Below are 112,726 nucleotides of genomic sequence, written 5' to 3' on the forward strand. Positions count from 1 at the left end.
TGCACGCCCCTTTTCGAGGAACGGCTGGATGCTGTCATCGCAGAAGACTTCAATGTGTGCCATTCGGGTTCCCGAACTACACTGGTTCAGCGAGTCGTAGCGCCCCAAGTGCCCAATCAGGTCTCCTGCTTTGACTGGAATACCGGGCGTGTTGCCTGCCGCGCCCTGGCCCGTCGTCACGACAACCCGATCAAATACAGCGTCCTCAACCGTCTCTTCGGCGACCGGACCACCGTTTTCCTGGCCGAGAAACACCCACTTACCGATCGCACTCGACGGCTCGACGTATTCACCGGCTTTCTGTGGATACAGTGACGTCCCACGAAGATCCGTCAACTGCCCCCCACGGCTTTCCGTTCTTCGTCTCAATCTTTCCGATACCGACGTTGGCTCCTTGCGGCAGAATCGCGATGGGACTCCCTCCCTGGGTCTTGCGAATACGCAGCCCCTGCTGTGCCGGATCGGGAACCTGCCCGCTTCGGCCTGACGCTTGCTTATCCTGCGCATACTGCGTCACCAGCCATTGCCGCGGCCAATACGACGGCTTTTCCCGCTTCGGGAAGTTTGTGTAGTCTTCCCAGGACATCAGGTGCATGTATAGGCTGTAAAACGTCAGCTTCGTGTCCCGCGGAAACTCCATCGTGTGCCGTACCAGCGCGAAGCCCGTGCTATACGATGCCTCGTACGGCAATCCGCCATCTGCCGTTGCGATCTCACTGACCGGATAGGTCTTGTCGATGCGAAACGCGACTAGCTCGCCGTCAGCGATGCAGCGCAATCCCGCATCGAGGTCCAGCGATTGCCCTGCGCCGGCCTCAGTGACGTGGATGCCGCCGTGCCACATCCCTTTCCGACTGACGAGATACGCGCCTGAAGGCTCTCGTTCGGCGAGTAGCCGGTATATCTCGTTCTCGTCGGTAAATCGTGAAGAAGTCGTGGATTTGCCTTGTCCTTTGCGCAGGAAAGGAAATGTAAACGGCAGTAGCTTCAACCGGGCATTGGTGGCCTCTGGAGTTGGTGAGGCTTTCTTCGGTGCGGGTTTGTCGGTCACGATCTGATTTATTCAGAGAATCCTTAGCGTGACCAGACCATACAACGCGTACTCGGATCTGGTTTAACCGAAACTGTCGACGCTATTCTTGAACAACATCCCAACCTCGGCTCTTCCTGCCCAACGAAAGCGTCGCGCCCTCCCCACTGCTCAGAGCGGCTTTGTTACAAACCGCAAAATTCCAGCATCAAACGCAACTGATCAGAAATCCATCGAAAGCGCCTCAACGCAACGAGGCCGGCGCACGTTAATGCGCCGGCCTCGTTGCACAACAATTCGCCCTCGCCGCGTTACTTCGCCGGCGCCTTGTAAGCGATGCAATCGACCTCGACCTTGCAGTCGATGACCATGCTCGATTGCACGCACGCGCGTGCCGGCGGATGCTCGCCGAAGTACGACACGAACACCTTGTTGAACGACGCGAAATCGCGTGCGTCGTCGAGCCACACGCCGCAGCGCACGACGTGTTCGAGGCCGTAGCCGGCTTCCTTCAGGATCGCGATCACGTTCTCGATCGTCTGCTTCGACTGCGTGACGATCCCGCCTTCGACGACCTCGCCGTTCACCATCGGCGTCTGGCCCGACACGTACAGCCAGCCGTCGGCCTCGACCGCGCGTGCAAACGGCATCACCTGGCCGCCGGTACCCTTCGCTTCGCCTACGCCATATCGCTTCATCGTTTCACTCCTTGTTTGTCGACCGGCGTCGGCACGCAAGCGCCAGCGCCGGTCCCATGCAACGCACGGTTGCGGATGCGCGCGCCGACATGGCGCACGCGGCAAATCGGATCGGGACCGCGTTCAGAACGCGGCGTCGGCACTCGCCGGCACGCGCTCGCCGCGCGCGACGAAACCGCCGGCGCGCGCGCCGGTCGGCTGGCCGTTCTCGTAGGTCAGCACGCCGTTCACCCACACCGCGTCGATCCCGTGCGCGGGCTGCTGCGGCTTCTCGAACGTCGCGGCATCGATCACGCGCGCCGGATCGAACAGCACGAGATCCGCGTGGTAGCCGACGTGCACTTCGCCGCGCCGTGCGATCCCGTAGCGGCGCGCGGACAGCGACGTCATCTTGCGAATCGCTTCCTCGAGCGGCAGCAGGTTCGTGTCGCGCACGTAATGGCCGAGCACGCGCGGGAATGCGCCCCACAGCCGCGGGTGCGGCAGCGGATCGTTCGGCAGGCCGTCCGAGCCGACCATCGTCGCCGGGTGCGACAGGATCCGCCGCACGTCGTCCTCGGACATGTTGTGATACACGGCGCCGGCCGGGCGGATCCGCTGCGCGGCCTCCTGCTCGGTCACGCCCCAGTCGGCCGCGATCGCCTTCAGCAGCTTGCCCGCGACTTCCGGATGCGGCTCCGACCACGTGATCGTGATGTCGATGTCGCCCGTCACCTGCTTCAGGTCGAGCGTCGACGAGCTGCGGCTGTACGGATAGCAGTCGCAGCCGACCGGCTGGTAGCGGCGCGCGCCTTCGAGCGACGCGAGCACCTCGGTGCTGCGCCCCCAGTTCGACGGGCCCGCGCATTTCAGGTGCGAGATCACGACCGGCACCTGCGCGTGACGGCCGACGCGATAAGCCTCGTCCATCGCGTCGAGGATCGCGTCGAACTCGGTGCGCATGTGCGTCGTGTACAGCGCGCCCGCATTCGCGAGCGGTTCGGCGAGCGCCATCACCTCCTCGGCCGGCGCCGCGAACGCGGAGCCGTATGCGAGGCCCGACGACAGCCCGAGCGCGCCGTTCGCGAGCGCCTCCTCGAGCTGCGTGCGCATTCCGGCGATTTCGCCGTCGGTCGCCGCGCGGTCGAGGCGGTCCATCTGGTTGTTGCGCAGCGCGGTGTGCCCGACGAGCGCCGCGACGTTCACGGCCGGACGCGCGTCGTTGACGGCCGCGACATAGGCGGCGAAGGTCGGATAGCGAAACGCGTCGCGATCGCCGAGCAGGTTCATCGGGTCCGGCGGATCGCCCGCGAGCGTCACCGGCGACGCGCTGATCCCGCAGTTGCCGACGATCACGGTCGTCACGCCCTGCGAGATCTTCGGCAGCATCTCCGGCGCGCGGATCACGTGCGTGTCGTCGTGCGTGTGCACGTCGACGAAGCCCGGCGCGAGCGCGCGGCCGTTCGCATCGATGACGGTCTCGGCGAGCCAGTTCGACAGATTGCCGATCGCCGCGATCACGCCGTTGCGGATCGCGACGTCGCGCGTGACGGGCGGCGCGCCGGTGCCGTCGTACAGCTGCGCGCCGACGATCAGCGTATCAGCGGCTTCGGGATGCGAATGCATGGTCAGTCTCCTACCGGTTGACGGTCTCCGCCGCCGCGATGCGCATCGAGCGCATGCTTGATGCGGCGCAGCGATTCTCGGCCCGCATCGCCGAGCCGCAATGCGACTCCGGTGACGAGCACGTCGATCGCCATCATCATCGCGTAGCGCGACGTCGAAGGCTTGTAAATGAAATCGGTTTCGAACGCGACGACCGGGATCAGATGGTCGGCAAGCTTCGCGAGCGGCGAGGCCGGCGCGGTGATCGCGATCAGCTTCGCGCCGTAGCGCTTCGCGAGACGGCAGCTCTCGAGCAGCTCGGGCACGCGCCCGCTCACCGACAGCGCGACGACCACGGCGTCGCGCGACAGCGTCGCCGCCACCATCCGCTGCAGCAGGCTGTCCTGGTAGCTCGCGACCGGCCGGCCGAAACGCACGAGCCGGAAGCGCAATTCGTCGGCGAGCGCGGTCGAGCCGCCGCCCTGCCCGTACACGTAGATCATCTTCGCGCCGGCGAGCAGGTCGGCCGCCGCGTCGAACGACGTGTTGCGCAGCAGCTGGTGATTGTGCGCGAGCGCCACGCGGATTTCGTCGTAGACGACCGATGCGGGGCTTGCGTCTTCTTCGGGATGCTCGTCGGCCGGCACGAAAAAGCGCTGGCCGACGGCCGCCGCCTGCGCGACGAGCACCTTCAGTTCGCGCACGTCGCGGCAGCCGACGGCCTTCGCGAAACGCGTGACCGTCGCGACGCTGACCCCCGCGTCGCGCGCGAGCGCGCCGATGCTCGCATGCGCGGCGCGCGCGAGATCGGCGAGGATGAACGCGGCGACCTTGCGTTCGGCCTCGCGCAACTCGGGCGCGCATTCGGCGATCCGCGCGACGATGTCGAGGACCGGCTGGGCGACCGAAGCCGATTCGGCTGCGAACGGAGCGGACGGAGTGGCGGACGAATTCATCTGCTGAAAAGGATCTGGCGTCTCATGTTACTAAATAACATCACCGCGCCGATGCTACTTTCTGTACCATCTGCATGTCAACTTCAGTGCAATGCATAGTGATGATGGAGCGGGATGACATGAAAGTTACAAACTATCAGGAACCGACAATCAATCCGTTGGGCAAGGGCCTCGGCAACCTGCCGAGCGCGAGCGTGCCGCTCGACGACGCGGGCCGCCTCGAGTGGAACCTGCTCGCGGAAGACGTCAGCCTGCCGGCCGCCGTGCTGTACGCGGATCGCATCGAACACAATCTGAACTGGATGCAGGCGTTCGTCCAGCAATACGGCGTGAAGTTCGCGCCGCACGGCAAGACGACGATGGCGCCGCAACTGTTCCGCCGCCAGCTCGACGCCGGCGCATGGGGCATCACGCTCGCGACCGCGCACCAGACGCAGGCCGCGTATCACGGCGGCGTGCGGCGCGTGCTGCTCGCGAACCAGCTGGTCGGCCGCCAGAACATGGCGATCATCGCGCAGCTGCTGTCCGATCCCGAGTTCGAATTCTTCTGCCTCGTCGATTCGGCCGACAGCGTCGACCAGCTCGGCCGCTTCTTCGGCGACGCGAAGAAAACGCTGAACGTCCTGCTCGAGCTCGGCGTGCCGGGCGGCCGCGCGGGTGTGCGCGACGCCGCGCAACGCCAGGCCGTGCTCGACGCGATCGCGCGCTATCCGGACACGCTGAAGCTGGCCGGCATCGAACTCTACGAAGGCGTGCTGAAGGAGGAAGGCGAGATCCGCACGTTCCTGCAGGACGCGGTCGCGCTCACGCGTGAGCTGGCCGAAGCCGGCCGTTTCGCGCGCACGCCGGCGATCCTGTCGGGCGCCGGCTCGGCGTGGTACGACGTGGTCGCGGAGGAATTCGCGAAGGCGTCCGACGCCGGTTTCGCGGAAGTCGTGCTGCGTCCGGGCTGCTACCTGACGCACGACGTCGGCATCTACAAGAAGGCGCAGACCGACGTGTTCGCGCGCAACCCGATCGCCCGCAGGATGGGCGAAGGGCTGCTGCCGGCGCTGCAGCTGTGGGCATACGTGCAGTCGGTGCCGGAGCAGGATCGCGCGATCATCGCGCTCGGCAAGCGCGACGCGGCGTTCGACGCGGGCCTGCCCGAGCCGGCGCGCCACTTCCGCCCGGGCCGCGACAGCGCGCCGCGCGATGTCGCCGCAAGCGAAGGCTGGGCCGTCACCGGGATGATGGACCAGCACGCGTACCTGCAGATTCCGCCGGGCGCGGACGTAAAGGTCGGCGACATGGTCGCGTTCGACATCTCGCACCCGTGCCTGACGTTCGACAAGTGGCGCCAGCTGCTCGTCCTCGATCCGCAGTTCCGCGTGACGGAAGTCGTCGAAACCTTCTTCTGACGCCCCGCGCGCCCCGCCCCGCCGCCGCGCGGGGCGGCCGTCACGCGCGCTTCAAGCGGCCGGAGTACACTGCGCTTTCGTCCTCGGGGCCGCTTCGCCGCCGCAGCGCCGTCTGCCGCATGCGGCGCGAACGGACCCTCAACGCTGTTCAATGGAGAAAGCCATGGCCGCGAAGAAGATCCTGTTCCTGACCGGCGATTTCGCCGAAGACTACGAAACGATGGTGCCGTTCCAGGCGCTGCAGGCCGTCGGCCATCACGTCGATGCAGTCTGCCCGGGCAAGCGCGCGGGCGACAAGGTCAAGACCGCGATCCACGATTTCGAGGGTGACCAGACCTACACCGAGAAGCCCGGCCACAACTTCACGCTGAACGCGACGTTCGACGACGTCGATGCGTCGGCCTACGACGCGCTCGCGATCGCGGGCGGCCGCGCTCCCGAATACCTGCGTCTGGATGCGAAGGTGATCGCGCTGGTGCGCGCGTTCGCCGAAGCCGGCAAGCCGATCGCCGCGATCTGCCATGCGGCGCAACTGCTCGCGGCCGCCGACGTGATCCGCGGCAAGCGCATCTCGGCCTACCCGGCCTGCGCGCCCGAAGTGAAGCTCGCGGGCGGCGAATACGCGGACATCCCGGTCGATGCGGCCGTGACCGACGCGCCGTTCGTCACCGCGCCCGCGTGGCCCGCGCATCCGGCATGGCTCGCGCAGTTCCTCGCGCTGCTGGGCACGCGCATCGAGCTGTGAACGAAGCTGAATGAAATGACGTGAAACGCCGGCCGGCGGCGGGTTCGCGCGACCCGCATGCCGCGCCGATCAGGACCGGTCGACGGGGGCGCGCCCCGTCGTGCCGCTTGCGCCCTGCCCTTCAGTGCTGCGCCGGCGTCGAGCCGACTTCCGCGATCCGCGACTCCAGCATCGCCAGCGCACCCGACAGCGCGGTCAGCACCTCGTCCGGCAGTTGCGCCATCGTCTGGTCGAGAAACGCCTTGCGGCGCGGCAGGCACGCGTCGAACGCGGCGCGGCCGTCTTCGGTCAGCGTGACGTTGGTCACGCGGTTGTCGCGGGCGTCGGACGCTCGCTCGATCCAGCCGAGCGCGTCGAGCGATTTCAGCTGGCGCGTGAGCGCGCCCGGATCGATGCGCAGCACCTCGACGAGCTTCTTCTGCGACGAATGCCCGCCCATCGTGTGCAGCGCGACCATGATGCGCCAGCGCGGCATCGGCTGCCCGACGTGCGTTTCGAACGCGCTCAAGAACGCGCGATACGTGCGTCCGAATTGCTGCAAGATCGCGACGCGGTCCTGTTCTTCCATGCGCTGATGCCTACTCGTTCAATCGGTGAATCGTTCAATCGGCCGCGACATGCGGTTCGATCTTGTGCCGCAGCGCGATCGGCGGCACGCGGCGACACTGCCACACCGACACCACGGCGACGACGGCCGCCATCGCGACCCCCAGGTGAATCGCGCCGACCAGCGATTCGCGGGCCGCTTCCAGCAGCAGCGCGCCATTATGCCCGGCGCGGGTCAGCTCCGCGACGAGACCGCCCTGCGCGGCGCGGTCGATCAGGATCTGCGGATCGGCGAGTTGCGCGTGCCACTGCAGCGCGTGGTCGCCCGACAACGCATCGCGCACGCCGCTCGAATACATCTGGTTGACCAGTGTGCCCGTCAGCGCGGTGCCGATCATCCCGCCGACCATCCGCAGCGACTGCAGCAGCGCCGTCGCGATGCCGAGGTGCTCGCGGCCGGCCGTCTGCTGCGCGAACACGGTGAGGTTCGGCAGCACGAAGCCGAGGCCGATGCCGCCGGCGACCATCAGCGCCATCAGCACCCAGGTCGGCGTCGTGTGCGTCGACACGACCATGCCTGCGCATGCGATCGCGAACAGCACGAAACCGACGTGCAGCATCGTATTCGGATTGCGGATGCGCGTGACGACGCGGCCGTTCATGATGCTGCCGATCGTGATGAACACGACGAGCGGCGTGATCACGAGCCCCGCCTCCTTCGGCGACATGCCGAAGCCGCCCTGGAACAGCAGCGGCGCGTAGAACAGCAGCGAGAACATCGAGAAGCCGGCGAGGATCGCGAGCACGAACAGCGCCGACAGCGCGCGGTTGCCGAACATGTCGAACGGCAGAATCGGCTGCGCGCAGCGCTTTTCCCAATGCCACAAGCCGACGCCAGCGCCGACCGCGACGATCAGCAGCAGCGACGCCCAGCTCATGACGCCGTACTTCGGCAGCCATTCGACGAACAGCTGCAGCGCGCCGAGCGACAGCGCAATCAGCAGCGCGCCGGGCCAGTCGAGCCGCATCTTGCGGTCGTGCTCGACATGGCGCAGATGCGGCAGGTAGCGCCACACGAAGAACAGCGACAGCAGGCCGACCGGCAGGTTCACGTAGAACACCGAGCGCCAGCCGAACGACTGGGTCAGGATCCCGCCGAGCGACGGCCCGACCGCGTTCGCGATGCCGAACGCGGAGCTCATCAATACCTGCCAGCGCAGCCGCACGACGGAATCGGGGAACAGGTCGGGAATGCACGCGAACGCGGTGCCGACCAGCATCCCACCGCCGATCCCCTGCAGGCCGCGCGCGAGCACCAGGAACAGCATGTCGTTGGCCATCCCGCACAGCACCGACGCGCCGGTGAACACGACGATCGACACGATCACGAACGGCTTGCGGCCGTAATAATCGCCGAGGCGGCCGAAGATCGGCACGGTGATCACGGAACTGAGCAGGTACGAGGTCGCGACCCACGCATACAGGTCGAACCCCTTGAGCTCGGCGACGATGGTCGGCAACGCGGTGCCGACGACCGTCTGGTCGAGCGCGACGAGCATGGTGACGAACGAGATCCCGATCATCGCCAGCAGCGATTCGCGGAACGGCAGGACTTGCCCGCTCGAATGGTGGGCGGCAGTATGGACGGCCATTTTTTGTTGATGCAACTTTTGACGAGTCAAACAATCTCAAAATTCTAGCACGCCGGAGTAATCTAGGCTGGCGACGGATTTGGGGCCGATGGCCGCCAGGGAGAAAGATGGAACCGATTTCAATCACGCCTGCCGCGACGCTGTCGCCGGAAGACCAGGACGCATTGCGGCGCGCGAAGCAGGTGCTGGAAAGCCCGTCGCTGACGATGAAGCTGACGGGCGTGCTGGGCGCGCCGGTCGAGAAGATGATCGCGCGGTTGCCCGACTTCGCGACCGGCAAGATCAACGATGCGACGCAGCTGGCGCTGCGCAAGTGCCTGAACATCGCGCTGCGCACGCTCGGCAAGCCGCAGACGCCCGATGCCGAGCCGGACAAGCCGAGCAACCTGCTGCACAAGCTCGCGGTCGCGACGACCGGCGCGGCGGGCGGCGCGTTCGGCTTTCTCGCGCTGCCGGTCGAGCTGCCGGTGACGACTACGCTGATCTTCCGCTCGGTGTGCGACATCGCGCGCAGCGAGGGGGAGGACCTGGGCTCGGTGGATACGCAGTTGCAGTGCCTGGCCGTGCTCGGCATGGGCGGCAACGCGGACAAGCGGGAAGAAGACGCCGATCTCGGCTATTTCGTGCTGCGTGGCGCGCTCGCGCAGGCGATTTCGAAGGCGTCGTCGGACATCACGACGAAAGGGATCACCGCGCACAGCTCGGCGGCGGTGTTCAAGCTCGTGCAGACGGTGGCATCACGTTTCTCGGTGCAGGTCACCGAGCAGATGGCCGCGAAGTCGATCCCGGCGATCGGGGCGGTGCTCGGGGCGACCGTCAACACGCTGTTCATCGACCACTTCCAGCAGATGGCGCACGGCCACTTCACCGTGCGCCGGCTCGAACGCAAGTACGGCCCGGTCGCCGTCAAGGCCGCGTATCAGGCGATCGACGGCTCGCCCACGCGCTGAACCGCCCGCTCGACTGCGACGCGGCGCAGGAATGCGGCCGCACGGTCGAGCGCGTCGCGCGACTCCGGCACCATCGGCGTGTAGAGCTGCCACACGTGCGGCATGTCGGGCCACACCTCGATCTCCACCGGCACGCCGGCCGCCTTCGCGTTGTCGGCAACGCGGCGCGAATCGTCGAGGAGCACCTCGGTGCTGCCGGCCTGGATGAAGAGCGGCGGCAGCCCGGTGAAGTCCGCATAGAGCGGCGACGCGTACGGATGCGTCGCCGATTCGTCCCCCAGATACAGCTTCGCCGCCTTCGGCAGCGCCGCGGCCGCGAACATCGGGTCGAGGCCGTCGTTGCTGCGCATCGTGTCGCCGGTGCCGGCCAGGTCGGTCCACGGCGAGAACAGGATCGCGCCGGCCGGCAACGGCTCGCCGCGATCGCGCAGCGCGACGAGCGTCGCGAGCGCGAGGCCGCCGCCCGCCGAATCGCCGCCGAACACGATCGACTCGGGCGGCGTGCCGAGCGCGAGCAATTGCCGGTACGCGGCCAGCGCGTCGTCGAGCGCGGCCGGGAAGCGGTTCTCGGGCGCGAGCCGGTAGTCGAGCGAGAACGAGCGCACGCCCGCGCGCTTCGTGAGGCCGAACACGAGCGGCCGATGGGTTTTCGTCGAACAGAAGTAGTAGCCGCCGCCGTGGAAGTACAGCAGCGTGCGGCCGGGCCCGCGAACGGCGGCCGCATCGGTGCGTTCGAGCCATTCGCCGCGCAGCGGCGCGTCGCCGGGGCCGTAGCATTCGCGCAGCCGGTAGCCCGACGGTGTGCGACGCGGCACGATCATCCTCAGATCGGTAAAGCGCCGCGCGCGGGCAGGGTCGAGCACCGGGCGCGTGGTCTCGGGACGAAACTGCCAGCGCAGCAGCCAGCACGCGAACTTGCTTTGCCAACTCATCCAATACACTCCATCGTCGCAGTGTGACGATGGTACGTGCGATCGTCACCGCGCCGCTCGACGGGAGCCTCTATATCAAACGCCGGCCTCAGCTCGCCGGCATCATCTGGCCGCGGATCTCGCCGGACGGATGCTCCTTCGTGTGCACGTTGAAGTACCACTTGCCGGCCATCAGGTCGGTCACCTGCGAATCCGTGAGTTCCTTCGAACCCTTGATCGGGCTCGCGAGCGCGTCCTTCGGGATCGGCACCTGCACGCCGGCGTTCTGGCCGACCGGCGCAGGCCCGTGGAAATGCGCGGCGGTGGCCGGCCCCGTGAGATGTTCGTACGTCACCGTCCACTGCAGCATGTGGGTGGCCGTGTCGTAGGTCGCAGCGACGGCGCCGGCGCCCTTGGTCGCGGTGGGCGGCACTTCGCTCGACGGCTGCAGATTGGCGGACAGGCGCACCGTTTCGGCGGCGGCGCTGCCGGCGGCCAGGACGCCCGCGAGCAACGCCACCTGGAGCAAATGCAGCTTCGGCATGAATCCTCCTTGTACGACGGGGTACGCCACCCGGACGGGGGACGTTCCATGATGGTAGTCGATCGTCGCCGATCCGGCACCGCTGCGTCGCTCGCCAGCCTGACGGAACCTGGAAGAGACCTTTGCAGCGCGAGCCCTGAATCCGCGCGCGGCCTTTCGCTACACTTCGTCTCACAGTTGCTTGTTTCCTTCGTCCGAAGGAGTCTGCGAGTATTCACGCGGCCATCCGGCCGCGTTTTTTTTTGCCCGTGCCCGGGCGGCATGCACGCCTGCGTCGGGCACATTCCGCTTCGCGGGCCGTCAAGCATCACGAATCGATTGTCGCCGCGGCGATCGGGTCCGACGTCGCGCCGCCCCCGCGCCCTCACGCGCGATAGCCCGGATCGATCCGATCGACGGTGCGCTGCAACGCGTCGAACGCGTCCTGCCCCGCGCCGTGCTTCGGATCGAAGTTCAGCGAGTCGCGCACGCAGCCTTCGAGCACCGGCGGCGCAATCGGCAGCGCGTCGCCGATCGCGTGGGTCGCGACCTGCACCTCGCACGCGCGATTGAGCAGCCACATCAACGAGAAGGTCTGCGCGAGCGTCGCGCCGATCGTCACGGGCCCGTGGTTGCGCAGCAGCAGCACCGGCCGCCCGCCGGCGCTCTCGACGATGCGCCGCCCTTCGTCGAGGTGCACCGTGATGCCCTCGAAATCGTGATACGCGATCTTCCCGTACAACTGCGCCGAATAGAAGTTCGAGAACGACAGCCCGTCGCGCGAGCAGCACACGGCCATCGTCGGCGTCGTGTGCACGTGCATCACGCAGTGCGCGTCGGGCAGCGCCGCATGGATCGCGCTGTGGAACGTGAAGCCGGCCGGATTGATCGGCCAGTCGGAATGGCCGATCACATTGCCGTCGATGTCGATCTTCACGAGGTTCGACGCGCATACCTCGCGGTAATGGAGCCCGAACGGATTGATCAGGAAATGGCCGTCCTCGCCCGGCACGCGCAGCGAGATATGGTTGTAGATCAGCTCGGTCCAGCCGAGATGGTCGAAGATCCGGTAGGCAGCCGCGAGCTGCACGCGCGCCTGCCATTCGGCTTCGGAGAAGCGGGCGGGACGCGTGAACGGCTGGTTCGGTACACGTTGCATGAGGCACTCCGGTTGCGGGCGGGGCGGCCGCGCGGGCGGCTCGCGCATCGTCCCTCGTCTCCTGGCGGCGCGCGCGGTGCGCAGGCGCGAGCAGCGCGTCGTTCGGCATCGCTGCGGCCCGCGTTGCGCGAGCCGTCCGGCGGCACCCGTCACGATACGCATATCGTTGCGCGCACAACCATATCACCTTTCCCCGCGCACCGGTATCGCGGGTTTGGCCCGAGCCGTTCCGGCCCTTACAACTGGTCTTCGACCGGCAGCAGCATGAAGAGGCCGGTCATCAGGTTGCGCATCAGCCCCGCATGCGGATCGACGTGATAGGTGGCCGGCTCGTCGTTGTCGGTGCCGGTCCACTCGAGTTCGGGCGTGCCGCCGCCCGCCGGCGTCGCGAGGCTCACGCGGTAGCTTTCGTCGGGCTGCGTCACGCGCGCGAAGATCGCCGCGGCCTGCTGCGCGATCGTCGGGCTGTGGATCACGAGCGCGAGTTCCGTATTCAGGTACGCCGAACGCGGATCGAGGTTCAGCGACCCGATCACGAGGACCTTGCGGTCGATCACGTACGCCTTCGCATGCAGGCTCGCACGCGAGCGCGAGCCGATCAGGCCCGCGCGCGGCGGGTTCGGCCGCGCCTTGAATTCGTACAGCTCGACGCCGTGCTGCAGCAACGGCACGCGGTACGGCGCGTAGCCGGCCTGCACGGCGACTGCGTCGGTCGCGGCGAGCGAATTGGTCAGGATCGCAACGCGCACGCCGCGCGCGGCCGTGTCGCCGAGGATCTTCACGCCCGCGTCGTGCGGCACGAAGTACGGCGAAAACGCGAGGAATTCCTGCTGCGCGTCGCGCGTCAGTTCGACGAGGCGCTGCATCGGCGGGCTCACGTACGCGCCGGTCGGCCGCATGACCTTGTCCGGTGCGTCGACCTTGAACTCGGCCGGCGCCCACACCAGCTCGAGCTCGTCGCGCGCGATCTGCTGCGCGAGCGGCGTCGCGTTCAGCGGCTTCGCGTTGTACGGGTCGGCGTTCTTGCGCCAGTGGTCGCGCAACTCGTCGCGCATCGCGTCGAGATCCTTCGGGTCAAACTTCTGATGATTCAGCACCCGCAGCGGATAGCTGCTCGCGCTTGCCCAGTAGTCGTCGAAGCTCGTGGAGATGTCGTTCGTCACGGGGCCGGCCGCGAGCACGTCGAGGTCGCGGAACTGCAGCGTCGGGCTCGCGCTGAAGTATTCGTCGCCGAGATTACGGCCGCCGACGATCGCGATCTGGTTGTCCGCGATCATCGCCTTGTTGTGCATCCGCCGCGTAAAGCTGTCGAGCCGCGTCAGGGAGTTGGCCGTGCGCTCGACCATCCCGTACCGCGACGCACCGAACGGGTTGAACACGCGAATCTCGACCTTCGGATGCGTATTCAGCGCGGCCATGACGCGGTCGATGTCGCGGAAATTCAGGTCGTCGACCAGCATCCGCACACGCACGCCGCGATCGGCCGCATACAGCGCCGCACCGAGCAGCAGCTTGCCGGTCGTGTCCTCGGTCGCGATGTAGTACTGCATGTCGAGCGTCTTCGTCGCCGCGCGCGCGAGCGCGATGCGCATCTGCAGCGCGGTCGCGCCGTCGGGCAGTAGCCGGAAGCCCGATTGCCCCGGGTGCGCGGCTTCCGGCGCGGCCAGCGCATTGCGCAGCGGCGTCGCGGTATCGGTCGGCAATGCGTGCGAGACGGGGCGATCGAGCGTGGTGGCGGGCGGATGCGTCGCGCAGGCGGCGACCAGCGACAGCAGCGCGCAGACGGCGAGCGCGCGGGCCGGGCGGCAGGCGGCGCGCCATGAGAGCGCGGCCGGCGCGCGCCGGATCAAAGACATGAGCACGGAAACTTCCTCGACAGGCGGATCAACAGGTCCGCAATCGCCGCGGCGTGCGGCTGACGGGTGGTTCCAATCGATTCTAGTGGGCGCCCGATGAACCGGTCAATCGCGCGGCTCGCGCATGCGGCGCCGTGAACCGCTCGCGCGCCTCCGGCGCGGGCATCCGGGAACGGCAGCCCGCGGCTGGGCCGCCAGACGGGCACGCGGCACCTATGGTCCAACCAATCTCACGGCGTATCGCCGCTTCGCTCGAAGTGGCTGCGCACGTAGTCGATATGGGTCTGCATCGCGGTGCGCGCCTCCTCGGGCCGGTGTGCGCAGATCGCCTCGCAAACTACCCGGTGCTGCTGCAACAGCAGTTCTGACGCCTGCTCGTCGTGCGTCGTCATCCCCGCGACGTTGATCGAGATGTGCTCGCGCAGCATCCCGATCACGCTCGTATGCAGGTGCAGGAACATCGTGTTGTGCGACGCCTGCGCGATCGCCTCGTGCAACTTCGCGTCGGTCGATGCCTCGACGGCCGCGTCGTCGTTCGCGTACGCGGTCTCGAGCTCGCGCAGCAGCGTCCGGATCCGGCGCCGGTCGTTCGCATCCGCGCGCAGCGCGGCGAAATACGCGGTCGCGCCTTCGAGCACGCGACGGAATTCGAGTATGTCGTCGCGCAGCGCCGGGTGGTCGGCGACCAGTTGGCCCCACGGCGACGCGATGCCCGCGCGCAACTGGTCCGTCACGTACACGCCCGCGCCGCGCCGGCTCTGCAGCAGCCCGCGCGCGACGAGCCGCTGCGTCGCCTCGCGCACCGTATTGCGCGCCACGCCGTACTGTTGCGCGAGCAAGCGCTCGGCCGGCAGCCGCGCCCCGGCCGGCCAGGTGCCGTCGAGCAGCGCCGTCTCGATCTTGCGCATCACCACTTCGGTCCGGCCCCGTGCCGTCATCGCCGCCATTGCCGTCTCCCCATCGGAATACCCGCCGCGCCGATTGGCCCAACCAATTTGAACTGCGGCGCCGTCGCGGGAATTATGCAGCGAAATCGTCGTCCCGCATTCGCTTGCCGGGCCGGCACCCTGGAGCGAGACATGAACGAAAGGCACTACCCCGCCGCCGCCCCCGCGCACGTCTATCTGTTCGCGACCTGCCTGGTCGACCTGTTCGTCCCCGAAGCCGGGCTCGACGCAGTCCGCCTGCTGGAACGTGAAGGCTTGACCGTCCACTATCCGCGCGGCCAGAGCTGCTGCGGGCAGCCGGCCTACAGCAGCGGCAATCCCGACGAGGCTCGCCGCGTCGCGGCCGCGCAGCTCGATCTGTTCGCCGAGCCGTGGCCCGTGATCGTGCCGTCCGGCTCGTGCGCGGGCATGATCCGGCACCATTGGCCGGCCCTGTTCGCCGACGACCCCGTGCACGGCCCGAAGGCGCGCGCGATCGCGGAGCGCACCTACGAACTCGCCGAATTCCTCGTCCATGTGCTCGACGTGCGACTCGACCACATCGACACGAACGCCGGCCCGAACGAGCGCGTGGTGCTGCACACGTCGTGCGCGGCCCGCCGCGAGATGGGCACGCGCGTGCACGGCGTCGCGCTCGTCGACGCGCTGCCGGGCGTCACGCGCATCGAACACGAACGCGAATCGGAATGCTGCGGCTTTGGCGGCACGTTCTCGCTGAAACACCCCGACATCTCCGGCGCGATGGTGCACGACAAGGTCGCATCGGCCTGCGCGACGGGCTGCGACCGGCTCGTGTCGGCGGACTGCGGCTGCCTGCTGAACATCGGCCACGCCGCGACCAAGGCCGGCGCGACGCTGCCCGTCGAGCATCTCGCAAGCTTCCTGTGGCGCCGCACGGCAGGCGCCGGCTCGCTGCGCGGAGACGCGAAATGAGCGCGCGCGACGCCATCCTCGCGCGCCTGCGCGCCGCCGCGCCCGGCGCCGCCGCGAACGCCGCGCCGGCCCTTGATGCGCGCATCGACACGCACTACACGGCGCGCCGCGCACCGGCCACGCCCGATTCCCATACGCTCGCGCAGACGATGCAGGCCGCGCTCGCCGCATCGCACGCCGACGTCTGGTGCGCCACCGCCGATGCGTGGCCCGCGCAGCTTGCCGCACGGCTCGCCGACGCCGGCGTGCGCCGCCTGCTGCTCGACCCGGCCCGTGCCGAATCCGCGGCCCTCGCGCGTGCGCTGCCCGACGCGGTCGCGCCGGTGCCGTTCGACCGGCCGATCGACGCGTGGAAAGCCGAGCTGTTCGACACGATCGACGCAGGCTTCACCGTCGCGCGCTCGGGCATCGCGGCGACCGGCACCGTCGTGCTCGCGCCCGATGCCGGCACGCCGCGCACGGTGTCGCTGGTGCCGCCGCTGCACGTCGCGCTCGTCCATGCGAACACGCTGCACGCGGACCTCCACGCGGCCGTGCACGCGGAGCGCTGGCACGCCGGCATGCCGACCAACGTCGTGCTGGTGTCGGGCCCGTCGAAGACCTCCGACATCCAGCAGACCCTCGCGTATGGCGCACACGGGCCGCGCAACCTCTGGGTCGTGATCGTCACCGAACCGACCGCAACCGCCCGCCAGGACCTGCCGCGATGAGCGACCAACCGCTGCAATTCGTCGCCCCCGGCGACTTCAAGGCCCGCGCGCGCGCCGCGCTCGACGATCCCGCGCTGCGCCGGAGCTTTCGCGGCGCGATGGACTTCCTGCAGGGCAAGCGCGCGACCCAGTTCCCCGACGACACCGAGCTGCAGCAACTGCGCGATCTCGGCGAAGCCGTGCGGCAGCACGCGCTCGCGCAACTGCCCGCGCTGCTGGAGCGGCTGGAGGCGAAGCTCACGGCGGCCGGCGTGCACGTGCACTGGGCCGAGACGGCCGCCGACGCGAATGCGATCGTGCTCGGCATCGCGCAGGCGAAGAAGGCGCGCCGCGTGATCAAGGGCAAGTCGATGGCAAGCGAGGAAATCGAGCTGAACCATTACCTCGCGGATCACGGCGTCGACTGCATCGAGTCCGACATGGGCGAGTTCATCGTGCAGCTCGCGGGCGAGAAGCCGTCGCACATCGTGATGCCGGCTATCCACAAGACGCGCGGCGACATCGCCGAGCTGTTCGAGGAGCACATCCCCGGCACGCGCTACACGGAGGACGTCGACGAGCTGATCCAGACCGGCCGGCGCGCGCTGCGCCGCGCATTCGCGGAAGCCGACATCGGCCTGTCCGGCGTGAACTTCGCGGCGGCCGACACGGGCACGCTGTGGCTCGTCGAGAACGAGGGCAACGGCCGGCTGTCGACCACCGTGCCCGACACGCACGTCGCGATCATGGGCATCGAGAAGGTCGTCGAGAAACTCGAGCACATCGTGCCGCTGTCGAGTCTCCTGACGCGCTCGGCCACCGGCCAGGCGATCACGACCTACTTCAACCTGATCTCGGGCCCGCGCCGCGACGGCGAACGCGACGGTCCGCGCGAGCTGCATCTCGTGCTGCTCGACAACGGCCGGACGCAGGCCTACGCCGACGAACAGCTGCGCGCGACGCTGCAATGCATCCGCTGCGGCGCGTGCATGAATCACTGCCCTGTCTATACGCGCATCGGCGGCCACGCATACGGGACGACCTACCCGGGCCCGATCGGCAAGATCATCTCGCCGCACCTGCTCGGCCTCGACGCGACGGCCGACCTGCCGACCGCGTCGACGCTGTGCGGCGCATGCGGCGAGGTGTGCCCGGTCCGGATTCCGATCCCGGAGCTGCTCGTGCGGCTGCGCACCGAGGCGAACCGCAAGCCCGACGAACCCGTCGCGCATCCGCTGCGCGGCCAGGGCGCGAACTACAACCGCGCGGAAGACCTCGTGTGGCGCTTCTGGTCCGGCGCATTCGCGCATCCGCGTGCGTATCGCGCATTCCGCTGGACCGCGACGCGGCTGCGCGCGCTGACGCCGGCCAGGCAAATGGGCTGGACGCAGCACCGCACGCCGCTCGAGCCGGCGCCGCGCAGCCTGTCCGACCTGCTGCGCGCACGCGGCCAGCCCGAATAGACCCCCTCGCTTTCAAACCCGTACCGATAGCAATCCATGGAGGAGACACCCATGCAGGTTTGGCATCAGATCTACACCCCGCTCGGCAGCCTCGGGCTGTCGGCGCTCGTCGCCGCGATCCCGATCATCTTCTTTTTCGTCGCGCTCGCCGCACTGCGGATGAAGGGGCACGTCGCCGCCGCGATCACGCTGCTGCTGGCGCTCGGCGTCGCGATCCTCGCGTACGGCATGCCCGTGCCGCAGGCGCTCGCGGCGGCCGGCTTCGGCTTCGCGTACGGCCTGTGGCCGATCGCGTGGATCATCGTCGCGGCCGTGTTCCTGTACAAGATCGTCGTGAAGACGGGGCAGTTCGACATCATCCGTGCGTCGGTGCTGGCGATCACCGACGACCAGCGGCTGCAGATGCTGCTGATCGGCTTTTCGTTCGGCGCGTTCCTCGAAGGCGCGGCCGGCTTCGGCGCGCCCGTCGCGATCACGGCCGCCCTGCTCGTCGGCCTCGGCTTCAAGCCGCTGCACGCGGCCGGACTGTGTCTGATTGCAAACACCGCGCCAGTTGCATTCGGCGCGATGGGCATCCCGATCATCGTCGCCGGACAGGTGACCGGCATCGACGCGTTCCACATCGGCGCGATGGCCGGCCGCCAGTTGCCGCTGCTGTCGCTCGCGGTGCCGTTCTGGCTCGTGTTCATGATGGACGGGCTGCGCGGCGTGCGGCAGACCTGGCCGGCCGCGCTCGTCGCCGGCGGCAGCTTCGCGATCACGCAGTACTTCACGTCGAACCACATCGGGCCCGAACTGCCGGACATCACGTCGTCGCTCGTCAGCCTCGTGTCGCTTGCCGCGTTCCTGAAGGTCTGGCAGCCGAGCAGCGCGAAGCAGACGGCCGGCGGCCTCGTCGCGTCCGGCGGCGGCGCGGCGCTCACAGGTTTCGGCGCGGGCGGCAACAGCTCGGGGGCGAGCCGCCAAGCGTCGCCGTATACGCTCGCGCAGACCGTACGCGCGTGGTCGCCGTTCCTGATCCTGACGGCCGTCGTCACCGTGTGGAGCATCGCGCCGTTCAAGGCGCTGTTCGCCGCGCACGGCGCGCTCGCGTCGACCGTGCTGAAGTTCCATGTGGCCGGCCTCGACCAGCTCGTCGTGAAGACCGCGCCGATCGCCGCGACGCCGAAGGTGCTCGACGCCGTGCTGAAGATCGATCTCGTGTCGGCGGTGGGCAGCGCGATCCTCGTGACCGCGCTGATCTCGATGGCGCTGTTGCGGATGAAGCCGCGCGACGGGCTCGTCACGTTCGGCGAGACGCTGAAGGAACTCACGCGCCCGATCCTGTCGATCGGCCTCGTGCTCGCGTTCGCGTTCGTCGCGAACTACTCGGGGATGTCGTCGACGCTCGCGCTGATGCTCGCCGCGACCGGCGCCGCGTTCCCGTTCTTCTCGCCGTTCCTCGGCTGGCTCGGCGTATTCCTGACCGGCTCGGATACGTCGTCGAACGCGCTGTTCTGCTCGCTGCAGCAAGCGACCGCGCACCAGCTCGGCGTGCCCGAGACGCTCGCCGTCGCCGCGAACACCACGGGCGGCGTGACCGCGAAGATGATCTCGCCGCAGTCGATCGCGGTCGCATGCGCGGCGACCGGCCTCGTCGGCAAGGAATCGGAGCTGTTCCGCTTCACGGTGCGCCACAGCCTGCTGTTCGCGGTGATCGTCGGCCTGATCACGCTCGTGCAGGCCTACGTGCTGCCGGGGATGGTGCCGTAAGCAAGCGGCGCGGCCGCTTTCCGGTTCGCCGAAAAACAAAAACCCCACGCCCGCAAGAGCGTGGGGTTTCGTTCATCCCGGGCGCCGGACGCGGCCGGCGCACCAGACGGCGATCAGCTGCCCTTCGCGATGCGATCCTGGATGTGCTGGGCACGGCTCGCCGACGACGGGTGCGAGCTCATCATCGAGCTCTTGCCGCCATCGAGCTGCGCGAGCTTCTGGAACGCGGTGACGAGGCCCTTCTGGTTCATGTTCTTCTGCTTCATCAGGTCGAACGAGTAGTCGTCGGCCGCGCTTTCCTGCGTCTGCGAGAACTGCGCGTTGATGAACTTCTCGGTGATGTCGCCGAGCTGCGAGCTCGTCAGGGCCGCGACGCCCGGCGATGCCGCGCCGGCCGCGGTGCGCGCCGCGCTGACCGCGTAGGCGGTCTGCATCGCCTTCTTCGAGTGACCCAGCGCGACGTGGCCCATTTCATGACCGATCACGCCGCGCAGTTCGTCGTCGTTCATCATGTCCATCAGGCCGCTGTATACGCGCACGCAGCCGTTGCCCATCGCCCACGCGTTGACGTCCTTGGTCACGTAGACCTTGTAGTTGATCTTCTGGCCGTTCAGCGTCATGTCGCCGAAGCCCTTCATCACCTTCGTCAGGCGCTTCGAGTACGCGCTATTCGGCGCGGCGATCTTCGATTCGGCGTCGCTCGCCTTGCACGAGTCGTTCGACAGCGCCGCGATGTCGCTGTCCGACAGCGTCGCCGCCTTGAACAGGCTGGTCCCCGCCGATGTCAGGCTGTTCGCGTCGAGATTCTGCACGCCGCCGCATGCGCTCAACAGGAACGCCATGCCACACGCTGCCGCCGCTTTCTTGATATGCATCCCGGATCCCTCGGTAGTTGTATTTAGGAGCGGCGATTTTGCATAATCCGGCAGAAAATTACCAGACGTTTACATCAAATGACAACTTGATTGCGCAGCGATTCGAAACTAACGACGCGATTGGTCAGCGAATTGACGGCAATCAGCTCATCAATCGCCGCGACCGGATGACCGGCTGAACGTCGAACGCGACCGGCGCGTGAGCCGCCGCGCGACCAGCATCGGCAGCCGCACCACGAAACCGGCGAAGAGCCGCAGGTGCATCCATGCGAGCAGCACGTTGTCGCGGCCATAGTGGAAATGCGACACGCCGCCCTCGTGCGCGCCGAAGTAGCGCACCGGCGCTTCGATGCGAATCGGCCGCACCCCGGCCCAGCACAGCCGCACGGCGGCTTCCGGATCGAAGTCGAAACCGCGCATCCACGGCTGGCGATGCATGATCGCGGCGAGCGGCGCGACGGGATACACGCGAAAGCCGTACAGCGAATCGCCGATCCCGGCCCACAACGTCTCCAGGTCGGCCCATCCGTTCGACAGCCGCCGGCCCTGCACGCGCAACTGCGGCGCGCTCGCGTCGAACTTCGGCAGGCCCAGCACCATCGCGTCCGGCGCCGCCTGCGACGCGGCCATGAATTCGGGAATCAGGTCGGCCGGATGCTGGCCGTCGGAGTCCATCGTCAGCACGTGCGTGAAGCCGCTTGCAGCCGCCGCGTCGAGCCCGGCCAGCACCGCGGCGCCCTTGCCGCGGTTCTCCGGCAGCACGATCACGCGCAGCCCAGGGTCGCGCTCGGCCATCGCCTGCAGCCGCTCGGCGCTGCCGTCGGTGCTGCCGTCGACGACGACCCACACCGGATTCCACTGCGCGCGGGCATTGCGCACGGTCGTGTCGACCTTGACGCCCGGGTTGTAGCTCGGAATCAGTACGAGATGCGTGGACGAGGCGTGCAGCTTGGACATGGGAACGGCCGATTGCGAAGACGGGGATCCTGACAAAAGTTTATGACCTGCAGGCGACTGTCGACAGGCTTCGTCGACGCCGCGTTCGCGCAGTGACAGGGCGGCGCGCTTCACGACAGGTACTCCAGCGGATGGCCCGCGCTCGCTTCGATCTCGACCAGCAGATCGTCGCGGCACACGTCCGCGTGGACGAACAACGGCCGCACGCCGGGGCCCGCCGCAGCGCGCAGCGCGCGTTCGATCGCGGCGAGCGCCGCGGCATCGCCGGCGTCGCGCACGTAGACGCGGTAGTTCAGGTCGGCAAGCGCGAACGGGCCGTGCCCTTGCCGCGCGGCCTGCTCGAGCACGGCGGCCAGGTTCGCGATGGTCTCGCGCGTTTGCGCGACGACGTCGCCGCGATGCACGGTGCGATGCCCGACGATGCTGGCGGTGCCCGACACGAACAGCAACGGCGCGGCATCGTCGCCGGGCCACGCGGCCGCGCGCGCGAACGTCGGCGCACGCGGGCCGTACTCCGCCGGGTAGTGATATGCGCTCACCTGGCGCGGATTCTCGACCGGATCGGCCGGCGTCCGCGTCGCGATGAAATGGATCGCGAGCGGCGCGGCCGGCGGTGTGTCGCCCGCGACGGGCACGACCGAGCCGAGCGCGCAGGCCGCCGGCACGCTGCCCGTCAGCGCGCGACGGCACGCGTCGAACGCGCGCTGCCTGCCGATATTGAACTGACGATAGCGCTCGATCCCGAACTGCAGCGCGTTGATCGCGGGCACGGTATTCCAGATTCGCAGCGGATGCGCGATGCCGAGTGCATCGAGCGCGTCGAACAGCGCGCGGTATGCATCGTGTGTCGCGCGCTCGAGCGGCGTGCCGCCGTCGCGATCGGCATCGGCCGCTTCCTGCTCTTCCTGCACGACGATGTTGCCAAATACGAGCCCCGCCGTTTCGCTGAAGCGATACTGCAGCGCGCCGCGTCGCTCGCTGCGCAGGTCCGGCGCGTCGCACTGCCAGATTTCGCAGACCGCGCCGGCACGTGCGTGGCCGCCGGCGTCGAGCAGCGCCATCTGCACCGGTGCGAGCGGCAGGTCGGGCGCGGCGGCGGCGAGCATGCGGGCCATCGCATCGGTCGGCACTCCGGCCGCGCCGATGCAGACCGCACCCAGCGCGCCGGGAAACACGCGGTCGAATGCGTCGCCGCGCTGCCGCGCATCGTGCAGCAGCGCAGCCAGCCGCGCATGATCGATCCGGACGAGTCGCAGCGCACGGTTGCCGCCGTTTGCTGCGGGCGAAATGCCCGCGCCCGATACGGCGGCTCCGCCCGTCATGTGTTCACGCGCGACCGCGGTCGTGGCGGACGACAGGGAACACGCTCGCCGTTCGGCGTCGACTGGATGCACTGACACTTCGATTTCCTCACTATGCGATGCGGGCTCGCGGCATCGTGGCCACGCGCCACGTTGCGCGCCGTTGCTTCACGTCAAGCCGACGCCGCGCGCGTCGTCATGCGAGCCCGCCGTTGACGGACAGCACCTGTCCCGTGACATAGGCGGCCGCATCGGACACCAGATAGGCGACCATCGCCGCGACTTCGTCGGGCCGGCCCGCGCGTTGCGCCGGCACGAGCTGCTTGATCCGTTCGGCCGGAAACGCGTGATCGGCCATCGGCGATTCGATGATGCCGGGCGCGACCGCATTCACCGTGATGCCGCGCGACGCGAGCTCCAGCGACAGCGACTTCGTCGCGCCGATCAGCCCCGCCTTCGCGGCCGCGTAGTTGACCTGCCCGCGGTTGCCGGTCACGCCGGCGACCGACGCGATGTTGACGATCCGGCCGCGCCGCGTGCGGATCATCGGCAGCAACAACGGCTGCGTCACGTTGAAAAAACCGTTGAGCGTCACGTCGATCACGCTGTGCCATTGCCGGCGCGACATGCCGGCCATTGGTGCGTCGTCGTGAATGCCCGCGTTGTTGACGAGGATCTGCACCGGTGCGTCGTCGATGAACGGCGCGAGCGCCGCGAGCGTCGCATCGGCGTCGGTCACGTCGAATGCAAGCGCATGCGCGGTGCCGCCTTCCGCGACGATCTGCTGCGCGACCGCCTCCGCCTGCGCGAGATTCCGGTTCGCGTGCACCCAGACTTCGTGGCCGGCCTGCGCGAGCGCCGTGCAGATCGCCTGCCCGAGTGCGCCGCTGCCGCCCGTTACGAGCGCCCGCATCGCATTGCTCCGTTCATCGCGTTTCCTCTCGATCGACGCGGCCGCGGTTCGTCCAGCGGCCGCCGCCGCGTGCCGTCATCGTCTGCGTGCCGCGTCGCGTTCGCGCGCGCCGCCGTCACTTGGTGCGATGCGCGGCGACGTACTCGGCAAGCGCGCCGAGCGTCGCGAAGATCTTCTGGTTGTCCGGATTGTCCGAGCGCAGTTCGAAGCCGTATTTCTTCGAGATCAGCAGCGCGATTTCCAGGATGTCGATGGAGTCGAGCCCGAAGCCCTCGCCATACAGCGGGGTCCCGGCCGTCACCGTTTCGAGCGGGACGTCTTCGAGATTCAGTTCGCCGATGATCAGCGTGGCGAGCTCTTGTTCCAGTGCGTTCATCATGCTTGCGGGCAGGCGGCCCATGGCAGCGGGAGGCGCCCGGAAACGGCAATCGTCGTGCACGCCCGGCGCGTGCGAAGCGCGCGCGAATCTCCGTCCCTCCGGCGTCTGCCGGCTTCCCCGCCTGCGTTATTGGGGGTCGTTTGTAAAAGTTACGCGGATTCTAGACGATGGGTATCGGCACGTATACGGGGAATGGTTACAGACTGAAGGCCCCCGCCGCGGCCGGTTTCGGGACCCGATCGCAGCAGACGCTTGAGCCGCTTCGGGCGGAAATGAATCGCCATCGCGAAAGGTTCAGTTCGCTGCCATACATTCGGTTACAAAACCCGGCTGCGCCGACCTCGAACCGCCGCGCCGCGGCCCTAAAATGTGCGTGCATGACAGCCGGCCGGACATGCGTCCCGGCCACCATTCATATGATGTTTGACGGCCCGACGAACGCGTCCGGCCCCCCGATCCGCCCGATGTTTCCAGCAGCCATGCCGCGCCCGCCCATTCGCCTCGCCCCGGTTTGCCCGCCCGTCCGCCGCCGTGCCGCGACGGACGACGGCAATGCGCGCACGCGCCGCGCGCCCGGAGCGCCGCGATGAGCTCGCCGCGCGGCATCGCACGCGGCGTCGGCGCGGTCGCCGCTGTGGCGGCGTACCAGATCGGCGCGCACTACGCGGCCGCGACACCCGGCGCGCACGGCTTCGGCCTCGCGATGGCGCTCGTGCCGCCGCTGCTGCTCGTGCTCGGCGCAGCGCTGCGCTCGCCGAAGCGGGCATGGCTCGTGCCGGCGTGGCTGCTCGCCGCCGCCGCGCTGTGGGCCGCGCGCGCCCCGCTCGCGCGCCATTTCGAATGGGGCCTGTATCTGGAGCACGCGAGCTTCAACCTCGCGATGGCGCTGCTGTTCGGCCGCACGCTCGCGGCCGGCCAGGTGCCGCTGTGCACGCGCTTCGCGACGATGATCCACGGCACGATCTCGCCGGCCGTCGCGCGCTACACGCGGCGCATCACGCTCGCATGGACGCTGTTCTTCGTCACGATCGCCGCCGTGTCGACGCTGCTGTTCGCGACCGCGCCGATCGTCGCGTGGTCGACGTTCGCGAACTACCTGTCGCTGCCGCTCGTCGCGGTGATGTTCGCGGTCGAGCATGCGTGCCGGCGCTTCGCACTGCCGCACGACGCGCGGCCGCGGATGGTCGACGCGGTGCGCGCATACCGCGCGTCGACGCAGCCGTCACGATGAATTCATGGCCGGCGCGGCGCCGCATTGCGGCCGCGCCGGCCACCGTCTCCCGCTTCAGCCGATTTATGCCGACTTACCCGCTGGTGTTCCATTCCTCGCCGGACCAGACGATCGCCTGGCGCGACGGCACGCCCGTCAGCGTGCGCGCGTTCGTCGCCGACGTCGCGCGCGTGGCCGCCGCACTGCCCGCCGGCGGTCACGTGTTCAACGTGTGCCGCGATCGCTACCGCTTCGCGGTCAGCCTGTGCGCGGCGCTCGTCGCCGGCAGGATCAGCCTGCTGCCGTCGACGCACACGCCGGAGATGGTGCGCCAGCTCGCGACGTTCGCACCGGACGCGTTCTGCCTGCACGACGCGCCGGACTGCGCGATCGACCTGCCGCGCTTCGCCTATCCGGACGCCGCACCCGGCGACCGCCTCGACGACGCGCCGTTCGCGGTGCCGCAGATCGACGCGTCGCGCATCATGGCGTACGTGTTCACGTCCGGCTCGACCGGCGCGCCGGTGCCGCACCGCAAGACCTGGGGCTTCCTGGTCGGCTGCGTGCGCGCGGCGGCCGACCGCCTCGGCCTGCTCGACGGCCGCGCGGCCACGCTGATCGGCACCGTGCCCGCACAACACATGTACGGCTTCGAGTCGACGGTGCTGCTCGCGCTGATCGGCGGCCTCGCGTTCAGCAACCGCCAGCCCTTCTACCCCGTCGACATTCGCGACGAACTCGCCGCGATCCCGCAGCCGCGCGTGCTCGTCACGTCGCCGATTCACCTGCGCGCGCTGCTGTCGGCCGGCCATGCGCTGCCGCCGGCCGCGCTCGTGCTGTCGGCCACCGCACCGCTGTCGGAAAAGCTCGCGTGCGAAGCCGAGGCCGCGCTCGATGCGCCGCTCGTCGAGATCTACGGCAGCACCGAGACCGGCCAGATCGCGACGCGCCGCACGTCGCAAGGCGCGACGTGGCAGCTGTTCCCCGGCATCCGCCTCGACGCGCGCGCGGCACATGACGAGCCGGGTCGCGACGCCGCGGGCGACGACAGCGGCCCGACCGTGTGGGCGTCGGGCGGACACGTCGAAACCCCCGTGCCGATGGGCGACGCGCTCGAACTGCTCGGCGACGGCCGGTTCCTGCTGCACGGCCGCAAGGCGGACCTCGTCAACATCGCGGGCAAGCGCACGTCGCTCGCCTATCTGAATCACCAACTGAACGCGATCGCCGACGTCGTCGACGGCGTGTTCTTCATGCCGGACGACGCCGCACCAGCCGACGCCGATGCAACCCGCGAACCGGTCACGCGGCTCGTCGCGCTCGTGGTCGCGCCAACGCTCGCCGCGGCCGACCTGCAGCGCGCGCTGCGCGAACGGATCGATCCCGCCTTCATGCCGCGTCCGCTCGTGTTCGTCGACGCTTTGCCGCGCAACGAAACAGGCAAGCTGCCGCGCGACGTGCTCGCCGCGCTCGTCGCACGGCACACGCGCGCCGCGGCGGCCGACGCGAGCGCGCGCGCCGAGACGGACGCGCCGCTCGCGTTCACGATTCCCGCCGATCACCCTGCGCTGCCCGGTCATTTCCCCGGTCATCCGATCGTGCCGGGCGTCGTGCTGCTCGATCACGCGATCGCCGCGCTCGGCGCGTCGCTGAACCGCCCGCTGCACACGTGGCGGCTGGCTTCCGCGAAATTCCTGAGCCCGGTCGCGCCCGGCGAGCCGCTCGATCTCGCGTTCGATGCGGCGGCCGGCGGCGCGATCCGCTTCACGCTGCGCGCCGGCGCACGCGACGTCGCCACCGGCGTGCTGTCCGCGCCGGCCGCCGCGCAGGACGGTGCACGGCCATGAAGCGCACCGCGTGGGCCGAGCGCCAGGAACGCAGCAACGCGGCGTTGCTGCGCGCGATGACCTGGATCTCGCTGCGGTTCGGCCGGCGGCCGTCGCGTGTCGTGCTGCACGCCATCGCAACCTATTTCGTGCTGTTCTCGCCGGCAGCCTGCTCGGCGTCGCGCGACTATCTGCGCCGCGCGCTCGGCCGTCCCGCGCGCTGGCGCGACGTGTATCGGCACGTGTTCACGTTCGCCGCGACGATCCACGACCGCATCTACCTGATGAACGGCCGCTTCGACCTGTTCGACATCCGGCTGCATGGCGAAACGCAGGTTGACGACGCGCTCGCGGGCGGGCGCGGCGCATTCCTGATGGGCGCGCACCTCGGCAGCTTCGAAGTCGTGCGCGCGATCGGCCGCACGCGTCCGGACCTGCGCGTCGTCGTCACGATGTTCGAAGAGAACGCGCGCAAGATCAACGCGACGCTCGCCGCCGTGAACCCGGCCGCGAAACCGGAAGTGATTCCGCTCGGGCAGGTCGACTCGATGCTGAAGGTGCGCGAGCGTCTCGACGCGAACTGCATGGTCGGCATGCTCGCCGACCGCACGCTGCTCGACGATGCGGCAACCTCGCTGCGGCGGCTGCCGCTGCTCGGCGCACCGGCCGCGTTTCCGCTCGGGCCGCTGTACATGGCCGCGATGCTGCGGCGCCCGGTGCTGTTCATGACGGGCCTCTATCGCGACGGCAACCGCTACGACGTGCACTTCGAGACACTCGCCGATTTCTCCGACGTGCGCCGCGACGCGCGCGCGGCGGCCGTCGACGCGGCGCTCGCGCGCTACGTCGCGCTGCTCGACAAGTATTGCCGCGCGGCCCCGTACAACTGGTTCAACTATTTCGATTTCTGGCAGACCGGCACGGCCGCCGCGCGCCGCGACGATGCGCGCGCGTGCGCCGGCCTGTCCGCCACGAGGGATTCCGACGCATGACCGCCGTTCTCCGCTTCCTGTCGCTGCTCCCGCTGCCGTCCGCGCCCGCGCTGCGCCGCTCGGCGCGCACGTTCGCCATCGCGGCCGCCGTCGCGCTCGCGCTGCCCGCGCACGCGGCCGACACCGGTTCGGCGTGGACCCTCGACCGGCTGATGTCGACGCTCGCGCAGCACAAGTCCGGACGCGCGACGTTCACCGAGACGAAGTCGCTGTCGATCGCTGCGCAACCGCTCGAATCGTCGGGCGAACTCGTGTTCGTCGCGCCCGACCACCTCGAGAAGCACACGCTCAGTCCGAAGCCCGAACATCTCGTCGTCGACGGCGACATGCTCACCGTCGAGCGCAACAACCGCAAATACACGCTCGCGCTCGCGCGCTATCCGGAGCTCGGCGCGTTCATCGACAGCATCCGCGCGACGCTCGCCGGCAATCGCTACGCGCTCGAGCAGGTCTACAAGGTCGCGCTCGCCGGTCGCGGCGACGACTGGACGCTGATGCTCACGCCGCTCGATTCGCGGATGCTGAAGGTCGTCAGCACGATCACGCTCGAAGGCTCGCGCGACGTGTTGCGCAGCGTCGCGATCCAGCAGGCCGACGGCGACCATTCGACGATGCGCCTGCAACCCGTCCCGGCGAAGTGATGGACGAGCGCACCCGGCCAACCGCCCCCGTCGCGCACCGCCCGTCCGCGTGGCGGCAGCGCGCAGTGCTCGTGTGGCTGCTCGCGCTCGTCGCGTGCGGGATCGCGATCGCCCGCGCGAATTTCACGGCCGACCTGTCCGCGTTCCTGCCGCGCGCGCCGAGCGCCGGGCAGCGCGTGCTCGTCGATCAACTGCGTGACGGCATCGTGTCGCGGCTGATCCTCGTCGCGATCGACGGCGGCGATGCGGCCACGCGCGCCGCGCTGTCGCGGCGCATCGCCGGCACGCTGCGCGCCGACCGGCAATTCTCGGCGATCAACAACGGCGAAGCCGTCAACGACGCGCGCGACCGGCAATTCGTGTTCGACCATCGTTACCTGCTGAGCCCGGCCGTCTCGCCGCAACGCTTCAGCGCGGACGGCCTGCACCAGGCGCTCGGCGACAGCCTCGACCTGCTGAGCTCGTCGGCGGGTCTCGTCGCGAAGGCGATGTTGCCGCGCGACCCGACCGGCGAAGTGACCGCGCTCGTCGACCAGCTCGACAGCGGTGCGCAGCCCGCGATGCGCGACGGCGTGTGGGCGTCGCGCGACGGCACGCGCGCGGTGCTGGTCGTGCAGACGGCCGCCGCCGGCTCCGACACCGACGCGCAGGCGCGCGCGATCGACGCGGTGCGCCGCGCGTTCTCCGCCGCGACGCAGACGCTGCCGAACCGCGCCGCGTACACGCTCGCGATGACCGGCCCCGGCGCGTTCTCGGTCGACACGCGCGACACGATCCGGCACGACGTCGAGCGGCTGTCGACGGGGAGCGTCGTGCTGATCGTCGCGCTGCTGCTGACGCTGTACCGCTCGCCGCGCACGCTCGCGCTGGGGCTGCTGCCGGTGCTGACGGGCATCGCGGCCGGCATCGCGGCGGTCAGCGTCGCGTTCGGCACGGTCCACGGGCTGACGCTCGGCTTCGGCACGACGCTGATCGGCGAAGCCGTCGACTATTCGATCTACTTGTTCGTGCAATCGGCGCAGGCAGGCGCGCGCGGCACCGCGCGGCCCGCCGACGCGACGCGCGCATGGATCGCCGCGTACTGGCCGACGATCCGGCTCGGCGTGCTGACGTCCGTGTGCGGCTTCGCGTCGATGCTGTTCTCCGGTTTTCCGGGCCTCGTGCAGCTCGGGCTGTACTCGATCGCCGGGCTGACGGCCGCCGCGCTCGTCACGCGCTTCGTGCTGCCTCACCTGCGCGGCGAGCACGTCGCGATTCGCGACGTGTCGCGCGTCGGCGCGGTGCTCGCGCGTGCGGCCGCTGCGGCGCCGCGGCTGCGCTGGCCGCTCGCCGTGCTCGTGCTCGCTGCGTGCGCGACGCTCGTGCTGCATCGCGACGGCCTGTGGAGCCGCGAGCTTGCGGCGCTGAGCCCCGTCCCCGCCCGCGCGCAGGCCCTCGACGCACGGCTGCGCGCCGACGTCGGCGCGCCGGACGTGCGCTACCTCGTCGTGATTTCCGCGCCGACCGAACAGGCCGCGCTCGAACGCGCGGAACAGGTCGCCGCGCAATTGCAGCCGCTCGTCGATCGCGGCACGCTCGCGGGCTTCGAAAGTCCCGCGCGCTACCTGCCGAGCGACGCCGCGCAGCGCGCGCGCCAGGCGAGCCTGCCGGACGCGGACGTGCTCGCCGCGCGCATGCGTGCGGCCGTCGCGAACCAGCCGATCTCGGTGCGGCCCGAGCTGTTCGCACCGTTCATCGCCGATGTCGAAGCCGCACGCCACGCGCCGCCGATCACGCGCGCGGACCTGCGCGGCACGTCGATGGCGCTCGCCGTCGACGCGCTGCTGACCGAGCGCGCGGGCCGCTGGAGCGCGATGTTGCCGCTGCGCGCGCCGGATGCCGCACGCTCAGCTTCGGCGGCGTCGGCGCCGGCGCTCGCTGCCGCGCCGATCCGCGCGGCCGTCGCGCGCGCCGGTGTGCCGGATGCGCTGTTCGTCGACATGAAGGCCGAGGCCGACCGCCTGTACGTGAATTATGTGCACGAGGACATCCGGCTGTCGCTCGCGGGCTTCGCGGCGATCGCCGTGCTGCTGCTGATCGCACTGCGCTCGCCGCGCCGCGTCGTGCGCGCGCTCGCGCCGCTGGTCGCGGCCGTGCTGGTGGTGACGGCCGGCTTCGCGCTCGCCGGCGTGCCGCTGACCATCCTGCATCTCGTCGGGATGCTGCTGATCGTCGCGGTCGGCTCGAACTATGCGCTGTTCTTCTGCAAGCGCGACGACGCGCAACCGGTCACGCCGTACACACTCGTATCGCTGCTGATCGCGAACCTCGCGACGGTCGCCGGCTTCGGCCTGCTCGCGCTGTCGCGCGTGCCGCTGCTCGAAACCTTCGGGCTGACCGTCGGCCCCGGCGCGATGCTCGCGCTCGCGTTCGCGGCCATTCTCGCGCCGCGCGCCGCGGCGACGAGCAGCGCTCGTCCCGACCTGACAGGAGCCCGCGCATGAACGCGCCGTCGTCCGTTCCACCTCGGCTGTCCGGCGATGCGCGCCGCTGGAAACCGACGCCGCTGATCGCGGGCACCGCGGCGTTGCACGCGGGTGCGCTCGCGGCGGTCGTCGCGCAACCGGCTGCCTGGCCGTGGGCCGCCGGCGGCGTGGTCGTGTCGCATCTCGCACTGACCGCCGCCGGCCTGTGGCCGCGCAGCGCACTGCTCGGACCGAACTGGACGCGCCTGCCGGCCGGCGCCGGCCGCCGGATCGCGCTGACGATCGACGACGGCCCGGACCCCGACGTCACGCCGCGCGTGCTCGACCTGCTCGATCGTCACGATGCGCGCGCGACGTTCTTCTGCATCGGCGATCTCGCGCGCCGCCATCCGAAGTGGATCGAAGCGATCGTCGCGCGCGGCCATGCGGTCGAGAATCACAGCCAGCGGCACCGGCATACGTTCTCGCTTTCGGGGCCCGCCGCGCTGCGGCGCGAAATCGCGGCCGCGCAGCAGACGCTGACCGAGATCGCCGGCACGCGCCCGCGCTTCTTCCGCGCGCCGGCCGGCCTGCGCAATCCGTTTCTCGAGCCGGTGCTGTGCGAGCTCGGCCTGCAGCTCGCCAGCTGGACGCGCCGTGGCTTCGACACGCGCGCGCGCGACGCGGACCTCGTCACGCGCCGCCTGCTCGACGGACTGGCGCCGCGCGACATCCTGCTCGTGCACGACGGCCACGCGGCACGCGACGCGCGCGGAGAACCGGTCGTGCTCGACGTGCTGCCGGCGCTGCTGCGCGCGGCCGCCGATGCGCAGCTGCACTGGACCACGCTGCGCGCCGCGCTCGCGCCCGAACCGCCCGGCCAGCCGGGCATGCCGGCACCCCCGTTTGATAAAATCTGACCATGCCCGGCGCGCCCGCCAGCCCCGCTGCGGCGCCCGTTCCGGCCACCGGATACGACCCTCGTGAAACCTCTCCTGCTCTCGCACTTCACCGCCACCAGTTGCATCGGCAGCGGCCTCGACGCGACCCTCGACGCGCTGCGCAACGCACGCGGCGGGCTCACGCCGTGCGACTTCGAACGCGCCGATCTCGACACCTGGATCGGCGCCGTGGACGGTGTCGATACACATCCCGTGCGCACGGATCTCGCCGACTTCGACTGCCGCAACAACCGCCTCGCGCAACTTGGCCTCGTTCAGGACGGCTTCGACGCGCGCGTCGCGGCGGCCGCGGCGCGCCATGGCGCCGCGCGCGTCGGCGTGTTCATCGGCACGAGCACGTCAGGCATCCTCGAAACCGAGCGCGCATACGAGCAACGCGATCCGGCGAGCGGCGCGCTGCCCGCCGGCTTCCGCTATGCGCACACGCACAACCCGTATTCGCCGGCCGCGTTCGTGCGCGCGTATTTCGCGCTGCGCGGGCCGGCGATGGCGATCTCGTCCGCGTGTTCGTCCGGCGCGAAGGTGTTCGGCTCCGCGCGACGGATGATCGAAGCGGGGCTGATCGATGCGGCCGTCGTCGGCGGCGTCGATTCGCTGTGCCTGACGACGCTGTACGGCTTCAATTCGCTCGAACTGCTGTCGCGCCGGCCGTGCCGGCCGTTCGACGTCGCGCGCGACGGCATCTCGATCGGCGAAGCGGCTGCGTTCGCGCTGCTCGAACGCGTGCCCGATACACGCACCGCGCTCGACGACGACGCGATCCTGCTGCTCGGCATCGGAGAATCGAGCGATGCGCATCACATGTCGTCGCCGCATCCGGAAGGGCTCGGCGCGCGCATCGCGATCGAACAGGCGCTCGCCTCGGCCAGCCTCGCTGCAGGCGACATCGACTACGTGAATCTGCACGGCACCGCGACGCCCAGCAACGATGCCGCCGAAAGCCGCGCCGTGGGCGCGCTGCTCACGCGCACGCCGTGCAGCTCGACGAAGGGGGCGACCGGTCATACGCTCGGTGCGGCCGGCGCGCTCGAAGCGGTCGTCGCCGCGCTCGCGCTGCGCGAGCAGTTCGTGCCGGCCGGCGTCAACACGACGCAACCCGACCCGGCGCTGGCCGCCGACTACGTGCTCGCGAGCCGCGAGGCCCGCGTGCGTGCGGTCCTGTCGAATTCGTTCGGATTCGGCGGCACGAACTGCAGCCTGATCCTCGGCCGCGCCGAGCATGCCCGCCGCGGGAAGCCGACATGACCCTCACCGCCTTCATCGAAAGCGTCGGCCTCGTCGGGCCGGGACTGAACGACTGGCCGCACGCGGCCGACGTGCTCGCGGGCCGCGCGGCCTATGCGAGCGCGCGCACCGTGCTGCCGCCGCCCGCCAGCCTGCCGCCGGCGGAACGCCGCCGCACCGGCCCCGTCGTGCGCGTCGCGCTGGCGGTCGGCCTCGAGGCGGCAGCCGCGAGCGGGCGCGATGCCGCCACGCTCGCGACCGTGTTCAGCGCGTCCGGCGGCGACGGTCAGAACTGCCACGCGATCTGCGAGACCCTCGCCGGCGACGATCGTCACCTGTCGCCCACGCGCTTTCACAACTCCGTGCACAACGCGCCGGCCGGCTACTGGAGCATCGCGACCCGCGCAATGGCGACGTCGAACGTGCTGTGCGCGCACGACGGCAGCTTTGCCGCGGGCCTGCTCGAGAGCGTGTGCCAGGTCGCGGTCGATCGCGTGCCGAGCCTGCTGATCGCCTACGACACCGACTATCCGGAGCCGCTGCGCGCGGTACGGCCGATCGTCGACGCATTCGGCGTCGCGCTCGTGCTCGCGCCCGACGCGAGCGAACGCACGCTCGCGCGCATCGACGTGCAGCTCACCGACGCGCCGGCGACGACGCTCGCGAACCCCGAACTCGACGCGCTGCGCACCGGCAATCCGGCCGCGCGCGCGCTGCCGCTGCTCGACGCGCTCGCCGCGCGGCGCACGGCAAGTGTCGTGCTCGATTATCTGGAAGATGCGCGCGTGCAGGTCGATATCGCGCCGGCGAATCCCACGGCGGAGCACGCGCCATGACGACGCCCGTCTCGATGCCGATGCCTGCGCCGACGACGGCCACGCTCGATCGCGCATGGATCGCCGCGCACATTCCGCACGACGGCGCGATGTGCTTGCTCGATCGGGTCGAAGCATGGGATGCCGCGCGGATCCGCTGCAGCGCGACGAGCCATCGCGATCCGCACAACCCGCTGCGCTCGCGCGGCCGGCTCGCATCGGTCTGCGGAATCGAATACGCGGCACAGGCGATGGCCGTGCATGGCGCGCTGGTCGGTGCGCAACACGCGCAGACGGAACCCGCGCGGCCGCGCGCCGGCTATCTGGCGAGCGTGCGCAACGTCGACGCGTTCGTCGATCGGCTCGACACGTTCGAGCTGCCGCTGACCGTCGACGCCGAGCGCATCGGCGGCGACGACCGCTCCGTGCTGTACGGCTTCACGCTGCGCTGCGGCGAGCGCGTGCTGCTCGGCGGCCGCGCCGCGGTGATGCTCGATGCATCGGCGGCCGGCGTACTCGTTCCGCCGCCTGCCGGCCGCGCGGACCCTCGATGACTAGCCCCAAGGAAACCAGGTCGTGAAAGCACGTCAGTTCATTTGCACCGCGTTCGTTCTCGCGCTGATCAGCCCGATCGCGCACGCGGACATGTCGGAAGTGAAGCAGGACATCAAGCGCGATTCGAAGGAAGCCGCGCACAAGACCGGCGAGGCCGCGCGCAGCTTCGGCCACGCGACCGCGAGCGCCGCGAAGACGGTCGGTCATGGCATCGCGCATGCGTCGCGCGAGGGCTGGGATGCCACCAAGCGCACGACGAAGCGGATCTTCCACAAGAACGATTCGGGCGAAGGCTCGGCGAAAAGCAGCGATTGAGCGCGGGCGTCCCGCGCACCGCGCACCGCACATGAATGCGCGCAATGCGGCACGACGCGTGAACGCGCCGTTGCCGCACCGCCGCCGTCAGCGCGCGCCGCTGCGCGTGCGACGCGCCGGCCCGCGCGCGAGGCACTTGCCGTACGCGACGAGCCAGCAATCGCGATGATCGAAATTGCGCAGCAGCCGCGCGCGGCGCCGCTCGAGCCAGTGAAGCGCGATCGCCATCGTCAGCGCGACGGCCAGTGCCGAGCCGCCGATCGCGAGTCCCATCCAGGTGTCACCCATGCCTCCTCCGGAATGCGAGGCCGGTGCGGCGCGCGTGCCGCGACGCGGCGGCCGGAGCGCGGGCACACTCGGCCCGCCGCATGCGCGGCGAGCCTGCGTCCGTGATCCGTCACCGCGCGCTTGGCGCGTCGCCCCGGCGCTGGATACAGCGGGAGCACGGCCCGGATGCGCGCGCGAACGCCGCCCGGGCCGCCGCGCGTCAGTGCATGTGCTGGCCGCCGTTGATCGCGATGTTGGAGCCCGTCACGAAGCCGGCCTCCTCCGAGCACAGAAACGCGATCAGCGCCGCGACTTCCTCGGGTTGACCGAGCCGTCCCGCCGGAATCTGCGGAAGGATCTTCGTATCGAGGATGTCCTGCGGGATCGCCGTCACCATCTTCGTCGCGAGATAGCCCGGCGATACCGTATTCACCGTCACGCCCTTGCGCGCGATCTCGAGCGCGAGCGATTTCGTGAAGCCGTGCATGCCGGCCTTCGCGGCCGCGTAGTTGGTCTGGCCGACCGAGCCCTTCGAGCCGTTGACCGACGAGATGTTGACGATGCGTCCCCAGCCGCGCTCGACCATGCCGTCGCAGACCGGCTTCGTCATGTTGAACACGGAATCGAGGTTGGTGCGGATCACCGCATCCCAGTTGACCTTGTCGAGCTTGCGCAGCGTCATGTCGCGCGTGATGCCCGCGTTGTTCACCAGGATGTCGACCGGGCCGACGTCCCGGGCGATCTTGTCGATGCACTGCTGGCACGAATCGTGATCGGCCACGTCCACCGGATACGCATGGAATTCGCGGCCGGCCGCATGCATTTCCGTCAGCCAGCGATCGGCGCCCGCGTTGTTCGGCGAATACGTGACGACGACCCGGTGGCCCGCATCGTTCAACCGGATGCTGATCGCTTCGCCGAGGCCGCCCATTCCACCAGTCACAACTGCAATTCGCTTAGTCATCCTATAAGTTACCGACAAAAAAGTAATCAATGATGCGGAGCGACGGCATGGCACATGCTGCCGCCCCACCGCTATGGTGCGCTGGCGCCCGCAAGGCGGACACGGCGCGCACCGGAACATCACGCGTATTGTTGGCTGCTTGTTCCGCGCGAAGGTTGCTGCGCATGTGTGCGGCGCTGGCCGGCGCCGCACGCGTGCAATATCGTCAGACCGTGCTCAATCGCGTTCGACCGCAAGCGCGACGCCCATCCCGCCGCCGATGCACAGCGACGCCAACCCGCGCTTCGCGTCGCGCTTGACCATCTCGTGCAGCAGCGTCACCAGGATCCGGCAACCCGACGCGCCGATCGGGTGACCGATCGCGATCGCCCCGCCGTTCACGTTCACCTTCGACGTGTCCCAGCCCATCTGCTTGTGCACCGCCAGCGCCTGCGCCGCGAAGGCCTCGTTGATTTCCATCAGGTCCAGGTCGCCCGGCGTCCAGCCCGCTCGCTCCAGGCACCGGCGCGATGCCGGCACCGGACCCATGCCCATCACGCTCGGATCCACGCCCGCGTTCGCGTATGCCTTGATCCGCGCGAGCGGCGTCAGGCCGAGCGCCGCCGCCTTCTGCGCCGACATCACCAGCACCGCCGCCGCGCCGTCGTTCAGCCCCGACGCGTTCGCCGCCGTCACCGAGCCGTCCTTCGAGAACGCCGGCTTCAGCCCCGCCAGCGATTCCGCCGTCACGCCGTGACGCACGAACTCGTCGGTCGCGAACTGCAGCGGCTCGCCCTTGCGCTGCGGAATCGACACCGGCACGATCTCGGCGTCGAAGCGGCCGGCCTTCTGCGCGGCTTCCGCCTTGTTCTGCGACAGCGCCGCGAACGCGTCCTGCTCCTCGCGCGTGATCCCGTATTCCTTCGCGACGTTCTCCGCCGTGATGCCCATGTGGTACTGGTTGTACACGTCCCACAGGCCGTCGACGATCATCGTGTCGACCAGCTTCGCGTCGCCCATCCGGAACCCGTCGCGCGAGCCCGGCAGCACGTGCGGCGCCGCGCTCATGTTTTCCTGGCCGCCCGCGATCACGATGTCCGCGTCGCCCGCCACGATCGCGTTCGCCGCCAGCATCACCGCCTTCAGGCCCGAGCCGCACACCTTGTTGATCGTCATGCCCGGCACCGCGTTCGGCAGGCCGGCCTTGATCAGCGACTGGCGCGCCGGGTTCTGCCCCGAGCCCGCCGCCAGCACCTGGCCCATGATCACTTCACTCACCTGCTCGGGCTTCACGCCCGAACGCTCCAGCACCGCGCGAATCACCGTCGCGCCCAGCTCCGGTGCCGCGATCTTCGCGAGCGAGCCGCCGAATTTGCCGACCGCGGTCCGCGCGGCCGATACGATCACTACGTCCGTCATGTTCTGTTCCTGCATTGAAATCAGTGGGTCGATCCAAGTTGCGTGCCGGTACGGCACGGCGGCGGCGCGTGAGCGCCGTGCAGCCGGCGATGCGGTTGCACGTTCGCGCGCTCATGCGCGCCGCGCATCCGCCCGCGTCCGGGCACGCTGCGGCGAACCGGACGTACGCCGATCACCGCGCGGCACACGCGGCGGCCGGCGCCCGCCGGCGCCGTTCAATCAGTGTCGCGCCTGCGCGCGACACGCGCTCATGCAGCCGATTCGCGCGAAGCGGCTTCCTTGCGAGCGGCGGCGGCGGTCTGCTTGGCACCGCGGGCCGTCGTTTCGCTGACCGCGTCGAAACCGCTTTGCGCGGCCTCGATCGCCTGCCCCGTCGCTGCGCGCACGGAGTCGGCTGCGGCCGTCGCCGCGGACAGCGCCGAATTCAGCGCGGCGACCACGGCGCCCGAACCTGCCGGCGCATGCTTCGTCAGCTCGCCGACCACTTCCTTCACGCGCTTGTCGTTCTGTTCGTACTGAGCCTGGGCAACCTTCGCCCACTCGGCCTGCGTCGACACTGCGATATCGAACAGATGACGACCGTATGCGACGGCCTTGCCGGCGGCTTCCTGCGGTGCGGCGACTTGCTGCGCGAAGCCTGCCGCCGGGTTGCTCGCGTTGAACGCGTTCTTCAGCTTGTCCTCGTATTCCTCGAGCGCCGTCTTGGCCGCTTGGAGGTTGAGTTCGACGACTGCCTCGAAACCATTAATTGCCGGACGGGCAATCGCGAACCACGCGGCGATTCCGGACTGATAATCGGCGGCGAATTTTTCGGGGGCAAATACGGACATCGGGCACGCTCCTGTTGGCAATGCGAGAGACGACGTAAAGAAAATGGAAGGCAGATCGAGGGCCTGCTTCCTTATTCACAACCCTCAGACACAATTGACTGCGAAGAGTTGAGGATGGCCATTTTAGATGGATTAATTGTCAATTAAATTGCATTAATGCTAGGTGAAAACCCTTAGCAGCCGAAGCACCTGCTCCACGACAGTGCGCGTTCGTAATAGGGTCGTGTCGCAGCGCCTTGTCCGGAAACGATTTTTACCTTTTTACAGGATAACCCACCGTTGCCAACTGCAACATTTACCCCGTCATTATTCCCGTTATTAGAAAAAGGGCGCGCATTGAAAATGGGGCGGATGCTTATGTAATCGTTTTTCCAGATTTATTTTGAAATCGTTCCCGGGATTATTAATGACGAATTCAATGATCGTATATAAATCGCCGGGACGTGCGACGGCGCCCACCCTTCACCCGACCAGTTCGCGATGCAGCGCGCGAAACTCCTGCGCGAGCTTGTGCGTCGGCTCGAGATGGATCACCGGCGTCGACTGCTGATGCGACTCGCGGATCTTCACCGACGCCGACAGCCGCGACGCCAGCACCGGCAGCCCTTCCTCGACGAGTTCGTCGACCAGTCGCTGCGGCAGGCTCGCACGCGGCTGAAACTGGTTGATGACGATCCCTTCGACCTCGAGCGCCGCGTTGTGGTCCTGCTGGATTTCCTTCACGTTCTCGAGCAGCGTGTACAGCGCCCGGCGCGAGAAGTCGTCGCAGTCGAACGGAATCAGGCAACGCTCGACCGCGATCAGCGCCGAGCGCGTGTAGAAGTTCAGCGCGGGCGGCGTGTCGATGTAGACGGCATCGTAGGTGTCGAGCTCGTTGAGCGCATCGCGCAGCTTGTAGATCTTGTAGCGCGACTCGAGCTTGCCGTGCAGCGTGTCGAGGTCCGGATGCGCGGGCATCACGTCGAGCCCGTCGAACGGCGTCGGATGGATGAACGATGCGACGTCGACCGGCCGGAAGTTGAACGTCAGCGCGGTCTCGAAGAATTCGGCGACGCCGGGATGCGCGTCGGCCGCGCGATCGCCGAGCAGGTAGCGGGTGGAATTCGCCTGCGCGTCGAGGTCGATGACGAGCGTGCGCAGCCCTTCGCTCGCACTGATCGCCGCCAGGTTGCAGACGATCGTCGACTTGCCCACACCGCCCTTCTGGTTGAACACGACCCGCCGCATGGTGTCTCCTTCGATCGAAACGTCGAAAGAACGAGCTTAGCCGGTCAATCGTGGCGGCCGCGTGACATAGGTCAGATGCGCGGCAACGGCCCTGACACATGACGGTTGCCGGGCACGCTCCATCGGTCCGAGGTCGCGAGGATCCTGTTCAGCAGTTGCGGTCCCTCGGCGCGATTTCGTCGGCGTGAAGCCCGCGAGATGTTCGCCGCGGCGGGGAGCGCGTCAGCCACGGCCGGTCTCCGGGGTGCGGGGGCGTAAACGAAAAAAGACCCGAAGGTCCGTGCCAAGCGATTCGCTTGACTCGGACATTCGGGCCCATTCCGGTGCGGAATGCCGACGTTCCGTCAGAACGGAATATCGTCGTCCATCTCGTCGAAACCGCCGCCTGCCGGCGCGCTCGGACGGCTCTGACCACCACCGGCACCGCCTGCACCGCCGCGCGGCGCACCACCGGCACGGCCGCCGCCACCGCCGCGTTCCATCTGTTCGCCGCCGCGACCGCCGCCGCCACCACCGTAGCCGCCGCCGTAACCACCTTCGTCACCGCCGCCACCGCCGCCGCCCGAACCGCCGCGGCCGCCGAGCATCTGCATCTGGTCGGCGACAATTTCGGTCGAATAGCGATCCTGGCCGTCCTGGCCCTGCCACTTGCGCGTGCGGATACGGCCCTCGATATAGACCGACGAACCCTTCTTCAGGTATTCGCTGACGATTTCGGCGAGACGGCCGAAAAACGCGACGCGGTGCCACTCGGTCATTTCCTTGAAATCGCCGCTTGCCTTGTCCTTGTAGCGATCGGTCGTCGCGAGACGGATGTTCGCAACCGCGTCGCCGCTCGGCAGGTAACGGACTTCAGGATCGGCGCCGAGATTGCCGACGAGGATGACCTTGTTGACGGATGCCATGTGTTTCTCCAGTAAATTCGATGCCGGGCCGCCCGCGAATGTCGTCGGAGCGGCCCGCCGGGCAAGCCGGCGAGCGCCGCCGGTGCCTGCCCGAAAAGAGGGTTCAGGCCTTGCGCGGCGGCGCTTTCATGCTGGCCGCGATTATAAGCCACGCCGCCACGAGCCCCGAGCATGCATAGAAGACGGTGTTCGCGCCGCCGTGCTTCAGCAGCCAGCCGCCCACGATGCCGCCGAGCGCGAGCCCGATCGATTGCGTGGTGTTGTAGACGCCCGTGGCCGCGCCCTTGCGCGAACCGGGCGCGAGCTTCGACACGAGCGACGGCTGCGACGCTTCCAGGATGTTGAAGCCGAGGAAGTACACGAACAGGATCGCCGCCACAATCAGGATGGTATGCGGTGCGCTGCCGAGCAACAATTGGCCGATCAGGATAGCCAGAATGCCGCCGAGCAGCACCGGCTTCATCTTGCCCCGTTTTTCCGCGACGATGATCGCCGGGACCATCATCACGAACGCGAGCCCCATCACCGGCAGGTAAACCTTCCAGTGCGCGGCGACCGGCAGCCCGCCGTCGACCAGCAGGCGCGGCACGACGAGGAACAGTGCCGTCTGCGTCGCGTGCAGCACGAGCACGCCGAAGTTCAGACGCAGCAGCTCGCCGTTGTGGAGCACCTCGCCGAACGGCGCCGGCACGTGCACGGGCTTCGCCGCATCGGGCACGATCCACATCACGACGCCGATCGCGAGAATCGACAACACGCCGACGATCGCGAACAGCCCGCTCATCCCGACCCAGTGGAACACGATCGGCGCGCCGACGATCGCGACCGCGAACGACACGCCGATCGAGCCGCCGACCATCGCCATCGCCTTCGTGCGGTTCTGTTCGGAGGTCAGGTCGGCGATGAACGCGAGCACCGCGGACGACACGGCGCCCATGCCCTGGATCACGCGGCCGACGATGATCCACGTGATGTCGTGCGCGAACGCGGCGACGAAGCTGCCGAGCGCGAAGATCAGGAGGCCGGTGGCGATCACGGGCTTGCGGCCGAACTTGTCCGACGCCCACCCGTAGAAGATGTACAGCAGCGACTGCGTGACGCCGTAGGCCCCGAGTGCGATGCCGACGAGCAGCACGTTGTCGCCGCCCGGGATGGTTTTCGCGTAGACCGAGAAAACCGGCATGATCATGAACAGGCCGAGCATGCGCAGCGCGAAGATCGCCGCGAGCGACGTGGTCGCGCGCAGTTCGGGCGCACTCATGCGGGAAGACGTGGCGGACGGATTGGACATCAGGAATGAATTTCGAATGATCGGAATGTCCGCCCGGCGGCGGGCGGCGGAAGATCAGGGCCACCGGCCCGGCGGGCCTGGCAGGCGCTTTCCGGGACTGCTTTCCGGGACGTCACGCAGGCTGCCCGCGGGCCGCCTCGAGCCGTGCGGCGCGACCGCTTCCCCGGCGTGGACACCGCCTTGCTGCCAGCTGCTGCAAAGGCTGGGGGCCCCCAACGACGGCCTCGAAAAGCCGTTATAGTAGCAGGTTTGGTTCCCTCCATTTTCGCCAGGTTCATGGAACAGATCCGTATCCGTGGGGCACGCACCCACAACCTGAAAAACGTCAATCTCGACCTGCCGCGCCACAAGCTGATCGTGATTACCGGGTTGTCAGGGTCGGGCAAGTCGTCGCTCGCGTTCGACACCCTTTATGCCGAAGGCCAGCGCCGCTACGTCGAAAGCCTGTCTGCGTATGCCCGCCAGTTCCTGCAACTGATGGAGAAACCCGACGTCGACCTGATCGAGGGCCTGTCGCCCGCGATCTCGATCGAGCAGAAGGCGACGTCCCACAACCCGCGTTCGACCGTCGGCACGGTCACCGAAATCCACGACTACCTGCGACTTTTGTTCGCACGTGTCGGCACGCCGTATTGCCCCGACCACGACATCCCGCTCGAGGCGCAGAGCGTGTCGCAGATGGTCGACGCGGCGCTCGCGCTGCCCGAGGAAACCAAGCTGATGATCCTCGCGCCCGTCGTCGCGAACCGCAAGGGCGAGCACGCCGAGCTGTTCGAGGACATGCAGGCGCAGGGCTTCGTCCGCTTTCGCGTGCGCTCGGGCGGCGGCACCGCGAACGAGGGTGTCGCGAAGATCTTCGAGGTCGAGTCGCTGCCGAAGCTCAAGAAGAACGACAAGCACACGATCGACGTCGTGGTCGACCGGCTGAAGGTGCGCCCGGACATGAAGCAGCGCCTCGCCGAATCGTTCGAGACCGCGCTGCGCCTCGCCGACGGCCGCGCGATCGCGCTGGAAATGGACACCGACCGCGAACACCTGTTCAGCTCGAAGTTCGCGTGCCCGATCTGCTCGTACTCGCTGCAGGAGCTCGAGCCGCGCCTGTTCTCGTTCAACAACCCGATGGGCGCGTGCCCGGAATGCGACGGCCTCGGCCAAATCACGTTCTTCGATCCGAAGCGGGTCGTCGCGCACCCGTCGCTGTCGCTCGCGGCGGGCGCCGTGAAGGGCTGGGACCGCCGCAACCAGTTCTATTTCCAGATGCTGCAGAGCCTGGCGGCGTTCTACGAATTCGACATCGACGCCGCGTTCGAGGACCTGCCGGAGAAGATCCGCAAGGTGCTGCTGTTCGGCTCGGGCAAGCAGACGATCCCGTTCTCGTACATCAACGAGCGTGGCCGCACGACGATCCGCGAGCACGTGTTCGAAGGGATCATCCCGAACCTCGAGCGCCGCTACCGCGAAACCGATTCGGTCGCGGTGCGCGAAGAGCTCGCGAAATACCAGAACAACCAGCCGTGCCCGTCGTGCGACGGCACGCGGCTGCGCCGCGAGGCGCGCCACGTGCGGGTCGGCACCGGCGACTACGCGCGCGGCATCTATGAAATCAGCGGCTGGCCGCTGCGCGACGCGCTCGGCTATTTTGACGGCCTGTCGCTCGACGGCGCGAAGCGCGAGATCGCCGACAAGGTGATCAAGGAAATCGTCGCGCGCCTGACCTTCCTGAACAACGTCGGCCTCGATTACCTGTCGCTCGAGCGCAGCGCCGAAACGCTGTCCGGCGGCGAGGCGCAGCGGATCCGGCTCGCGTCGCAGATCGGCTCGGGCCTGACCGGCGTGATGTACGTGCTCGACGAGCCGTCGATCGGCCTGCACCAGCGCGACAACGACCGCCTGATCGCGACGCTCAAGCACCTGCGCGACCTCGGCAACTCGGTGATCGTCGTCGAGCACGACGAGGACATGATCCGCACGGCCGACTACGTCGTCGACATGGGCCCCGGCGCGGGCGAGCACGGCGGCGTGGTGGTCGCCGAAGGCACGCCGAAGCAGGTGCAGTCCAACCCGCAGTCGCTGACGGGCCAGTATCTGGTCGGCAAGCGCACGATCGAGTATCCGGACGAGCGGATCGCGCCCGATCCGGAGCGGATTCTGCGCATCGTCGACGCGCACGGCAACAACCTGAAGCACGTCGATCTCGAGCTGCCGGTCGGCCTGTTGACCTGCATCACCGGCGTGTCGGGTTCCGGCAAGTCGACGCTGATCAACGACACGCTGTACCACGCGGTCGCGCGTCACCTGTACGGCTCGTCGGCCGAGCCGGCGCCGCACGAGGCGATCGAAGGCCTCGAGCACTTCGACAAGGTGATCAACGTCGACCAGTCGCCGATCGGCCGCACGCCGCGTTCGAACCCGGCCACCTACACGGGCCTGTTCACGCCGATCCGCGAGCTGTTCTCGGGTGTGCCGACCGCGAAGGAGCGCGGCTACGATCCGGGCCGCTTCTCGTTCAACGTGAAGGGCGGCCGCTGCGAGTCGTGCCAGGGCGACGGCGTGCTGAAGGTCGAGATGCACTTCCTGCCGGACGTCTACGTGCCGTGCGACGTGTGCCACGGCAAGCGCTACAACCGCGAAACGCTCGAAGTGCAGTACAAGGGCAAGAACATCAGCGAAGTGCTCGACATGACGGTCGAGCACGCGTACGAATTCTTCAGCGCGGTGCCGGTCATCGCCCGCAAGCTGAAGACGCTGCTCGACGTCGGCCTCGGCTACATCCGCCTCGGCCAGTCGGCCACGACGCTGTCGGGCGGCGAGGCGCAGCGCGTGAAGCTGTCGCTGGAACTGTCGAAGCGCGACACGGGTCGCACGCTGTACATCCTCGACGAGCCGACCACCGGCCTGCACTTCCACGACATCGCGCTGCTGCTCGAAGTGATCCACCGGCTGCGCGACCAGGGCAACACGGTCGTGATCATCGAGCACAACCTCGATGTGATCAAGACCGCCGACTGGGTGATCGATCTCGGCCCCGAGGGCGGCGCCGGCGGCGGCCAGATCATCGCGCAGGGCACGCCGGAGCAGGTCGCGAAGACGAAGGCGAGCTTCACCGGCAAGTACCTCGCGCCGTTGCTCAAGCGTCCGACCCGCAAGGCGGCGGCCGGCTGACACTTTCCGTTCCCGCGCGCGGCTGCCGGCCGCGCGCGTCCGGCGCCCGCGGCGGCGCCGGCCTCATCGTTTTCCCTTCTGCGGTTTTCCCTTCTGCGTTTACACCACGAGCCAAACTGCCCCGTGGCGGACCATAATGGCAGCTATACTTTACGGTCGTAAGGTTCGCCATCCGCACCAATCCGGTGCGGCACCGGGCGACCGCCGTCCTGCCGCCCACCGCGCGGCGCGACACACGAACGACAGGAATCCACGATGGAGAAGCAACAAGAGTCGCGCGACGCGCAGAACCGCGAGCCGCACCTGCGCAGCGTGCGGCTGACGAGCGACTTCAGCCTGCCGAAGCTGTCGGCAATCGAGATCGGCAGCTACCTGTTCGCCCTCGTCGCGATGGTGCTCGTCATCGAACTGAAGCTGCTGGGCGGGCTGCTGGCCGGCATGCTGGTCTATCAGCTGATCCACACGATCGCCCCGGTGGTCGAACGCCACACCACGAGCATGCGGGCGCGCTGGGTCGCCGTCGTGCTGCTGTCGATCGCCATCGTCGGCGGGCTCACGGGCCTGACGATCGGCATCATCGAGCACTTCGAGCACACGGTGCCGAACCTGCAGAGCCTGCTCGACCAGCTGATGCAGATCGTCGAGCAGACCCGCGCCCGCACGCCGTCCTGGATCGCGAGCCTGCTGCCGGTCGACGTCGAACAGATGAAGACCAAGGCGGCGCTGCTGATGCACTCGCACATGGACCAGCTCCAGCAAGGCGGCAAGAGCGTCGCGCGCGGCTTCGGCCACGTGCTGTTCGGGATGATCATCGGCGCGATGATCGCGATCGGCGTCGAGCACGGCAAGGTGCGCCGGCCGCTGTCGACCGCGCTCGTCACGCGCGTGTCGCGCTTTGCCGAATCGTTCCGCCGGATCGTGTTCGCGCAGATCAAGATCTCGGCGATCAACGCGGCCTTCACCGGCATCTACCTGCTCGTCGCGCTGCCGATCTTCCACCAGCGGTTGCCGCTGTCGAAGACGCTCGTGCTCGTCACGTTCATCGTCGGCCTGCTGCCGGTGATCGGCAACCTGATCTCGAACACGCTGATCGTCGCGGTGTCGCTGTCGGTCAGCATGGGCACCGCGATCGCGTCGCTCGCGTTCCTCGTCGTGATCCACAAGTTCGAATACTTCCTGAACGCGAAGATCATCGGCGGCCAGATCGAGTCGCGCGCGTGGGAGCTGCTGCTCGCGATGCTGATCATGGAAGCCGCATTCGGGCTGCCGGGCGTGATCGCCGCGCCGATCTTCTATGCGTACCTGAAGCGCGAGCTGTACATGCTGCGGCTGATCTGACGCCCCCCGCCCCGGCGCGTCGCGCGCCTCACACGAAAAAAAACGCCGCGCCCCGTCAAGGGCGCGGCGTTTTTGCATGCGGGCCAGCGGGCCGGACGGCCGATAGCCGCCCCGAGCCGCCGGTCAGCGGAACACGACCGTCTTCGTCCCGTTCAGCACGATCCGGTGCTCGACGTGCCACTTCACGGCGCGCGCGAGCGTCACGCACTCGACGTCGCGGCCGATCGCGGTGAGCTGGTCGGGCGTCATGCTGTGATCGACGCGCTCGACTTCCTGCTCGATGATCGGGCCTTCGTCGAGATCGGTCGTCACGTAGTGCGCGGTCGCGCCGATCAGCTTCACGCCGCGGTCGAATGCCTGGTAGTACGGCTTCGCGCCCTTGAAGCTCGGCAGGAACGAATGGTGGATGTTGATCGCGCGGCCGGCGAGCTGCTGGCACATGTTCGGCGACAGGATCTGCATGTAGCGCGCGAGCACGACGAGATCGGCCTGGTGTTCGTCGATCACTTCGAGCACGCGCGCTTCCTGCGCGGCCTTCGCCGCATCGGACGAACCGCCGACGAGCGGGAAGTGATGGAACGGGATGTTGTAGCTCGCGGCGAGCTGGTAGAACTCCTTGTGGTTCGACACGATCGCCGGGATCTCGATCGGCAGCTGGCCGGTGCGGTAGCGGAACAGCAGGTCGTTCAGGCAGTGGCCGATCTTCGACACCATGATCACGACGCGCGGCTTCACGGCCGCGTCGTGCATCTCCCAGCGCATCGCGAACTGCTCGGCGAGCGGCGCGAATTCGTTGCGAAGCGTGTCGAGCGCCGACGCGGCATCCGCGCCGCCACCGTCCTGCACGAAGTGCACGCGCATGAAGAACTCGCCGGTGCGGCTGTCGCCGAACTGCGCCGAATCGAGGATGTTGTTGGCGCGCTCGAACAGGAAGCCCGAGACCGCGTGGACGATGCCGTGCCGGTCGGGGCACGACAGTTTCAAGATAAAGCTGTGATCGGTCGACATGACCGCTACTCCCTTCGTTTCGGTATTCGTCAAATAGGCCGTTCGTTCGGCCGCGCTCATGCCCGAGCCCGGGCCGGCGTGCTGCGCGTTACGCGGCCGGCGCGAACAGCGCGTCGATGCCCGCCGCGTCGGCCGCCGGGAGCCAGCGATGGCGCAGCAGCGTGTCGAGCATCGCGAGGCTCGCATCCATCGTCGCGCGGCCTTCGCGCAGCCAGCCGATCACCTCGGACACACCGGCCAGCAGGTGCTCGGCCACTTCGCCATCCTGGTTGTGCGGCGCGAAGTCGCGCGGCAGCGGCAGGTCGTACACGAAGATCAGTTCGGACTGCGTGCCTTCCGGCAGCGAGCACAGCACCTGCACCGCCCGGCCCGCGATCGCGCGCGCCGCCAGTTCGGCCGGCATGCCGGCCTCTTCCCAGCATTCCTTCGTGAGCGTCTCGTGAACGCCCAGGCCCCAGCCGATGCCGCCCGCGACGACGTTGTCGAGCATGCCGGGATCGGTGGCCTTGGTCGCGCTGCGGCGGCCGAGCCACATCCCCGGCACGGCCGGCTCGCCCGGCGCAACCGCATATTCTACGATGCCGTTCAGGTGCACCGCATAGGTCTGCGTGCCGAAGAAGCGCGACGCGGCGCGTTCGATATACGCGAGCGGCGGATCGTCGAAGCGGTTGCGGATCGCGTAGATCTCGTCGCGCCAGCCCGGAATCGCGCCCTCGGCCGCAAGCGCGCCGATCGCGCTCGCGAGCGCCATGCTGCGCGCGTCGACCGTGTCGTAACGCGTCGACAGCACGACGCGCGCGTCGGTCAGCTCGAACACGTCGGGCCAGCGGGCGAGCTTCGCGACGTCCTGGCGACGCACCCAGCCGACCTGCTCGCCGGCGATCTCGAAACGCAGATGCGCGGCCGGATCGAAGCGGCGCGCGGCCGCGATGCACGGAAACGTCATCGGGTTCAGTCCTTCAGCGCGACGCGGATGCCGATCGCGATGAAGGTCGCGCCGGCGATGCGGTCGAGCCACACGCCGGCCTTCGGGCGGCGCTTCAGCCATGTGCCGATCGCGCCCGCGCCGACGCCGAACAGCGAGAACACCACGGCCGTCTGCAGCATGAACAGCGCGCCGAGCTCGAACATCTGCAGCGTCACGGCCTGCGCGCCGTGCGGATCGACGAACTGCGGCAGGAACACGACGAAGAACAGCGTGACCTTCGGATTCATCAGGTTGCCGATCACGCTCTGCCGGAAGATCGCGCCAAGCGGCTGCGGCGGACGCTCGTGCGCGTTCGCGAGCCCTTGGCTGCGCAGCGCCTTGATGCCGATCCACACGAGGTACGCGGCGCCCGCGAGCTTCAGTATCTGGAACGCGACCGGCGACGAGCGCAGCACGGCCGCGACGCCGAGCGCCGCGAGCGTCGTATGGAACAGGATCCCGGCCGTGAAGCCGAGCGCGGCGACGAAGCCGGCCGCGCGGCCCTGCGAGATGCCGCGCGCGAGCACCTGCAGGTTGTCGGGACCCGGCGCGAACGTGATCGCGATCGACGTGGCGAGAAACAGCATGAAGTTGGGCATCGTGACCTCGCGGCGTGGGCCGGCGTCCAGTGGTTCAGTGGCCGGCGAATTCGGTGACGGTATAGACGGGCAGCCCCGCGTTGCGCAGCAGCGTCGAGCCGCCGAGATCGGGCAGATCGATGATCGCCGCACCTTCGACGACGACCGCGCCGAGCCGCTGCAGCAGGTTGCGCCCCGCCATCATCGTGCCGCCGGTGGCGATCAGGTCGTCCATGATGATCACGCGGTCGCCGGCGCGGCACGCGTCTTCGTGGATCTCGACGGTCGCGCTGCCGTATTCGAGGTCGTACGACTCCGAGCACGTCTTGTACGGCAGTTTGCCGACCTTGCGGATCGGCACGAAGCCGACGCTCAATTCGTACGCGACGATCGGCGCGATGATGAAGCCGCGCGCGTCGAGCCCCGCGACGTAGTCGAGCTTCGCATCGACATAGCGTTCGACGAACAGGTCGACGAGGATGCGCAGCGCCTTCGGGCTCTGCAGCAGCGTCGTGATGTCGCGGAACATCACGCCCGGCTGCGGCCAGTCGGGCACGGTGCGGATCTGGCTGTGGATGAAGGCGACCGGATCGAGCGGTGCGCCCGACGACGAATGCGGCATGAAACTCTCCGAAAAAAACGGTGCGCGAAGATCGGGCACCGTTTCGAACAAATACGGGTCAGGTTATCGAATCGCGACTCAGGCGACCGCGGCCGGCGGCTCGCGCCGATGGCGCGACAGCCGCTCCTCCGCAAGCGCGAGCGCCTCGGGCAGCCCGCGCAGTACGACGATGTCGCTCGCGCGCAGCTTGGTCTGCGGGTCGGGCTCGACGCCGCGGATGCCGTGCCGGCGGATCGCCGTGACTTCCAGCCCGAGCGCATACAGCCCGAGCTCCTCCAGCGAGCGCCCGACCGCGTCCGCGCGCGCATCGACCGGCACCGATTGTAGCCGCACCTGCTCGTGATCGTCGTCGTCCGCATCGTCCGCGCCGCGGAAATAGCCGCGCAACAGGCTGTAGCGCTCGTCGCGCATCTCCTCGACGCGCCGCACGACCTTGCGCATCGGCACGCCGACCAGCACCAGCGTATGCGACGCGAGCATCAGGCTGCCCTCGACGATCTCCGGGATCACCTCGGTCGCGCCGGCCGCGAGCAGCTTCTCGAGATCGGCGTCGTCGACCGTGCGCACGATCGCCGGCAGCGTCGGCTCCAGCTCGTGCACGTGATGCAGCACGCGTAGCGCAGACGGCGTGTTCGCATACGTGATCGCGACGGCCGCCGCGCGATGGATACCGGCCGCGAGCAGCGACTCCCGGCGCGCCGCGTCGCCGAACACGACCGATTCGCCGGCCGTCGCGGCCGCACTCACGCGATCGGGGTCGAGGTCCAGCGCGACGTACGAAATGCCTTCCTGCTCGAGCATGCGCGCGAGGTTCTGCCCCGCGCGGCCGTAGCCGCAGATGATCACGTGGCCGCGCTGCTTGAGGCTTTGCGTCGCGATCCGCGTCATCTGCAGCGACTGCTGCATCCATTCCGTCGACGACAGCCGCATCACGATCCGGTCGGCGTTCTGGATCAGGAACGGCGCGGCGAGCATCGACAGCAGCATCGACGCGAGGATCGCCTGCAGCAGCGTCGAATCGACGAGATGCCGGTCGAGGATCAGGTTCAGCAGCACGAAGCCGAATTCGCCGGCCTGCGCGAGGCCGATGCCGGTGCGCATCGCGACGCCCGGTGTCGCGCCGAACAGCCGCGCGAGGCCCGCGATCATCGTCCCCTTGAACAGGATCTGCCCGACGAAGAAGCCGAACACGAGCAACGGATGCTCCCAGATCACGCGCGGATCGAGCAGCATCCCGGTCGTCACGAAGAACAGGCCGAGCAGCACGTCGCGGAACGGCTTGATGTCTTCCTCCACCTGATGGCGGAACGGCGTCTCGGAGATCAGCATGCCCGCGATGAACGCGCCGAGCGCGAGCGACAGGCCGAAGCGGTCGGTGATGAACGCGGCGCCGAGCGTGACGAGCAGCAGGTTCAGCACGAACAGCTCCTGCGAGCGGCGCCGCGCGACGACGTTGAGCCAGCGCGTCATGAAACGCTGCCCGACGATCAGCAGCAGCGCCAGCGCGATCACGATCTTGACCGCCGCGAAACCGAGCGTGAGCGCGAGATCCTTCGACGACTCGGCGCCGAACGCGGCGATCACGATCAGCAGCGGCACCACGGCCAGATCCTGGAACAGCAGCACGCCGAAGATGTTGCGGCCGTGCGCGGTCTCGATCTCGAGCCGCTCGGCGAGCATCTTCGACACGATCGCCGTCGAGGACATCGCGAGCGCGCCGCCGAGCGCGATGCAGCCCTGCCACGTGATGTGCACCCAGCGCTCGAACAGCATGCCGAGCGCCAGCGCGAGCACGAGCGTCGCGACCACCTGCAGGAGGCCCAGCCCGAACACGAGCCGCTGCATCGCCCGCAGCTTCGCGAGCGAGAATTCGAGGCCGATCGAGAACATCAGGAACACCACGCCGAATTCCGCGAGATGCTCGGCCCGCTCCAGATCCGCGGCGACGCCGAACGCGTGCGGCCCGACCAGGATGCCGACGGTCAGGTAGCCGAGCATCGGCGGCAGGTTCAACGAGCGAAATACGACGACGCCCACCACCGAGGCCAGCAGCAGCAGCAGGGTCATTTCGAGCGGGGAAATCACGGGCGAAGCGTCCTCGTTCGTCGGGGCCACGGCAATGCGGGCGCGGGTGGTGGCGGTGGGCAAGCGGCATCGGACGAGTCCGAAGGCGCGGCGCGGCGAACAAACGCCTTTGCTATACTCCGCGCATGATAGCGAAAATCAATGATGATCGGGCGCTCGCGCTCGCCCGCGACGTGCTCGACATCGAGGCGGACGCCGTGCGCGCGCTGCGCGACCAGCTCGACGGCGACTTCGTCCAGGCCGTCGCGCTGCTGCTCGGCTGCCGCGGCCGCGTCGTCGTCTCCGGCATCGGCAAATCGGGGCATATCGCCCGCAAGATCGCGGCCACGCTGGCGAGCACCGGCACGCCGGCCTTCTTCGTCCACCCGGCCGAGGCCAGCCACGGCGACCTCGGCATGGTCACGTCGGACGACGTCTTCATCGGCATCTCCTATTCCGGCGAGTCGGAAGAACTCGTCGCGATCCTGCCGCTCGTGAAGCGGATCGGCGCGAAGCTGATCGCGATCACGGGCCGTGCGGAGTCGAGCCTCGGCACGCTCGCCGACGTGAACCTGAACGCCGCGGTCTCGAAGGAAGCCTGCCCGCTGAACCTCGCCCCCACCGCGAGCACGACCGCCGCGCTCGCGCTCGGCGATGCGCTCGCCGTCGCGGTGCTCGACGCGCGCGGCTTCGGCTCCGAGGATTTCGCGCGCTCGCATCCGGGCGGCGCGCTCGGCCGGCGCCTGCTCACCCACGTGCGCGACGTAATGCGCTCGGGCGACGACATTCCGCGCGTCGGGCTCGACGCGACGTTGTCGGACGCACTGTTCCAGATCACCGCGAAGCGGCTGGGCATGACCGCCGTGGTCGACGCCGACGGCCGCGTGGCCGGCATCTTCACCGACGGCGACCTGCGCCGCGTGCTGGCGCGCGACGGCGATTTCCGCACGCTGCCGATCGTCGACGTGATGACGCGCAAACCGCGGACGATCGGCCCCGACCATCTCGCGGTCGAAGCCGTGGAACTGATGGAGCGCCACCGGATCAACCAGATGCTGGTGGTCGATGCCGACGGCGCGCTGATCGGCGCGCTGAACATGCACGACCTGTTTTCGAAGAAGGTGATCTGATGAGCGCAGCGCTGACTGCGGCCGAACGCGCGAGCCGCGTGAAGCTGATGATTTTCGACGTCGACGGTGTGCTGACCGACGGCGGCCTGCTGTTTACCACGGCAGGCGACGCGATGAAGTCGTTCAATTCGCTCGACGGCCACGGCGTGAAACTGCTCGGCGAGGCCGGCATCGCGACCGCGATCATCACCGGCCGCCGCTCGGAAATCGTCGCGGCCCGCGCGAAGGAAATGAAGATCGCGCATCTGTTCCAGGGCGTCGAGAACAAGCTCGCCGTGTTCGACGACCTGATCGCGTCGCTCGGCATCACCGCCGACGCCGCCGGCTACATGGGCGACGACTGGCCCGACCTGCCGGTGATGCTGCGCTGCGGCTTCGCGACGGCACCGGCCAACGCGCACCCCGAGGTGATCGCCCGCGCGCACTGGGTGGCCGAGGCCCGCGGTGGCAACGGCGCGGTGCGCGAAGTCTGCGACGCGATCCTGCGCGCGCAGCGCCGCTACGACGCGCTGCTCGCGGCTGCCTGCGGAGCCTGACGGATGAACACGCATTTCCGCTGGACCCAGTTGCTGCCGCTCGTCGCGGTCGCCGCACTCGCGGGCATCACGTGGTGGCTGCTGCAGGCGACGCTGCCGCCGCCCGGCGAAGGCACCGTGCAGCCGAAGCGCCACACGCCCGACTATTTCGCGGACAACTTCTCAGTCACCGAACTCGACCAGACCGGCACGACGCAATACCGCCTAACGGCTGCGAAGCTGATCCATTACGAAGACACCGAAAACAGCGACCTGACCGATCCGGCCATGCGCGCATTCCAGCCCGGCAAGCCGGTCGTGACGACCACCGCGAAGCGCGGCACCGTCAACGGCGACGTGTCGATCGTCGACTTGTACGACGACGCGCGCATCCTGCGCGTGGCCGGCGGCGGCGATCCGCAGATGCAGGCCGATTCCCAGCATTTCCGGATCTTCGTCAATGACGATGTGATCCAGACCGAAAAGCCGGTTAAACTTCAGCGCGGCCTGTCGCTCGTCAACGCGACCGACGGCATGAAGTACAACAACGTCACCCGGGTCATCGAGCTTTACGGCAACGTGCGCGGCACGATCGCCGCTGCGGACACGTCCGGCGGCTCGAAAGGTCAATCCAGGTGACGCATCCCTCACGTGACTGCATGAACGAACCGTTCCCTCGACAGAATTCCGGCGGCGCTGCGCGCGCCGTCCGCGCCGCGCTCGCCGCGACGCTCGTGGCGCTCCCGCTCGTCGGGCTGGCGCCGCTCGCCCATGCCGAGAAGGCCGACCAGAACAAGCCGATCAACGTCGAGGCCGACAACCTGACCTATGACGACCTGAAGCAGGTGACGGTCGCGACCGGCAACGTCGTGATCACGAAAGGCACGATCATCATCAAGGGCGACCGCGTCGAAGTGCGCCAGGATCCCGAAGGCTATCAGTACGCGACGTCGTTCGGCAGCGGCAAGAAGCACGCGACGTTCCGCCAGAAGCGCGAAGGTCTCGACGAATACATCGACGGCGACGCCGAGCGCATCGACTACGACGGCAAGCAGGACCTGACGACGCTGACGACCGCCGCGACCGTTCGCCGCCTGCAAGGCACGTCGACGATCGCCGATACCGTGCACGGCAGCGTGATCACGTACGACGGCCAGCGCGACTTCTACACCGCGAAGGGGGGCAAGGACGTCGCCGCGCCGGGCAACCCGAACGGCCGCGTGCGCGCGATGCTGTCGCCGAAGAACGGCGGCCCCGGGCAGCTGAACGGCGCGCCGGCGAAGCTGTCGCCGTCGACCACGATCCAGGGAGCGCCGGGCCAATGAACGCGCTTCCGAACCGCCAGCCGGCCGGCACGACGAGCTCGCTCGTCGTCCGCAACCTGAAGAAACGCTACGGCTCGCGCACGGTCGTCAAGGACGTGTCGCTCGACGTGAAGAGCGGCGAAGTCGTCGGCCTGCTCGGCCCGAACGGCGCCGGCAAGACGACGTCGTTCTACATGATCGTCGGCCTCGTGCCGCTCGACGCGGGCGAGATCTCGCTGAACGGCAGCTCGATCAGCCTGCTGCCGATCCACAAGCGTGCGTCGCTCGGCCTGTCGTACCTGCCGCAGGAAGCATCGGTGTTCCGCAAGCTGACCGTCGAGGAAAACATCCGCGCGGTGCTCGAACTGCAGCACGGCGAAGACGGCAAGCGGCTGTCGAAGGACGCGATCGCGTCGCGCACCGAGGCGCTGCTCGACGAGCTGCAGATCGGCCATCTGCGCGAGAACCCGGCGCTGTCGCTGTCGGGCGGCGAACGCCGTCGCGTCGAGATCGCGCGCGCGCTGGCGACCAACCCGAACTTCATCCTGCTCGACGAACCGTTCGCAGGCGTCGACCCGATCGCGGTGCTCGAGATCCAGAAGATCGTCAAGTTCCTGAAGCAGCGTAATATCGGCGTGTTGATTACCGATCACAACGTCCGCGAAACGCTCGGCATCTGCGACCACGCATACATCATCAGTGACGGTTCGGTGCTCGCCGCCGGCGCGCCGAGCGAAATCATCGAAAACGAAAGCGTGCGCCGCGTGTACCTCGGCGAACACTTCCGCATGTAACTTCCCCCGTGGCTGGCCGCCGCTCCGGCGCCCGGCATCGCCGCGTGGGGCCGCGCCCGCGCGTCCCGCACGGCGGCCCCTGCGGCCGTACGCCGCGCCGCGCGTAATCGCGGATGGCTCAAGGCGCCTGGGTCGTGGCAAACTGCCGGTATGACTCCCTCTCTGCCATGAAAGCCAGCCTTCAACTCCGCCTGTCGCAACACCTGGCACTGACGCCGCAACTGCAGCAGTCGATCCGGCTCCTGCAGCTGTCGACGCTCGAACTGCAGCAGGAAGTCGCGATGGCCGTCGCGCAGAATCCGCTGCTCGAGAACGATGACGAATGGATCGCGAGCCCGCTGCGCGTCGCGGCGGACGGATCGTTGATCGCGCAGACGCCTCCCGGCCAGAACACCGAGCCAGGTGCCGCGAACGGCAGCAGCCAGTCGAGCGATCGCGCCGAGCGCGACGAGCCGGCCGCTGCCGACGAATACGACAGCTACGCATCGGGTGACACCGGTGACGGCCCGCAGTGGAATCTCGACGAGTTCGGCCGCTCCAGCGGCGCATCGGACGACGACGACCTCCCGCCGCTGCAGGTGCAGGAAGCGGCGACGTCGCTGCGCGACCACCTGTCCGCGCAATTGCGCGTCACGCAGGCCAGCCCGCGCGATCGCGCGCTCGTGATGTTCCTGATCGAATCGCTCGACGACGACGGCTACCTGACCGCCTCGCTCGACGAAGTGCTCGCCGACCTGCCGCCGGAACTGGAAATCGACTGCGACGAACTGAATGCGGCGCTCGCGCTGCTGCATAGTTTCGATCCGGCCGGGGTCGGGGCCCGCTCGGCGTCGGAATGCCTGAAGCTGCAGTTGTTGCGCCTCGATCCGTCCCCCACGCGCACGCTCGCGCTGGAGATCGTGTCGCAGCATCTCGAACTGCTCGCCGCGCGCGACTTCACGCGGCTGCGCAAGCACCTGAAGGCGAGCGACGATGCGCTGCGCGACGCGCACGCGCTGATCCGTTCGCTGGAGCCGTTCCCCGGCGCCGCGTACGGCAAGGCCGAGGCCGACTACGTCGTGCCCGACATCATCGTGAAGAAGGCCGGCCAGGGCTGGCTCGCGGAACTCAATCCGGAAGTGATGCCGCGCCTGCGGATCAACAACCTGTACGCGAACATCCTGCGCAACAGCCGCGGCGATCCGTCGGCCGGATCGTTGAAACAGCAGCTCCAGGAAGCACGCTGGCTGATCAAGAACATTCAGCAGCGATTCGACACGATCCTGCGTGTCGCGCAGGCTATTGTCGAACGTCAGAAGAATTTCTTTGCGCACGGTGAAATTGCCATGCGCCCCTTGGTTTTGCGGGAAATAGCTGATACGCTGGGCCTACACGAGTCGACTGTCAGCCGTGTGACAACAGGCAAGTACATGCTGACCCCGTTCGGGACGCTTGAATTTAAGTACTTCTTCGGATCACACGTTTCGACCGACACCGGAGGCGCCGCATCGTCGACCGCCATCCGAGCCCTGATCAAGCAACTGATAGGAGCTGAAGACCCAAAATCGCCACTTTCGGACAGCCGCATTGCCGAGCTGCTGGCAGAACAGGGATTCGTGGTCGCGCGCCGCACGGTTGCCAAGTATCGCGAAGCCCTCAAAATCCCGGCAGTGAATCTGCGCAAGTCTCTTTAAGCCTGCTGCCTGCCCGGCGGCAGGCGTGTTCCGGCCACCGCGCACACGGGGAACAGGCCGGGCGACTCGTCCGCGAATTTGCCGCTACCTGCGGCAGGGGCAAGTCGACCGGAGCGCCGCCTCGATGCGGCCGGGTGGTCACTCGCTTGGAGAAGCACTATGAACCTGAAGATCAGTGGACATCATCTCGAAGTCACGCCTGCAATTCGCGAATACGTGATCACCAAGCTGGACCGGGTGCTACGGCATAGCGATCAGGTGATCGATGGCACTGTGATCCTCTCGGTCGACAATCACAAGGAAAAGGACAAGCAGCAGCGCGCGGAAATCAACCTGCACCTGAAGGGCAAGGACATCTTCGTCGAAAGCGCGAACGGCAACCTGTATGCTGCGATCGATCTGCTGATCGACAAGCTGGATCGCCAGGTCGTCAAGCACATGGAGCGTCTGCAGACCCATGCGCACGACCCGATCAAGCTGCAGCCGTCGATCGACCAGATCGAACTGCCGCCGCAGTAACGTTCACCGCAATACACACGCCGCCCGGTTCGCCGGGCGTTTTTTTTGTGTCCGAGCGGCAGTGGTGCGACCGGTCCGTCCATGCCGCGCCACGCGCGCGGCTGTGCTCTATAATGTTCCGGTTATCGCCGGGGGGCGTTGGGTGCGGTAGCTGCCTTGCAGGTTTCCGATGCCGAACGCCTTGATATCGCCGAACATGGAAAATCAGTCTGCCGCCGCAAGGAGACCCCAGGCCGCCCAATCGCCTGCCAACATGAATCGCCTAGCCAAAATCCTGCCCATAGAGAACGTCGTCATCGACCTCTCCGTCACCAGCAAGAAACGCGTCTTCGAACAAGCCGGGCTGATGTTCGAGAATCAGAACGGCATCGCCCGCAGCACCGTCACGGACAACCTGTTCGCGCGCGAGCGCCTCGGCTCGACCGGGCTCGGCGAAGGCGTCGCGATTCCGCACGGGCGCATCAAGGGTCTCAAGCACCCGCTCGCCGCGTTCGTCCGGCTCGCCGACGCGATCCCGTTCGAAGCCCCCGACGGCCAGCCCGTCGGTCTCCTGATTTTCCTGCTCGTCCCCGAGCAAGCCACCCAGCAGCACCTCGAGATCCTGTCGGAAATCGCGCAACTGCTGTCCGATCGCGACGCGCGCGAGCGTCTGCACAACGAAACGGATATCGCCGAGTTGCATCGCCTGCTCACTCAGTGGCAACCTTGAGTTGATCCGGGCGGAATTTTTCCGGTACGAGGCGGCACGCGCCGCCTTCCAGGGCCGCCCGGCATGGCGACGTCCGTCGCCGCGCGCCTGAACACCGGCCCATTGGAGTGACGAGAGTCATGGATACGTCCAGCATCAACGCCCAGAGCATCTTCGACGACAACGCGGCCACGCTGAAACTGAGCTGGCTGACGGGGCATGAAGGCTGGGAGCGCGGTTTTTCGGCCGACACCGTCGGCAACGCAACGTCGAGCGCCGACCTCGTCGGCCACCTGAACCTGATCCACCCGAACCGGATCCAGGTGCTCGGCGAAGCCGAAATCGACTACTACCAGCGGCAAACCGACGAAGACCGCTCGCGCCACATGGCCGAGCTGATCGCCCTCGAGCCACCGTTCCTCGTCGTCGCCGGCGGCGCCGCGGCACCGCCCGAACTCGTGCTGCGCTGCACGCGCTCGTCCACGCCGCTGTTCACGACGCCGATGTCGGCCGCTGCGGTGATCGACAGCCTGCGCCTCTACATGTCGCGGATCCTCGCGCCGCGCGCGACGCTGCACGGCGTATTCATCGACATCCTCGGGATGGGCGTGCTGCTGACCGGCGATTCGGGCCTCGGCAAGAGCGAACTCGGCCTCGAGCTGATCAGCCGCGGCCACGGCCTCGTCGCCGACGACGCGGTCGATTTCGTCAGACTTGGCCCCGATTTCGTCGAAGGCCGCTGCCCGCCTCTGCTGCAGAACCTGCTCGAAGTGCGTGGCCTCGGCCTGCTCGACATCAAGACGATCTTCGGTGAAACAGCGGTGCGCCGGAAAATGAAGCTGAAACTGATCGTCCAGCTCGTGCGTCGCCCGGACGGCGAATTCCAGCGCCTGCCGCTCGAAAGCCAGACGGTCGACGTGCTCGGCCTGCCGATCAGCAAGGTCACGATCCAGGTGGCGGCCGGCCGCAACCTCGCGGTGCTCGTCGAGGCGGCCGTGCGGAACACGATCCTGCAGTTGCGCGGAATCGACACGTTGCGCGATTTCATGGATCGGCAACGACTCGCGATGCAAGATCCCGATAGTCAGTTCCCCGGCAAGCTCGTGTAACGCTCCCACGCGCCGGCCTCGCAGCGCCGACGCGTCGAGCCGGTGCTATGATGAAACGTCAGGATTCTCTGCTTCCCATGCGCATCGTCCTCATCACCGGCATCTCCGGCTCAGGCAAGTCCGTCGCGCTGAACGCGCTCGAAGACGCAGGCTACTACTGCGTCGACAACCTGCCGCCGCACGTGCTGCCCGAACTCGCCCGCTACCTGGCCGACGGCGGCCAGCACCGGCTCGCGGTCGCGATCGACGCGCGTTCGAGCGCATCGCTGGACGAAATGCCCGGCCTGATCCGCGCGCTGTCGCTCGAGCACGATGTCCGCGTGCTGTTCCTCAACGCGAGCACGCAGGCACTGATCCAGCGCTTCTCCGAAACGCGCCGGCGCCACCCACTGTCCGGCTCGCCGTCCCACGACGCGAACGTCGGGCTGCTGTCCTCGCTCGAGGAAGCGATCGAGCGCGAACGCGAGCTGGTCGCACCGCTCGCCGAATTCGGTCACCAGATCGATACCAGCACGCTGCGCGCGAACGTGCTGCGCACGTGGGTCAAGCGCTTCATCGAACAGAAGAACAACGACCTGATGGTGATGTTCGAGTCGTTCGGCTTCAAGCGCGGCGTGCCGCTCGATGCCGACCTGATGTTCGACGTGCGCGCGCTGCCGAACCCGTACTATGACCATGAGCTGCGCCCGCTCACCGGGCTGGACCAGCCGGTCATCGCCTTTCTCGACGCACTGCCGATCGTCCACCAGATGATCGACGACATCCATGCGTTCCTGACGAAATGGCTTCCGCACTTTCGCGAAGACAACCGCAGCTACCTGACCGTCGCCATCGGCTGCACGGGCGGTCAGCATCGCTCGGTGTTCATCGCGGAAACGCTCGCCGCGCGCCTCGCGCACGATGCGAACGTGATCGTGCGGCATCGTGACGCGCCCGTGGATGTCGACGCGTCGTCGCGGCTCGTCGCCGAGGTCGAACGACCTTAGCGACACCGCCCTCTTGCCGGTGCGCCATGTCCACGCTATCGACCACCCTGATCGACCTGCCGCTGTTTCCGCTGCACACGGTGCTGTTCCCCGGCGGCTGGCTGCCGCTCAAGGTGTTCGAGGCGCGCTATCTCGACATGTCCCGCGCATGCCTGCGCGACGACGCGCCGTTCGGCGTGTGCCTGCTGAAGAGCGGGCCCGAAGTTGCGCAGGACGGCGCCGTGTCGGTGCCCGAGACGATCGGCTGCATGGCGCGCATCACCGAGTGCGATACCGGCGAGTTCGGGATGCTGTACCTGCAGGCGATCGGCACGCAGCGATTCGAGCTGCTGTCGTATCGCGTCGAAGGCAACGGGCTGCTGGTCGGGATCGCGGAGCCGTTGCCCGACGACATTCCGCTCGAAGGCGAACAAGCGCTGGCGCAATTCGGCTCGTGTGCCGAAGTGCTGGAGCGCATCATCGAAGCACTGAAGAAATCCGAACCGGACAAGATGCCGTTCGGCGAACCGTTCCGCCTCGACGACCCGAGCTGGGTATCGAACCGCCTCGCTGAACTGCTGCCCCTCGACCTGCGTGCGCGGCAGAAATTGATGGAATTTCCGGACGTCGGCGCGCGGATCGATGCCGTGCACCACGTGCTCGACCGGCACGGATGGCTGTAAGCCGCGGTCGGCCAAGCGCGCCGCAGCAGCGTCGCCGAGCGGATCATCCTGGCGGGCAAAACACCCGCTGCGGCCCGGCGCATCGGTGAGCGCGGTCAGCGCCGCGCCCTTCCCCGTTCTTTACAGCAGCGGCCCGCTCAACGCATCGAGCAGCTTGCGCACGGGCGCCGGCACGCCGTACGCATCGAGCCCCGCCAACGGCACCCACGCCGTCTCGGCATCCTGCGCGTGCGTGAACGGCTGCTCGCCGTTGGCCACATCGCTCAGCCGCGGCTCGATCTCGAGCCGGAAATGCGTGAACGTGTGCGTGAACGGCGCGAGCGGCACCGGGCCGCCACCGCCGAAGCCGCGTGCGAGTTCCGCGAGTGCCGCATCGCCGTCTGCCTGCGGCAGGCACCACAGGCCGCCCCAGATGCCGGCCGGCGGACGCCGCTCGAGCAGCACGGCGTCGCCATCGCGCAGCACGAGCATCCAGGTCTTGCGCGTCGGCACGGCCCTCTTCGGCCGCGCGGCCGGCAGTTCGCGCTGCCGCCCCGTCGATTGCGCGACGCAGTCGCCCGCGAACGGGCAGCGCGCGCAATCCGGCTTGCCACGCACGCACAGCGTCGCGCCGAGATCCATCAGCCCTTGCGTATAGGCACTCACGTCGGCCGCGTTCGCGGCATCCGGCAGCAGCGATTCCGCAAGCGCCCACATGTCGTTCTCGACGCGCTTCTCGCCCGGAAAACCTTCGACGCCGAACACCCGCGCCAGCACGCGCTTCACGTTGCCGTCGAGGATCGTCGCGCGCGCGCCGTACGCGAACGAAGCAATCGCCGCGGCCGTCGAACGGCCGATGCCCGGCAGTTCGGCGAGCGCCTCCGGCGTCGACGGGAATACGCCGCCATGCTCGGCGACGACGACCTGCGCGCAGCGATGCAGGTTGCGCGCGCGCGAGTAGTAGCCGAGCCCGGCCCATAGCGCCATCACGTCGTCGGACGGCGCGGCCGCGAGCGCGGCGACGTCGGGAAAGCGCTCGAGAAAGCGCGCGTAATACGGGACGACGGTCGAGACCTGCGTCTGCTGCAGCATGATTTCCGACAGCCAGATCCAGTAGGGATCGCGGGTGTTCTGCCACGGCAGGTCGTGGCGGCCGTGCACGCGCTGCCAGGCGATCAGGCGCGTGGCGAACGTGCGATGCAGCGGCGTGACGGGGAACGGAGCGGGAGCAATGCGGGGCGGCTTCAAGTGTTCGAATCTTTGGAAAGTGGTTGCAACGCGCGACTCAACGCTGACAGGTCGGGCAGAAATAGGTCGAGCGCTGCCCCTGCACGATCTGGCGGATCGGCGTGCCGCATGCGCGGCAAGGCAGCCCTGCACGATCGTAGACGAAGCAGTCGAGCTGAAAATAGCCGCTTTCGCCGTTGCTGCCGACGAAATCGCGCAGCGTGCTGCCGCCGCGCTCGATCGCGTCGGCGAGGGTCGCGCGCACCGCGTCGGCCAGCCGCTCGTAGCGCGGCAGCGACACCTTGCCGGCGGCGGTCGTCGGCCGGATGCCCGCGCGAAACAGGCTCTCCGACGCATAGATGTTGCCGACGCCGACGACCATGTCGCCCGCGAGCAGCGCCTGCTTGACCGACACCGTGCGGCCGCGCGTGCGCGCGTGCAGCAGCGCGCCGGTGAACGCCGGCGAGAACGGCTCGACGCCGAGGCTGGCGAGCAGCGGATGTGCATGCACGTCGCCCGCTTCGCGCGGGTGCCACAGCACCGCGCCGAAACGGCGCGGATCGCGGAACCGCAGCACGAATTCGTCGAAGATCCAGTCGATGTGATCGTGTTTGGCAGCGACCGGCACGCCGGCCGCGGGCAGCACGCGCAATGTGCCCGTCATCCCGAGATGAACGATGAACCAGCCCGCGTCGACCTCGAACAGCAGATACTTGCCGCGACGCTCGACGGCGAGCACCTCGCGCGCGCGCAATTGCTCGGCGAGCCCCGCCGGCACGGGCCAGCGCAGCATCGCGGTACGGACGTCGACACGCTCGACGCGGCGGCCCGCGACAAAGGGCTCGATGCCCCGGCGCGTGACTTCGACTTCTGGCAACTCTGGCATGTTTTGCGGGTCTGAGACTGGATTCACGATCGTGCGTGTATTGTAGCGAGCGCGTTACAATCGGTTGAAACATCGAACGGATTTCCATGACCTTGCCCTCGAAGCTGCTTCTGAAGCGCCCCGCCGCCGTGCGCGGCGCGCGCGCCTTCCCGGTCCGCCGTGCGCTCGGCGCCGCGCTGTTCGCCGCGTGGACCCTCACCGCCTTCCCGGCTCACGCGCAGAATCCGGCATCGGACGACGCGGAGCCGCAGGGCGCGTTCGAGCACGTGTTGCCGGACGAGAAAAAGGATCTCCCGGGCGTCCCGCTGACGAGCCAGATCGTCTACCAGGTGCTGGCCGCCGAGGTCGCGCTCCAGCGCAACCAGCCTGCGCCGGCCTACCAGACCTACCTCGCGCTCGCCCGCGACACGCGCGACCCGCGCATGGCGCAGCGTGCGACCGAAATCGCGCTCGGCGCGCAAAGCCCGGCCGACGCGCTGTCCGCGGCCGATCTGTGGCGCCAGTACGCCCCCGGCTCGAACCGCGCATCGCAAGTCGACGCCGCGCTGCTCGTGCTCGCCGGCAAGCCGGCCGACGCACAGCCGATGCTGGCGCGCGAACTGGCCCGCGCGACCGGCGAAACGCGCGGCCCTGCGATCCTCGCGCTGCAGGCACTGCTGGTGCGCGGCTCCGACCGCGTCGGCGGCCTCGCGGTGTTGAAGGACATGCTGAAGAACGACATGAACCGCCCCGAGGCGCAGCTCGCGATCGCGCGACAGCAACTCGCGGTCGACGACAAGGAAGGCGCGGCGCAGTCGCTGAAGCAGGCGCTGCAGATCCGCCCCGACTATCTGCCGGCGGCGCTGATGCTGTCGCAGATGGGGCCGGCCGAGCGCAAGGCCGGCATCGCGTCGTTCGAGAAATATGTTCAGCAGAATCCGAAGTCGCGCGATGCGCGCCTCGCGCTGTCGCAGCTCTATCTCGCCGACGACCGTCTCGACGACGCGCAGAAGCAGTTCGAGACGATGCGCAAGCTCGACTCGAAGGATCCGACGCCGCTGATGGCGCTCGCGCTGATTAAAATTCAGCAGAAGAAACTCGACGACGCGACCGCGTACCTGAAGCAGTACGTGCAGCTCGGCGACAAGCAGCCGAACCTCGACGTCGGTCAGGGCTACATCTACCTCGCGCAAATCTCGATCGAGCAGGGCAACGACGCGCAGGCGTCGCAATGGCTCGACAAGGTCGACCAGACGAGCCAGCACTACCTGCCCGCGCAGATCACGCGCGCGCAGCTGCTGCAGAAACAGGGCAAGACCGACGAGGCGCGCAAGGTGCTCGACGACCTGCCGATCAGCGATCCGCGCGATGCGGCCGTGGTCGCACGCACCGATGCGTCGATCCTGTTCACCGCGAAGCGCTATCCGGAAGCCGAGGCGCGACTCGCGCAGGCGGTCCAGGATTTCCCGGACGATCCCGACCTGCGCTACGACTACGCCATGGCGGCCGAGAAGACCGGCCACTACGCGGCGATGGAAAAGCAACTGCGCGAGCTGATCCGCACGCAGCCCGACAACCCGCAGGCGTACAACGCGCTCGGCTATTCGCTGGCCGATCGTAACCAACGCCTGCCCGAGGCGAGCAAGCTTATCGACAAGGCGCTGTCGCTCGCGCCGAACGACGCGTACATCATGGACAGCCTCGGCTGGGTGAAGTACCGGATGGGCGACACGGCCGGCGCGACGAAGGTGCTGCGGCGCGCGTACGAGTTGCAACCCAACGCCGAGATCGGCGCGCACCTCGGCGAAGTGCTGTGGAAGAGCGGCGCGCAGGAAGACGCGCGCGTCGCGTGGCGTGCCGCGCAGAAGCTCGAACCCGATAACGACACGCTCGTGCAGACGCTCAAGCGCCTGCAGATCAACGGCCTTTGATGCGGATGTTCCCGATGTTTTCCTCGTCTTCCCGCGCGCTGCGCACGCTGGCCGCGGCCGGCGCCGCGCTCGCGCTCGTCGGCTGCGCGAGCACGCCGCCGTCGGCGAATGCGCCGTCGGGCACCGTGCTGCAGACGGCCGCGGCACACGCGTATCACGGCCGCTTCGCGGTGCAGTACAGCGACCGCCTCGGCCGACCGCAGAACGTCTACGGCAACTTCGACTGGCAGGAACACGGCGACGACGTGTCGCTGGAACTGCGCAGCCCGCTCGGCCAGACGCTCGCGGTCGTGAAATCGACGCCGCAGGCCGCATCGCTCGAACTGCCGAACCGCCAACCGCAATACGCGACCGACGTCGGCGAACTGATGCAGAACGCGCTCGGCTTCTCGCTGCCGCTGGCCGGTCTGCGCTATTGGCTGCTGCCGACGCCCGCGCCCGCAACGCCCGCGCAGACGGTGCGCGACCCGGCGGACACGACGCACGTCAAGCAGATTCGCCAGGACGGCTGGACGATTGACTATCTCGCCTACGCGGACGCACCGGCCACGGGCGTCAAACGCGTCAACCTCGTGCGCGCGACGCCGCCGCTCGACATCAAGCTCGTGCTCGACCAGTAAGCACGTGAACCTAGCCCCGACATACGCATGACCGATTCGACCCGCTCGCTGCGCAACTGCCTTGCGCCCGCGAAACTCAACCTGTTCCTGCACATCACCGGCCGTCGACCGAACGGCTATCACGATCTGCAGAGCGTGTTCCAGCTGCTGAACTGGGGCGATACGCTGCACTTCACGCTGCGCGACGACGGTCGCGTCGCACGCGTCACCGACGTGCCGGGCGTGCCGGAGGAGAGCGATCTCGTCGTGCGCGCAGCCAACCTGCTGAAAACGCACACGGGCACCGCGGCCGGCGTCGACATCGAGATCGACAAGCGCCTGCCGATGGGCGCGGGCCTTGGCGGCGGCAGCTCCGACGCGGCGACGACGCTGCTCGCGCTGAACCGCCTGTGGCAACTCGATCTGCCGCGCACGGAACTGCAGTCGCTCGCGGTGAAACTCGGCGCGGACGTCCCGTTTTTTGTTTTTGGAAAAAATGCGTTCGCAGAGGGTATCGGAGAAGAATTAGCTGAGGTAGAATTGCCGGCTCGCTGGTTCTTGGTTGTGACGCCACGCGTTCATGTCCCCACCGCTGAAATTTTTTCAGACGAGTTGTTGACAAGAGATACGAAGCGCGTCACAATTACAGACTTTCTTGCACAGCAAAACAGCGATGCGGGATGGCCAGACAGTTTCGGCCGGAACGACATGCAGCAAGTTGTGACAAGTAAGTACGCGGAAGTTGCGCAGGTGGTCAAATGGTTGTATGATGTGACCCCCGCGAGGATGACCGGCTCCGGAGCAAGCGTGTTTGCAGTGTTTCATAGCAGGCACGAGGCAGAAGCGGCGAAAGCCAAGCTGCCCACCGGTTGGAACGGTGCAGTTGCCGAGAGCCTGAACGAGCATCCGCTCTTCGCTTTCGCGTCATGAAGTTTTGCTTTATCGGATGGCCTACAAGTCCGGTAAAGTTATCAGTTGAGTGTAGGGGAGTCGCCAAGTTGGTCAAGGCACCGGATTTTGATTCCGGCATGCGAGGGTTCGAGTCCTTCCTCCCCTGCCAAAAATTTTCCCGCATTTCCCGCCTAAGCCTGAAGCAGGTGCACGATGAGCAGCCACAGCCATGATGGCTTGATGGTCTTTACTGGCAACGCGAATCCCGCGCTCGCCCAGGAAGTCGTCAATATCCTTGGAATCCCCCTCGGCAAAGCAATGGTCAGCCGTTTCTCCGACGGCGAGATCCAGGTCGAGATCCAGGAAAACGTGCGCGGCAAGGACGTCTTCGTCCTGCAATCCACGTGCGCGCCGACGAACGACAACCTGATGGAACTGATGATCATGGTCGACGCGCTCAAGCGTGCGTCCGCCGGCCGGATCACTGCCGCCATCCCCTACTTCGGCTATGCCCGCCAGGACCGTCGCCCGCGCTCGGCGCGCGTCGCGATCTCGGCGAAGGTCATCGCGAACATGCTGGAAATCGCCGGCGTCGAGCGGATCATCACGATGGATCTGCACGCCGACCAGATTCAAGGCTTCTTCGACATCCCGGTCGACAACATCTACGCAACGCCGATCCTGCTCGGCGACCTGCGCAAGCAGAACTACTCGGATCTGCTCGTCGTGTCGCCGGACGTCGGCGGTGTGGTCCGTGCCCGGGCACTCGCGAAGCAGCTCAACTGCGATCTCGCAATCATCGACAAGCGTCGTCCGAAGGCGAACGTCGCCGAAGTGATGAACATCATCGGTGAAGTCGAAGGCCGCACCTGCGTGATCATGGACGACATGGTCGATACGGCCGGCACGCTCTGCAAGGCAGCGCAAGTGCTGAAGGATCGCGGTGCGAAGCAGGTGTTCGCGTACGCGACGCACCCGGTTCTGTCGGGTGGCGCCGCCGAGCGTATCGCCGCATCGGCACTCGACGAGCTGGTCGTCACCGATACGATCCCGCTGTCGGCCGAATCGCTCGGCTGCTCGAAGATCCGCTCGCTGACGAGCGCGAGCCTGCTGGCCGAAACGTTCTCGCGGATTCGCCGCGGCGACTCGGTGATGTCGCTGTTCGCGGAATCCTGATCGCGGAACGACACGACAAAGCATGCGCGGAAAGCGAAGCGGCAACGCTTCGCTTTTTGCACAATCGGACGGGATAGACGAAACCCCGTCCGTTTCATCGGGGGCCGCCATTTCGCCGGCCCCGTTTTACTGCCTGGTCGCGGGCAGCTAATGGAGAATCACATGAAAGTCGTCGCTTTCGAGCGCCAAGAGCAAGGTACGGGTGCGAGCCGCCGCCTGCGCAACGCCGGTAAGACCACGGGTATCGTCTACGGTGGCGAAGCAGCCCCGCAAAAGATCGAACTCGATCACAACGCGCTGTGGCACGCGCTGAAGAAGGAAGCCTTCCACTCGTCGATCCTCGACCTCGAAGTGGCTGGCCAGTCGCAACAGGTTCTGCTGCGCGACGTGCAATACCACCCGTTCAAGCAACTCGTGCTGCACGTGGACTTCCAGCGCGTCGACGCGAAGAAGAAGCTGCACACGAAGGTGCCGCTGCACTTCCTGAACGCTGAAGTCAGCCCGGCAGTGAAGCTGTCGAGCGCAATCGTCTCGCACGTCGCGACGGAAATCGAAGTCGAGTGCCTGCCGTCGGCTCTGCCGGAATTCCTCGAAGTCGATCTGTCGAAGATCGAAGCAGGTCAGTCGCTGCACGCGAAGGACATCGCACTGCCGAAGGGCGTGGCGCTGGTCGCGCACGTCGACGCGGAAAACCCGGTTGTCGCATCGGCGACGGTCCCGGCTGGCGCCGTGTCGGACGCAGCAGGCGAAGGCGAAACGCCGGCTGCCTAAGCGGCCGCCTACGCGCCCGTTCGATCCGTTTCAAGAAACGGTCGACGCAACCCGCCGCGGCTTGCCCGGCGGGTTTTTCTTTTTCTGCGCCCAGGCGGGCGCTGCCGCCTACGAAACGTCATGATCAAACTGATCGTCGGCCTCGGCAACCCCGGGGCGGAATATACTGCGACGCGCCACAACGCCGGCTTCTGGCTGATCGACCAGCTCGCCCGCGAAGCCGGCGCGACGCTGCGCGACGAGCGCCGCTTCCACGGCTTCTACGCGAAAGCGCGCCTGCACGGCGAGGAAGTCCACCTGCTCCAGCCGCAAACCTACATGAACCGCTCCGGCCAGTCGGTCGTCGCGCTCGCGAGTTTCTTCAAGATCCTGCCCGACCAGATCCTCGTCGCACACGACGAACTCGATCTGCCGCCCGGCACGGTGAAGCTGAAGCTCGGCGGCGGCAGCGGCGGCCACAACGGCCTGAAGGACATCACCGCGCATCTGTCGTCGCAGCAGTACTGGCGCCTGCGCATCGGCATCGGCCATCCGCGCGACCTGATCCCGGAAGGCGCACGCGCCGGCGCAAAACCCGACGTCGCGAACTTCGTGCTGAAGCCGCCGCGCCGCGAGGAGCAGGACGTGATCGACGCATCGATCGAGCGCGCGCTCGCCGTGATGCCGATGGTCGTCAAGGGCGAACTCGACCGCGCGACGATGCAACTGCATCGCAACTGACTTCCACCGCACCGGCATGGTGCAACGTGCCGCCCGGCGGCGCCGGGCGGTGTCTCCGTCGTGCGCAATCGCGCACCGCAGCGTCCACATGCGGTAATCTGGTCGTTTTTGCCCGTCAGGAGCCAAGCGGTGAGCCGTTACTGGAGCGACGTCGTTCAGCAACTTGTGCCTTACGTGCCGGGCGAACAGCCCGCGCTCGCACACCCCGTCAAGCTGAACACCAACGAGAATCCCTATCCGCCTTCGCCGCGCGTCGTCGCGGCGATCGCACGCGAACTCGGCGACACCGGCGACACGCTGCGCCGCTATCCCGACCCGCTCGCGCGCGCACTGCGCGAGACGGTCGCGGCCCATCATCGCATCAAGCCCGAGCAGGTCTTCGCCGGCAACGGCTCCGACGAAGTGCTCGCGCATGCGTTCCAGGCACTGCTCAAGCATGACCGGCCGCTGCGCTTTCCCGACATCTCGTACAGCTTCTACCCGACCTACGCGCGCCTGTACGGTGTAGAGACCACGGTCGTGCCGCTCGCGGACGACTTCTCGATCCGTGTCGAAGACTATCTCGACGATGCGGGCGGCGTGCTGTTTCCGAACCCGAACGCGCCGACCGGGCGCGCGCTGCCGCTCGCGGACATCGAACGGATCGCGGCCGCGAACCCATCGTCGGTCGTGCTGATCGACGAGGCGTACGTCGATTTCGGCGCACAATCCGCGATCACGCTGATCGACCGCAATCCGAACCTGCTCGTCGTGCACACGACGTCGAAGGCGCGCTCGCTCGCCGGCATGCGCGTCGGCTTCGCGTTCGGCGATGCCGCGTTGATCGACGCACTGAATCGTGTGAAGGACAGCTTCAATTCCTATCCGCTCGACCGGCTCGCGCAGGTCGCCGCGCAGGCGGCATACGAAGACACCGACTACTTCGGTGCGACCTGCCGACGCGTGATCGACAGCCGCGTGCGGCTCACGCATGCGCTGGAGGCACTCGGTTTCGACGTCGTGCCGTCGGCCGCGAATTTCGTGTTCGCGCGCCATCCCGCGCACGATGCGGGCACGATCGCGGCAAAGCTGAAGGATCGGGAAATTTTCGTACGGCACTTCCGGGCGCCACGCATCGACCAGCATTTGCGCATCACCGTTGGCACCGACGCCGAATGCGACACGCTCGTCGCGGCATTGCGCGACCTGATCGGCTGAAGCGAAGGGAGAAGTGGAACCGGCGCCAGGCGGCGCCGGCCAAGCAATTCGCGACGCGCGCGCGTCACCGCGCGGTCACTGCGCGTCGTCGCTCTTGGCGGCGGTCAACGCGTGATATTTCGCCATCAACTGCGCATACGATTCTTCATGCTGCGGATCGCGCGGAATGCATTCGACCGGACACACCTGCTGGCACTGCGGTTCGTCGAAATGGCCGACGCACTCGGTGCACTTGTTGGGGTCGATCACGTAGATATCCGGGCCCATCGAAATCGCGCCGTTCGGGCACTCTGGCTCGCACACGTCGCAATTGATGCACTCGTCGGTAATCATCAAAGACATACTGATCTCACTTCTTCAGGCCGGCGGCCGGCTTCGCAACGAAACCGGCCGGCGCCGCGTCACGCGGCCGGGCCTCCCATCGCGGCGACTTTCTCGGTCAGCCACTTCTCCACGGACGGAAACACGAACTTGCTGACATCGCCGCCCAACTGCGCGATTTCGCGCACGATCGTCCCCGAGATGAACTGATACTGATCGGACGGCGTCATGAACATCGTCTCGACGTCGGGCAGCAGATAGCGGTTCATCCCCGCCATCTGGAACTCATATTCGAAATCGGACACGGCACGCAGGCCGCGCACGATCACGCGCGCATTGTTGGTGCGGACGAAGTCCTTCAACAGGCCCTTGAACCCCATCACCTTCACGTTCGGATAATGGCCGAGCACCTCGTTCGCAATCTTCAGACGTTCTTCCAGCGAGAAAAACGGCTTCTTCGCGCGGCTGTCGGCAACACCGACCACCAGCGTATCAAAAATGCTCGACGCACGCCGCACGAGGTCTTCGTGCCCGCGCGTCAGCGGATCGAACGTACCGGGATACACGGCGACTACCATGTCGCTCCTCCTGTCATCACGCAAACGGGGTGGCAGCCGTGCGACGCGCACGCCGCTGCCGAGATGGGCATGCGTCGCCTTTGCGGCGCGCCGCCTCGTATGGAACGCGCATTATTCATCATTTTCGCGCCGCAGCAAATGATAGTGAACCGCACCCGCCTTGCCGTGCTTCACCACCTGCCAACCGGCCAGCGCTTCGTGCGCGTTCGGGTCGAGCTCAGCCCCCGTCTCGACGTACAGCGCGCCATCCCGCGCGACGAGCGGCGCCGCCAGCGCGATCGCGCGCTCGAGCACGGCCGCCTCACCGAACGGCGGATCGAGGAACACGACGTCGAACGCGCCCGGGGTCAGCCCGGCCGCGAGCCGCAGCGCGTCGGCTTCCGCGACCTCGACCGAGCGTGCGCTGAGCTTGTCCTTGATCGCGCGCAGTTGCTGCGCCGCGCGCGGGTGGCGCTCGACCATCACGACGCTCGTCGCGCCGCGCGACGCGGCCTCGAATCCGAGCGCGCCGGTGCCCGCGAACAGGTCGAGGCAGCGCCGGCCTTCGAGATCCTGGCCGAGCCAGTTGAACAGCGTCTCGCGCACGCGATCGGGCGTCGGCCGCAGGCCGTCGAGATCGAGCACGGCGAGCGGCGTGCGCTTCCAGTCACCGCCGATGATGCGGATCGTGTGCGGCTTGCCGCGACCTGGGGGGGCCGTCGGGCGGCCGGAAGAGGAACGGGACATACGGAATATCGACGACGGGGGGACCGGGTGCGCGGGAGGGCGCACCGCCAAACAGGCGCACGTTACCACAGCGGCGGCACCGGCTGACGCGAGTGCGCCGCCGCACTGATAAAATGCACGGTTTCGGCCGCCGTGCGTACACATGACGGCCCCTCCGGCGCTCCGCCCTGGCGGCGCCCCGCCCTCTTCCCGACGTCAGACCATGTTCAGTTTCTTCAAACGATTCAAGAAAACGCAGGAGCCCGACTCCGCGGAATCGCAATCGATCGATGCGCCGCAACCGGACGAACCGTCCGACTCGCCCGCCGCCGACGCGTGCCAGGCGATCGAAGCGCCGCAAGCGCCCGCGCAACCGCAGCCGGCCGCGCCGGCTGTCGTGATGACGGTCACGCCGACCAACGACGGCAGCGACGAAGTCGTCGAAGCGGTCGAGATCGTGCCGCCGCCGACGCAGGACGCCTCCGCGAAGAAATCGTGGCTCGCGCGCCTGAAGTCCGGGCTCGCGAAGACGGGCTCGAGCATTACCGGCGTGTTCGTCAACACGAAGATCGACGAGGACCTGTACGAAGAGCTCGAAGCCGCGCTGCTGATGGCCGACGCCGGCGTCGATGCGACCGAGTACCTGCTCGGCGCGCTGCGCGAGAAGGTGCGCGCGGGCCGGCTGACGGATCCGCAGCAGGTGAAGGGCGCGCTGCACGACCTGCTCGTCGAACTGCTGAAGCCGCTCGAGAAATCGCTGATGCTCGGCCGCGCGCAGCCGCTCGTGATGATGATCACGGGCGTGAACGGCGCAGGCAAGACCACCAGCATCGGCAAGCTCGCGAAGCACCTGCAGAGCTTCGACCAGTCGGTGCTGCTGGCTGCGGGCGACACGTTCCGCGCGGCCGCGCGCGAACAACTGGCGGTCTGGGGCGAGCGCAACAACGTGACGGTCGTCCAGCAGGAAAGCGGCGACCCGGCCGCGGTGATCTTCGACGCGGTCAGCGCCGCGCGCGCGCGCAGGATCGACGTGATGATGGCCGACACGGCCGGCCGCCTGCCGACGCAGCTGCACCTGATGGAAGAGCTGAAGAAGGTGAAGCGCGTGATCTCGAAGGCACACGATGGCGCGCCGCACGAGGTGCTGCTCGTGATCGACGCGAACACGGGCCAGAACGCGCTCACGCAGGTGAAGGCATTCGACGATGCGCTCGGCCTCACGGGCCTGATCGTCACGAAGCTCGACGGCACCGCGAAGGGCGGCATTCTCGCCGCGATCGCACGGCAGCGCCCGGTGCCCGTCTACTTCATCGGCGTCGGCGAGAAGGTCGAGGATCTGCAGCCGTTCAGCGCGGTGGAATTCGCGGACGCGCTGCTCGGCTGAACGTCGCCGGCCCGCACCGCACGGGGCGCCTTCGGGCGCCCTTTTTTCATGCGCGTCCGGAAGCCGTCAGCCGGTGGCTGACAGCCGCGCGACGTCATTCGGCGTCGGGCTGCACGCCGGGCTCGGCGGCCTTGAACGCGTCGAGCGTCGACGCATGATCGGCGATCCGCTGGATCGTCGGAAAGCGCGTTGTGTCGATCGAGAAACGGTTCGCGTTGAACACCTGCGGCACGATGCAGATATCGGCGAGCGTCGGCGTGTCGCCGAAGCACAGCTTGCCGGTGCGCGGATCGTTCGCGAGGCGCGTCTCGAGCGATGCGAAACCCGCCTCGATCCAGTGCCGGTACCAGTCGTTCTTCGCTTCCTCCGACACCTTCAGCGTGTGCTTCAGGTACTTGAGCACGCGCAGGTTGTTCAGCGGATGGATCTCGCACGCGACCTGCAGCGCGATCGCCCGCACATACGCGCGGTCGACCGGCTGCTTCGGCAACAGCGCCGGTTCAGGATGCGTTTCCTCGAGATATTCGATGATCGCGAGCGACTGCTGCAGCGTGGCATCGCCGTCGATCAGCGTCGGCACGACCGCATCCGGATTCACCGCGCGGTAGGCGTCCTTCAATTGCTCGCCGCCGTCGCGCAGCATGTGCACGGGAACCGTGTCGTACGGCAGCTGCTTCAGGTTCAGGGCGATCCGCACGCGGTACGACGCGGAACTGCGGAAATAGCTGTAGAGCTTCATGGGATGTCTCTCTGGATCGTATTCGGCCGGCGACGGCGTCCGCAGCGCACGCGGCACCACCGGGAACCCGAGTTTAGCGCGCCGCGCCGCGTCGGCGCGCGCAGCCGTGCCCGTGCGATACTCGGGGCATTCCTTACCGCTCACCGCGCGGCCCGATGCCGGCCGCCCGCCCCACGCCCCGATGACCGCTTCCCTCGACCCCGCTGCCTCGCCGTTCCCTTGCGCCCGCTTCATCAAGGAAATCGGCCGCGGCCCGCACGGCGCACGCGCGCTGTCCGCCGAAGACACGTTCGAGCTCTATCGCGCGATGCTCGACTCGCGCGTGTCGGACGTCGAACTCGGCGCGATCCTGATCGCCTATCGTCTGAAGGGTGAAAGCGCCGACGAACTGGCCGCGATGCTCGCAGCCGCGCAGGCGTCGTTCGAACCCGTGCACGTGCAGGATGCCGCGTTCCGCCCGGTGTCGATCCCGAGCTACAACGGCGCGCGCAAGCAGCCGAACCTGGTGCCGCTGCTCGCGCTGCTGCTCGCGCGAGAAGGCGTGCCGGTGCTCGTGCACGGTGTCGAGCGCGATCCGGGCCGCGTGACGAGCGCGGAGATCTTCTCGGCGCTGTCGATCCCGCCGTCGACGTCGCACGACGCGATCGAGGACATGCTCGCGGAACGCCGCGTCGCGTTCGCGCCCATCGCCGCGCTGGCGCCGCGCATCGCGCGTCTGCTGTCGCTGCGCGGCGTGCTCGGCGTGCGCAACTCGACGCACACGCTCGTGAAGATCCTGCAGCCGTTCGCGCCGGCCGGCTTGCGGCTCGTCAACTACACGCATCCGCCGTACCGCGACAGCCTCGCGCAACTGTTCCGCGATCACCCGGACGCCGCACTCGGCGGCGCGCTGCTCGCGCGCGGCACCGAAGGCGAAGCGGTGGCCGACACGCGGCGCCAGGTGCAGGTCGACTGGCTGCACGACGGCGTATGCGACACGCTGATCGAGCCCGAGCGCTCGTCGAGCGACGCGCCGCCCGTCGCGCTGCCCGAATCGCGCGACGCGGCAACCACGGCCGCGTGGACTGACGCCGTGTTGCGCGGTGAAATTCCGGTACCCGACGCGCTTGCGCGGCAGGTCGAGACGATCGTGCGAATCGCCCGGCTCGCACCGTGACCGGCATCCGGGGCCGGCACGCGGTCGCGCCGGCCTTTCAACCGACCATTTGACACGCGCACGCATCCTGGCATAGAGTTGTCGCCATGCGTTCCTTTCCGAACACCCTCCGAATTACCTCCGGCCGCCTAGCGCGGTCGCTATCGCTACGACTAGCCTAAGGCTGTCGTAGCGCCGTGTGCTGTCCGCACGGTCCCTCCCTGCAGTTCCTCGCAGCACCCTTCTCGCAGTTTTTACAACCCGAAGTCGTCAGCATTCGTCCGTCCATCCGTCGGCCGATTCGCGAAGATCATCCGCATCCGCAGCGCGTTTCTGGCGCCACGGTGCGAGGCAGCGCCACCCGTCGCCCATGCCGCCCGTCTTCGCTCGCGACTTGAGACCCGAGGTCCAGAAGATGAAGCGCAACCCGCAAGACAAGTACCGTCCGTTCGAACCCGTCCGCATCAATGGCCGCCGCTGGCCGACCCGCACCATCGAGCGGGCGCCGGTCTGGATGAGCACCGACCTGCGCGACGGCAACCAGTCGCTGATCGAGCCGATGAGCATCGAACAGAAGCTGGAATTCTTCGACATGCTGGTCGCGATCGGTTTCAAGGAGATCGAAGTCGGTTTTCCGTCGGCGTCGCAAACCGACTTCGATTTCGTCCGCAAGCTGATCGACGACAAGCGCATTCCCGACGATGTGACGATCGAAGTGCTCGTGCAGTCGCGCGAAGACCTGATCGCGCGTACCTTCGATGCGCTCGAAGGCGTGCCGCGCGCGATCGTGCACCTGTACAACGCGATCTGCCCGTCGTTCCGGCGCATCGTGTTCGGGATGTCGAAGGACGACGTGAAGGCGCTCGCGGTCGAGGGCACGCGACTCATCAAGGAACACGCGGCGGCCCGCCCCGACACGCACTGGACCTACCAGTATTCGCCGGAAACCTTCAGCATGACCGAGCTGACGTTCGCGCGCGAAGTGTGCGACGCGGTCGCGCAGGCGTGGCGGCCGACCCGCGATCACAAGATGATCGTCAATCTGCCGGCGACCGTCGAAGCCGCGAGCCCGAACGTGTTCGCCGACCAGATCGAGTGGATGGACCGCAACCTCGCGTATCGCGACAGCATCGTGCTGTCCGTGCATCCGCACAACGATCGCGGCACCGCGGTCGCGGCTGCGGAACTCGCGCTGCTCGCGGGCGCCGACCGCATCGAAGGCTGCCTGTTCGGCAACGGCGAGCGCACCGGCAACGTCGACCTCGTCACGCTCGCGCTGAACCTCTATACGCAGGGCATCGATCCGGGCCTCGATTTCTCCGACATCGACGCGGTGCGCCGCGTAGTCGAGCGCTGCAACCAGATTCCGGTGCATCCGCGTCATCCGTACGCGGGCGACCTCGTGTTCACCGCGTTCTCGGGCTCGCACCAGGATGCGATCCGCAAGGGCTTTGCGCAGCAGCGCCCCGACGCGGTGTGGGAAGTGCCGTATCTGCCGATCGACCCCGCCGACCTCGGTCGCAGCTATGACGCGGTCATTCGCGTGAACAGCCAGTCCGGCAAAGGCGGCGCGACGTTCCTGCTGGAACGCGGGATGGGCTTCACGCCGACGCGGCGCGTGCAGATCGAATTCAGCCACGCGGTGCAGACGCTCGCCGACACGTCCGGCGAGGAAGTGACCGGCGACGCGATCTGCGCGCTGTTCGCCCGCGAATTCTTCGAGACCGACGGCCCGGCCGCGCGCCACGGCGACGCCGCACGCTGGCAGAACCGCGACATCGCGGGCGCGCCGCCGGCCGGCGCGACACCCGAAGACGTCGTGCAACGCACGGCCGCGGCCTTCGCGACGGCGGCCGGCGCGACGATCGACGTCGCCTCGTGCGAACACGCGCGCACGACGGACGGACGAATTGCGGTATCGGTCGGCTGCCGGGTCGGCGATGCGCCGCTGCGGCATGGCGTCGGCGTGCACGCCGATGCGGCGAGAGCCGCGCTCGATGCGGTCGTCAGCGCGATCAACCGCTCGGCCTGGCAGTGCGCCGACCGCCGTGCGGCGGCCTGATCGGCAGATTTTCGTTTCAGGGTTCGAACGTCAGCGAGCGGTGCGTGACCGCCCGTGCGCCGCGCAATCCGCGTCGCACGGGCAATGAAAAGCGGCCCAGAAGGCCGCCTCGGTCGGGACACGAAAAGGAGCGCCACGCGCGCTCATGTCTCGGTCGCGCACCGCGTCGCCTGCCACGCCAGCAGGCGCCACTGCCCCTGCTCATGGGTATGGACGGCGGTATAGGCGATCGGAAACACCAGCCCGCCGTTGTTCGTTTCCATCTCGATCAGTGCGCGCCCGGTGACGACGCAGGTTGCGTCGCCGACGGGCAGCAGGTCCTGCGACTGGATTTCGATCTGACGATAGCGGCGGCGGCCGGCGACGATGGCGTCGATGAACTGCTGCTTGGTTTCGCGTTTGCCGTTGGTGTGCACGAAGAACACCTTGTCCGACAATTGCGCCTCGAGCGCCTCGCCGTCCCCGTCGACCATCGCCCGGAATCGATCGCGCTCGAGCGCGCGAATCGCATCGACCACCTTCGCCATCGCCTGACTCCTCGGCAACGCGCCCGCCGTGCGCGGGCGTGCGGATCAGAAGTTGTACTGCACGTAGAACTGGTGGAAATTTATACCAGGATTCGGCTCTTTGATACCCGCGTTAGACACATGTTGAAAACGGTAGCCGAGCTGATACTGTTGCCGTTCTCCGAACTGCGCGCCGACGCCGACGACGTCCACGAACTGGAACGACGTCGCCAGTGACAGTTTGTTGGAGATCGTCGGGGACGTCAGGAAGCGGATGCCGGCGCCGGCCTCGATGAACGGACGCACCTGCCCCGCGCTCTTGATGAAGCGGAACATCGGCGTCGCACCGAATTCGCCGATGCTGCCATGAACATTGCCGCCCGTGTGCCAGTAGCCGGCGTGGCCTTCCATCACGAATGCGAAGTGCCAGCCGCCGATTTCCCACCAGTTCCAGCCCGGATCCCACACGACGCCGAGATCGGCCTTGTCGATCCCGTGGCGATCGGAAAACCCGCCGCCCGCCTGGATTCCCCATCGATCCGCGAACGCGGCGCCCGATCCGCCCAGCAGCGATGCCGCCAGCAGCGCATGCACCGCAAGCCGGCTGCGGGGCCGGCAATTCTTCTTATTGTTCATCAGACACTCCAACTTTGTGGGTTGAATGGGGCCTTGCCGCCGCGGCCGGGCCCGAGCGAACTGAATGGTATGGTAAAGGACTTTTCGGATCGGCATCACGAAGCGAAATTGTTTGCTTCCAAAACTACAAAAATCGAAACCGTCTACTGATTACTATCAGAAACAACAACTTACGGAACTTCTACCGGCCAGTCCGGTCGCAAATTAGACTATCGATTCGACAAGTTCGATAGAGAATCGGGAACTTGGATGCCCGCAGCCCCTCTAAGGAATTAGCACTCGGATTACGGGAGTGCTAAGATGGGCCCCGGAATCTCATCCGAGACCAGGGGTTTGTCCCTGATTCCAAAGGAGTTTTTTAGTGAGCCACGCCCTGACCCTTCCGAACACCCTGAGCCCGACGCCGGCCAAGGCCGAATCGGCAGGCTCGCTGGCGCTCGCGACTCAATCGATGTTGTCGGGCCAGCTCGGCAACATCGACGCGTACATCCAGGCCGTCAACCGGATCCCGCTCCTGACCGCCGAAGAGGAACGCCAGTACGCGACCGAATTCCGCGAAGACAACAACCTCGACTCGGCACGCCGCCTCGTGCTGTCGCACCTGCGGCTGGTCGTGTCGATCGCGCGCAACTACCTCGGCTACGGCCTGCCGCACGGCGACCTGATCCAGGAAGGCAACATCGGCCTGATGAAGGCCGTGAAACGTTTCGACCCGGCGCAAAACGTGCGCCTGGTGTCGTATGCGATCCACTGGATCAAGGCCGAGATCCATGAGTACATCCTGCGCAACTGGCGGATGGTGAAGGTCGCGACGACGAAGGCCCAGCGCAAGCTGTTCTTCAACCTGCGCAGCCACAAGAAGAGCATGCAGGCGATGACGCCCGAGGAAATCGACGGCCTCGCGCAGGAGCTCAACGTCAAGCGCGAAGACGTGACCGAGATGGAGACGCGTCTGTCGGGCGGCGACATCGCGCTCGAGGGTCAAGTGGAAGACGGCGAGGAGTCGTACGCACCGATCGCCTACCTGGCCGATTCGCACAACGAGCCGACCGCCGTGCTCGCCGCGCGTCAGCGCGACATGCTGCAGACGGACGGCATCGCGCAGGCGCTCGAGGCACTCGACGCACGCAGCCGCCGGATCATCGAGGCGCGCTGGCTGAACGTCGACGACGACGGCTCGGGCGGCTCGACGCTGCACGATCTCGCGGCCGAGTTCGGCGTATCGGCGGAACGCATCCGCCAGATCGAAGCGAGCGCCATGAAGAAGATGCGCACGGCACTCGCCGAATACGCGTAACTCCGCGATTTAGAGCGCTTTACCCAAAACCGCTGCCCACCCGGCAGCGGTTTTTTTTCGTCTATGGTTTAGCCTCGATCACGCCGTATTAATCGACCTTATTGATCGGGTATCGGGCAAATTCCGGCCCCTTCCGCATAACCTTGATCTGCATCAAGTTTCGACACGTGCTTCGCGACGGTCTGCCGCAGCGCAACACTCGGCATCGGAAAGCCGGCATTTTAAAATTGGCATGTCGGCTTAAAAGGATTAAAACAGCTTAACTGCCGTCATAAATCCGACGTAGAGTCGCCCCAAAACCCACGTAAATCGATTCAGGATAATCGCCTTGATCTCGATCAATAAAGAGCCTGCGCCGCCTCCCCCGCAGGCCGCCGGCACGCTCGGCTGGCGCGCACGCATCGCCGCGTGGGCGCGCGGGCCGACCCTCATGCGCGACATCACGCTGGTGGTGATCGTCAAGCTGATCCTCCTGATGTCGCTCAAATACGCATTCTTCAATCATCCGCAGGCCAAGCACATGTCGCTGCCGCCTGCCGTCGTCGCCGAGAAGCTGCTCTCGGTGCCGGCGCCTGCATCTACCGAGGGAGACCACCATGATAAGTAGCGAAGTCGTCGATCTGTCGCGTCTGCAGTTCGGCATCACGGCGCTCTACCACTTCCTGTTCGTGCCGCTGACGCTCGGCCTGTCCTGGCTGCTCGTCATCATGGAAGCCGTCTACGTGATGACCGGCAAACAGGTCTACAAGGACATGACCCAGTTCTGGGGCAAGTTGTTCGGGATCAACTTCGCGATGGGCGTGACGACCGGCATCACGCTCGAATTCCAGTTCGGCACGAACTGGTCGTACTACTCGCACTACGTCGGCGACATCTTCGGCGTGCCGCTCGCGGTCGAAGGCCTGATGGCGTTCTTCCTCGAATCGACGTTCGTCGGCCTGTTCTTCTTCGGCTGGAACCGCCTGTCGAAGGTCAAGCACCTGATGGTCACGTTCCTCGTCGCGCTGGGTTCGAACCTGTCCGCGCTCTGGATCCTCGTCGCGAACGGCTGGATGAACAATCCGGTCGGCGCCGAGTTCAACTACCAGACGATGCGCATGGAGCTGACGAACCTGTTCGACGTGCTGTTCAACCCGGTCGCCCAGGTGAAGTTCGTGCACACCGTGTCGGCCGGCTACGTGACGGCCGCGATGTTCGTGCTCGGCATCTCGTCGTGGTACCTGCTGAAGAAGCGCGACACCGATTTCGCGCTGCGCTCGTTCGCGGTCGCGGCAGGCTTCGGTCTCGCGTCGACGCTCTGCGTTATCGTGCTCGGCGACGAATCGGGCTACACGACCGGCGAAGTGCAGAAGATGAAGCTCGCCGCGATCGAATCGGAATGGGAAACCCAGCCGGCGCCGGCATCGTTCACGCTGATCGGCATTCCGAACCAGAAGGAAGAGCGCACCGACTATGCGATCAAGATCCCGTACGCACTCGGCCTGATCGCGACGCGCTCGATCGACGAACCGGTGATCGGCCTGCGCGAGCTCGCAAAGCACAGCGAGGAACACATCCAGAGCGGGATGGTCGCGTACGGCGCATTGCAGAAGATCAAGGAAGGCGACACGAGCGACGCGACCCGCGCGCTGTTCGATCAGCACAAGCAGTATCTCGGCTACGGGCTGATGCTCAAGCAATTCACGCCGAACGTGGTCGATGCGACGCCGGAGCAGATCAAGGCCGCCGCGAAGAAGACAATCCCGCCGGTCGCGCCCGTGTTTTTCTCGTTCCGGATCATGGTGTTCCTCGGCTTCCTGTTCCTCGCGACCTTCGTCGCCGCGTTCTGGTTCTGCGCGCGCCGGCAGGTGCTGCAGGACAACCGCCGCTGGTTCCTGCGCTATGCAGTGTGGGCGATCCCGCTGCCGTGGCTCGCCGCGGAATTCGGCTGGGTCGTCGCCGAGCTCGGCCGCCAGCCGTGGACGATCGCGGGCATCCTGCCGACGCATCTGTCCGCGTCCAGCCTGACGTCGACGGACCTGTACCTGAGCCTCGCCGGTTTCATCGCGTTCTACACGGCACTGTTCGTCATCGAGATCAAGCTGATGTTCAAGTACGCGCGTCTCGGCCCGTCCTCGCTGCATACCGGCCGCTATCACCACGAGCTGGCGGCCGCCGGCGAGCACGCGTCGGCCTGAGCGCGCACCTGAAACCGAACAAGGAATCGCTATGGACTATGCAACTCTCAAGCTGATCTGGTGGCTGCTCGTCGGCGTGCTGCTGATCGGCTTCGCCGTCACCGACGGCTTCGACATGGGCGCGACCGCGCTGCTGCCGTTCCTCGGCAAGACCGACGAGGAACGCCGCATCATCGTCAACACGGTCGGCGCGACGTGGGAAGGCAACCAGGTGTGGCTGATCACGGCCGGCGGCGCGATGTTCGCCGCCTGGCCGCTCGTCTATGCCGCGTCGTTCTCCGGCTTCTACTTCGCGATGCTGCTCGTGCTGTTCGCGCTGTTCTTCCGGCCGGTCGGCTTCGACTATCGCAGCAAGCGGCCCGACCCGCGTTGGCGCGCCGGCTGGGACTGGGGCCTGTTCGTCGGCGGCTTCGTGCCGGCGCTGGTGTTCGGCGTCGCGTTCGGCAACCTGCTGCAGGGCGTGCCGTTCAAGTTCGACAGCGACCTGCGCGTGACCTACTACGGCGGCTTCTGGGCGTTGCTGAACCCGTTCGCGCTGCTCTGTGGGCTCGTCAGCCTCACGATGCTCGTCGCGCACGGCGCCGCGTTCATCAAGATGAAGACCGACGGCGTGATCGCACGCCGCGCGTCGATCGCGCTGCGCGTGTCGGCGCTCCTCGCGGTCGTGCTGTTCGTGCTGGCCGGCGTGCTGATCGCGTCGACCATCGGTGGCTTCCACATCACGCACGCCGCGCCGACCGACACGGTCGCGAACCCGCTGCTCAAGGACGTCGCCGCCGGCTCGGGCCTGTGGCTCGCGAATTACGGCGAGTATCCGTGGATGATTGCGGCACCCGTCGTCGGGATCGCGAGCGGCCTGCTCGCGCTGCTGCTCGCCGGCTCGAAGCAGGAAAAGACGGCGTTCTTCTGCACCGGCCTGATGATCACCGGCGTGATCCTGACCGCAGGCTTCTCGATGTTCCCGTTCATCATGCCGTCGTCGCTCGACCCGCGCAGCAGCCTGACCGTGTGGGATTCGACGTCGAGCCACATGACGCTGCAGGTGATGCTGTTCGCGGTGATCGTGTTCCTGCCGATCATCCTGCTCTACACGAGCTGGGTGTACCGCGTGATGCGCGGCAAGGTCACGCATCAGTCGCTCGAAGAGAACAAGCACTCGATGTATTGAACCTGGCCGGGGCGCCCACGCGCCCTCGCCCACCGTTTCGCAAGGAGTCGGATCATGTGGTATTTCAGCTGGATTCTCGGTATCGGCGTCGCGCTGTCGTTCGGCATCGTCAACGCGATGTGGCTCGAAGCGCGGCAGAAGCCGCAGGAAGCGCCGGTGCGCGCACGCCGCGGCTGATCGCACGCGGAAAGGCGGCTCGCACCGCCCCTCCCGCCCGGAACGAACCTCGCGTCACGCGAGGTTTTTTTTCGTCCGTACCATCGGCGGCCCCGCGATTCCCCGATGCCAATTTAGCGCCAGATTGATACCACTTGAATACCAATCAAAGGTTTCATAAGATCTTTGGACACGGCCGCCGACAGGCCGAATCCATCTGGTGGGGGAGACATGCGAATCCCGTGTCTGGCGCGCGCCCGCGCGCCGAGTTGCCATGCGTATGCGGCAGCGGCCGCCGTTGCGATCGTGCGCGGCCGGTCGAACCCACTCCGCCGCGGTCGCATCGTTGCCGCGGCGATTGCCGTGCGCCGCCAATGAGCACGCATCCGCCACCCCGCGGATCCGATCGGCACGGGTGCCCGCCTCCCGTTCCGTAACGCACGCCCCCGCGTGCCGAATGCGCGCGGTGCGGCCGCATCGCCCCGTGCGCGGGTATCTCCCGCAGCTCCATTGAAAGACCCGATCGCGGCGACGTCGCCTTCAACGACGCCGCCACGCCCACTTTTTTCTCAGGAGTTCGAATGAAGCACACCTTGCCATCCTTCGTTGCCGCCCTGTTGATCGCGGCGCTGCCGCCTGTCGCGATCGGCGCGCAGCCGACGCCGACCGCCGCCGTCGCGGCTGCCGGCATCGCACAACCGGCCGCGCAAGCGGCCAGTCTCGCGACGCTTCTGTCGAACGGCCTCGCGCTGCGCGTCGCCGTCGACAACAACCACGCGGCCGCAACCGGCGTGCCGTGCGCCGATCTCGGCGCCGACGGCGCGGCCTGCGCGACCGGCCGCCTGATCCTGCAGAACCGCGGCCACCAGACGATCGCCGACGGCGGCTGGAAGCTGTACCTGCACAGCATCCGCCGGCTGCTGCGGATCGATCGTCCGGGCTTCGCGCTGCGGCGGCTCACCGGCGACCTGTACGAGCTGACGCCGCAGCCGGGCTCGGTGCGGCTCGCGCCCGGCGAACGTATCGAACTGCCGTTCGTCGCCGAATACTGGCTGCTGCGCTACAGCGACGTGATTCCGCGCCCGTATGTCGTCGTCGACGGCGCACCGCCCGCCGTGCTCCGCTACAACGACACCGACGACGAGCTCCGCTATGTCGAATCGCTGCCGGCCGACGCGCAAAACAATTCGACCGGCAACGCGCCGCCCGTGGCGGCACGGCCTGACGCGAGCCGCGCACTGCCGAGCGTGAAACGCGAACAGCCGCTGCCCGGCACGCTCGACCTGCGCGGCGTCGAGCTCGCGCTGGCGGACCTGCCGGATGGGCAAATCGCGGCGCTGCGCGAACGTGCGACGACACTCGGGCTCGACGGAGCGCGCGTGCCGGTCCACGGCGCCGTCGCACCGCGCCGGCTGCCGGCCGACATTGCGGTGCCGGGCGGCTACCGGCTCGCGATCGGGCCGCGCGGCGTGCTGATCGAAGGCTACGATCGCGCGGGCCTCTACTACGGCGTGCAGACGCTCTACTCGCTCGCGCCCGCCGGCGGCGGCCCGATCCCGGCGATGCTCGTCGAGGATGCGCCGCGCTTCACGCATCGCGGGATGCACGTCGACCTCGCGCGCAACTTCAAGCACCCGGCGACGCTGCGCCGCCTGATCGACCAGATGAGCGCATACAAGCTCAACCGCCTGCACCTGCATCTGTCCGACGACGAAGGCTGGCGCATCGAGATTCCCGGCCTGCCGGAGCTGACCGACATCGGCTCACGCCGCTGTCACGACCCGAGCGAGACGCGCTGCCTGCTGCCGCAACTCGGCTCGGGCCCCGACAACCGCTCGGGCGGCGGTTACCTGACGCGCGACGACTACGTGGCGCTCGTGCGCTACGCGGCTGCCCGCTTCGTCAGGATCATCCCCGAGATCGACATGCCCGCGCATGCGCGCGCGGCCGTCGTAACGATGGAGGCGCGCTACCGGCGGCTGCACGCGGCCGGCCGCGAGCAGGAAGCGAACGCGTACCGGTTGCTCGATCCGCAGGACACGACGAACCTGACGACGGTGCAGTTCTACGATCGGCGCAGCGACCTGAATCCGTGCGTGCCGGGCGCGCTCAATTTCGCGTCGAAGGTGATCCGCGAAATCGCGGCGATGCATGCGGACGCGCAGGCGCCGCTGCACACCTGGCACTACGGCGGCGACGAGGCGAAGAACATCTTCCTCGGCGGGGGCTTCCAGCCGCTGAACGGCACCGATCCGAACAAGGGGCGCATCGATGTCGCCGCGCAGGACAAGCCGTGGGCGCGTTCGCCCGCGTGTACGGCGCTGCTCCAGCGCGGCGAGATCAAGTCGATCGACGAGCTGCCGACGCGTTTCGCGAAACAGGTGAGCGCGGCGGTCGACGCGAACGGGATCGACACGATGGCCGCGTGGCAGGACGGCATCAAGCATGCGAGCGGGCCGCAGGACTTCAGCACGCGCCACGTGATGGTGTCGCTGTGGGACACGATCTTCTGGGGTGCGTCGGACAGCGCACGCGACCTGAGCGGCAAGGGTTACCTGACGGTGCTCGCGCTGCCCGACTACCTGTACTTCGACTTCCCGTACACGCTCAACCCGCGCGAGCGCGGCTATTACTGGGGCTCGCACGCGACGGACGAGTACAAGGTGTTCTCGTTCGCGCCCGAGAACCTGCCGCAGAACGCCGAAGTGATGGGCGATCGTGACGGCAACGCGTTCGAGGTGACGGGCACCGGCCCCGCGCCGCGCATCGAAGGCATGCAGGGGCAGGCGTGGGGCGAGGTGATGCGCAACGACACGTTCCTCGAATACATGGCCTATCCGCGGCTGCTCGCGCTCGCCGAACGCGCGTGGCACCAGGCCGACTGGGAGCTGCCGTATGCGGCCGGCGTGCGCTTCAAGCGCGGCGACACGCATCACGTCGACCTGGCCGCGCTGCAGCGCGACTGGGCCGGCTTCGCGACGCTGCTCACGCAGCGCGAATTGCCGAAGCTCGACCGGGCCGGCATCGGCTACCGGAAGCCGACGTTCACGCTGACGAACCCGTGAACGATTGAGCGGTTGCAGATCCACGCAAGCAGTGCGCGATGCGGACGATTGCATCGCGCCCACGCCCCGCCAAAGCAAAACGGCTTGCGACGTATCGCAAGCCGTTTTCGTTTTACCGACCGGCGGCCCGAACCCGCCACGCGGATCGGGCCCACCTCATCGCATCGTGCCGGATCAGGCCGGTTGCGGTGCCGCGCCGCCGCCCGTCGACGTCAGGCGCGCGCCGAGCTGTTCCGCGTAGCGTGCCGCCGCGTTGCCGCAGACGATGTGGAACGTGTCCGGCGACACCCATGCCACGTCGAGCGCGCCGAGTCGATCGCGATCGACCGCCGATGCGTCACGCACGACGACGCGCAGGCGCGTGGTCGCGATCGCGTCGAGCGAAGCGACGTTGGTCGCCCCGCCGAACACCGCGAGCCAGCGCAGCGGATCGGGATCGAGCGGACCGGCGGCCGCGCCCGTGACCGGCTGAGCCGCAGCGGCCGTGGCCGTGGCCGTCACGGCGGCACCGGTCGCGCCGCTGCCGATCGCCGAGCGCATCTCGTCGGCAATGATGTCGGCCTCGGGCCCGATGATCACCTGCACGCTGTTGCCGCCGCGCTTGAGCACGCCGCGCGCGCCGATCGACTTCAGTTCCGGCTCCGACACCTTCTCCGGATCGACGACGGTCAGGCGCAGGCGCGTCGTGCATGCGTCGACGACCGTCAGGTTGCCTGCACCGCCGAGCGCGGCGATGTAGCGCTGCGCACGCGGTGCTGCCGCGGCGGCGCCGGCCGCCGGCGCGACGAAGCCGCCCGATGCATACGACTCGGCCGCCGCATCGGCCGAGGCCGGTTCGCGGCCCGGCGTCGCCATGTTGAACTTGCGGATGAAGAAGCGGAACAGTCCGTAATACGCGACGCCGTATGCGATACCGAGCGGCACCGCGATCCAGCCCTTCGTCGACAGCCCGTAGTTCAGCACGTAGTCGATCGCGCCGGCCGAGAACGTGAAGCCGAGCTTCACGCCAAGGATCTGGCAGATCGCGAGCGACAGCCCCGTGAGCACCGCGTGGATCACGTACAGCACCGGTGCGAGGAACATGAAGCTGAATTCGATCGGCTCGGTCACCCCGGTCAGGAACGACGTGAGCGCCATCGAGAACAGCAGGCCGCCGACCATCGCGCGGCGCTCCTTCGGCGCTTCATGCAGCATCGCGAGACACGCGGCCGGCAGGCCGAACATCATGATCGGGAAGAAGCCGGCCATGAAGGTGCCCGCGCTCGGATCGCCCGCGAAGAAGCGGTGCAGGTCGCCGTGCACGAGCTCGCCGCCGGCCGGCGGCGTGAAGTTGCCGAACACGAACCACGCGAGCGAGTTGATGATGTGGTGCAGGCCCGTGACGAGCAACAGGCGGTTCAGGAAGCCGAACACGAACGCACCGATCGCGCCCGCCGTCGTCAGCCACTGGCCTGCCGCGTCGATCGCATGCTGGATCGGCTGCCACACGTACCCGAACGCGATGCCGAGCACCACGCACACCAGCCCCGTGATGATCGGCACGAACCGCTTGCCGCCGAAGAACGCGAGGTAGTCCGGCAGCTTGATGTCCTTGTAGCGGTTGTACAGCAAGCCCGCGACCACGCCCGCGATGATCCCGGACAGCACGCCCATGTTCAGCTTGGGATCGATATCCTTCATGATCGCGGTTTCGATCAGGTAACCGATCGCGCCCGCGAGCGCCGCCACGCCGTTGTTGTCCTTCGCGAAACCGACCGCCACGCCGATCGCGAACAGCAGCGGCAGGTTGTCGAAGATCGCGCCGCCGGCGTCGGCGATCATCTTGATGTTGAACACGTCCGGCTGTCCGAGCCGCAGCAGGATGCCGGCGACCGGCAACACCGCGATCGGCAGCATCAGCGCTCGACCCAGGCCCTGTATCTTCAGAAACGGATTCCCGTCCATTCAGTCCTCCAATCCATGTCTCGTCATTAATCGTCGTTGACCTAATTGCTTGCGTGGTGAAACGCTCGCGCGCCCGCCGTCGACGTTCAGTCGAGCGGCCAGACCTCGCGGCTTGCTGCCCTTACCGCCTGTGCCGAGTCGAGTGCGAGCAGATCCTGTGCACGCTGGCGACACAGCTGGTAATCGAGACGGCGCACGCGCGCCTTGATGCCCGGCACCGACACCGGGTCGACCGACAGTTCGGTCACGCCGAGGCCGACGAGGATCGGCACCGCGAGCGGATCGCCGCCGAGCGCGCCGCACACGCCGACCCACTTGCCGTGCTTCGCCGCGCCGCGCACCGCGATGTCGATCAGGCGCAGCACGGCCGGATGCAGGCCGTCCGACTGCGCGGCCAGATCGGCCTGGCAGCGGTCCATCGCGAGCGTGTACTGCGTCAGGTCGTTGGTGCCGATCGACAGGAAATCCGCGTGCTGCGCGAGCTGGTCGGCGAGCAGTGCCGCCGACGGCACCTCGATCATCACGCCGACCTCGATCGGCTCGGTACGGCCCTGCGCACGCGCGAATTCGTCGATACGCTTGCGCAGCCGCACGAGCTCGCCCGCATCCGTCACCATCGGCAGCAGGATCCGCACCGCGCCGAACGGCTTCACCGCGAGCAGGCCCTGCAGCTGATCGTCGAGCAGATCGGGGCGCACCTGCGCGAGGCGAATGCCGCGCAGGCCGAGCGCCGGGTTCGGTTCGGGCGGCAGCGTCAGGTAGTCGACTTCCTTGTCGGCGCCGACGTCGAGCGTGCGGATGATCGCGGTGCGGCCCTGCAGCGCGTCGACGATCGACTGGTAGCTCTGCTGGTGCTCGACCACGCTCGGCGCGGCCTGGCGATGGATGAACATCAGTTCGGTGCGCAGCAGGCCGACCGCGTCCGCGCCGTTGTCGACCGCGGTGTTCGCGTCGTCGAGCGTCGCGATGTTCGCGGCGACCTCGATGGCGCGGCCGTCGATGGTCGCGGCGGCAGCGCCGGCCTGTTGCCTGTTCGCTTCGCGCACGCCGTCCAGGCGCTGGCGTTCGTGGCGTGCGCGTTCGACGTCGAGCGCGGTCGGTGCGTGTTCGAGACGGCCCGCGCTCGCATCGACGACGACCTGCGTGCCGTCCGGAATCGCGTACAGCGCGTCGCCGACCGCGACGAGCGCCGGAATGCCGAGCTGGCGCGCGATGATCGCCGCATGCGACGTCGCGCCGCCGCGCGCCATCACGAGCGCGGTCACGCGCTGGCGATCGAGCGACGACAGGTCCGACGGCGTGAATTCCTCGGCGGCGAGCACGGCCTCGTCGGGCAGCGTGCGCGTCGCGCCGCTCGTGTGGCCGAGCGCGCGCAGCACGCGCTTCTCGATGTCGCGGAGGTCCGCCGCGCGCTCGGCGAGCAGCGCGTCGTCGAGCTTCGACAGCGTGTCGATCTGCGCGCGGATCGTCGCGCGCCACGCGAAGCCCGCGCTCTTGCCGAGGCTGATCTGGTCGCGCGCCGCGTCGACCAGCGTCGGGTCCTCGAGCAGCACGCGATGCACCGCGAAGATTCCCGCCTCGCCGACCGCGCCGCGCGCCGATGCGTTGCGCACCGTTTCGTCGAGTTCGGCATCGACCGCCGTCAGCGCCTGGTCGAGCCGGCGGCTTTCCGACGCGGGCGTGCCGGTCGCCTGTTCGGGCGGCACGATGTCCGCATCGTCGAGACGCACCAGCGTGCCGACCGCGATGCCGGGCGCCGCGCACACGCCCGCGAGCGTGTTCGGATCGAGTGTTGCGCCGGTGTTGCGCACGATCGGCTGCGGTGCGGGCGACTTGAGCCGCGCCGGCCGTTCCTCGACCTCGCCGTGCGCTTCGCGCAGCAACTCACGCTCGACCGCTTCGACGGCTTCCCGCGCGTGCGCACCGCGGCCGACCAGTTCGATCGTCGCGCCTTCGCCGGCGCCGAGACCGAGCAGGCCGACCACGCTTGCGATCGGCGCCTTGCGGCCGTCGAAAAGCACGTCGACATGTGCGTCGAGCCCGCGCGCGGCTTCGCGCGCCCGCGCGGCCGGGCGCGCATGCAGGCCGCCGGGCTGCGTCAGCACGACCGCGCGGCGCACTTCGTTCATCGCCGCCGCGCCGGCCTGCGCCGCCTGCGCGGCGGCTTCGCCCTTGCCGCGCAATGTCAGCAGCGGCGTCTCGCCGGCCGTCGCGAAACCGCTCGCGCGCTCGACCACGTCGAACGCGTCGGAGTTCGCGATCGCGATCACCGAGACCAGCGAATGCGCGCTGCGCGCGACCGCGTCCTGGTCGAACTCGATCAGCAGATCGCCCGCCGCCACACGCGCGCCGGCTTCGACGCGCGCGGTGAAGCCCTGCCCGTTCAGCTCAACGGTGTCGATGCCGATGTGCAGCAGCACTTCCGCGCCTTGCGGCGTCGTGATCGTCACCGCATGGCCGGTGCGCGCGAGATGCGACACGATGCCGGCGCACGGCGCGACGAGCCGGCCCGCGAGCGGATCGATGCCGATGCCGTCGCCGAACATCCCGCCGGAGAACACCGGATCGGGCACGTCGGTCAGCGCGACGATCGGCCCGGTCAGCGGGGCAAGCAGGACGATCTGATCATGGGTGGAACTCTTCAACTGGGACTCCTCGGCGCGTCTCATCGGCTGTCTCGGCTATCAGTGCGTTTCGGTGACTTTGTTCAGGTGGCGCGGCGTGTCGGGATTGCGGCCGCGCGCGACGGCGAGATCCGCCGCCATCACGTAGAACGAAAGAATGGCGGCGATCGGGTCGAGCGCCGAATGGGCGGACTGCGCGAGCGGCAAGGTCGCGCCGGGCGTGCCGGCGGGCGCCGCGAGCAGCACGGCCGCGCCGCGTGCGCGCATGTCCTGCGCGAGCTGCAGCAGCCCGGCCTGCTCCGGGCCCGGCGGCGCGAACACGAGCAGCGGATAGTCGCGGTCGATCAGCTCCATCGGGCCGTGACGGACTTCGGCGCTCGAGAACGCCTCGGCCTGGATGCCGGAGGTTTCCTTCAGTTTCAGCGCGGCTTCCTGCGCGATCGCAAGACCGAGGCCGCGGCCGATCACGATCATCCGCTCGATGCCCGCGAGCGCGGCGACGGCCGGCGACCAGTCGAGCCGGCCCGCCTGCGCGAGCACGTCGGGCAGGCCCCGCAGTGCCGTGATCAGCGCGGCGTCGCGCTGCCAGTACGCGACGATCTGCGCGGACAACGACAGCATCGCGATGTAGCTCTTGGTCGCGGCGACCGACAGTTCGGGGCCGGCCAGCAGCGGCAGCTGGTGCTCGCACGCGTCGGCGAGCGGCGACGGCAGCACGTTGACGGCGGCGACGGTGCGCGCGCCGGCTTCGCGCAGCGCGGCCATCGTGTTGACGAGGTCGGGGCTCTTGCCCGACTGGGAGAATGCCAGCGCGAGCTGGTCCTGCACCTTCAGCGGCGCCTGCTGCAGCGTCGCGACCGACATCGGCAGCGACGCGACGGGCACGCCGAGGCGGCTCATCGTCAGGCTCGCGAAATAGCTGGCAGCGTGATCCGAGCTGCCGCGCGCGACCGTCAGCGCGACGGCCGGCGGGTGATCGAGGAGTTGGCCGGCGAGCGCTTCGACGCGCGTGGTGTCGGCGAGTTGCGCGGCGACGACCTGGGCGGACTCGCGCGCTTCCTTAAGCATATTCGACAATCGATTCTCCTTCGACGTAGGTCGCGGTGAGGTTCAGGTCGCGATCGAACACGACGAGGTCGGCCCATGCGCCGCGCTCGAGGCGGCCGCGATCGGTGACGCCGAGGTAGTCGGCCGCATAGCGCGACATCCGGTTCGACACGTCGGCGATCGGCAGGCCGAGCGACACGAGGTTGCGCAGCGCCTGGTCCATCGTCAGCGTGCTGCCGGCGAGCGTGCCGTCGGCGAGCCGCACGCCGCCGAGGCACTTGGTCACGTGCTGGCTGCCGAGCCGGTATTCGCCGTCGGGCATGCCGGTGGCGGACGTGCTGTCGGTCACGACGTACAGGCGCGGAATCGCGCGCAGCGCTGCACGAATCGCGCCCGGGTGCACGTGCAGCAGGTCGGGGATGATTTCCGCGTATTCGGCATGCGCGAGTGCGGCGCCGACGAGGCCCGGGTTGCGGTGATGCAGCGGCGACATCGCGTTGAACAGGTGCGTGAAGCCGCATGCGCCGTGCTTGAGCGCGGCGACGGCGTCGTCGTAGGTCGCGAGCGAGTGGCCGAGCTGCACGCGCACGCCGCGCGCGGCCATCTCGCCGATGATCTCGATGTGACCGGCGATTTCCGGCGCGAGCGTGACGACCCGGATCGGCGCGATCGACAGGTACTTCAGCACTTCGTCGAGCACGGCCGACACGGCCGCGTCCGGCTGCGCGCCGAGCTTGCCGGGGTTGATGTACGGTCCTTCGAGGTGCACGCCGAGCACGCGCGCGCCGCCCGGCGTGCGGGTGCGCGCGACGGTGCCGAGATTCGCGACGACCTGCATCAGTTCGTCGCGCGGCGCGGTCATCGTCGTCGCGAGCAGGCTCGTTGTGCCGAACTGCGCGTGCGTGCGCGCGATCGTCTCGATCGCGTCGCCGCCTTCCATCACATCGGCGCCGCCGCCGCCGTGCACGTGCAGGTCGATGAAGCCGGGCAGGATGTACGGCGCGTCGTTCTTCGCGGGGTCGGCGGGCGTGCCGTCGAGCGTGGTGATGCGGCCGTTCTCGCTGTCGAGCGAGCCGAGAATCCAGCCGTCGGGGGTGAGGATGTTTCCAGTCAGCATGACGTTTCTCTTGATGATCTGGTGACGCGGACATCCGCGTCGCGATTTGCAAATCCGTTGTGCTTCGTTGCGCTCCGCCGCGCGTGGCGCACGGGCAGTCTCGCGCGTCAGCGTTTCAGTTCGGCGACGAAGTCGTAATAGTCGTCGCGGCAATACGTTTCGGACACTTCGATCGCGCGCTGGTCGACACCGTAGCCGATGCGCGTGATCACGAGCAGGGCCGAGCCCGGCTTCACCGACATCCACTTCGCGATCTCGTGCGTCGCGTTCGCCGCGCGAAAGTGCTGCAGCGCGCGCACGACGGTCATCCCGCGTGCGTCGAGGTATTCGTAGAGCGACGCGCCGAGCGCCTGCGGATCGGGCACCACCGCGGCCGGCAACGTCGAATGCTCGACGGCCATCACGATGCCGTCCGCGCGGCGCAGCCGCTCGAGCCGCGCGACCGTCGCGCCGGGCGCGAGGCCGAGACGCGTGATCTCGTCGCGGCTCGCGGTGCGCAGCGTGCGCGACAGCCACACCGAATCGGGCACGAAACCGCGCTGCTGCATCTTCGCGGTGAAGCCGACGAGACGCGACAGCGGATCGGCAACGCGCGGCGTGATGAAGCTGCCCGCCCCGCGCGCCCGCTTGATCAGCCCCTGCTCGACCAGCAGCGCGAGCGCACGACGGGCCGTGATCCGCGACACGCCGACCGACCCCGACAGCAGCCGCTCCGACGGCAGCGCCTCGCCGGCCCGCCACGCGCCGGCGTGAATCGCGCTCGCCAGGTTGCGGGCGAGCTGCAGATACAGCGGCGTGTCGTCGAGGGGATCGGGCGCCAGTTCGGACCAGCCGGTTTCCATGTGCCTCCGGGTGTCGGACGACGATCTCGGACCGTCGAAAGTGAACGCATTATATAACCACCATAATACCAGTCAACGAACTGGTATTAGCGGTGTGGAAATCGCCGAAAGCCTTGCCCGGCAAGCGTTTTAGTTGCCGGAAATCCTTTGTTTACAATGCGATGCGGGATAGGGATTTACCCGGATTGGTATGCAAGGGGACAGTTCCCGGGCCGGATTTGCCAGGCTTGGGAAGCCGAAAACGATACCGGAATAGAACCAGTTCGGCCGACTGGTATGCATCCGGCGGCGGCGCGCGGGCGGCATGCCGGCGCACAGCGTCAGTGGAACTCGCGGCTCGACGTGCGCAGGCCGCCGAGCAGCGGCGTCAGATCCTCGAAATGCTGCGCGACGAGGTGCCTCACGTCGCTGACGACCTGCCACACGCCCGACGCCGCGAGCAGTCGCGAATCGAGCGTTTCGCGGCGCTGCCGCGCGAGCAGCTCGGGCCGCACGATCACGTTCACGCAGCCCGTCTCGTCCTCGAGCGTCATGAACATCACGCCCTTCGCGGTGCCCGGCATCTGCCGCGCGATCACGAGCCCGCATGCACGCGCGAGCCGGCCGTCGGGACGGTCGCGCAACTCGGCCGCGGACGACAGCCGCTGCGCGCGCAACGCGGGCCGCAGCAGCGCGACCGGGTGGCGGTTCAGCGTGAGGCCGGTGGTGTGATAGTCGGCGAGGATGTCGTCGGCTTCCGACGGCGCGCCGAGCACCGGCTGCTCCGTTTCGTCGATCGGCGCGGCGGCGAGCAGGTCGCGCTCCGGTGCCGCGGCGACGGCCTGCCACAGTGCATCGCGGCGATGGCCGGCGAGCGTCGCGAGCGCGTTCGAGGCGGCGAGCGCTTCGAGATCGCGCCGTTCGAGCTGCGCGCGGCGCGCGAGCGCGTCGACGTTCTCGAACGGGCCGGCCGCGCGCGCGGCCTCGATGCGCCGCGCGGCAGCCTCGCCGAGGCCGCGCACGAGCGACAGGCCGAGCCGCACCGCGGGCTGGCCGTGCGGCGGCGGCTGGCCGGGCAGCGCTTCGAGCGACGCTTCCCAGCCGCTTCGCGTGACGTCGGCCGGAAAGACCTTCACGCCGTGGCGCTTCGCATCCTGCACGAGCTGCGCGGGTGCGTAGAAGCCCATCGGCTGGCTGTTCAGCAGCGACGCGACGAAGATCGCGGGCTCGTGGCATTTGAGCCAGCTGCTCGCGTACGCGAGTTTCGCGAAGCTGGCCGCGTGGCTCTCGGGAAAGCCGTATTCGCCGAAGCCCTTGATCTGCTCGAAGATCTGCTCGGCGAATTCGCGCGTGTAGCCGCGTTCGAGCATGCCGTCGATGATCTTGTCGTGATACTTCTCGAGGTTGCCCTTGCGCTTCCACGCGGCCATCGCGCGGCGCAGTTCGTCGGCCTCGCCTGGCGTGAAGCCCGCCGCGACGATCGCGATCTGCATCACCTGCTCCTGGAAGATCGGCACGCCGAGCGTGCGAACGAGCACTTCCTTGAGCGCCTCGCTCGGATACGTGACCTCGCCCTCCTCCTCGCCGGCCACGATCCTGCGCCGCTTCAGATACGGATGCACGGCGCCGCCCTGGATCGGCCCGGGCCGCACGATCGACACCTGGACGACGAGATCGTAGTAGTTGCGCGGCCTCAGCCTCGGCAGCATCGACATCTGCGCACGCGATTCGATCTGGAATACGCCGACCGTATCCGCCCGGCAGATCATGTCGTAGGTTGGTTCGTCATCCTGCGGAATATGCTTCAGCGTGAATGGCTGGCCGTCCTCCTGCGGCCCGCGCCACGCGGTGCGCATGTCGAAGGCGCGATGCAGCGCCGACAGCATGCCGAGCGCGAGCACGTCGACCTTCATCAGCCCGAGCGCCTCGAGATCGTCCTTGTCCCACTGGATCACGCGCCGCCCGTCCATCGCCGCGTTCTCGACCGGCACGAGCCGCGTGAGCTTGCCGCGGCTGATCACGAAGCCGCCCGAATGCTGCGACAGGTGGCGCGGAAAGTTGAGCAAGCGCCCCGCGAGTTCGGCCCATGCGCGAATGATCGGCGTGGCCGGATCGAGCCCGGTCGTCGCGAATTGCTGCAGCAGGTCGCGGCTGCCGTCGAACCAGCGATGCCCCTTCGCGACGCGGTCGACCAGCATCGGATCGACGCCGAGCGCCTTGCCGGTTTCGCGCAGCACGCCGCGCGGACGATACGTCGAGACCGCCGCCGCGAGTGCCGCGCGATCCTTGCCGTATTTTTCGTAGATATGCTGAATGACCTCTTCCCGGCGCTGATGCTCGAAGTCGACGTCGATGTCCGGCGGCTCGCCGCGCTCCTCGCTGATGAAGCGCTCGAACAGCATCGTGCTCTGGTCGGGATCGACCTCGGTGATGCCGAGGCAGTAGCAGACGACCGAGTTCGCGGCCGAGCCGCGGCCCTGGCACAGGATGTTCTGGCTGCGCGCGTATTTGACGATGTCGTAGACGGTCAGGAAGAACGGTTCGTAGCTCAACCTCGCGATCAGGTCGAGTTCATGGCGGATCTGCTTCTCGACCTTCTCCGGGATGCCTTGCGGATAACGCCCCGCCGCCCCCGCGAAGGTTTCCTGTTCCAGATAGCGCGTCGGCGTCAGCCCCTGCGGCACGATCTCGTCGGGATACTCGTAGCGCAGCGAGCCGAGGTCGAAATCGCACGCGTCGAGAATCGCGCAGGTCTCCGCGATCTCGTCCGGCGCGTACAACTGTCCGATCCGCTGCCGCAAACGCAGGTGCTGCTCCGCATTCGGCGCCAGCGCATACCCGCACTCGGCAACCGGCATCCCGACCCGGATCGCCGTCATCACGTCCTGCAATGCCTTGCACGAGCGCCGGTGCATCGTCACGTCGCCGAGTGCGACGATACGCACGCCGCGCCGCTCGCCGACCGCGCGAATCTCCTCGCGCTGCGCGCCATCGAGCGCGCGCTGCAGCTGCACGAGTCCGAGCCGCGCGCGTTCGCCGAAGGTCGCGCGAAACCATGCGACCTGCGCATCGAGCACGTCCGCGCGCACCGGATACGCGGGCACGAGGATCGCGAAGCAGTCGGGCATGCCGCGCAGGTGCGCAAACGCCGCGGGCGGGGCCGACAGCATCCGCGACGTCAACGTATAGGTGCCCTTCGGCGCGGCCATCCGCCGCCACGAGATCAGCTCGGCAAGATTGCCGTAACCTTCGCGGTTCTGCGCGAGCAGCACGAGGCCGAACGCGCCGGGGCCCGGATCGTGACCCGGTGCGACTTCATCCGGCGTGACTTCGAAATACGAACCGATGACGAGCGGCAGCCCTTGCGCCTGCGCCGCGACATGCATGCGCGGCGCGCCGGCCAGCGAGCATTCGTCGGTGATCGCGATCCCGCGATAGCCGAGTTCGGCCGCGCGCTCGACCAGTTCGTCCGCATGCGACGCGCCATGCAGGAACGAAAAGTTTGAGCGGCAGAACAACTCCGCGTAATCGGGTAGCCAGCTGAATTCCGCAACCATCTCCGCTCACCCGAACAAGCCATGCAGGAACCAGCGCGGCTCGGCCTGGCTTCCCGAGCGCTCCAGGAACACCCAGTAGCACGCACCGACCTCGTCTTGCGCGACGTAGTAATCGCGTGCGGCCAGTTGCCCGTCGAACCACCCGGCTTCGATCCGCTCGGCCGACGACATCATCCTGAGCGGCGTATGGAACACCGGCCGGTTCTCGCGCATCAGGAGCGGCTGCGGCTCGGCCAGCAGCCACGCGGGGCGCGGCGGCACGGCGGGCGGCCCGCCGGCCGGCCTGCCCGCTTGCGCATCGAGCGGCAGCCAGCGGTTCGCGGCCTCCGGACGGTGATCGGCGACGGGTGCCGCGCGCAGCACGTTCTCCGCGCCGAGCCGCGCGACCAGCAGTTCGAACAGCCGCGCACGCGTCTCGCGCGTGCCGCCCGGCTCGGGAAAGAGATCGTCGGCCGGCGGCGCGACCGATTCGACGCGCGTGGCCTTCAGCCGCACCGCGATCACCGCGGCCGGCAATTCGACGCGCGCGAGCCGCTCGCCGAGCAGCCGCATGAAGTGCGTCTCGTCGCGCACGGGCGCGGCGAACGCGAGTTCGAGCGGTGTCGGCGGCACGGCCTGACGGCCGCGCTCGTGCTCGAGATCGAACGTCATCGCGGCCAGCGACAGCTGCCGCGCGGCCAGCCACCCGCAGAGCTGCACGACGAGCCGCCGCGCGGCGAACAGCACGGCCTCCGCGTATTCGACGCGCTCCGGCAATTCGAGCCGCACGTCGAACACGGGCGGCACCGCCATCCACGCAAGCGGCTCGACCGCATCGCCGTACGCGCGATCGAGCGCGGCGAGCAGCGCCGGACCGCAGCGGCGCTGCAGCCCCGCGCGCGGCAAGCCGCGCAGATCGGCGAGCGTGCGGCAGCCGAGGCCGTCGAACCAGCCCGCATACGCGCGCGCGTCGGGCAGCAGCGCGCACGGCAGACGATCGAGCGTACGGACGAGCGAAGCCGGCCCGGCCACGCGGCGCCGGATGCGCGCACGCGCCGACATGCGCGCGAGCAGCCACGCGCCGCGCCCGGTCGGCGCGGCGGACAGGCGCGCCGCATAGCCGAGCGCCGCGAGCGTCGCGCGCACCTGGCGGCACAGCGACGGCAGGCCGCCGAACAGGCGCAGGCTCGGGCCGACGTCGACGATCAGCGTCGCTTCGTCGTCGAGTGCGACGCACGGCGAGAAGCGCAGCAATGCGAGCGCGACCGCGCGCAGCGCATCGGCCTCGCGGGCGGGATCGCGTTCGACGAGCCGTGTGTCGGGCGCGAGCGTCAGCACGCCGCCGCGCTTCATGCCCGCGCGCACGCCCTGCCGGCGCGCGGGCGCATCGGCAATCAGCACGACACCTTGCTCGAGCACCGCACAGCCTGCGTCGTCTGCGTCGTCTGCGTCGTCCGCCGCGCCGTCAGACGGCGGCGGGACGCACACGTCGAGCGGCAGGCGCGGCAGATGGATGCCGAGCAAGACGCGCATAGCGGCTCTCCACGATGGGCGACGGCAAATCGAGCGCGAGCGGCTCGCTGCGCGCGGGCCCGCGGCGCTTGACGATGTCGAGCGACACGCCGCCCGGCACCGGATGCAGCGCGACGCGCAGCACGGCCGGCGACGGCTGCCGCGCGGCCGACAGCGGGCGCAGCATCACGAACAGCGTGTCGCCGGTGCGCGCGGCCGCGAGATGCAGGCGCCGCAGCGCATCGGGCCGCGCGTCCTGCCAGAGCAGCAGCGCACCGCAGCAGCCCGTCCTGAGCGCCTGCTCGGCGGCCCACAAGGCATCCGTGCGGCTGCCGGTGCGCAGCCACAGCAGTGCGTCGGCCGACACGCCGAGACCGGCGAGCGCCGTCGCATGCGGCGACTGAGGCGGCGCGACGAGCGCGAGCGGACGCCGCGCACTGACGGTGCGCGCGAGCGCGGGCGCGAGCAGCCGCATCTCGCCGCAGCCCGGCTGAGCGGCCAGCAACTCGACGAGCCCGCCGACCGGCCAGCCGCCGCCCGGCAGTTCGGCGGACAGCGGCGCGAAACCCGTGTCGATCGTGCGCGCACCGCCGCGCGCGAGCTGCGAGCCGCGCCAAAGGGACGGATGAAGGGATTCGGGAGAAATGGAGGATGCGAGCATGACGCCACCCACAACTGTATGGATATACAGTATATGGCAATGCGCGTGCGTCGCACAGTACTGAGGCGAAACCGGTTTTTCGTCAGAGGAAAAACGACGGGAAATCCAGCGCGATCGTTCATGTTACGCCGCACCGGAGCGGGCGGGCCGGATCGTGTCGTCCGAATCGCCGGGCCGACACACCAACCGCCGGGCGAACCGGCACGATGCGGCACCCCGCACCGCACCGGCCCGCCCGCCGCGCGTCAGCCGAGCAGCAACGCGTCGTCGTCGAGCTGCTCGTGCCGCACCTTCTCGAACATCTGCAGCAGGTCCGGCACGTCGAGCCCGCGGCGCTGGTCGCCCGACACGTCGAGCACGACCTGCCCCTGGTGCAGCATCACCGTGCGGTCGCCGTAGTCGAGCGCCTGGCGCATGCTGTGCGTGACCATCATCGTCGTCAGCTTGCTGTCGGCGACGATGCGCTCGGTCAGCTCCAGCACGAACGCGGCCGTCTTCGGGTCGAGCGCAGCCGTGTGCTCGTCGAGCAGCAGGATCCGCGACGGCCGCAGCGACGCCATCAACAGGCTCACCGCCTGCCGCTGACCGCCCGACAGCAACCCGATCCGATCGGTCAGCCGGTTTTCCAGCCCGAGGTTCAGCAGACGCAGCTTGTCGCGGAACAGCTCGCGCGACGGCCGGTCGAGCGCCGCGCGAAAGCCGCGCCGGGCGCCGCGCGCCATCGCGAGCGCCATGTTTTCCTCGATCGTCAGCGCCTCGCAGGTGCCGGCCATCGGATCCTGGAACACGCGCGCGACGAGGTGCGCGCGGTCCCACGCCGGCTGGCGCGTGACGTCCGTGCCGTCGATCGCGATGCGTCCCGCATCGACGCGCTGGTCGCCGCTGATCGCGTTGAGGAAAGTCGACTTGCCAGCGCCGTTCGAGCCGATCACCGCGACGAACTGGCCGTCGGGAATCTCGAGCGACAGCCCGCGCAACGCGCGCGTCTCGATCGGCGTGCCGGGGTTGAACGTGAGTTTCAGGTCGTGTGCAGACAGCATGTCAGGCCCCTCCGTTCTTGCGCGCGAACAGCTTCTTGCGCGTCGCCGGCAGCACCAGCGCGATCGTGACGAGCGCGGCCGTCACGAGGTTCAGGTCCTGCGCCTTCAGGCCGATGAATTCGCTGTTCAGCGCAAGCGCGATGAAGAAGCGGTAGACGATCGCGCCGAGCACGACGGCGAGCGTCGTCAGCACGAGCCGGCGCGCGGGCAGCAGCGTTTCGCCGATGATCACCGCGGCCAGCCCGATCACGATCGTGCCGATCCCCATCGAGATGTCGGCGCCGCCCTGCGTCTGCGCGAACAGCGCACCGGCGAGCGCGACGAGCGCGTTCGACAGCGCCATCCCGGCGAGCGTCGCGCGGCCCGTCGCGATGCCCTGCGCGCGCGCCATCCGCGGGTTCGCGCCGGTCGCGCGCATCGCGAGACCGAGCTGCGACGAGAAGAACCAGTCGAGGCCGAGCTTCGCGACCACGACGACGATCGCGAGCAGCGCCGGGCGCAGCACGTAGTCGGGCATCCAGTCGGGCTGCAGCACGGTGAAGATCGTCGGCTCGGTGATGAGCGGCACGTTCGGCCGGCCCATGATCCGCAGGTTCACGGAGTAGAGCGCGATCATCATCAGGATGCTGGCGAGCAGGTCCATGATCTTCAGGCGCACGTTGAGCCAGCCGGTGACGAAGCCGGCCAGCGCGCCCGCGACGATCGCGATCACCGTCGACGTGAACGGGTCGTGGCCAGCGGAAATCAGCGTCGCGGCGACGGCGCCGCCGAGCGGAAAGCTGCCGTCGACGGTCAGGTCGGGGAAGTTGAGGATGCGGAATGAAATCAGCACCCCGAGGGCGACGAGACTGAAGATCAGGCCGATCTCCAGCGCGCCCAGAAACGAGAACAGAGACATGATGGGGAAATCCTGTTGCTTCCCGGCCGGACGTGTACGGCCGGGCGAAGCGGACGGGCGGCCCCGGGTGGGAGCCGCCCGCCCGGCGGTTTCGTTCAGGCCCGGATCGGGCCTGCAAGCGCGGCGGTCGGGCCGCGGCTTACTTGATGACCGTCTTCGCTTCCTTGAGCAGATCCGGCGACAGCGTCACGCCCTGCTTCGCGGCCGCGCCCGTGTTCGCGAACAATTCGAGGTTGCTGCTCGTCTCCGACGCGATCGCGCCCGGCTTCTCACCCTTCAGGATGCGCGCGACGACCTTGCCGGTCTGCCGGCCGAGGTCGCCGTAGTTGATACCGAGCGCCGCGATGCCGCCGCGCTTCACGCTGTCGGTGTCGCCGGCGACGAGCGGGATCTTCGCTTCGTTCGCGACCTTCACGAGCGCTTCGTACGCGGACACGACGTTGTTGTCGGTGTTCGTGTAGATCACGTCGACCTTGCCGATCAGGCTCTTCGCGGCCGGGCCGATGTCGACGGTGCGCGGCGCGGCCGCTTCCTTCAGCGTCATCCCCTGCTTCGCGAGAATCTCCTTGAGCTCCTTCACGACCACGACCGAGTTCGCCTCGCCCGGGTTGTAGACCATGCCGACCGTCTTCGCCTTCGGCACGACGCGCTTGATCAGCGCGACCTGGCGGTCGAGCGGCAGCTTGTCGGAGACGCCCGTCACGTTGGTGCCCGACGCGCCCCAGCCCTTCACGAGCTGGGCTGCGACCGGATCGGTCACGCCCGAATACACGACCGGCACGCTCTTCGTCAACGCAACCACCGCCTGCGCGGCCGGCGTCGCGATCGCGACGATCACGTCGGGCTGGTCGCCGACGAACTTGCGCGCGATCTGCGCGGCCGTGCCCGTGTTGCCCTGCGCGCTCTGGTATTCCCACTTGAGCTTGTCGTCGCCGTATCCTTCCGCCTTCAGTTCGGCACGCACGCCGTCGCGGATCGCATCGAGCGCCGGATGGTCGACGATCGACAGCACCTTGACCGTCTGGGCGTGCGCGGCGCCTGCCAGCGCGAATGCGGCGACGCCGGCCGTGATCGAACGGATCGCGAAAGTCTTGAAACGCTTCATGGGTGAGTCTCCCCCGTATTTGTGTCGGTTCTGGATGATGGATTCCCGCCGCCGTCATGCAGGTGCCGATGCGCGCGCAACCGGATGACGGCGCGGGCGGCAGCGGCCCCGCGCGGGCCCCGGGAAGGCGCGCGGCGGCGAGCGCACGAGGATACCATTTCCGCAGACCACCGCCTGACTCCGCGCTTTCGGCCGACCGAGCGGCACACGCGGCCGCCGCACCGCCGCGAAACGCTCGTGAAGCCCGGCCGGCGGCGCTCCGCGCCGGTCCCGGCGCAACGCGTCAGCCGCATTCACAGCTTTACGTTATGCTGTCCGCCGACCCAATCCACACCATCGGAGGGTGCATGAAACGGGGACTCCACGCGATCGCGTGCGCGGCCGTCGCGCTGGTGCTGCCAGGCGCGGCATTCGCGCTGACCGACGGCAGCGCGCAATACGACGACTGCATGCTGGGCGCGCTGCGCGAGAGCCGCAACGGCGCGGCCGCGCAACTGATCCAGCGCTCGTGCGACGCGCTGTACCGCAACAACGCGATGCTGCTGCCGCGCGAGCGGCGCTTTCACGAGTGCGTCGTGCAGTCGTTGCCGGGCGTGCGCGACAACTACGCGATCCAGCAGATCATGGCGATCTGCTCGCGGCGCGGCGAGATGTGAGCCGGCACTGAACGCCGGGCGCCGCGCCATGGTCTGCCGGCGGCGCCAACGAAAAAGGGCCTGCGCGATGCAGGCCCTTTCGTTTCAGCGGTCCGACCGGTGTGCGACGTTCAGAACGACGCGACCATCGAGCCCTTGAACTGCTTCTTGATGAATTCCCGTACTTCCGCCGACTGGTACGCCTTCACCAGCTTTTTCACCCACGGCTGATCCTTGTCCTTCGCGCGCACGGCGATCAGGTTCGCATACGGGCTCGTCAGCGATTCGAGCGCGATCGCGTCCTTGGTCGGCTGCAGGTTCGCGGCGAGCGCGTAGTTCGTGTTGATCACGGCGGCGTCGACATCCGACAACACGCGCGGCAGTTGCGCGGCGTCGAGCTCGGAGATCTTCAGCTTCTTCGGGTTCTCGGCGATGTCGAGCACCGTCGCGTTGTTGCCGCCCGTGCCGGCGCCTGCCTTCAGCTTGATCACGCCTTGCGTCTGCAGCAGCAGCAGCGCGCGGTTCTCGTTCGACGGATCGTTCGGCACCGCGAGCTTCGCGCCTTGCGGCAGGTCCTTCAGCGCCTTGAACTTCTTCGAGTACACGCCGATCGGCGAGATATAGGTCAGGCCCGCGCTGACGATCTTGTAGCCGCGCTGCTTCACCTGGCTGTCGAGGTACGGCTGGTGCTGGAAGCTGTTCGCGTCGAGGTCGCCCGCATCGAGCGCCGCGTTCGGCTGCACGTAGTCGTTGAACTCGATGACCTTCACGTTCAGGCCTTCCTTCTCCTTCGCGACCTTCTGCACGAGCTGCCACACTTCCGCATCCGGGCCGGCGACCGTGCCGACCTTGATGACCTTGTCCTCGGCGTGCGCGCCCGCCGACAGCGTCAGCGCGGCACCGGTGGCCAGCACGGAAAATACCTTCAGGAGACTGCGACGCTTCATCTGTTTCTCGCTTGCTTGCTAACTAAAAATGGGGCGCGATACGGGTATCCCCGAACTCGCAGGAAGGGGCAAATGGTGTCACAGGATCGGCCGGAAGTGAAATACATCCCGCTCATATGGGTATGCACCGCAGCAGTGCCGGCAGACGATGCGCGGCTCGGCCGTTAGTTGCGTTCAGTGTACGCGGGCACCGGCGTCGGCGACCCGGAACGCGCCGATCGCGTCGCGCAGCCGCCCGGCCTGCTCCTGCAGCGACGCCGCGGCCGCGGTGGCCTCCTCGACGAGCGCCGCGTTCTGCTGCGTGACCTGATCCATCTGCGTGACCGCGCGCCCGACCTGCGTGATGCCGCTCGCCTGCTCTTCGGACGCCGCCGCGATCTCGCCCATGATGTCGGTCACGCGCGCGACCGCCTGCAGGATCTCGCCCATCGTCGTGCCGGCCTGGCCGACCAGCGTCGAACCGTTGCGCACGCGCTCGACCGAATCGACGATCAGCTCGCGGATCTCCTTCGCCGCCGTCGCGCTGCGCTGCGCGAGTGATCGCACCTCGCCCGCGACCACCGCGAAGCCGCGCCCCTGCTCGCCGGCCCGCGCGGCCTCGACCGCCGCGTTCAGCGCAAGGATGTTGGTCTGGAACGCGATGCCCTCGATCACGCCGATGATGTCGGCGATCTTGCGCGAGCTGTCGTCGATCTCGCCCATCGTGCCGATCACGCGACTGACGACGTCGTTGCCCGCCCGCGCGATCTCCGATGCGTTGTTCGCGAGCCCGCTCGCCTGCCGCGCGTTGTCGGCGTTCTGCTTCACCGTCGCGGTCAGCTGCTCCATGCTCGCGGCCGTTTCCTCGAGCGATGCGGCCTGCTCCTCGGTGCGCTGCGACAGGTCGTCGTTGCCGGACGCAATCTCGCGGCTCGCCGACGCAATCGACTCGGCCGACTGGCGGATTCCGCCGATCGTCGCCTGCAGGCGCGCTTGCATGTCGCGCATCGCCGCCATCATGCTCGTGTCGTCGCCCGCACGCACCGGCACCGGCCGCGTGAGGTCGCCCTGCGCGATGCGCGTTGCCAGCGCGGCCGCTTCGTCCGGCTCGCCGCCGAGGCTGCCGCGAACGTTGCGAATGATCACGAGCATCGCCGCGCTGATCACGAATCCGATCACGAACACGACCGCGAGGTGGCCGAACAGCGTCCGGTAGTAGACGGTATCGATGTCCTTGAGGAACACGCCGCTCGAGATGTTCCAGTCCCACGGCGCGAAGCGCGTGACGTAGCTGATCTTCGGCACCGCGGTCTCGCTGTGCTGCAACCGCCCGCGATACTCGGCGAAGCCGCTGCCGGTCGCCTTCGCCGCGTTCAGGATCGTGACGAACAGCGGCTTGCCGTCCGGGTCGAGATAGTCGCCGACCTGCGTGCCGACCAGCTTCGGCAGCGTCGGGTGCATCAGCACGACGGGTTTCGAATCCATCACGAACACATAGCCCGACTCGCCGTAGCGCATCGCGGCCAGGCTCGCGAGCGCGTCGCGCTTCGCGTCGGCCTCGGGCAACGTGCCACTCTGCGCGAGCGCGTGATATGCGTTGACAATGCCGGCCGCCGAGTCGACCAGATTGGCGATGCCGGCCTTGCGTTCGGCGAGCATCGTCGCGCGCGTCTCGTATGCGCTCCATGCGCCGACGCCGAGCAAGCCGATCCATACCAGCGCAAGCGCGAGCCACAGCTTGCGATTCAAACTCATTCTGCTCATCTGCGTGCCTCGTTGTCGAAGTCGATTCCCGCATACGCGCGAACGGCCGGTCGCGCGCAAACGGTTGCCCCCATATTTACGGCAGCGAGACTTACAACTTGAATACACGCGCGACGGCCGGCACGACACGCGACGGCCGCTGTGCTAAAAAGACCGGCTGACCGGCACACGACGCGCCGGCGACATTCCAGGGCCATCCATGTACGTCATCGACATCCACTACAACGCGTCGCTCGAGCGCATCGACGATGCGCTCGAACGCCACCGTGCGTATCTGCAGCCGCTGTTCGAGCGCGGCATCTTCATCGCGGCGGGGCCGAAGGTGCCGCGCGAAGGCGGCGTGATCCTCGCGGCCCGCATCGACCGCGACGAACTGGACGCGATCCTCGAGACCGATCCGTTCGTGACCGAAGGGCTCGCGACGTACCGCGTGACGGAATTCCGGATCACGCGTGCCGCGCAGGGCTTCAACGTGCCGGCACTGCCGTAACGCGCGCCGGCGCGCGAATACGCGCACGCACGCCGCCTCGCGAGGCGGCGAATGCAGATCGAGGGGAAACGGGAAGAATGCGTGACGGCGCGTCGCGGCCGCCACGCGTTTCGCCGGGCGAACGCCCGGGCGAACATGCGGCGCGCGCCGCTCAGTCGACCAGCAGCTTCAGGTCGTGGACCCACGGGCCGGGGCCCTGGCCGTCACGCACGAACAGGCGCAGCTTGCCGTCGCTGTCGAACACGTAGCTCGCGGCGGTGTGATCCATCGTGTAGCTGCCGGGCGTCTTGCCGGGCACCTTCGCGTAGTACACGCGGAAATCCTTCGTGACCTTCTTGAGCGCCGCTTCGTCGGCCGGCCGCAGGCCGATGAACGACGGATCGAACGCGGGCACGTACTGGCCGAGCAGCGCGGGCGTGTCGCGCTCCGGATCGACGGTGACGAACAGCACCTGCACGCGTTTCGCGGCATCGGGCCCGAGCTGCTTCAGTGCCTCGGACAGTTCGGCCATCGTCGTCGGGCAAACATCCGGACAGTGCGTATAGCCGAAGAACATCACGACCGCACGGCCCTTGAAGTCGGCGAGCGTGCGCACCTTGCCCGTCGTGTCGGGCAGCGAGAAATCGCTGCCGAACTGCGTGTTGCCGGTGATGTCGAGATTCTGGAATTTCGGCGCGTTGTCGCAGCCGGCGAGCAGCGTGGCTGCCGCGAATGCGCACGCGAGCATCCAGCCTTGGCGCGCGCGGCGCCCGAACCATGAATGGTGCATTGCGTTCAAACCGTGCGGTTACACGCCAAGCAGCGGGCGTGCATAGTGATCGACGAGCAGCGCGGCGAACAGCAGCGACAGGTAGACGATCGAGTAACGGAAAGCCTTGCGGGCGAGTTCGTCCGAATAGTCGCGGTGGATCTTCCATGCATACGCGAGGAACACCGCGCCGAGCAGCACCGCGCTCGTCAGGTAGACGGCCCCGCTCATCCCGGAGATGAACGGCATCAGCGTGACCGCGAACAGGATCACCGTATACAGCAGGATGTGCAGCCGCGTGAATTTCTCGCCGTGCGTGACGGGCAGCATCGGCAGGCCCGCGTTTTCGTAATCCTTGCGGCGATACAGCGCGAGCACCCAGAAATGCGGCGGCGTCCACACGAAGATGATCAGCACGAGGATCCATGCATCGCCGGGCACCGCGCCGGTGACCGCGGCCCAGCCGAGCGCCGGCGGCATCGCGCCCGATGCGCCGCCGATCACTATGTTCTGCGGCGTCATCGGCTTGAGCAGCAGCGTGTAGATCACCGCGTAGCCGACGAACGTCGCGATCGTCAGCCACATCGTCAGCGGATTCGTGAACGTATAGAGCGTCCATGCGCCGACGCTGCCGAGCACGGCCGAGAACAGCAGGATCTGCGGGGTCGTGATCTCGCCGCGCGCGGACGGACGCCATGCGGTGCGCCGCATCATCGCGTCGATCTTCTGTTCGACGAGGCAGTTGATCGCGAACGCCGCGCCGGCCAGCAGCCAGATGCCGACGGTGCCGCCGATCAGCACATGCCACGGCACCATGCCCGGCGTCGCGAGAAACATGCCGATCACCGCACAGAACACCGCGAGCTGCGTGACACGCGGCTTCGTCAGCGCCATGTACTGCGAGAACCGGCTACCGGGCGATTGGGAAAGGGTGCTTTGCATGGGGACGGTCACGCCGGGGCGGCGTCGCGCGCGGGCTGCACGACACGGCCGGGGCGGCTTGAAAGGATGCGAAAGTTTAACATGACGACGAGCAGCAGCAGGATCGCGGCGCCGCCGTTGTGCGCGACGGCAACCGGCAGCGGCCACTGCAGCACGATGTTGGTCAGGCCCGTCAGGAACTGCAGCAGGACCACCAGCAGCACGCCGTTCGCGGGCCGGCGCAGCGACTCGAAGCGGCGCATCTTCAGCGCGAACGCGACCAGGTATGCGACGACGACGAACGCGAACGTGCGGTGGGTCCAGTGGATCGCGACCAGCGCGTCCTGCGTGATCGCATCGCCATCCTTCGTCATGCCGAGCGCGCGCCACAGATGGAAGCCCTGCTCGAAGTTCATCGGCGGAATCCACTGGCCGTTGCAGGTGGGGAAGTCGGTACACGCGAGCACCGCGTAGTTGGTGCTCACCCAGCCGCCGAGCGCGATCTGCACGACCAGCAGCACCAGCGCCGCGAGCGCGGCCGCGCGGTAGCGGCCGGCCTCCGGGTCATGCGACGGCAGCGGCGTCTGCCGCGCCGCGAGCCAGCCGAGCGTGCCGAGCAGCGTGAGGCCGAGCAGCAAGTGGGTCGTGACGATCACCGGCTGCAGCTTCATCGTGACCGTCCACGCGCCGAACACGCCCTGCACGACGATCAGCAGCAAGAGGCTCGTCGGCCACCACGGCGACACGTGCAGCGGGCGGCGGCGCAGCCGCGCGGACCACGCAATCACGACCTGCGCGATGATCAGCACGCCGATCGCCATCGCGAAATAGCGGTGGATCATCTCGATCCACGCCTTCGTCATGCTGACAGGGCCGGTCGGCATCGCCTGGTGCGCGGCCGTGATCGCAGCATGTGCGATGAACGGCGACGACGTGCCGTAGCAGCCGGGCCAGTCCGGGCAGCCGAGGCCCGAATCGGTCAACCGCGTGAAGCCGCCGAACATCACCAGGTCGAGGGTCAGGAACGTGGTGATCCACACCAGCTTGCGGAACTTGTCGTCGTCGGCCTTCACCCACACGTACGACAGCGGCAGCAGCGCGATGCAGAGGCCGATCAGGCCGAGTTGCAGTAGATACGACATCGAATGGTTGCCTCGCCGTCTCGCCTTAGCCGATGCTCGACCACTTCAGCAGCTTCGAGACGTCCGTCTTGATCTTGCTGGGGTTCGGGTTCTTCGGGAAACGCATCATCAGGTTGCCGTTCGGATCGACCATGTAGATGTGATCGCTGTCCTTGGTGCCGGCTTCCGCCGGCAGCCACGCGGCGACCGCGGCCGGATCGGCGACCAGCCGGCGCGTGTCCGGGTAGGCCTCCAGCACCTTCTGCGGTACCGCGCCCGCATCGCTGCGCAGCCATACCATCGTGATCCGGTGCCGCTCGCCCGCCTGCGTGACGCGGATCTGGCGCATGAAGTAGAGCTTTTGCGCGCAGGCGTCGTCGCACGCGCTGCGGTCGGTCATCACGAACAGCCACACGCCGCGCAGCGACGACAGCGGCACCGTCTTGCCGGTTTCGTCGGTCACCTGCAGGTCGGCCGGGATCGGCCGCTGCGGCTCGATCAGCGTGCCGTAGTTGGTCGAACCGCCCTTCGGCTTGATCACGTAATAGGTGAAGTACGACGCGATGATCGGCGCTGCGCACACGAGACCCAGCAGCACGAGCATCCAGCGGCCGCGCTTGCGGGCCGCGGGCGAGATCGGCGCTGCGGCCGGACCCTGACGGGAAGATTGCATGGACAAATCAGACCTCTCGAAACGAACCCGCGGCGCTTGCGCCGCGTCCTGGCATGGCGCTCACGCGCCGGCCGACTTCTTCGCCGCACGCCGCGCGGCGTACAGGCCGAAACCGAGCGCGGCCGCCCCCATGGCCCACCACTGAAACATGTAACCGTAATTGCGCTCGACGCCGGTCGTCGCCGCCGGCCAGTCGCGCACGAGCTTGTCGCCGTCGTCGCTCGTCTGCTGGATCACGAACGGCTGCAGCGGCAGCCCCGTTTCCTTCGCATACGCGGCGACGTCCAGGTTTTGCCGGATCTTCTGGTGCGCGGCCGAGCCGCCTTCGCCAAGCTCGAACGCGCGCGACGCATCGGCGCGCGCGATGCCTTCGATCTCGATGTCGCCGTCTGGCGTCGAAAACGGCTCGATCGCCGTGCGATCGGCGATGTTGCGCGGCAGCCAGCCGCGGTTCACCAGCACGACACCGCCGCCCGAGAGTTTAAACGGCATCACGACGTAAAAACCCGGCTGGTCGTTATACGGCCGATTGTCGAGAAACACCGCCAGCTCCGGCAGGAAGCGGCCCCGTGCCCGCACGCGGTGGAACTCGATCGACGCGAGCGGAATCGGCTGCGCGCCGACGTCGACGGGCGCCGCGTGCTCGTAGCGCACGATGCTCGCCTGCAGCGCTTCCTTCTGGTGCGCGCGGTCGCGCTGCCAGAACCCGAGGCGAATCGTGACCGCGACGACGACGAGAATCAGCAGCGCAGGCAGCCAGCGGATCTTCATCGGGCCACCCGCGAGACGCATTCGCGAAAGCGAAGTGCGATAATTATCCTCTTCCTTTCGAATTGCCGTCGTCCGGTTCGCGTCATGCACATCCTCGTTCCCATCGCCTTCGTCCTCATCGTCGCCAGCATGGGCTCGGCGCTCTACTTCATGATGCAAGACCGCGGCCATACGAAACGCATGGTGTGGTCGCTTGCCACCCGCGTCGGGCTGTCGATCTCGCTGTTCCTGTTCATCCTGTTCGCGAACTGGATGGGCTGGATCCATTCGACCGGCCTGCCGATCGGGCGTTGACGCATTCGTTCGTGCCGGCGGTCGCCGTGACCGCCGCGACCGCTGTGACATTTCGCCGCACAACGGCACCACCAAGCAAAAGCGCCGCCTGACGGAGTCGCGGCGGCGCCGGGTTGGCGTTGAGCGCAGGCAACCAGCCGCTGCCCCGTCCCCGCCAATGAAAACGGCCCGCGCATCGCTGCGCGGGCCGTTCCTGCATTTACAGCCAGTAGACGACGACGTACAGGCCGAGCCAGACGACGTCGACGAAGTGCCAGTACCACGCGGCGCCTTCGAATGCGAAGTGGTGATCCGGCTTGAAGTGGCCGCGGATCATCCGCACCAGCACCACCGCGAGCATCGTGCCGCCAAGGAACACGTGGAAGCCGTGGAAGCCCGTCAGCAGGAAGAACGTCGAGCCGTACACGCCCGAGTTCAGCGTCAGGTTCAGTTCGTTGTACGCGTGGTAGTACTCGAAGCCCTGCATGAACAGGAAGCAGACACCGAGCACGAGCGTCGCGGCCAGCCAGGCGATCGCCTTGTTGCGGTGATCGTCGCGCAGCGCGTGGTGCGACACCGTCAGCGTCGCGCCCGACGCCAGCAGGAATGCGGTGTTCAGCGTCGGGATCGGCCACGGGCCCATCGTCTTGAAGTGACCGGCGAGAGCAGCGGGGCCTTCGTTCGGCCACACGGCGGAGAAGTCCGGCCAGATCAGCTTGTAGTCGAGGCTGCCGAGCTGGTGCAGCGCGATTTCACGCGCATAGAACAGCGCGCCGAAGAACGCGCCGAAGAACATGACTTCGGAGAAGATGAACCAGCTCATGCTCCAGCGGTACGACTTGTCGACGTTCTTACCGTAATGGCCGCCTTCCGACTCGGCGATCGCGTCGCCGAACCAGTGATACAGCGTGAAGAGCAACCACAGCAGGCCAAGCAGCGCCGTGTACGGAGCCCAGTCGTGACCGTTGATCCACAGCGCCACCGACGCGAGCATGACCAGCAGGCCGATGGCCGCGCTGATCGGATGCTGCGACGGATGCGGCACGAAATAGTACGGGGTCTGGTTTTGACCGCTCATGCTTGATTCTCCACTTCAGTCCAATTTGTGTACCGGAAACCGCTCCGGCTTTATTTCTTGCACGGCGCGTGCCGCCACCGCGCTTTCCCGCACGCGGCGCCCGGGCGCCACGCACTGCATTCTTTCGTGGCCGCGTGCCGCGGGCCTCAGCCCACGACCGCGCGCACGATCAGGATCAGCACGCCGATGAACACACCGGCCGCGATCAACGCGACGATCAGCACGTGCAGCGGATTGAGCTGCGTCGCATCGGCCTCCAGGTCGCGCCGCTTGCGCACCCCGAAGAACGACCACAACACCGCTCGCAACGCCTGGCCGAACGACCCGCTCCGCTTGGTCTCTGTCACCGCCCCGTCTCCATCGTCATGCGTCCGGCTTCGCCGCGCCCTGCGCCGCCGTCTTGCGCGGTGCCGGCGCCGGCGCGGCCGGCGTGTTCAGCTCGAAGAACGTGTACGACAGCGTGATCGTCTTCACGTCCTTCGGCAGCTTCGGATCGATCACGAACACCACCGGCATCTTGCGCGACTCGTTC

General features: G+C 67.9%; 107 protein-coding genes and 1 tRNA gene (2 of these 108 only partly in view). 50 read left to right on the forward strand and 58 right to left on the reverse strand.

The features are described 5' to 3' along the window. The 5 genes from WS87_RS34245 to WS87_RS15305 all read right to left on the reverse strand — a co-directional run. Positions 1 to 336: the beginning of a hypothetical protein gene (locus WS87_RS34245; protein WP_236873195.1), read on the reverse strand. The gene continues 1,749 nt to the left of window position 1, outside the view; the window shows 336 of its 2,085 coding nt (coding positions 1-336); it begins with the start codon at positions 334 to 336; its stop codon lies beyond the left edge, outside the window. Then, on the reverse strand, positions 290 to 1,051 hold the full coding sequence (locus WS87_RS34250) for a hypothetical protein (RefSeq protein WP_236873196.1): 762 nt from the start codon (positions 1,049 to 1,051) through the stop codon (positions 290 to 292). Before WS87_RS34250 ends, WS87_RS34245 begins: the two co-directional genes overlap by 47 nt. 290 nt (positions 1,052 to 1,341) lie before the next feature. Further along, positions 1,342 to 1,728, reverse strand: a complete 387-nt coding sequence (locus tag WS87_RS15295; protein WP_006751946.1) for a RidA family protein — start codon at positions 1,726 to 1,728, stop codon at positions 1,342 to 1,344. A 123-nt stretch (positions 1,729 to 1,851) separates the two neighbouring features. Beyond that, entirely contained in the window at positions 1,852 to 3,333 is a 1,482-nt protein-coding gene (locus WS87_RS15300) for an N-acyl-D-amino-acid deacylase family protein (RefSeq protein ID WP_059820395.1), read from the reverse strand. Between the two features lie 2 nt (positions 3,334 to 3,335). Further along, a complete protein-coding gene (locus WS87_RS15305; RefSeq protein ID WP_059528223.1) occupies positions 3,336 to 4,268 on the reverse strand; it encodes a MurR/RpiR family transcriptional regulator in 933 nt (310 codons plus the stop codon). 119 nt (positions 4,269 to 4,387) lie between these two features. Between WS87_RS15305 and WS87_RS15310 the strand changes: the two genes are divergently transcribed. Together WS87_RS15310 and WS87_RS15315 are read left to right on the forward strand one after the other, a co-directional pair. Further along, a complete protein-coding gene (locus WS87_RS15310) occupies positions 4,388 to 5,668 on the forward strand; it encodes an amino acid deaminase (RefSeq protein ID WP_059820396.1) in 1,281 nt (426 codons plus the stop codon). 163 nt (positions 5,669 to 5,831) lie between these two features. Continuing rightward, a complete protein-coding gene (locus WS87_RS15315) occupies positions 5,832 to 6,413 on the forward strand; it encodes a DJ-1/PfpI family protein (protein WP_014896064.1) in 582 nt (193 codons plus the stop codon). A 121-nt stretch (positions 6,414 to 6,534) separates the two neighbouring features. On the opposite strand, the gene WS87_RS15320 is transcribed toward WS87_RS15315, so the two are convergent. After that, on the reverse strand, positions 6,535 to 6,981 hold the full coding sequence (locus tag WS87_RS15320; protein WP_059820397.1) for a MarR family winged helix-turn-helix transcriptional regulator: 447 nt from the start codon (positions 6,979 to 6,981) through the stop codon (positions 6,535 to 6,537). 34 nt (positions 6,982 to 7,015) lie between these two features. Continuing rightward, positions 7,016 to 8,611 carry an MDR family MFS transporter gene (locus tag WS87_RS15325; RefSeq protein ID WP_059820398.1) on the reverse strand — a complete coding sequence of 532 codons (1,596 nt, stop codon included), beginning with the start codon at positions 8,609 to 8,611 and terminating at the stop codon, positions 7,016 to 7,018. A 107-nt stretch (positions 8,612 to 8,718) separates the two neighbouring features. Here WS87_RS15325 and WS87_RS15330 point away from each other — a divergent pair, with 107 nt between their 5' ends. Continuing rightward, positions 8,719 to 9,561, forward strand: coding sequence for an EcsC family protein (locus WS87_RS15330; protein ID WP_059528235.1), 843 nt, complete (start codon positions 8,719 to 8,721; stop codon positions 9,559 to 9,561). On the opposite strand, the gene WS87_RS15335 is transcribed toward WS87_RS15330, so the two are convergent. The 5 genes from WS87_RS15335 to WS87_RS15355 all read right to left on the reverse strand — a co-directional run bounded on the left by WS87_RS15335 (position 9,531) and on the right by WS87_RS15355 (position 14,957). Then, positions 9,531 to 10,493, reverse strand: coding sequence for an alpha/beta hydrolase (locus tag WS87_RS15335; protein ID WP_059820399.1), 963 nt, complete (start codon positions 10,491 to 10,493; stop codon positions 9,531 to 9,533). The genes WS87_RS15330 and WS87_RS15335 overlap by 31 nt on opposite strands. A gap of 88 nt (positions 10,494 to 10,581) precedes the next feature. Then, positions 10,582 to 11,016, reverse strand: a complete 435-nt coding sequence (locus tag WS87_RS15340) for a CHRD domain-containing protein (protein WP_059820400.1) — start codon at positions 11,014 to 11,016, stop codon at positions 10,582 to 10,584. A gap of 364 nt (positions 11,017 to 11,380) precedes the next feature. Further along, positions 11,381 to 12,154, reverse strand: a complete 774-nt coding sequence (locus WS87_RS15345) for a class II aldolase/adducin family protein (RefSeq protein ID WP_059820401.1) — start codon at positions 12,152 to 12,154, stop codon at positions 11,381 to 11,383. Between the two features lie 236 nt (positions 12,155 to 12,390). Then, positions 12,391 to 14,016, reverse strand: coding sequence for a phospholipase D family protein (locus tag WS87_RS15350; protein WP_059820402.1), 1,626 nt, complete (start codon positions 14,014 to 14,016; stop codon positions 12,391 to 12,393). A gap of 224 nt (positions 14,017 to 14,240) precedes the next feature. Then, complete coding sequence (locus WS87_RS15355; protein WP_059820403.1) at positions 14,241 to 14,957, reverse strand: FadR/GntR family transcriptional regulator; 717 nt, start codon at positions 14,955 to 14,957, stop codon at positions 14,241 to 14,243. Between the two features lie 132 nt (positions 14,958 to 15,089). Between WS87_RS15355 and WS87_RS15360 the strand changes: the two genes are divergently transcribed. From WS87_RS15360 to WS87_RS15375, 4 genes are read left to right on the forward strand one after another with little or no spacing between them, the layout of a single operon-like run. Beyond that, a complete protein-coding gene (locus WS87_RS15360) occupies positions 15,090 to 15,890 on the forward strand; it encodes a (Fe-S)-binding protein (protein ID WP_059820404.1) in 801 nt (266 codons plus the stop codon). After that, entirely contained in the window at positions 15,887 to 16,600 is a 714-nt protein-coding gene (locus WS87_RS15365; RefSeq protein WP_059820426.1) for a LutC/YkgG family protein, read from the forward strand. Before WS87_RS15360 ends, WS87_RS15365 begins: the two co-directional genes overlap by 4 nt. Beyond that, positions 16,597 to 18,042, forward strand: coding sequence for a LutB/LldF family L-lactate oxidation iron-sulfur protein (locus WS87_RS15370; RefSeq protein ID WP_059820405.1), 1,446 nt, complete (start codon positions 16,597 to 16,599; stop codon positions 18,040 to 18,042). Before WS87_RS15365 ends, WS87_RS15370 begins: the two co-directional genes overlap by 4 nt. 51 nt (positions 18,043 to 18,093) lie before the next feature. Next, positions 18,094 to 19,794 carry a lactate permease LctP family transporter gene (locus WS87_RS15375; RefSeq protein WP_059820406.1) on the forward strand — a complete coding sequence of 567 codons (1,701 nt, stop codon included), beginning with the start codon at positions 18,094 to 18,096 and terminating at the stop codon, positions 19,792 to 19,794. A gap of 113 nt (positions 19,795 to 19,907) precedes the next feature. Here the strand turns inward: WS87_RS15375 and WS87_RS15380 are convergent, their stop codons facing one another. From WS87_RS15380 to WS87_RS15400, 5 genes are all read right to left on the reverse strand, one after another. Next, the gene (locus tag WS87_RS15380) at positions 19,908 to 20,669 is read right to left on the reverse strand and encodes a M48 family metalloprotease (protein ID WP_059528256.1); all 762 of its coding nucleotides are present in this window, start codon (positions 20,667 to 20,669) and stop codon (positions 19,908 to 19,910) included. A gap of 150 nt (positions 20,670 to 20,819) precedes the next feature. Next, positions 20,820 to 21,626: a glycosyltransferase family 2 protein gene (locus WS87_RS15385; RefSeq protein WP_059528258.1), complete on the reverse strand. Its 807-nt coding sequence runs from the start codon at positions 21,624 to 21,626 to the stop codon at positions 20,820 to 20,822. Positions 21,627 to 21,736: 110 nt separating this feature from the next. Beyond that, positions 21,737 to 23,026, reverse strand: a complete 1,290-nt coding sequence (locus WS87_RS15390; RefSeq protein ID WP_059820407.1) for a chorismate transformation enzyme, FkbO/Hyg5 family — start codon at positions 23,024 to 23,026, stop codon at positions 21,737 to 21,739. Between the two features lie 97 nt (positions 23,027 to 23,123). Further along, complete coding sequence (fabG, locus tag WS87_RS15395; RefSeq protein ID WP_059820408.1) at positions 23,124 to 23,840, reverse strand: 3-oxoacyl-ACP reductase FabG; 717 nt, start codon at positions 23,838 to 23,840, stop codon at positions 23,124 to 23,126. Between the two features lie 115 nt (positions 23,841 to 23,955). After that, the gene (locus WS87_RS15400; RefSeq protein ID WP_082722004.1) at positions 23,956 to 24,240 is read right to left on the reverse strand and encodes a phosphopantetheine-binding protein; all 285 of its coding nucleotides are present in this window, start codon (positions 24,238 to 24,240) and stop codon (positions 23,956 to 23,958) included. A 565-nt stretch (positions 24,241 to 24,805) separates the two neighbouring features. Here WS87_RS15400 and WS87_RS15405 point away from each other — a divergent pair. From WS87_RS15405 to WS87_RS15450, 10 genes are all read left to right on the forward strand, one after another. Continuing rightward, positions 24,806 to 25,450 carry a hypothetical protein gene (locus tag WS87_RS15405; protein WP_059820409.1) on the forward strand — a complete coding sequence of 215 codons (645 nt, stop codon included), beginning with the start codon at positions 24,806 to 24,808 and terminating at the stop codon, positions 25,448 to 25,450. Positions 25,451 to 25,515: 65 nt separating this feature from the next. Further along, positions 25,516 to 27,276, forward strand: coding sequence for an AMP-binding protein (locus WS87_RS15410; RefSeq protein WP_059820410.1), 1,761 nt, complete (start codon positions 25,516 to 25,518; stop codon positions 27,274 to 27,276). Continuing rightward, complete coding sequence (locus tag WS87_RS15415) at positions 27,273 to 28,247, forward strand: LpxL/LpxP family acyltransferase (protein WP_059820411.1); 975 nt, start codon at positions 27,273 to 27,275, stop codon at positions 28,245 to 28,247. The genes WS87_RS15410 and WS87_RS15415 overlap by 4 nt, the downstream gene beginning before the upstream one ends. After that, positions 28,244 to 28,888: an outer membrane lipoprotein carrier protein LolA gene (locus WS87_RS15420; RefSeq protein ID WP_059690669.1), complete on the forward strand. Its 645-nt coding sequence runs from the start codon at positions 28,244 to 28,246 to the stop codon at positions 28,886 to 28,888. Before WS87_RS15415 ends, WS87_RS15420 begins: the two co-directional genes overlap by 4 nt. After that, positions 28,888 to 31,371, forward strand: a complete 2,484-nt coding sequence (locus WS87_RS15425) for an MMPL family transporter (protein ID WP_059820412.1) — start codon at positions 28,888 to 28,890, stop codon at positions 31,369 to 31,371. Before WS87_RS15420 ends, WS87_RS15425 begins: the two co-directional genes overlap by 1 nt. Continuing rightward, positions 31,368 to 32,252 (forward strand): polysaccharide deacetylase family protein, encoded by an 885-nt coding sequence (locus WS87_RS15430; protein ID WP_059820413.1) that lies wholly within the window; start codon positions 31,368 to 31,370, stop codon positions 32,250 to 32,252. Before WS87_RS15425 ends, WS87_RS15430 begins: the two co-directional genes overlap by 4 nt. 63 nt (positions 32,253 to 32,315) lie before the next feature. Continuing rightward, positions 32,316 to 33,539, forward strand: coding sequence for a beta-ketoacyl-[acyl-carrier-protein] synthase family protein (locus tag WS87_RS15435; protein ID WP_059820414.1), 1,224 nt, complete (start codon positions 32,316 to 32,318; stop codon positions 33,537 to 33,539). Beyond that, on the forward strand, positions 33,536 to 34,354 hold the full coding sequence (locus tag WS87_RS15440) for a beta-ketoacyl synthase chain length factor (RefSeq protein ID WP_059820415.1): 819 nt from the start codon (positions 33,536 to 33,538) through the stop codon (positions 34,352 to 34,354). The genes WS87_RS15435 and WS87_RS15440 overlap by 4 nt, the downstream gene beginning before the upstream one ends. Continuing rightward, a complete protein-coding gene (locus WS87_RS15445) occupies positions 34,351 to 34,887 on the forward strand; it encodes a hotdog family protein (protein WP_059820416.1) in 537 nt (178 codons plus the stop codon). Before WS87_RS15440 ends, WS87_RS15445 begins: the two co-directional genes overlap by 4 nt. 22 nt (positions 34,888 to 34,909) lie before the next feature. Next, positions 34,910 to 35,203 carry a hypothetical protein gene (locus WS87_RS15450; RefSeq protein ID WP_059447900.1) on the forward strand — a complete coding sequence of 98 codons (294 nt, stop codon included), beginning with the start codon at positions 34,910 to 34,912 and terminating at the stop codon, positions 35,201 to 35,203. An 87-nt stretch (positions 35,204 to 35,290) separates the two neighbouring features. Here WS87_RS15450 and WS87_RS15455 read toward each other — a convergent pair whose 3' ends face one another. From WS87_RS15455 to WS87_RS15485, 7 genes are all read right to left on the reverse strand, one after another. Next, positions 35,291 to 35,491 carry a hypothetical protein gene (locus tag WS87_RS15455; protein WP_059528278.1) on the reverse strand — a complete coding sequence of 67 codons (201 nt, stop codon included), beginning with the start codon at positions 35,489 to 35,491 and terminating at the stop codon, positions 35,291 to 35,293. Positions 35,492 to 35,690: 199 nt separating this feature from the next. Then, entirely contained in the window at positions 35,691 to 36,434 is a 744-nt protein-coding gene (gene phbB, locus WS87_RS15460) for an acetoacetyl-CoA reductase (RefSeq protein WP_059820417.1), read from the reverse strand. A 216-nt stretch (positions 36,435 to 36,650) separates the two neighbouring features. Further along, positions 36,651 to 37,832, reverse strand: a complete 1,182-nt coding sequence (locus WS87_RS15465; RefSeq protein ID WP_107938165.1) for an acetyl-CoA C-acetyltransferase — start codon at positions 37,830 to 37,832, stop codon at positions 36,651 to 36,653. A gap of 248 nt (positions 37,833 to 38,080) precedes the next feature. Further along, positions 38,081 to 38,662: a TIGR01841 family phasin gene (phaP, locus tag WS87_RS15470; protein ID WP_059526067.1), complete on the reverse strand. Its 582-nt coding sequence runs from the start codon at positions 38,660 to 38,662 to the stop codon at positions 38,081 to 38,083. A 462-nt stretch (positions 38,663 to 39,124) separates the two neighbouring features. Further along, a complete protein-coding gene (locus tag WS87_RS15475; RefSeq protein WP_059819792.1) occupies positions 39,125 to 39,889 on the reverse strand; it encodes a ParA family protein in 765 nt (254 codons plus the stop codon). A 344-nt stretch (positions 39,890 to 40,233) separates the two neighbouring features. Continuing rightward, positions 40,234 to 40,794 carry a single-stranded DNA-binding protein gene (locus WS87_RS15480; RefSeq protein WP_059819793.1) on the reverse strand — a complete coding sequence of 187 codons (561 nt, stop codon included), beginning with the start codon at positions 40,792 to 40,794 and terminating at the stop codon, positions 40,234 to 40,236. Between the two features lie 103 nt (positions 40,795 to 40,897). Continuing rightward, on the reverse strand, positions 40,898 to 42,085 hold the full coding sequence (locus WS87_RS15485) for an MFS transporter (protein WP_059451442.1): 1,188 nt from the start codon (positions 42,083 to 42,085) through the stop codon (positions 40,898 to 40,900). A gap of 276 nt (positions 42,086 to 42,361) precedes the next feature. Between WS87_RS15485 and uvrA the strand changes: the two genes are divergently transcribed. Both uvrA and WS87_RS15500 read left to right on the forward strand, forming a co-directional pair. Continuing rightward, entirely contained in the window at positions 42,362 to 45,247 is a 2,886-nt protein-coding gene (gene uvrA, locus WS87_RS15495; protein ID WP_059819794.1) for an excinuclease ABC subunit UvrA, read from the forward strand. 255 nt (positions 45,248 to 45,502) lie between these two features. Next, a complete protein-coding gene (locus WS87_RS15500; protein WP_059819795.1) occupies positions 45,503 to 46,585 on the forward strand; it encodes an AI-2E family transporter in 1,083 nt (360 codons plus the stop codon). A gap of 123 nt (positions 46,586 to 46,708) precedes the next feature. Here WS87_RS15500 and purU read toward each other — a convergent pair whose 3' ends face one another. The 5 genes from purU to WS87_RS15525 form a co-directional block, all read right to left on the reverse strand. Then, positions 46,709 to 47,593, reverse strand: coding sequence for a formyltetrahydrofolate deformylase (gene purU / locus WS87_RS15505; protein WP_059526077.1), 885 nt, complete (start codon positions 47,591 to 47,593; stop codon positions 46,709 to 46,711). An 88-nt stretch (positions 47,594 to 47,681) separates the two neighbouring features. Continuing rightward, a complete protein-coding gene (locus WS87_RS15510; RefSeq protein WP_059819796.1) occupies positions 47,682 to 48,539 on the reverse strand; it encodes an NUDIX hydrolase in 858 nt (285 codons plus the stop codon). Between the two features lie 5 nt (positions 48,540 to 48,544). After that, complete coding sequence (locus tag WS87_RS15515) at positions 48,545 to 49,159, reverse strand: LysE family translocator (protein WP_059819797.1); 615 nt, start codon at positions 49,157 to 49,159, stop codon at positions 48,545 to 48,547. Between the two features lie 34 nt (positions 49,160 to 49,193). After that, the gene (locus WS87_RS15520; protein ID WP_059526281.1) at positions 49,194 to 49,760 is read right to left on the reverse strand and encodes an adenine phosphoribosyltransferase; all 567 of its coding nucleotides are present in this window, start codon (positions 49,758 to 49,760) and stop codon (positions 49,194 to 49,196) included. 78 nt (positions 49,761 to 49,838) lie between these two features. Next, positions 49,839 to 51,845: a monovalent cation:proton antiporter family protein gene (locus WS87_RS15525; RefSeq protein ID WP_059819992.1), complete on the reverse strand. Its 2,007-nt coding sequence runs from the start codon at positions 51,843 to 51,845 to the stop codon at positions 49,839 to 49,841. 125 nt (positions 51,846 to 51,970) lie between these two features. Here WS87_RS15525 and kdsD point away from each other — a divergent pair, with 125 nt between their 5' ends. The 11 genes from kdsD (at position 51,971) to WS87_RS15580 (ending at position 61,204) form a co-directional block, all read left to right on the forward strand. Then, positions 51,971 to 52,954, forward strand: a complete 984-nt coding sequence (kdsD, locus tag WS87_RS15530) for an arabinose 5-phosphate isomerase KdsD (protein ID WP_059526084.1) — start codon at positions 51,971 to 51,973, stop codon at positions 52,952 to 52,954. Continuing rightward, entirely contained in the window at positions 52,954 to 53,490 is a 537-nt protein-coding gene (locus WS87_RS15535) for a KdsC family phosphatase (protein WP_059819798.1), read from the forward strand. Before kdsD ends, WS87_RS15535 begins: the two co-directional genes overlap by 1 nt. Positions 53,491 to 53,493: 3 nt before the next feature. After that, a complete protein-coding gene (lptC, locus tag WS87_RS15540) occupies positions 53,494 to 54,108 on the forward strand; it encodes an LPS export ABC transporter periplasmic protein LptC (RefSeq protein WP_059451451.1) in 615 nt (204 codons plus the stop codon). Between the two features lie 20 nt (positions 54,109 to 54,128). After that, positions 54,129 to 54,794, forward strand: a complete 666-nt coding sequence (lptA, locus tag WS87_RS15545) for a lipopolysaccharide transport periplasmic protein LptA (protein WP_059464489.1) — start codon at positions 54,129 to 54,131, stop codon at positions 54,792 to 54,794. Beyond that, entirely contained in the window at positions 54,791 to 55,567 is a 777-nt protein-coding gene (gene lptB, locus WS87_RS15550; protein WP_021162599.1) for an LPS export ABC transporter ATP-binding protein, read from the forward strand. The genes lptA and lptB overlap by 4 nt, the downstream gene beginning before the upstream one ends. Before the next feature lie 167 nt (positions 55,568 to 55,734). Continuing rightward, positions 55,735 to 57,240, forward strand: coding sequence for an RNA polymerase factor sigma-54 (locus WS87_RS15555; protein ID WP_059819799.1), 1,506 nt, complete (start codon positions 55,735 to 55,737; stop codon positions 57,238 to 57,240). A gap of 159 nt (positions 57,241 to 57,399) precedes the next feature. Then, on the forward strand, positions 57,400 to 57,759 hold the full coding sequence (hpf, locus tag WS87_RS15560) for a ribosome hibernation-promoting factor, HPF/YfiA family (protein WP_006477786.1): 360 nt from the start codon (positions 57,400 to 57,402) through the stop codon (positions 57,757 to 57,759). A 169-nt stretch (positions 57,760 to 57,928) separates the two neighbouring features. Continuing rightward, the gene (locus WS87_RS15565) at positions 57,929 to 58,468 is read left to right on the forward strand and encodes a PTS sugar transporter subunit IIA (protein ID WP_059526091.1); all 540 of its coding nucleotides are present in this window, start codon (positions 57,929 to 57,931) and stop codon (positions 58,466 to 58,468) included. Positions 58,469 to 58,587: 119 nt separating this feature from the next. Next, positions 58,588 to 59,556 carry an HPr(Ser) kinase/phosphatase gene (hprK, locus tag WS87_RS15570; protein WP_011353227.1) on the forward strand — a complete coding sequence of 323 codons (969 nt, stop codon included), beginning with the start codon at positions 58,588 to 58,590 and terminating at the stop codon, positions 59,554 to 59,556. A gap of 77 nt (positions 59,557 to 59,633) precedes the next feature. Further along, on the forward strand, positions 59,634 to 60,542 hold the full coding sequence (gene rapZ, locus WS87_RS15575; RefSeq protein ID WP_059526093.1) for an RNase adapter RapZ: 909 nt from the start codon (positions 59,634 to 59,636) through the stop codon (positions 60,540 to 60,542). Positions 60,543 to 60,568: 26 nt separating this feature from the next. Continuing rightward, the gene (locus WS87_RS15580; RefSeq protein ID WP_059526095.1) at positions 60,569 to 61,204 is read left to right on the forward strand and encodes an LON peptidase substrate-binding domain-containing protein; all 636 of its coding nucleotides are present in this window, start codon (positions 60,569 to 60,571) and stop codon (positions 61,202 to 61,204) included. A 120-nt stretch (positions 61,205 to 61,324) separates the two neighbouring features. Here the strand turns inward: WS87_RS15580 and mutY are convergent, their stop codons facing one another. Together mutY and mutM are read right to left on the reverse strand one after the other, a co-directional pair. Further along, entirely contained in the window at positions 61,325 to 62,431 is a 1,107-nt protein-coding gene (gene mutY / locus WS87_RS15585) for an A/G-specific adenine glycosylase (RefSeq protein ID WP_059819800.1), read from the reverse strand. A gap of 37 nt (positions 62,432 to 62,468) precedes the next feature. After that, positions 62,469 to 63,296, reverse strand: a complete 828-nt coding sequence (gene mutM / locus WS87_RS15590) for a bifunctional DNA-formamidopyrimidine glycosylase/DNA-(apurinic or apyrimidinic site) lyase (RefSeq protein WP_059526099.1) — start codon at positions 63,294 to 63,296, stop codon at positions 62,469 to 62,471. Positions 63,297 to 63,382: 86 nt separating this feature from the next. Here mutM and WS87_RS15595 point away from each other — a divergent pair, with 86 nt between their 5' ends. From WS87_RS15595 to hisC, 8 genes are all read left to right on the forward strand, one after another. Continuing rightward, positions 63,383 to 65,206, forward strand: a complete 1,824-nt coding sequence (locus tag WS87_RS15595; RefSeq protein ID WP_059691460.1) for a tetratricopeptide repeat protein — start codon at positions 63,383 to 63,385, stop codon at positions 65,204 to 65,206. After that, the gene (gene lolB, locus WS87_RS15600; protein ID WP_059819801.1) at positions 65,206 to 65,826 is read left to right on the forward strand and encodes a lipoprotein insertase outer membrane protein LolB; all 621 of its coding nucleotides are present in this window, start codon (positions 65,206 to 65,208) and stop codon (positions 65,824 to 65,826) included. The genes WS87_RS15595 and lolB overlap by 1 nt, the downstream gene beginning before the upstream one ends. Before the next feature lie 27 nt (positions 65,827 to 65,853). Further along, on the forward strand, positions 65,854 to 66,735 hold the full coding sequence (gene ispE, locus WS87_RS15605; RefSeq protein ID WP_059819802.1) for a 4-(cytidine 5'-diphospho)-2-C-methyl-D-erythritol kinase: 882 nt from the start codon (positions 65,854 to 65,856) through the stop codon (positions 66,733 to 66,735). A 53-nt stretch (positions 66,736 to 66,788) separates the two neighbouring features. Further along, positions 66,789 to 66,865 (forward strand) — tRNA-Gln (locus tag WS87_RS15610). A 44-nt stretch (positions 66,866 to 66,909) separates the two neighbouring features. Then, the gene (locus WS87_RS15615; protein WP_059526106.1) at positions 66,910 to 67,872 is read left to right on the forward strand and encodes a ribose-phosphate pyrophosphokinase; all 963 of its coding nucleotides are present in this window, start codon (positions 66,910 to 66,912) and stop codon (positions 67,870 to 67,872) included. 162 nt (positions 67,873 to 68,034) lie between these two features. After that, positions 68,035 to 68,643: a 50S ribosomal protein L25/general stress protein Ctc gene (locus tag WS87_RS15620; protein ID WP_059819993.1), complete on the forward strand. Its 609-nt coding sequence runs from the start codon at positions 68,035 to 68,037 to the stop codon at positions 68,641 to 68,643. A gap of 120 nt (positions 68,644 to 68,763) precedes the next feature. Further along, positions 68,764 to 69,363 carry an aminoacyl-tRNA hydrolase gene (pth, locus tag WS87_RS15630; protein WP_059526108.1) on the forward strand — a complete coding sequence of 200 codons (600 nt, stop codon included), beginning with the start codon at positions 68,764 to 68,766 and terminating at the stop codon, positions 69,361 to 69,363. Between the two features lie 129 nt (positions 69,364 to 69,492). Next, positions 69,493 to 70,560 carry a histidinol-phosphate transaminase gene (gene hisC / locus WS87_RS15635; protein ID WP_059819803.1) on the forward strand — a complete coding sequence of 356 codons (1,068 nt, stop codon included), beginning with the start codon at positions 69,493 to 69,495 and terminating at the stop codon, positions 70,558 to 70,560. Positions 70,561 to 70,635: 75 nt separating this feature from the next. On the opposite strand, the gene WS87_RS15640 is transcribed toward hisC, so the two are convergent. The 3 genes from WS87_RS15640 to rsmD all read right to left on the reverse strand — a co-directional run bounded on the left by WS87_RS15640 (position 70,636) and on the right by rsmD (position 72,185). After that, positions 70,636 to 70,902: a YfhL family 4Fe-4S dicluster ferredoxin gene (locus tag WS87_RS15640; protein WP_059819804.1), complete on the reverse strand. Its 267-nt coding sequence runs from the start codon at positions 70,900 to 70,902 to the stop codon at positions 70,636 to 70,638. 59 nt (positions 70,903 to 70,961) lie between these two features. Beyond that, positions 70,962 to 71,459, reverse strand: a complete 498-nt coding sequence (gene coaD, locus WS87_RS15645; RefSeq protein ID WP_006398238.1) for a pantetheine-phosphate adenylyltransferase — start codon at positions 71,457 to 71,459, stop codon at positions 70,962 to 70,964. A 111-nt stretch (positions 71,460 to 71,570) separates the two neighbouring features. Then, complete coding sequence (gene rsmD / locus WS87_RS15650; protein ID WP_059819805.1) at positions 71,571 to 72,185, reverse strand: 16S rRNA (guanine(966)-N(2))-methyltransferase RsmD; 615 nt, start codon at positions 72,183 to 72,185, stop codon at positions 71,571 to 71,573. 202 nt (positions 72,186 to 72,387) lie between these two features. Between rsmD and ftsY the strand changes: the two genes are divergently transcribed. Further along, positions 72,388 to 73,548, forward strand: coding sequence for a signal recognition particle-docking protein FtsY (gene ftsY, locus WS87_RS15655; protein WP_059819806.1), 1,161 nt, complete (start codon positions 72,388 to 72,390; stop codon positions 73,546 to 73,548). Between the two features lie 94 nt (positions 73,549 to 73,642). Here the strand turns inward: ftsY and maiA are convergent, their stop codons facing one another. Continuing rightward, positions 73,643 to 74,287 carry a maleylacetoacetate isomerase gene (gene maiA, locus WS87_RS15660; protein ID WP_059819807.1) on the reverse strand — a complete coding sequence of 215 codons (645 nt, stop codon included), beginning with the start codon at positions 74,285 to 74,287 and terminating at the stop codon, positions 73,643 to 73,645. Between the two features lie 181 nt (positions 74,288 to 74,468). Here maiA and ybiB point away from each other — a divergent pair, with 181 nt between their 5' ends. Both ybiB and leuA read left to right on the forward strand, forming a co-directional pair. Next, positions 74,469 to 75,443 carry a DNA-binding protein YbiB gene (gene ybiB, locus WS87_RS15665; RefSeq protein ID WP_059819808.1) on the forward strand — a complete coding sequence of 325 codons (975 nt, stop codon included), beginning with the start codon at positions 74,469 to 74,471 and terminating at the stop codon, positions 75,441 to 75,443. Positions 75,444 to 75,837: 394 nt separating this feature from the next. After that, positions 75,838 to 77,484: a 2-isopropylmalate synthase gene (gene leuA / locus WS87_RS15670; protein WP_059819809.1), complete on the forward strand. Its 1,647-nt coding sequence runs from the start codon at positions 75,838 to 75,840 to the stop codon at positions 77,482 to 77,484. Positions 77,485 to 77,627: 143 nt separating this feature from the next. On the opposite strand, the gene WS87_RS15675 is transcribed toward leuA, so the two are convergent. Beyond that, positions 77,628 to 78,011 (reverse strand): nuclear transport factor 2 family protein, encoded by a 384-nt coding sequence (locus WS87_RS15675; RefSeq protein ID WP_059526129.1) that lies wholly within the window; start codon positions 78,009 to 78,011, stop codon positions 77,628 to 77,630. 45 nt (positions 78,012 to 78,056) lie between these two features. Beyond that, a complete protein-coding gene (locus WS87_RS15680; RefSeq protein ID WP_059819810.1) occupies positions 78,057 to 78,626 on the reverse strand; it encodes an acyloxyacyl hydrolase in 570 nt (189 codons plus the stop codon). 361 nt (positions 78,627 to 78,987) lie between these two features. Here WS87_RS15680 and rpoH point away from each other — a divergent pair, with 361 nt between their 5' ends. The 6 genes from rpoH to WS87_RS15720 all read left to right on the forward strand — a co-directional run bounded on the left by rpoH (position 78,988) and on the right by WS87_RS15720 (position 86,489). After that, positions 78,988 to 79,923, forward strand: coding sequence for an RNA polymerase sigma factor RpoH (rpoH, locus tag WS87_RS15690; protein ID WP_059691452.1), 936 nt, complete (start codon positions 78,988 to 78,990; stop codon positions 79,921 to 79,923). A gap of 328 nt (positions 79,924 to 80,251) precedes the next feature. Then, a complete protein-coding gene (cydP, locus tag WS87_RS15695) occupies positions 80,252 to 80,530 on the forward strand; it encodes a cytochrome oxidase putative small subunit CydP (protein WP_059526138.1) in 279 nt (92 codons plus the stop codon). Further along, entirely contained in the window at positions 80,520 to 82,100 is a 1,581-nt protein-coding gene (locus tag WS87_RS15700) for a cytochrome ubiquinol oxidase subunit I (protein WP_059819811.1), read from the forward strand. Before cydP ends, WS87_RS15700 begins: the two co-directional genes overlap by 11 nt. 31 nt (positions 82,101 to 82,131) lie before the next feature. Then, positions 82,132 to 83,268, forward strand: coding sequence for a cytochrome d ubiquinol oxidase subunit II (cydB, locus tag WS87_RS15705; protein WP_059819812.1), 1,137 nt, complete (start codon positions 82,132 to 82,134; stop codon positions 83,266 to 83,268). A 54-nt stretch (positions 83,269 to 83,322) separates the two neighbouring features. Continuing rightward, complete coding sequence (gene cydX / locus WS87_RS15710; RefSeq protein WP_059526148.1) at positions 83,323 to 83,445, forward strand: cytochrome bd-I oxidase subunit CydX; 123 nt, start codon at positions 83,323 to 83,325, stop codon at positions 83,443 to 83,445. Positions 83,446 to 84,005: 560 nt separating this feature from the next. After that, entirely contained in the window at positions 84,006 to 86,489 is a 2,484-nt protein-coding gene (locus tag WS87_RS15720) for a family 20 glycosylhydrolase (protein ID WP_059819813.1), read from the forward strand. A 174-nt stretch (positions 86,490 to 86,663) separates the two neighbouring features. Here the strand turns inward: WS87_RS15720 and nagE are convergent, their stop codons facing one another. The 11 genes from nagE to WS87_RS15775 form a co-directional block, all read right to left on the reverse strand. Continuing rightward, positions 86,664 to 88,433, reverse strand: a complete 1,770-nt coding sequence (nagE, locus tag WS87_RS15725; protein ID WP_059819814.1) for an N-acetylglucosamine-specific PTS transporter subunit IIBC — start codon at positions 88,431 to 88,433, stop codon at positions 86,664 to 86,666. 86 nt (positions 88,434 to 88,519) lie between these two features. After that, positions 88,520 to 91,102 (reverse strand): phosphoenolpyruvate--protein phosphotransferase, encoded by a 2,583-nt coding sequence (ptsP, locus tag WS87_RS15730; RefSeq protein ID WP_059819815.1) that lies wholly within the window; start codon positions 91,100 to 91,102, stop codon positions 88,520 to 88,522. 15 nt (positions 91,103 to 91,117) lie between these two features. Continuing rightward, entirely contained in the window at positions 91,118 to 92,125 is a 1,008-nt protein-coding gene (locus tag WS87_RS15735) for an SIS domain-containing protein (RefSeq protein ID WP_059526163.1), read from the reverse strand. Then, the gene (gene nagA / locus WS87_RS15740; protein WP_059819816.1) at positions 92,118 to 93,221 is read right to left on the reverse strand and encodes an N-acetylglucosamine-6-phosphate deacetylase; all 1,104 of its coding nucleotides are present in this window, start codon (positions 93,219 to 93,221) and stop codon (positions 92,118 to 92,120) included. The genes WS87_RS15735 and nagA overlap by 8 nt, the downstream gene beginning before the upstream one ends. Positions 93,222 to 93,328: 107 nt before the next feature. After that, complete coding sequence (locus WS87_RS15745) at positions 93,329 to 94,063, reverse strand: GntR family transcriptional regulator (RefSeq protein ID WP_059526168.1); 735 nt, start codon at positions 94,061 to 94,063, stop codon at positions 93,329 to 93,331. 320 nt (positions 94,064 to 94,383) lie between these two features. After that, complete coding sequence (locus tag WS87_RS15750) at positions 94,384 to 97,599, reverse strand: error-prone DNA polymerase (protein WP_059819817.1); 3,216 nt, start codon at positions 97,597 to 97,599, stop codon at positions 94,384 to 94,386. Between the two features lie 6 nt (positions 97,600 to 97,605). Beyond that, positions 97,606 to 99,111: a Y-family DNA polymerase gene (locus WS87_RS15755; protein WP_059819818.1), complete on the reverse strand. Its 1,506-nt coding sequence runs from the start codon at positions 99,109 to 99,111 to the stop codon at positions 97,606 to 97,608. Then, entirely contained in the window at positions 99,044 to 99,751 is a 708-nt protein-coding gene (gene imuA, locus WS87_RS15760; RefSeq protein WP_059819819.1) for a translesion DNA synthesis-associated protein ImuA, read from the reverse strand. The genes WS87_RS15755 and imuA overlap by 68 nt, the downstream gene beginning before the upstream one ends. A gap of 245 nt (positions 99,752 to 99,996) precedes the next feature. Continuing rightward, entirely contained in the window at positions 99,997 to 100,791 is a 795-nt protein-coding gene (locus WS87_RS15765) for an ABC transporter ATP-binding protein (RefSeq protein ID WP_059819820.1), read from the reverse strand. A 1-nt stretch (position 100,792) separates the two neighbouring features. Then, entirely contained in the window at positions 100,793 to 101,689 is an 897-nt protein-coding gene (locus WS87_RS15770) for an ABC transporter permease (RefSeq protein WP_059526182.1), read from the reverse strand. 139 nt (positions 101,690 to 101,828) lie between these two features. Beyond that, the gene (locus tag WS87_RS15775; protein WP_059819821.1) at positions 101,829 to 102,794 is read right to left on the reverse strand and encodes an ABC transporter substrate-binding protein; all 966 of its coding nucleotides are present in this window, start codon (positions 102,792 to 102,794) and stop codon (positions 101,829 to 101,831) included. Between the two features lie 347 nt (positions 102,795 to 103,141). On the opposite strand from WS87_RS15775, the gene WS87_RS15780 reads away from it, so the two are divergent. Beyond that, entirely contained in the window at positions 103,142 to 103,450 is a 309-nt protein-coding gene (locus WS87_RS15780; protein ID WP_059526188.1) for a VF_A0006 family four-cysteine protein, read from the forward strand. Between the two features lie 110 nt (positions 103,451 to 103,560). On the opposite strand, the gene WS87_RS15785 is transcribed toward WS87_RS15780, so the two are convergent. Both WS87_RS15785 and WS87_RS15790 read right to left on the reverse strand, forming a co-directional pair. After that, a complete protein-coding gene (locus WS87_RS15785) occupies positions 103,561 to 104,376 on the reverse strand; it encodes a MetQ/NlpA family ABC transporter substrate-binding protein (RefSeq protein ID WP_059691441.1) in 816 nt (271 codons plus the stop codon). A gap of 174 nt (positions 104,377 to 104,550) precedes the next feature. After that, positions 104,551 to 106,119, reverse strand: a complete 1,569-nt coding sequence (locus WS87_RS15790; RefSeq protein WP_059819822.1) for a methyl-accepting chemotaxis protein — start codon at positions 106,117 to 106,119, stop codon at positions 104,551 to 104,553. A 199-nt stretch (positions 106,120 to 106,318) separates the two neighbouring features. Here WS87_RS15790 and WS87_RS15795 point away from each other — a divergent pair, with 199 nt between their 5' ends. Further along, positions 106,319 to 106,609, forward strand: coding sequence for a YciI family protein (locus WS87_RS15795; RefSeq protein ID WP_044848209.1), 291 nt, complete (start codon positions 106,319 to 106,321; stop codon positions 106,607 to 106,609). Positions 106,610 to 106,760: 151 nt separating this feature from the next. Here WS87_RS15795 and WS87_RS15800 read toward each other — a convergent pair whose 3' ends face one another. Genes WS87_RS15800 through WS87_RS15820 form a run of 5 tightly spaced genes read right to left on the reverse strand, consistent with a single transcriptional unit; the run spans position 106,761 to position 110,843 of the window. Then, a complete protein-coding gene (locus tag WS87_RS15800; protein ID WP_059819823.1) occupies positions 106,761 to 107,378 on the reverse strand; it encodes an SCO family protein in 618 nt (205 codons plus the stop codon). A gap of 18 nt (positions 107,379 to 107,396) precedes the next feature. After that, positions 107,397 to 108,299 carry a heme o synthase gene (cyoE, locus tag WS87_RS15805; protein WP_006477738.1) on the reverse strand — a complete coding sequence of 301 codons (903 nt, stop codon included), beginning with the start codon at positions 108,297 to 108,299 and terminating at the stop codon, positions 107,397 to 107,399. A gap of 8 nt (positions 108,300 to 108,307) precedes the next feature. Then, the gene (locus WS87_RS15810; protein WP_059703318.1) at positions 108,308 to 109,420 is read right to left on the reverse strand and encodes a COX15/CtaA family protein; all 1,113 of its coding nucleotides are present in this window, start codon (positions 109,418 to 109,420) and stop codon (positions 108,308 to 108,310) included. 25 nt (positions 109,421 to 109,445) lie between these two features. After that, positions 109,446 to 110,072 carry an SCO family protein gene (locus WS87_RS15815; protein WP_059819824.1) on the reverse strand — a complete coding sequence of 209 codons (627 nt, stop codon included), beginning with the start codon at positions 110,070 to 110,072 and terminating at the stop codon, positions 109,446 to 109,448. 60 nt (positions 110,073 to 110,132) lie between these two features. Beyond that, the gene (locus tag WS87_RS15820; RefSeq protein WP_059819825.1) at positions 110,133 to 110,843 is read right to left on the reverse strand and encodes an SURF1 family protein; all 711 of its coding nucleotides are present in this window, start codon (positions 110,841 to 110,843) and stop codon (positions 110,133 to 110,135) included. An 84-nt stretch (positions 110,844 to 110,927) separates the two neighbouring features. Here WS87_RS15820 and WS87_RS15825 point away from each other — a divergent pair, with 84 nt between their 5' ends. Continuing rightward, entirely contained in the window at positions 110,928 to 111,137 is a 210-nt protein-coding gene (locus WS87_RS15825) for a twin transmembrane helix small protein (protein WP_044848213.1), read from the forward strand. A 199-nt stretch (positions 111,138 to 111,336) separates the two neighbouring features. On the opposite strand, the gene WS87_RS15830 is transcribed toward WS87_RS15825, so the two are convergent. The 3 genes from WS87_RS15830 to WS87_RS15840 form a co-directional block, all read right to left on the reverse strand. Next, complete coding sequence (locus WS87_RS15830) at positions 111,337 to 112,194, reverse strand: cytochrome c oxidase subunit 3 (RefSeq protein WP_059819826.1); 858 nt, start codon at positions 112,192 to 112,194, stop codon at positions 111,337 to 111,339. A gap of 146 nt (positions 112,195 to 112,340) precedes the next feature. Further along, positions 112,341 to 112,541: a DUF2970 domain-containing protein gene (locus WS87_RS15835; RefSeq protein WP_006760730.1), complete on the reverse strand. Its 201-nt coding sequence runs from the start codon at positions 112,539 to 112,541 to the stop codon at positions 112,341 to 112,343. 16 nt (positions 112,542 to 112,557) lie between these two features. After that, positions 112,558 to 112,726: the end of a cytochrome c oxidase assembly protein gene (locus WS87_RS15840; RefSeq protein WP_059507798.1), read on the reverse strand. 440 nt of this gene lie beyond the right edge of the window; 169 of the gene's 609 nt are visible here — the last part of the coding sequence; the start codon falls outside the window, past its right edge — the gene reads right to left on this strand; the stop codon is at positions 112,558 to 112,560.

Origin of the sequence: Burkholderia sp. MSMB0856 (assembly GCF_001524645.2) — a bacterium.
Taxonomy (GTDB): Bacteria; Pseudomonadota; Gammaproteobacteria; order Burkholderiales; family Burkholderiaceae; genus Burkholderia; species Burkholderia diffusa.

Excerpts from the sequence above, each read along its gene's own strand:
- lptC (WP_059451451.1), top strand. The coding sequence starts at position 53,494 with ATGAACACGCATTTCCGCTGGACCCAGTTGCTGCCGCTCGTCGCGGTC.
- WS87_RS15300 (WP_059820395.1), bottom strand. The coding sequence starts at position 3,333 with ATGCATTCGCATCCCGAAGCCGCTGATACGCTGATCGTCGGCGCGCAG.
- cydX (WP_059526148.1), top strand. The coding sequence starts at position 83,323 with ATGTGGTATTTCAGCTGGATTCTCGGTATCGGCGTCGCGCTGTCGTTC.
- phaP (WP_059526067.1), bottom strand. The coding sequence starts at position 38,662 with ATGTCCGTATTTGCCCCCGAAAAATTCGCCGCCGATTATCAGTCCGGA.
- WS87_RS15440 (WP_059820415.1), top strand. The coding sequence starts at position 33,536 with ATGACCCTCACCGCCTTCATCGAAAGCGTCGGCCTCGTCGGGCCGGGA.
- WS87_RS15770 (WP_059526182.1), bottom strand. The coding sequence starts at position 101,689 with ATGTCTCTGTTCTCGTTTCTGGGCGCGCTGGAGATCGGCCTGATCTTC.
- ptsP (WP_059819815.1), bottom strand. The coding sequence starts at position 91,102 with ATGAGACGCGCCGAGGAGTCCCAGTTGAAGAGTTCCACCCATGATCAG.
- WS87_RS15480 (WP_059819793.1), bottom strand. The coding sequence starts at position 40,794 with ATGGCATCCGTCAACAAGGTCATCCTCGTCGGCAATCTCGGCGCCGAT.
- WS87_RS15425 (WP_059820412.1), top strand. The coding sequence starts at position 28,888 with ATGGACGAGCGCACCCGGCCAACCGCCCCCGTCGCGCACCGCCCGTCC.
- nagA (WP_059819816.1), bottom strand. The coding sequence starts at position 93,221 with ATGCTGACTGGAAACATCCTCACCCCCGACGGCTGGATTCTCGGCTCG.
- WS87_RS15345 (WP_059820401.1), bottom strand. The coding sequence starts at position 12,154 with ATGCAACGTGTACCGAACCAGCCGTTCACGCGTCCCGCCCGCTTCTCC.
- WS87_RS15785 (WP_059691441.1), bottom strand. The coding sequence starts at position 104,376 with ATGAAGCGTCGCAGTCTCCTGAAGGTATTTTCCGTGCTGGCCACCGGT.
- WS87_RS15295 (WP_006751946.1), bottom strand. The coding sequence starts at position 1,728 with ATGAAGCGATATGGCGTAGGCGAAGCGAAGGGTACCGGCGGCCAGGTG.
- rsmD (WP_059819805.1), bottom strand. The coding sequence starts at position 72,185 with ATGTCCCGTTCCTCTTCCGGCCGCCCGACGGCCCCCCCAGGTCGCGGC.
- WS87_RS15680 (WP_059819810.1), bottom strand. The coding sequence starts at position 78,626 with ATGAACAATAAGAAGAATTGCCGGCCCCGCAGCCGGCTTGCGGTGCAT.
- pth (WP_059526108.1), top strand. The coding sequence starts at position 68,764 with ATGATCAAACTGATCGTCGGCCTCGGCAACCCCGGGGCGGAATATACT.
- WS87_RS15750 (WP_059819817.1), bottom strand. The coding sequence starts at position 97,599 with ATGGTTGCGGAATTCAGCTGGCTACCCGATTACGCGGAGTTGTTCTGC.
- WS87_RS15420 (WP_059690669.1), top strand. The coding sequence starts at position 28,244 with ATGACCGCCGTTCTCCGCTTCCTGTCGCTGCTCCCGCTGCCGTCCGCG.
- fabG (WP_059820408.1), bottom strand. The coding sequence starts at position 23,840 with ATGCGGGCGCTCGTAACGGGCGGCAGCGGCGCACTCGGGCAGGCGATC.
- WS87_RS15515 (WP_059819797.1), bottom strand. The coding sequence starts at position 49,159 with ATGCCCAACTTCATGCTGTTTCTCGCCACGTCGATCGCGATCACGTTC.
- WS87_RS15405 (WP_059820409.1), top strand. The coding sequence starts at position 24,806 with ATGAGCTCGCCGCGCGGCATCGCACGCGGCGTCGGCGCGGTCGCCGCT.
- cyoE (WP_006477738.1), bottom strand. The coding sequence starts at position 108,299 with ATGCAAAGCACCCTTTCCCAATCGCCCGGTAGCCGGTTCTCGCAGTAC.
- nagE (WP_059819814.1), bottom strand. The coding sequence starts at position 88,433 with ATGGACGGGAATCCGTTTCTGAAGATACAGGGCCTGGGTCGAGCGCTG.
- lptA (WP_059464489.1), top strand. The coding sequence starts at position 54,129 with ATGAACGAACCGTTCCCTCGACAGAATTCCGGCGGCGCTGCGCGCGCC.
- WS87_RS15400 (WP_082722004.1), bottom strand. The coding sequence starts at position 24,240 with ATGGGCCGCCTGCCCGCAAGCATGATGAACGCACTGGAACAAGAGCTC.
- WS87_RS15790 (WP_059819822.1), bottom strand. The coding sequence starts at position 106,119 with ATGAGCAGAATGAGTTTGAATCGCAAGCTGTGGCTCGCGCTTGCGCTG.
- WS87_RS15800 (WP_059819823.1), bottom strand. The coding sequence starts at position 107,378 with ATGCACCATTCATGGTTCGGGCGCCGCGCGCGCCAAGGCTGGATGCTC.
- WS87_RS15565 (WP_059526091.1), top strand. The coding sequence starts at position 57,929 with ATGCCGAACGCCTTGATATCGCCGAACATGGAAAATCAGTCTGCCGCC.
- ftsY (WP_059819806.1), top strand. The coding sequence starts at position 72,388 with ATGTTCAGTTTCTTCAAACGATTCAAGAAAACGCAGGAGCCCGACTCC.
- WS87_RS15765 (WP_059819820.1), bottom strand. The coding sequence starts at position 100,791 with ATGCTGTCTGCACACGACCTGAAACTCACGTTCAACCCCGGCACGCCG.
- WS87_RS15535 (WP_059819798.1), top strand. The coding sequence starts at position 52,954 with ATGAGCGCAGCGCTGACTGCGGCCGAACGCGCGAGCCGCGTGAAGCTG.
- WS87_RS15305 (WP_059528223.1), bottom strand. The coding sequence starts at position 4,268 with ATGAATTCGTCCGCCACTCCGTCCGCTCCGTTCGCAGCCGAATCGGCT.
- WS87_RS15700 (WP_059819811.1), top strand. The coding sequence starts at position 80,520 with ATGATAAGTAGCGAAGTCGTCGATCTGTCGCGTCTGCAGTTCGGCATC.
- WS87_RS15385 (WP_059528258.1), bottom strand. The coding sequence starts at position 21,626 with ATGTCCAAGCTGCACGCCTCGTCCACGCATCTCGTACTGATTCCGAGC.
- WS87_RS15830 (WP_059819826.1), bottom strand. The coding sequence starts at position 112,194 with ATGAGCGGTCAAAACCAGACCCCGTACTATTTCGTGCCGCATCCGTCG.
- WS87_RS15620 (WP_059819993.1), top strand. The coding sequence starts at position 68,035 with ATGAAAGTCGTCGCTTTCGAGCGCCAAGAGCAAGGTACGGGTGCGAGC.
- WS87_RS15375 (WP_059820406.1), top strand. The coding sequence starts at position 18,094 with ATGCAGGTTTGGCATCAGATCTACACCCCGCTCGGCAGCCTCGGGCTG.
- WS87_RS15755 (WP_059819818.1), bottom strand. The coding sequence starts at position 99,111 with ATGCGCGTCTTGCTCGGCATCCATCTGCCGCGCCTGCCGCTCGACGTG.
- purU (WP_059526077.1), bottom strand. The coding sequence starts at position 47,593 with ATGTCGACCGATCACAGCTTTATCTTGAAACTGTCGTGCCCCGACCGG.
- WS87_RS15310 (WP_059820396.1), top strand. The coding sequence starts at position 4,388 with ATGAAAGTTACAAACTATCAGGAACCGACAATCAATCCGTTGGGCAAG.
- WS87_RS15640 (WP_059819804.1), bottom strand. The coding sequence starts at position 70,902 with ATGTCTTTGATGATTACCGACGAGTGCATCAATTGCGACGTGTGCGAG.
- phbB (WP_059820417.1), bottom strand. The coding sequence starts at position 36,434 with ATGACTAAGCGAATTGCAGTTGTGACTGGTGGAATGGGCGGCCTCGGC.
- WS87_RS15595 (WP_059691460.1), top strand. The coding sequence starts at position 63,383 with ATGACCTTGCCCTCGAAGCTGCTTCTGAAGCGCCCCGCCGCCGTGCGC.
- ispE (WP_059819802.1), top strand. The coding sequence starts at position 65,854 with ATGACCGATTCGACCCGCTCGCTGCGCAACTGCCTTGCGCCCGCGAAA.
- leuA (WP_059819809.1), top strand. The coding sequence starts at position 75,838 with ATGAAGCGCAACCCGCAAGACAAGTACCGTCCGTTCGAACCCGTCCGC.
- WS87_RS15355 (WP_059820403.1), bottom strand. The coding sequence starts at position 14,957 with ATGGCGGCGATGACGGCACGGGGCCGGACCGAAGTGGTGATGCGCAAG.
- WS87_RS15555 (WP_059819799.1), top strand. The coding sequence starts at position 55,735 with ATGAAAGCCAGCCTTCAACTCCGCCTGTCGCAACACCTGGCACTGACG.
- lptB (WP_021162599.1), top strand. The coding sequence starts at position 54,791 with ATGAACGCGCTTCCGAACCGCCAGCCGGCCGGCACGACGAGCTCGCTC.
- WS87_RS15735 (WP_059526163.1), bottom strand. The coding sequence starts at position 92,125 with ATGCTTAAGGAAGCGCGCGAGTCCGCCCAGGTCGTCGCCGCGCAACTC.
- maiA (WP_059819807.1), bottom strand. The coding sequence starts at position 74,287 with ATGAAGCTCTACAGCTATTTCCGCAGTTCCGCGTCGTACCGCGTGCGG.
- hprK (WP_011353227.1), top strand. The coding sequence starts at position 58,588 with ATGGATACGTCCAGCATCAACGCCCAGAGCATCTTCGACGACAACGCG.
- WS87_RS15745 (WP_059526168.1), bottom strand. The coding sequence starts at position 94,063 with ATGGAAACCGGCTGGTCCGAACTGGCGCCCGATCCCCTCGACGACACG.
- WS87_RS15615 (WP_059526106.1), top strand. The coding sequence starts at position 66,910 with ATGAGCAGCCACAGCCATGATGGCTTGATGGTCTTTACTGGCAACGCG.
- WS87_RS15370 (WP_059820405.1), top strand. The coding sequence starts at position 16,597 with ATGAGCGACCAACCGCTGCAATTCGTCGCCCCCGGCGACTTCAAGGCC.
- lolB (WP_059819801.1), top strand. The coding sequence starts at position 65,206 with ATGCGGATGTTCCCGATGTTTTCCTCGTCTTCCCGCGCGCTGCGCACG.
- rapZ (WP_059526093.1), top strand. The coding sequence starts at position 59,634 with ATGCGCATCGTCCTCATCACCGGCATCTCCGGCTCAGGCAAGTCCGTC.
- WS87_RS15380 (WP_059528256.1), bottom strand. The coding sequence starts at position 20,669 with ATGCATATCAAGAAAGCGGCGGCAGCGTGTGGCATGGCGTTCCTGTTG.
- WS87_RS15500 (WP_059819795.1), top strand. The coding sequence starts at position 45,503 with ATGGAGAAGCAACAAGAGTCGCGCGACGCGCAGAACCGCGAGCCGCAC.
- WS87_RS15325 (WP_059820398.1), bottom strand. The coding sequence starts at position 8,611 with ATGGCCGTCCATACTGCCGCCCACCATTCGAGCGGGCAAGTCCTGCCG.
- kdsD (WP_059526084.1), top strand. The coding sequence starts at position 51,971 with ATGATAGCGAAAATCAATGATGATCGGGCGCTCGCGCTCGCCCGCGAC.
- WS87_RS15795 (WP_044848209.1), top strand. The coding sequence starts at position 106,319 with ATGTACGTCATCGACATCCACTACAACGCGTCGCTCGAGCGCATCGAC.
- WS87_RS15445 (WP_059820416.1), top strand. The coding sequence starts at position 34,351 with ATGACGACGCCCGTCTCGATGCCGATGCCTGCGCCGACGACGGCCACG.
- WS87_RS15825 (WP_044848213.1), top strand. The coding sequence starts at position 110,928 with ATGCACATCCTCGTTCCCATCGCCTTCGTCCTCATCGTCGCCAGCATG.
- WS87_RS15465 (WP_107938165.1), bottom strand. The coding sequence starts at position 37,832 with ATGACGGACGTAGTGATCGTATCGGCCGCGCGGACCGCGGTCGGCAAA.
- WS87_RS15820 (WP_059819825.1), bottom strand. The coding sequence starts at position 110,843 with ATGAAGATCCGCTGGCTGCCTGCGCTGCTGATTCTCGTCGTCGTCGCG.
- imuA (WP_059819819.1), bottom strand. The coding sequence starts at position 99,751 with ATGCTCGCATCCTCCATTTCTCCCGAATCCCTTCATCCGTCCCTTTGG.
- WS87_RS15510 (WP_059819796.1), bottom strand. The coding sequence starts at position 48,539 with ATGACGTTTCCGTGCATCGCGGCCGCGCGCCGCTTCGATCCGGCCGCG.
- WS87_RS15360 (WP_059820404.1), top strand. The coding sequence starts at position 15,090 with ATGAACGAAAGGCACTACCCCGCCGCCGCCCCCGCGCACGTCTATCTG.
- WS87_RS15320 (WP_059820397.1), bottom strand. The coding sequence starts at position 6,981 with ATGGAAGAACAGGACCGCGTCGCGATCTTGCAGCAATTCGGACGCACG.
- WS87_RS15365 (WP_059820426.1), top strand. The coding sequence starts at position 15,887 with ATGAGCGCGCGCGACGCCATCCTCGCGCGCCTGCGCGCCGCCGCGCCC.
- ybiB (WP_059819808.1), top strand. The coding sequence starts at position 74,469 with ATGACCGCTTCCCTCGACCCCGCTGCCTCGCCGTTCCCTTGCGCCCGC.
- WS87_RS15415 (WP_059820411.1), top strand. The coding sequence starts at position 27,273 with ATGAAGCGCACCGCGTGGGCCGAGCGCCAGGAACGCAGCAACGCGGCG.
- WS87_RS15315 (WP_014896064.1), top strand. The coding sequence starts at position 5,832 with ATGGCCGCGAAGAAGATCCTGTTCCTGACCGGCGATTTCGCCGAAGAC.
- WS87_RS15335 (WP_059820399.1), bottom strand. The coding sequence starts at position 10,493 with ATGAGTTGGCAAAGCAAGTTCGCGTGCTGGCTGCTGCGCTGGCAGTTT.
- WS87_RS15410 (WP_059820410.1), top strand. The coding sequence starts at position 25,516 with ATGCCGACTTACCCGCTGGTGTTCCATTCCTCGCCGGACCAGACGATC.
- WS87_RS15775 (WP_059819821.1), bottom strand. The coding sequence starts at position 102,794 with ATGAAGCGTTTCAAGACTTTCGCGATCCGTTCGATCACGGCCGGCGTC.
- cydB (WP_059819812.1), top strand. The coding sequence starts at position 82,132 with ATGGACTATGCAACTCTCAAGCTGATCTGGTGGCTGCTCGTCGGCGTG.
- mutM (WP_059526099.1), bottom strand. The coding sequence starts at position 63,296 with ATGCCAGAGTTGCCAGAAGTCGAAGTCACGCGCCGGGGCATCGAGCCC.
- WS87_RS15340 (WP_059820400.1), bottom strand. The coding sequence starts at position 11,016 with ATGCCGAAGCTGCATTTGCTCCAGGTGGCGTTGCTCGCGGGCGTCCTG.
- WS87_RS15475 (WP_059819792.1), bottom strand. The coding sequence starts at position 39,889 with ATGCGGCGGGTCGTGTTCAACCAGAAGGGCGGTGTGGGCAAGTCGACG.
- WS87_RS15485 (WP_059451442.1), bottom strand. The coding sequence starts at position 42,085 with ATGTCCAATCCGTCCGCCACGTCTTCCCGCATGAGTGCGCCCGAACTG.
- WS87_RS15780 (WP_059526188.1), top strand. The coding sequence starts at position 103,142 with ATGAAACGGGGACTCCACGCGATCGCGTGCGCGGCCGTCGCGCTGGTG.
- hpf (WP_006477786.1), top strand. The coding sequence starts at position 57,400 with ATGAACCTGAAGATCAGTGGACATCATCTCGAAGTCACGCCTGCAATT.
- WS87_RS15520 (WP_059526281.1), bottom strand. The coding sequence starts at position 49,760 with ATGCCGCATTCGTCGTCGGGCGCACCGCTCGATCCGGTCGCCTTCATC.
- WS87_RS15810 (WP_059703318.1), bottom strand. The coding sequence starts at position 109,420 with ATGTCGTATCTACTGCAACTCGGCCTGATCGGCCTCTGCATCGCGCTG.
- WS87_RS15675 (WP_059526129.1), bottom strand. The coding sequence starts at position 78,011 with ATGGCGAAGGTGGTCGATGCGATTCGCGCGCTCGAGCGCGATCGATTC.
- WS87_RS15580 (WP_059526095.1), top strand. The coding sequence starts at position 60,569 with ATGTCCACGCTATCGACCACCCTGATCGACCTGCCGCTGTTTCCGCTG.
- WS87_RS15430 (WP_059820413.1), top strand. The coding sequence starts at position 31,368 with ATGAACGCGCCGTCGTCCGTTCCACCTCGGCTGTCCGGCGATGCGCGC.
- coaD (WP_006398238.1), bottom strand. The coding sequence starts at position 71,459 with ATGGTAGTCGCCGTGTATCCCGGTACGTTCGATCCGCTGACGCGCGGG.
- WS87_RS15455 (WP_059528278.1), bottom strand. The coding sequence starts at position 35,491 with ATGGGTGACACCTGGATGGGACTCGCGATCGGCGGCTCGGCACTGGCC.
- WS87_RS15330 (WP_059528235.1), top strand. The coding sequence starts at position 8,719 with ATGGAACCGATTTCAATCACGCCTGCCGCGACGCTGTCGCCGGAAGAC.
- uvrA (WP_059819794.1), top strand. The coding sequence starts at position 42,362 with ATGGAACAGATCCGTATCCGTGGGGCACGCACCCACAACCTGAAAAAC.
- WS87_RS15815 (WP_059819824.1), bottom strand. The coding sequence starts at position 110,072 with ATGCAATCTTCCCGTCAGGGTCCGGCCGCAGCGCCGATCTCGCCCGCG.
- WS87_RS15720 (WP_059819813.1), top strand. The coding sequence starts at position 84,006 with ATGAAGCACACCTTGCCATCCTTCGTTGCCGCCCTGTTGATCGCGGCG.